The sequence below is a fragment of the Bacillus sp. RCC_6_1 genome, assembly GCF_041360755.1.
GTDB lineage: Bacteria > Bacillota > Bacilli > Bacillales > Bacillaceae_G > Bacillus_A > Bacillus_A cereus.
Window position 1 is genome coordinate 175,309 of the sequence record NZ_JBFUPV010000002.1, and the last position, 115,343, is coordinate 290,651.

The following is a 115,343-nucleotide window of genomic DNA, read 5'->3' on the forward strand; positions in this document are numbered from 1 at the left end:
AAGAAGTAGAAGTAATTGCAGAAGCGGAAGAGTCAGAAGAAGTAGAAGGAATTACAGAAACAGAAGAGTCAGAAGAAGCTGAAGTAATTGCGGAAGCAGAAGAGTCAGAAGAAGCTGAAGTAATTGCAGAAATAAACGCGCCTGTAGTAGAGACATTTGTAGCACTTGAGGAAATTCAGCAAGAAGATGAAGCAATTGAACAAAAGAGTGAATTCATATATGTTGCTGAGGCTGATGAACAAACGAAGAAAGATGTTCAAAGCTTTGCGGATGTTTTAATTGCAGAAGAACAACCAGTTGTAGAAGAAGCGCCAGTCGCAGAAGAGCAACAAGTTGTAGAAGAAGCACCGGTCGTAGAAGAGCAATCAGTTGTAGAAGAAGCGCCAGTCGTAGAAGAACAACCAGTTGCCGAGGAAACACTAGTCGCAGAAGAGCAACGAGTTGTAGAAGAGCAACAAGTTGTAGAAGAAGCACCGGTCGTAGAAGAGCAATCAGTTGTAGAAGAAGCGCCAGTCGTAGAAGAACAACCAGTTGCCGAGGAAACACCAGTCGCAGAAGAACAACCAGTTGTACAAAAAGAAGAACCAAAACGTGAGAAAAAGCGTCATGTACCATTTAATGTTGTTATGTTGAAACAAGATAGAACACGATTAATGGAAAGACATGCAGCTAGAGCAAATGCAATGCAGCCTTCTGCTAATGTACGAGTAGAGAATAAGCCAGTGCAACAAGAGGTAGCAGAACCACAAGTGGAAGAACGCCCAGTGCAGCAAGTAGTAGCAAAACCACAAGTGGAAGAGCACCCAGTGCAGCAAGTAGTAGCAAAACCACAAGTGGAAGAGCAAACAATGCAGCAAGTAGTAGCAGAGCCACAAGTGGAAGAACGCCCAGTGCAGCAAGAGGTAGCAGAACCACAAGTGGAAGAGCAACCAATGCAGCAGGTGGTAGCAGAACCACAAGTGGAAGAACGCCCAGTGCAGCAAGTAGTAGCAGAACCACAAGTGGAAGAGCACCCAGTGCAGCAAGTAGTAGCAGAGCCACAAGTGGAAGAACAACCAATACAGCAAGTAGTGGTAGAGCAAGTACAAAAGTCAATTTCAAGTACGGAAGTACAAGAGAAAGCATATGTTGTAAATCAAAGAGAGAACGATATGCGAAATGTATTGCACACACCACCGACATACACTGTTCCGCCATTAGCGCTGTTGTCGATTCCACAGCAATCAGCGTTAGATAATACAGAATGGTTAGAGGAGCAGAAAGAATTATTAGATACAACGTTTAATAATTTTCACGTTGGAGCACATGTTATTAATGTATCGCAAGGGCCAGCAGTAACTCGTTTTGAGGTGCAGCCAGACCCAGGTGTGAAAGTAAATAAAATTACAAATTTAAGTGATGATATTAAGTTAAGCTTAGCTGCGAAAGATATTCGTATTGAAGCACCGATTCCAGGGAAGAGTGCGATTGGAATTGAAGTTCCAAATAAAGAAAGTAAGCCAGTATTTCTTCGCGAAATTTTAAGAAGTCCTGTATTCACAAAGAGTGAATCACCGCTTACTGTTGCGCTTGGACTTGATATTTCAGGGGATCCAATTGTAACGGATATTCGAAAAATGCCGCACGGACTTATTGCGGGTGCAACGGGTTCAGGTAAAAGTGTGTGTATTAACGCGATTTTAACGAGTATTTTATATAAAGCGAAACCACATGAAGTGAAGTTAATGTTAATTGATCCGAAGATGGTTGAGCTTGCACCATACAATGCTGTTCCACATCTTGTAGCACCTGTTATTACGGATGTAAAAGCAGCAACAGCTGCATTAAAATGGGCAGTTGAGGAAATGGAACGTCGTTATGAATTGTTTGCGCACGCAGGTGCTCGTGATTTAACTCGTTATAATACGATTGTAAGTGAGCGAGAAATTCCGGGAGAAACATTACCTTATATCGTTATTGTCATTGACGAGTTAGCCGACTTAATGATGGTAGCACCTGGTGATGTTGAAGAAGCGATTTGTCGTATTGCGCAAAAAGCACGTGCTTGTGGTATTCATTTATTAGTAGCGACGCAGCGTCCATCTGTAGATGTTATTACAGGTTTAATTAAGTCAAACATTCCAACGCGTATTGCGTTTACTGTATCATCTCAAGTTGATTCGCGTACGATTATCGATATTGGTGGCGCGGAGAAATTACTTGGCCGTGGTGATATGTTATTCTTAGGGAACGGTACATCTAAGCCTGTTCGTGTACAAGGTGTATATGTATCAGATGATGAGATTGAAAAGACAGTTGATCATGTGAAAAAGCAAATGAAGCCGAATTACTTATTTAAGCAAGAGGATTTATTAGCGAAAACAGAACAAGCTGAGTCGGAAGACGAATTGTTCTTCGAAGCATGTCAATTTGTTGTAGAACAAGGGGGAGCGTCCACATCTTCTGTACAGCGAAAATTCCGCATCGGTTATAATCGCGCAGCACGTCTCATTGAAGAGATGCAATCGCAAGGAATTATTTCTGAAGCAAGAGGAACGAAGCCAAGAGATGTCCTTATTTCTGAGGATGAATTCGCTGCTATGCAGGAAACAAATGTATAGTAAACGGTTATGCTGTATACTAAGAGAAAATGTTGGATAGTAAAGTAGGGAGTAAAGCGACATGAAAGAAATTGAATTAAAATTAAAAGGTGAAATAAATAGACTAACAAATAAAACATTTAAATTTGACGAACGTGTTGGAGAAGGGTGGTTCTCTGCCGTTTACTTTTTAAAGACTAGAGAAATCATCGAAGAATTTCGCCCGAAAAGTGTTGTAACGATGCAATTTTTCCAAAAGGAAAATGCAGTTCTTTGCGGAACGGATGAAGTAATTGCGTTGCTACAAACATTCGCTAAAAATCCTGAGGAACTTGAGATTAACTCTTTAAAAGATGGCGATAAAATTAGTCCATTTGAAACAGTGTTAACAATTCATGGTCCTTATGAAAATTTCGGATTTTTAGAAGGTGTCATTGATGGGATTTTAGCTCGTCGTACATCGGTTGCGACAAACGTATATAACGTTGTCCAAGCTGCGCGTAGCGTAGATAAAGAAAAACCAGTTATTTTCATGGGAGATCGTGACGATCATTATACACAACAAGCTGGTGACGGTTATGCAGCATACATCGGAGGTATGAGCGCACAAGCGACGCATGCGATGAATGAATGGTGGGGCAAAAGTGGTATGGGGACGATGCCTCACGCATTAATTCAAATGTTTAATGGTGATGTTGTAGAAGCGGCAAAAGCATATCATAAGAAATTTCCAGAAGATGAATTAGTTGTATTAATTGATTACAACAATGATGTCATTACAGATGCACTTCGCGTAGCGCGTGAATTTGGATCAACATTAAAAGGTGTACGTGTAGATACGTCCCGCACGATGATTGATCAATACTTCATTCGCCACCCAGAAGTACTTGGAACATTCGATCCACGTGGTGTAAACCCATCGCTTGTATTCGCACTTCGTAAAGCACTTGATGAAGAAGGATTCCAGCATGTAGACATCGTTGTAACTGGTGGATTTGATGAGAAGCGTATTCGTGAATTTGAAGCTCAAAACGTACCTGTTGACATATACGGGGTAGGAAGTAGCTTATTAAAAATGAATATTGGCTTTACTGGTGATAATGTAGAATTAAATGGGAAACCAGAAGCAAAAGCTGGTCGTAAATATCGTCCAAACCCACGTTTAGAGCGTGTTCAATTAGAAAAAAGAGAAGAGATGTAAAAGAGAGAAAAACTGATAGGTGATTGACCCTATCAGTTTTTCTGTTATCATAGTATAGCGGCTTCTTTTTTGCTATAATGGACTTGTTATGGATATATAAAGAAGTACGTACGAGTTTATCCTGATAAGTGAAGGGAAGAATAACTTCACTACATCAAAAATGTATGATGATTACCAAAATAAGAAAAGATTCATATACTGTCTTATAGATAGGCCGTTGTATTAGTTCGAAATGTTGGAGGTTCTTTAAGATGACAGTTTACCATTTTGTAGGAATTAAAGGAACAGGAATGAGTTCATTAGCGCAAATTCTTCATGATATGAAGCATACTGTTCAAGGGTCTGATTATGAAAAGCGTTTCTTTACACAAACAGCGTTGGAAAAGCGTAGTATCTCGATCCTTCCTTTTGATAAGAATAATGTAGAAGAAGGACAAGTGATTATTGCAGGAAATGCATTTCCTGATACGCATGAAGAAATCGTAGCAGCAAAAGAATTAAACATCCCAGTCCATCGTTACCATCATTTCTTAGGTGACCTGATGAGCCAATACACAAGTGTTGCTGTAACTGGTGCACACGGAAAAACATCAACAACAGGTTTGTTAGCCCATGTAATGCAAGGTGCACACCCGACATCTTACCTTATTGGAGATGGAACAGGGCATGGGGTAGAAAATAGTAAGTATTTTGTATTTGAAGCTTGTGAGTATCGTCGTCATTTCTTGTCTTATAATCCAGACTATGCAATTATGACGAATATTGATTTTGATCATCCAGATTATTTTGCAGACATCAATGATGTATTCAGTGCATTCCAAGAGATGGCATTGCAAGTGAAAAAAGGCATTATTGCATGTGGAGATGATGAAGAACTTCAAAAAATTCAAGCGAAAGTACCTGTTATTTTCTATGGATTTGGAGAAGATAATGATTTCCAAGCACGCAACATCCAAAAGAGAACAGATGGCACGATATTCGATGTATTCGTTCGTAACACGTACTATGATACGTTCAAAATTACAGGATACGGCAATCACAGCGTATTAAATGCGTTAGCAGTAATCGCGCTTTGCCATTATGAAAATGTTGATGTAGAAGCAGTAAAACATCAATTAACAACTTTTGAAGGCGTAAAACGTCGCTTTAATGAAAAGCCGATGGGAGAGCAAGTAATCATCGATGACTACGCACACCATCCGACAGAGATTAATGCAACGATTGAAGCTGCTCGTCAAAAACATCCAGAGCGTGAAATTGTCGCTGTATTCCAGCCACACACATTCTCACGTACAGAAAAGTTCTTAGATGAGTTCGCAGAAAGCCTAAGCAAAGCTGATCAAGTATACTTATGTGATATTTTCGGATCAGCACGCGAAAACAAAGGTGAATTAACAATCGAAGATCTGCAAAAGCGTATTGACGGTGCAGAACTAATTACAGATACAACAACGGATGTATTAAAGAAACATAAAAACGGCGTTCTAATTTTCATGGGCGCAGGAGACATCCAAAAATTCGAAGCAGCTTACGTAAAAGAAGTTCAAGTTGCAGAGAAGTAATAGGAAAGACGCATAGCTTGGCTATGCGTCTTTTTTGTGTGCTATGTTGGCATATATGATTCTTGAGGTTAGTCGATAAGTCGATATATTAGCGTGTATTTCTTTAGTTATAAATGTTAGAATAATAAGAAAAATAAAAAGGGGACCAAAAAACATGTTCACACTTCGAGTAGACGATGAAATCGAATTACAGTTATTAGAGAAGCATCATAAGGAGGAACTATATCAATTAATAGATCAAAACCGTAATCATTTACGAAAATGGCTCCCTTGGGTAGATGGGACGAAATCTGCTGATGCTTATGATGAGATTTTTCCGATGTGGTTAAAGAAATTTGCAGAGGGAGATGGTTTTGAAAGTGGCATACGTTACAAAGGAAAGCTCGTTGGGATGGTAGGTATTCATCCAGTGAGCTGGGGGAAGAAAGCGACGAGTCTTGGGTATTATCTTGCAGAAGATGCTGGCGGGAAAGGTATTATGACGCGTAGTGTGAAGGCTGTACTTCACTATGCATTTGAGAATTTAAAATTAAATAAAATGGAAATTAGATGCGGTGTTGAAAATGTGAAAAGCCGCGCTATTCCAGAACGTTTAGGATTTAAGTTAGATGGCATTTTAAGAGATGATGAATGGCTATATGATCATTTTCACGATATCGCTGTATATAGTTTACTAGCTTCAGAGTGGAAGGAGATTCGATGAACGAGAAGATACGCATTATTCCGTATGAAAGTACGTTTCAAGAGGAAGTAGTAGATCTTATCGTTCATATTCAGCAAAAAGAGTATAATGTTTCAATTACGAAAGAAGAGCAACCTGATTTACTTGAAATAGAAACATTCTATCAAAAGGATTACGGAAACTTTTGGATAGCAATTTATGATGGTAAAGTAGTTGGAACAGTAGCTTTATTAGATATTGAGAATCATCAAGTAGCGTTAAGAAAAATGTTCGTGAAGAAAGAGTTTCGCGGAAAAGAATGGGGCGCATCACATATGTTGCTTCAAACAGCAATTTCATGGGCTGAGGATAAAAAATTGAAAGATATTTACTTAGGAACAACAGTAAAATTTTTAGCGGCACATCGTTTTTATGAAAAGAATGGTTTTGAAAGTGTGAGTATAGACGAGTTGCCGAAAAACTTTCCGGTGCTACAGGTAGATAAGAAATTTTATAGGTACATTTTGTAAAAGGTCATTTAGAAATGGCCTTTTTCTATGAAGCAAAATGGAAATAGTGGTATAATTTGGGTTAGGGGGTGTAGGTATGAACTTTCCAATTCAAAGAAGTAAGTCAGTAGTCATTTTCGTTTGTCTTACGTTAGCGTTTATGTTTATATATCCAATTGTCATGCTTTTCACCAATAAAGCGCATTGGATGTCAGCGTTGATTGGGATGGGTTTATGCTTCATTGTAAATGTACCACTCGTTTGGGAAGTATTTATTAAAAAACATAAAGTAGAAAATGGCGTATTAAAGTACGGTATTTTAAATGATGATATTGTATTAAAAGATGTGAGAATTATACGTCAGGTCGGAAAGTCTCTTGAAATTACGACGAATGCATATAAAGTACATATGGTTGCGATGCCGCAAAATATGGATGAATTCTTGGGGCTTATAGAGAAAGAAAATCCACATGTGAAAATAGAAATGGTAGGAAAGAAATAAAAACGCTCGGCGAAAATTCCGAGCGTTTTTATTATTATTTTAAGTTCTCTGGGTTTAAAGCTTCTAGTTCAGGTACAACGAAGCGTCCGTCTTTACGGATTAGTACGTCGTCGAAGTAAATTTCGCCGCCGCCGTATTCAGGGCGTTGGATGCATACTAAATCCCAGTGGATGTTCGAGTTGTTGCCGTTCCATGCATCGTCGTAAGCTTGTCCAGGAGTGAAGTGGAAGCTGCCATCGATTTTTTCATCGAATAGGATGTCTCCCATTGGATGTAAGATGTATGGGTTTACGCCAATTGCGAACTCACCAACGTAGCGTGCGCCTTCGTCTGTATCGAAGATTTTGTTAATGCGCTCTGTATCGTTTGCAGTTGCTTCAACGATTTGACCGTTCTCAAACTTAAGTTGTACATTTTCAAATGTATAACCGTTGTAAGGAGATGGTGTGTTGTAAGAAACTGTACCGTTAACAGAATCACGAACTGGTGCAGAGTATACTTCACCGTCTGGAATGTTTAAATGACCTGAGCATTTAATTGCTGGAATGTCTTTAATAGAGAATGTTAAGTCAGTTCCAGGACCAGTTAAACGAACTTTATCTGTTTTATTCATTAATGTAACAAGGCTATCCATTGCCTTATCCATTTTACCGTAGTCTAAGTTACATACTTCGAAGTAGAAGTCTTCGAAAGCTTCTGTACTCATTTTAGCAAGCTGTGCCATAGAAGCATTTGGGTAGCGAAGAACAACCCAGCGTGTTTTTGGAACGCGAATGTCTCTATGAACTTTTTTACCAACTGTTTGGCCATGAACTTTCATACGCTCACTTGGAACGTCAGCTTGTTCATTAATATTATCACCAGAGCGAAGGCCGATATAAGCGTCCATGTCTTTCATTACGCTTGCTTCATATGCAGCGATTTGTTCGAAATGTTCTTCAGTAGCACCCATTAATAAAGAGCGATCTACTTGATGATCTTTTAAAGAGACGAATGGGAAACCACCAGCTGCATATGCTTCTTTTACAAGTGCAGTTACAAGTTCTTTTTGTAAGCCAAAGTTTTCAATTAATACTTTTTCACCTTTTTGTAAGCGGATAGAGTAGTTAATTAAATTGTATGCTAACTTTTCAATACGTGGATCTTTCATATGTAAAGCCTCCCTACTAATTATGTATCCTCTCCTATTGTAACCTACTTAGTGGAATTTGTTGAATGATTTATGTTACAGTTAACGAATAAGTATGAAAATTCTAATGATGAGATAGGGATTAGAATGAAACGGAAAATGATTGTATAATAGGGGAAAGTATGAAAAAGATAAAGGAAGTGATGAAATGCAAGTTCTTTTATATGTAAGTGCGGCTATTATCGCGGTTGCTTTCGCAGTATTAGTAGTGTATGTATGCAGAACGTTGTTATCGGTTCAGAAGACGTTGGAAAACGTTGCAAGTACGTTAGAAGGTTTAGAAAAGCAAATGCAAGGAATTAGCGTAGAGACAGAGCAATTATTACATAAAACGAATGCGTTAGCTGATGATATTCAACAGAAGTCACAGTCATTAAATAAAGTGGTAGCGGGTGTAGATGGGATTGGAACGACAATCCAATCTTTAAATACGAAGCTTCGTAATGTATCGGACTCTGTAACGGACGAAATTGAAAATAACGCTGATAAAGTAGCGCAAGTTGTACAGTGGAGCAGTGCGGCGATTGAAGTATACAATCATTACCGTGCGTCGAGACAAGAGAAGAAGGTTGAAAAAGAAGAGCGTAAATTAGAAAGAATTGAGAAAAAAGCTGAAAAGAAAGAGAAGCGCTCTAGATTTCGTATGAGAGGTGAATCGTGATGAATATGACAAAACTTGAAACAATTGAAGAGCTTGAAGTCTTAGTAGAAAAGAACGAGCCGTATGTGCTTTTTAAACATAGTACGACATGCCCGATTAGTCACGGTGCATACACAGAATTTCAAGCGTATTGCAGCGAAGAAAGAGAAGTGCCAGCGTATTACTTATACGTACAAGATGCGAGAGATGTGTCAAATCGTGTTGCAGAACAATACAGTATTAGACATGAATCACCGCAAGTGCTATACATAAAAGATGGGATGGTAGTATGGAATACATCTCATTGGAATATTAAAAAAGATGCTTTAGAAGAGAATATAAAGTAAAAAGAAGCAAGCTAAAGGTGCTTGCTTCTTTTTTTTGTTTTTGTTGAAATATATTTAGTGGTACACTATTAATAGTTCAAACTAAATAACTAGATTGTTGAAAGTAGGTTTTAAGTAATGAAGAAAATGGCATTATCCTTCGCAGTCGTAAGTTTATTACTGGGAGCTTGTAGTAACAATAGTAATACGATTAGTAAGAAGGATGAAGTTATACAAAAAGATACAAAAGAAAAAAGTATGATTCCGAGAACTGCTGTTTCTAAAGATTATTATAGAACTGTTATTCCTTTAAAAGAACAAAAGGTTATTAATACAGCTAATATAAAAACAAATTCTAAATTAGATTTAGCAGAGTATGAAAATGGTTTAATAAATATTGCAACGCAGCAATTTGATACAGAGAGTCACGTACTGCAATTAAACCAGTATATTCCAGAGAAACTAATTGATGAACTAGTTGCGAAAGTAGAAGCGCCAGTTTTGACGAATATTATAGAACAAGACTATTTCGGAAAACAGAATTCAAATGAACTAAGTTTATCTGGTGTTATGATAGGTTTAGCTATGTCTTCAAGTGTATCGAATGAAGAAGCTACGTCTAAAGGGACTGAAGTTGCTAAACAACTTATTGAAGCTATTAACAAAAATGATAAGTATAACAAATCTCCAATTACGTTTGCTATCTTTAAGCAAGAAAGTACTAGTTCTTTAAAAAATGGTACGTATATTGCTAGTGCTACTGTTCAAAAGAATGATACGAACCTTGGAAATTGGAGTACAATTGATGAAAAGTCGTATTCATATCCTTCTGATGAATTTACACAAGCACATGGAGAAGATAATACAAAAATAAATAACTTTGCTAAGGAAATAAAAGGTTTTTCTAATGGAGATTTTATTCCAGTCAACGCTAAAGTTTCTTATAAGAAAGATCAAATGGATACATTAAATATGAATATTGTTATTAAATATAACGGTAAAACAGAATTAATGGCTCTTACCCAATTGGCTGCGCAAGGTATGTTAGACAAATTGCCTAAAGATGCGAAAGTACAATTACAGATCAAGTCCGAAAGTAAAATCGAGGCTGTGATTATAAAAGAGAAAAACAGTGATAAACCGTTTGTTTCCTTCTTGTAAAAAAGACAGTATGTAAACTGTCTTTTTTTATTTTAAATGAAAATATACAACGTTTTTTGATGGTAATTCATTGCTGTATATCGTGTGACAATCGTATATGTATCAGCTATAATAAGTTATCTTAAAAAAGTAACATATAGGAATTTGAAAGAGGTGGCTTTCTTATGGCATCACAACAATTAGGTCGTTTACGTTCTGAAATTGATCAACTTAATTTACAAATATTAGAGTTACTAAACGAAAGAGGTCGTCTCGTACAAGAAGTTGGTAATTTAAAAGAAGTACAAGGTGTGAAACGTTTTGATCCTGTACGTGAAAGAAATATGCTGGATTTAATTGCAGAGAATAATAATGGTCCATTTGAAACTTCGACTTTACAACATATTTTCAAACAAATTTTTCAAGCTGGTTTAGAATTACAAGAAGATGATCATCGTAAAGCATTACTTGTTTCTCGTAAGAAAAAAACAGAAGATACGATTGTTGAAATTAATGGTGAAAAAATTGGTGACGGAAATCAGCATTTTATTATGGGACCGTGTGCAGTGGAAAGTTATGAACAAGTACGTCAAGTTGCTGAAGCAATGAAAGAGCAAGGTCTGAAATTAATGCGTGGTGGTGCGTTCAAACCACGTACTTCACCGTATGATTTTCAAGGTCTTGGATTAGAGGGATTACAAATTTTGCGCCAGGTAGCAGATGAATATGATTTGGCTGTTATTAGTGAAATTTTAAATCCGAATGATATTGAGATGTCATTAGATTACGTTGATGTTATTCAAATTGGTGCTCGCAATATGCAAAACTTTGATTTGCTAAGGGCAGCTGGTGCTGTAAATAAACCAGTATTATTAAAACGTGGTCTATCAGCAACGATTGAAGAATTCATTAATGCGGCAGAATATATTATGGCAAAGGGAAATGGGAACATTATTTTATGTGAACGAGGTATTCGCACGTATGAAAGAGCGACGCGTAATACGCTTGATATTTCCGCTGTGCCGATTTTAAAGAAAGAAACACATTTACCTGTCGTTGTCGATGTAACGCATTCTACAGGGCGACGTGACCTTCTCTTACCAACTGCAAAAGCAGCGATGGCAATTGGTGCAGATGCAATTATGGCTGAAGTACATCCAGATCCAGCTGTAGCTTTATCAGATGCGGCGCAACAAATGAATATACCGCAGTTCAATGATTTTATGAATGAATTAAAATCATTTGGAAGTAAATTATAAAAACTTTTAATAAGCTGTTCCAAAAAGGGATTTTGGAACAGCTTTCTCTTATTGTATAGCGACTGTCATTGTCGATTTTTGTTGGTAAGTTGATATATTTAAAAAATCGCTGATATAATTAGAGTTGCGGTCGATATATTTGGAAAATTGCTGATATATTTCGAGTTACAGTCGATATATTCGAAAAATCGCCGATATAAATTTCATTTACTATCGTACTGCTTAAAATAAGATTTCTACTTAGGAAACATCTATTTTTTTACAAAAAATGCCCTTTTTTCATAAAAAATACGAAAATACGAGAAAAGAAGCGAATTTTTTCGAAACTTTTGCGGGAAAATATTGTATGAGCCTGCGTTTTTATCGTATCATTAGTAAAAGGAAGAACTCGGGACGATTGGTGGCATCTGCAAATAGAGTTGATGTCTTTTTTTCATTCAAGTAACCGATACATAAAAATAGATAACAAAAATAGAAGGAGTGTGCGATGAGATGAACGTAACAATCTATGATGTAGCGCGCGAAGCAAACGTTTCAATGGCTACCGTATCTCGTGTTGTGAACGGTAACCCAAATGTAAAGCCTACAACAAGAAAGAAAGTATTAGAAGCAATTGATCGTTTAGGATACCGCCCGAATGCGGTAGCACGTGGACTAGCAAGTAAGAAGACAACTACAGTAGGTGTTATTATTCCTGATATCTCAAATACGTTTTATGCAGAACTTGCACGTGGAATTGAAGATATCGCAACAATGTACAAATATAACATCATTTTAAGTAACTCTGATCAAAACAAAGAGAAAGAGTTCCATTTATTAAATACGATGCTTGGAAAACAAGTGGACGGAATTGTTTTCATGGGTGAAGATATTACAGACATTCACATTGAAGAATTTAAAAAATCTCCAGTACCAATTGTATTAGCAGCGTCATTTGATGAGCAAAATGAAACGCCATCAGTAAATATTGATTATACACAAGCAGCTTATGATGCAATGAAGCACTTTATCGAGCAAGGACATAAACGTATCGGTTTCGTCTCTGGTCCTTTCATTGATAAAGCGGGAAGTGCGAAGAAGTTACAAGGTTATAAAAAAGCTTTAGAAGAAGCTGGTATTTCATATGATGAAAATCTTGTAATCGATGGAGATTACACATATGACTCAGGTATCGAAGCATTCGAAAAGCTTTGGAGCAATGATGAAAAGCCAACAGCAATCTTCGTATCTTCTGATGAAATGGCACTAGGTGTAATCCATGCAGCACAAGACGCTGGATTAAACGTACCAACTGACGTAGAAGTACTTGGTTTCGATAATACACGTCTTGCATTAATGGTTCGTCCGCAGCTTTCAACAGTTGTTCAACCGATGTATGATATCGGCGCAGTAGCAATGCGTTTATTAACAAAGTATATGAACAAAGAAAAAGTGGAAGATCACACTGTTATCTTACCTCACCGTATCCAATTTAGAGATTCAACGAAGTAAGTATAAAAAAGCTCACAGCATTTGCTGTGAGCTTTTATTCGTATTCAGGATAGTATTTTTGTACGACTGCATTTACCATTTCGTCTTTCTTAACGTGTAAAAATCTTGCGTACAGTTCTTTTCCGGTTTCAAATGGTGTATCGTCTAATTCAAACACATGCAACACTTTTCGGAACTTCCACGTTATTTGCTCACCGTACATATTATCGTACGTATCTTCAGATTGTATAGCAATTTTTTTACACAGTTCGTGAGCATCTTCTAAATTGTTTGCTTTAACAAGAATAATACTTTCTTCAAAAAGTGTATCGTGATTCTCTTCATAATGCCTTCGCTATAGATGGGGCTATTCCTTGTTATATGTCACATAAGTGCAAATTTAACTATTATAGGGCAATGTCATGTATAATAGAAAGAAAAGGCTTGTGAGGGGGGAAAAGAGATGATCGTTCTTTGGATAATTACGCTTTGTATGACTGCTATTTTTGCATATATGACGTTAAAACAAAATGGTTTAAAGCGATTTGTTCCAGGAAGTATTCTTGCAGGAATTGCCCTTATCACGTATGTAATTTCTATTTTTATTGAAAGTGTATCAGTAGATATGAGCACAAGTTTAATGTTTATTGGTATTACACTATTTGCAGGTAGCATTATGGTACTTATGGTTGCTGGTATTATTTTATTTATTCATATGAATTCGGAAACGTTATAGCATATAGAAAAGGCATGTCCAGAGGGACATGCCTTTTTATCCGTTCAATTATGCTCTATCTTTAGAAGAGTTTTGCTGTTTTAGTAAGTCGCGAATTTCGCCAAGAAGAACTTCTTCTTTTGTTGGTTCTGGAATTTCTTCCTCTTTTTCTTCTTCTTCTTTTTTAGATGTTAGTTTGTTGAAAACTTTAACAAACATAAAGATAGAAGCTGCGATAATTAAGAAGTCAAAAATTGTTTGGATGAAGTTACCATACATAACAGCAGATTTACCGTATCCAAAGTGTAAATCTGTAAAGTCAACGCCACCTAATACCATACCAAGTAATGGTGTGATGATATCTTTTACTAAAGAACTAACGATTTTACCGAATGCAGCACCGATTACAACCCCGACAGCTAAATCAACGACATTCCCTTTGAAAGCGAATTTTTTAAACTCGTTCCACATGTGTTAATCCCATCCTTTCCACGATTCATTATGAAATTTATAATTCCTATCAACATATTCTATAGAAATTTACGAGAGAAATAAAGAGGGAATGGGAATGAAAGTAAATTCTGAAAAATGTATCCGTTTTAATTTTTATTTACATCATCTAGTAAAGATTGTAGCATTTGCTGCGTTTTTAATCCTTCTAATCCGTCTACAACAGGCTTTGTATCGCCTTGTACACACTCAATAAAATGATGAACAGCATCTTCAAAACCACGTTGTTTTAACGTCGTATCCCATGATGGGGAACCACTTTGTGAAACTGAGTTTTCCTGTTCAATTTCAAATGTATTCATATTTTTTACGCGAATGATTTTCCCTGGCGTTACAAGTTCAATTTGTTCTAAATTTGTACCGGCATGGCGATGCATTGCAGTAGAAAGTAATAGTCCACTTGGAGTTGTATATGTATGATGTCCGTAAAGAAGTTCATTCTTTTCATTGATTTGCATCATATTGTGAACGGCGTTAAGGTCATCATTAGCTAACCAGCGAGCGGTATCTACAATGTGTAAATAATCATCTAACATAGTGAAGTCGTACGTATATGGCCCGACTTTATTTGTACGATGCTTTTCAATTCGAATCCATGAAATATCATGAGCCTGTTCTTTGGCAGCGACATACATAGGAACGAATCTGCGATTAAATCCGACCATTAATTTTCGGTTATACTTCTCGCTCAACTCGACTAGTTGCTCAGCTTGTTCCACTGTAGCTGCTAGCGGTTTATCAACATAAACGTCGATTCCTTTTTTTAGAAGTTCAGAAACGATTTCATAATGCGATGCAGTTGAACTATGAACGAAGATTGCATCGCATTCCGAAGCTAACATTTCAATAGAATGAAAGTCTTGAATTCGGTATTGCTGGCAAACTTGTTTTCTTTTCTGTGCGTTAGGTGTAAACGCCCCTACAAAATTCCAATCAGTTTCTTTTGTAAGTGTTGGAAGATAGGCCTTTTGCGCAATACTTCCAAGTCCAATCATTCCGATTTTAGGTATATTCATTTTATCTCCGCCTTATTATTCAATATTTATATGCCGGAATAAATGTAGCATAGGATAGCTGAGAATGGCAAAAATGAAGAATCTATATTGAGAGATTCTTTATATCATAGTAAGTTCGCTGTCGCTTAATAATTTGTGTAGCATTTTTTCTTGATTTTGTTTAGCTGTTTTATTCCCTGTTTTAGCGTATAAGGAAATTAAATGGTGATACGTATTTTCTTCAAATGGATTCATAGATTGCATACGCATGCAAATATCAATTGCTTCAGTGTAACTCGCGCCTTCTATATAAAAACGAATAAGGGAAAAGGCGTGTTGAAAATATAAGTTTTGTAATCTTGTTCTTTCTCCTTCGCTCCACCAATAGTCCATATCAATAAGGTAATCTCCAGTATATAAAGAGAGGCATGCAATGTATTTATCTAATGTATCGCTACATATTTCTTTTGGAAGAGCGGCTGCTGCTTGTTCGAATAGATCAACATCAATCAAAATGTTTTGTAAATCGAGTTTATATCCGTCATTCACTCGAGTAATGTTTACATTCATTTCGTAAGCATGGATGGTTCTTCGAATTTGATATATGGCTGAATGTAGATTTACTCTTGCTTGTTCTAAATCAGTATTTGACCAGAGTAATTCAATTAAAGTATCTCTATTAATAACTTTATTTCGATTATGAACTAAAAATAAAAATAGTTCTTTCGCTTTTTTTGTGCGCCATTTTTCTAGGGGGATTTTTTTGTCTTTTTCATGATCTACATAATATAACTCACCAAGGCAATTGAGTATCGAAGTTTCTATTGTAGAGGAATTAGTTGTTTCAATCGTCATGCTTTGCATAAGACGTTGAATAGTGTTATGCAATCTTTCCCTCGTAATAGGTTTCATAATGTAATCCAATGCATAAATTTCAAATGCTTCAACCGCATAACGGTCGTGTCCTGTAATGAAAACTATTTTTATATTTTTATGTTTTGATTGTAGTTCGCGGGCTAACATAACGCCATTTTTTTCAGGTATCTCAATATCAAGAAATGCGACATCAATTGTATGATCTTTACTATAAAAACTAAGAGATTCACAATCATCAAAGCAAACGATATCTTTAAAAATTTGAAGTTCTTTTAACATCTTTTCAAGTCTTTGGAGTATTAATGGTTCATCATCAACAATAATTGCCTTCATAGTTCATTACCTCTTTCTTACAATCTTGTTTAATGATTTAACTCAAGTCATATCACCAATAAATATTTAGACAAAATAGGACATTTTTCATTCCTCCATAAATAACCATAAATATTACATGGTAATTATTTGTAAGTACTATTATAAATGATTCTTATTAATTGTTATATACGATAAATTATTTAAATATTTCTATTTTTTGATTTTTTGTTCAGTTTTTGTTCAGTGTCCCAATTTATACTTTGAGCGTAAAAGTAATTTAGCGAAAAAGGGGGAAATGAGGCGAGATAAATTTATGTTAAGTGAGAGGATGGAACGATGAAGAAGAACGTCACATTATTTATGTTGCTTCTACTCGTATTTCAAGTGATTAGCCCAGGGATAATAGCGGTTGCTGCTAATACGGTGGAAGCGGTGCAGCATAAGGTAACAACTAAATCGACAGGGAATATGTGTTTAAGGGAGCATGAAGGGGAGCTAAGTTTTAAGTGGCCAGCACCAAAACAAAAGAAAGTTGATTTTGTTATTGTGCAAGATGCAAGTGGAAGTTTCAAAGGCACAATGCCAAATGTGAAAAAAGCATTGAGCAATATCGTAGATGAACTAAATCCTGCGACGGATCGGATTATGGTAACGAGTTATCAAGATTATAAGGGATATAAAGCTAGTGACGGTCGTGTACTTGAAAGTAGAGGTAATGGGATTAAAACAACCTTGCAAGCAGGATTAACTAATAACTTTACCTCAGCAAAGAATGGCATCAATAAAATAACTCCAGATAGCGGTACACCAACTGCCAGTGGTCTTCAGTTTGCGTTAGCTGAGTATGAGAAAGCGAAGGGACAAAATGATCCAGACCGAGAAACAGTTTTTCTGCTTGTTACAGATGGTGTTGCTAACATTCGAAAGGATGGCTATATTTACAAATTAACAAATCAACTAACGGATCAGGGCACAGGTTATAGGTCGAATGAATATGGGCAAGATTATGTAGGTGCTTTGAAGGAAGTAACTACAGAGGCTCAAAATATAAAAAACGCGGGATATAAACTTGTTACAGCTTTTTGGGAAGATAAAAGTATACTAGCAGCATCTGACCAATATTATACTAAGTACGATAAAGAAGTAGGTCCATATGCAAGGCAAGAGTTAAAAAAGATGGCAACAAAACCGGAATGGTTTGTACTGGCAAATGATATTGAAGAGTTTACAAAAAATTTAATTGAAACCGTTACAAAAGTGACAAAAAAAGAAAAAGATAAGTTGATTTTAAATATTAATAATGATTTGCTCGTAACAGGTGTGCAAGGGTCTGGTCCAAATGGTGTTAATACAAAGCCTGTTATACAAGGGAAACAGATCATTTGGGATTTAGACGGACAGCCAGAAGGAACGTATAAAGTCACTTATAAGGTGAAGGAAAAAACACCGCAATCGAAAGAATTTAATGTTGCGGATGGATATTTTATGTTCTTTGATCAAAAGTTTGATATTCAAGCCGTCAAGGCACTTCCGAATGAAAATGCTACTAAGTGTAATACGGCGGTAACGAAAAAAGTTTCTGATTCAGATCAAAAACTGGTCGATGAGGCATTGTTAAATTCATTGCATGAAGAATTTGTATATGATGTCAATTACAACTTTGGATTTGATATGGAGTCAAAACAAGAAATCGTTATACAAGATGATTTGGAAGATATTTTAGAAGTTTTAGAGACGAAATTAGTAAATGAAAAAGGCGAAGTTGTAAATATAGCGCCAGTTATAGATAAAGAAAAGTCAATTGTAACGTATAAGTTGCCAAAGCAAAATGATTCGTACGCGTATTTAGCTGGTGGACAATATCGATTAACGATTAAAGCGAAGATAAAGATTGGTACAAATATCGATGTGATCAAAGGGTACCTAGATAAAGGTGGCGTTCCGAATACGGCAAAGCTCATTATAGATAACAATCCAGTTGTTTCTAATAAAGTCATTGTGAAGCCACCAATTGAAGAACCGAAATTACGCAAGACTGTATCGGATGATGATGAAAAGAACGTGGAAAAGGCTACATTATCCAATGTAAAAGAGAAGTTTGTTTGGAATGTGCAGTATGAATTTGGAAGTTCACCAAGTGGATACGATTCTATCGTATTACAAGATGATTTAGAAGATGTTTTAGACATATTAGATGTGAAGGTCATCAATAAAAAAGGTGAAGTCGTAAATATAAAACCAAAAATTGATACTGCTAAGAAACAGGTAATGATTGAAGTACCGAAGCAAGAAGGAAGTTATGTGTATTTAACAGGTGAAGTATATACGGTGCAAATTACATCTAAAATTGCTGATGGTGTAAATCAATCAGAATTAGCACGTTATATAGTAAAAGGTGGAATCCCAAATACAGCAGAGTTAGTACTAAATAATAAGTCAGTGAAATCTAACGAAGTGTATGTGGTTCCTCCGAAGGAAAAACCGAAAGTAACAAAAACCGTTTCTACTCAAAATGAGAAAGAAGTGGAAAAGGGTACATTGCAAGAGAGAAATGAAGAGCTTACTTGGAATGTAGCATATCAATTTGGTAATGATACAGCAAATTTAGAGAAGGTTACCTTACAAGATGACTTAGAGGATATTCTAGATATTTTAGATGTGAAGCTTATGAATGAAAAAGGTGAAGTTGTAAAAGTAACACCGAACATTGATAAGCAAACAAAGAAAGTGACAATTGAGTTAGAGAAGAAAGATGGTTCATATGCGTATTTAGCTGGTTTAAAGTACACGATGCATATTAAAAGCAAGATAGCAGAAGGTACACCAGTAGAGGTGTTAGCGAAATATATTGCAAATGGCGGCGTGCCAAATATAGCAGAGCTCATATTTGATAATACGCCAATTAGTTCGAATAAAGTAGTTGTTATTCCGCCATCTATAGGTAAGATCGAAATTGAAAAGGTAGATGCAGCTGATGAAAATATTAAGTTGCAACATGCGGAATTTCAAGTTTTTAACCAAGAAGGAAAAGAAGTTGGAAAGTTAATTACAGATGAAAATGGCAAGGCTAGCTTAGAGAAACTACCGTTTGGAAAATATACGATTAAAGAAGTGAAAGCGCCGAATGGATATATGTTGCTCCGTGATCCAATTGAGGTCGAGGTAACGGCAGCGACACCTACACAAACGTTAAAAGTAGAAAACAAAAAAAGCGAGTGGGAAATTCCAAACACAGGCGGTGCTGGAACAAATGTATTTTATTTAATTGGTACTTTTTTAATGATTGTAGTTGTATTTTTGTTTTTCCATAAGAGAAATAGTAATTACTAGAATATTAAATTGGTAGAAGAGGAGAACGAGAAATGAAAAAATTTTTAAGTATGTTTTTAATCTTTTTGCTAGCATTTGCTTCATTGCCAAGTATGTTAATAAAAGCGGAATCGAAAAGTGAAAAAAAAGGCACGTTAACAATCCATAAATTTGAACAAGAGCCGCTTAATAATCCAGCTTTAAAAGAAAGTAGCTCTAAAGGAATAGAAATTCCTAAAGATGCGAAGCCTTTAGCAGGAGTTGTGTATCAAATTAAACAAGTTGAATCATTTGGAACAATTTCAAACGATGGGAAAATTGTTAAAGAAGACATCAAACCAGTAAATGGAGTTCCAATTGAAGTTGAAACGAATGCGGATGGGATTGCATTTTTTGGCGATTTACCACTAGGTCGTTACGAAGTGAAAGAAATTTCTGGACCACCACATGTAAATATAGACACAAAAACATACAAAGTTGATATCCCGATGACAAGTGAAGATGGGAAAGTATTAACATATGATGTTAAAATTTATCCGAAAAATGAAACGAAACGTGGTGCAGTAGAATTAACAAAAATTGGTGTGGAAAATAAAGCGTTAAAGGGTGTTCAATTCTCTTTATATAAAGAAGATGGAACAGAGTTAGAAAAAGGTTTGGAGACAGATGGAAATGGTAAAATTCGTGTCGGTAACTTATCGTACGGGAAGTATTACTTTTTAGAAACGAAAGCGCTAGATGGTTATGTGTTGGATCCGAAAAAATATGAATTCTTCATTAAAGAATCTGGTGTAATTAATAAAGATGGTACAGTTACTTCTGGTGAAGTAGTTAAAGTTGATGTGAAAAACTATGAAGAACCAACAATTGATAAGAAGATTAATGGAGATTTAAACAATTTACCAATTAATACGAAGACGGATTATAACTATGATATTAAAACACTAATTCCAGAAGATATTAAGGATTATAAACATTATGTCGTAACAGATGTATTAGATAGTCGATTAGAAATTCAAGATCAACCAGTTGTAAAAATTGATGGTAAAGTAGTAGATGCAAGTGTTGTAGAAGTAGTTGTAGACGGTCAAAAAGTAACGGCTACTGTAAAAGATTTCTCTAAATTAGATAACAAAAAAGAGTTTCATTTGCAAATTAAAGCACAAATTAGAGATGGCGTAGAAACAGGAGTAGAGATTCCGAATACGGCAACAATTACATTTAAAAACAAAGATGATGTAACAGGTGAGAAGGCAACAAAACCAGTTATCGTTACTCCAACGACTGGTGGTATTACATTAACGAAAGTTGATGGGAAGGATGGTAAGAAATTAGAAGGTGCAGAATTTGCGCTGCAAGATACAAAAGGAAATCCAGTAGAAATCGATGGAAAGAAAGTAGTAGGTACATCTGATAAAAATGGTGTAATTACATGGAATAAGCTACCTTACGGTGAGTATCAAGTTGTGGAAACGAAAGCTCCAACTTATGAAAAAGAAGATGGTACAACAGGTAGTTATCAGCAATTAAGAGAGCCAATTCATGTAAAGATTGATGCTGATCATAAAACAGTTACACTTACTGTAGAAAATAATAAGAGTGGATGGATTTTACCTTCAACAGGTGGTATCGGTACAATCTTATTTACTGTAGTAGGTCTTGTATTAATGATAATAGCAGCATTTGTTTTCTTTAGAAAAAAAGCAACAAATAATTAATAAGCGATTTAAACGGTAATGAAAAGAGGAGAGGGAGGCCTTTCCTCTTTTTCGGCATTTTAGCCCGTTATTTGAGGGCTAACAATCAGTGGGATGAACAAAACCTACACTGATTAAAGTTTCACTTTATAGGAGGATATGATGAAACGTAACATTATATTTGGTGCTATTTTTTTATTGGGACTTTGTATTTTCTTATATCCAACAGTTAGTAATTGGTTAGCAACACGAGCTCATTATTCAGCGGTTAGTTCGTATGATAAAAAAGTAAAAGAGTTACAGCAAAAAGAAATTGAACGTAGGGAGAAAGAAGCGAATGAATATAATAAAAATGTCCAGACGACGTCACAGTCATTTTCGGATCCATTTAATGAAAAAGGGGACGACGAGAGTGGACGTTCATATGCAGATGTATTAAATGTAGGTGAGAGTATGGGGTATATTGAAATTCCTACAATTGATGTAAAGCTTCCAATTTATGCTGGCACATCTGAAAATGTTTTGAGCCGAGGAGTAGGACATATTAATGCTTCTTCTTTGCCAGTAGGGGGAGAAAGTACGCATGCTGTTTTAACGGGGCATCGTGGTTTGCCTTCTGCTTTATTATTTACGGACTTGGATAAGGTGAAGAAGGGAGATACTTTTTACATACATTCATTAAATAAAGTGCTTGCTTATAAGGTGGATCAAATAAAAGTTGTATTACCAAATGAAACGAATGATTTATTAGTTGTGAAAAATAAAGATTACGTTACGTTAGTTACATGCACACCTTATGGAGTAAATACACATAGATTGATAGTTCGAGGGGAACGGGTTCCTTTTGAAGTGAAAGAAAAGGAAGCAGTTGTGGCTCAAGTGAATCCATTTGTAGTAGAAAAGTGGATGATTGGAATAGTAATCGTTCTATTATTTTTCATTGGAATGTTTCTTTATTTTAAAGTGAAAAAACGTTAAAGTACGAGTGATGGGAATATTTTTAGAATATAGTTATTATTCACTCGATAAAGAAAGTGTGATATGTTATGGTAAAGATTTGAAAAGATTCCGTAATTTTATAAAGAGGGAATAAGTATGTCTAAAAGAAAAATATTGATAGTAGTATTCTTATTTATCCTTTGTATTGTCGGTTTTCGTTCCATTTGGTTTAAACAATCTCTTTATATAAATCAACCACATGCTGAAGAAGGGATAGTAAATTTATCAGATATAACATTTGGCGAAAAAAATTTAGTTACGTTAAATGGTGAATGGAAATTTTATCCGAATGTTTTACTTACCCCGGATCAAATGAAGGAAAATAATAAAGATTATGAATATATTAATGTTCCGGGGAACTGGAAAGAAAGAGTTGATCGTACTCATCAAAAAGAATATGGCACGTATGCGCTATCTATCAAAGTGAAGAATTCGAATGAAAATTACGGCTTAAAAATACAGCGTGTTCATAATCAGTTCGATTTGTATGTAAATGGAGAACTTGTACAGGAAAGAGGAAGTATTTTTAAACCGAATGATGTACATAAAACTTCACTTACACCAACTGTCATAAAGGTAAAAGCGAATGAACAAGGGGTAATTAATCTTCTTATTCCTGTTACGAAAACGACACAAGAATCGAAACATGGCGGGATTACAGGTGGAGTGCGTTTTGGCAGTGAAAATGCTATTGTACAGGATAGCTTTAACAATCTTATGATGCAAATTATTGCAACGACAATAGTGTTTTTACATGGTATATATGCATTTATCATTTTTGTGATGAAGCCGAAAAATGTTGAGATTCTATATTTTTCACTTGGTAGTATATTTGCAGGTATTATATTTTTAATTACGGATGAACGTTTTTTGTTCTCTTTGTATGAATTTGAATTTTCAACATATATGAAAATTATATATACATCGTTTGTAGGTTTCGCTTTATTTATTTTACTGTATATGAAAAGGTTTTTACGAGGTTATGGGGACAATAAATTTATTTTATTTACCATCGTATTATGTGGAATTTATGTTTTCGTAGTATTGTTTTCTTCACCTAGACTAGTGCAAGATTTTGGATTTATATTATTTTTTACAATTATTATTCCATTCATTTTAACAGCAATTATTGTTTTACGAGTGGTGGAAAGTGGAAAGTATGATTTAATCTTTTTACTTTTTACAGTGATTAGTGCTACTTCTGGAGTATTGTGTGCGAGTTTTAAAGAGTTTGCGTTCATGTATAGCATAGGGTTTGCGAGGATATTTGATGCGGATTTTTATCCATTTGATATTTTTTTAGCAATGGTATCATTTTCGACTTTTTGGTTTATCCGATTCTTTCGCACGAGTGATGAGAATAGTGAACTGGTTGGAAAATTAAAAGAAGAGCATCATAAGAAAGATCAATTTTTAGCAAATACAGCGCACGAACTTAGAAATCCGTTACATGGGATGATGAATATTGCACAAAGTGTAATGGATGAAGAGAAAGCGATAAATGGTGAAAGTAAACAACATCTAAAACTATTAATGACAATAGGAAGGCGTATGTCGTATTTGTTGAACGATTTAATAGATGTTACAAGAATGGAGCAGAAAGGGATACCGATTCATAAGAGACCGGTTGATTTGCAACCAATTATTACAATGGTGATTGATATGCAAAAGTTTATTGGAGAAGAAAAGAAATTACAAATTATCGCGAATATCCCTGAACGGTTTCCATTTGTATTAGCTGACCAAAATCGTCTTATTCAAATTTTATTTAACCTACTTCATAATGCAGTTAAATTTACGGATGAAGGGGCTATTACAATTGATGTTGAAAAACGAAAAAATTACGCGGCTATTCAGGTTACAGATACTGGTATTGGAATTGATAAAGAAGCGCAAAAGCGAATCTTCCTTCCATATGAACAAGGTAGTGATTCATATGGTGAAAGTGGAGGATTTGGACTTGGGCTAAGTATTTGTAAACAATTAGTGGAAATGCACGGGGGAACACTTACTGTTACATCCGTTTTACATAAAGGCTCTACTTTTACATTCACATTACCACTTGCTGAAAGAGAAGAGATGCTAATTGTGTCAAAAGAAACAATTGAAAAAGTAGTGGAATTAAAACAAGTTGAAATGAAGGATAATCGAGTCGGTAATAGAAGGAGAATTCTTGCTGTTGATGATGATCCTATAAATTTAAAAGTATTAAAGAGTATATTACCACAAGATGAATATGAACTTGAAACGGTAACAACCGGAAGAGAGGTTTTGGAGCGGTTAAATATGGAGTGGGATATGATATTAGTAGATGTGATGATGCCGAAAATGTCAGGTTATGAATTAACAAAAATGATTCGTACCCAATACTCTATTGCAGAGTTGCCTATTGTACTGTTAACCGCTAGGTCGCAGCCAGAAGATATTTATACAGGATTTCTTGCTGGGGCGAATGATTACATTGTAAAGCCTATAGATGCACTGGAATTAAAAGTGAGAATTAATGCATTAACAGAGTTAAAGCAATCAATTCATGAGCGAATAAGAATGGAAGGTGCTTGGCTTCAGGCGCAAATTCAGCCGCATTTTCTTTTTAATACACTAAATACGATTGCTGCATTAGGTGAAATTGATATTGTTAGGATGGAGAAATTAATTGTTGAGTTTGGAACGTATTTAAGAGCCAGTTTTGGTGAAGAAGTGTTAGCGGAAACCGTACCTATACAGCATGAATTAGATTTACTTCAATCATACCTTTATATTGAAAGAGAGCGATTTGGAAAGAGAATACAGAGCGTGCTGGAAGTCGAAGATGGAATAGAATGTGTAGTACCACCGTTTTCTATTCAAACATTAGTAGAGAATGCTGTGCGTCATGGTATATTAAAAAAAGCAAAGGGTGGAAGCATTCATATAAAAATAGAGAGTGTGAGTGGATTTATAAACATTTCGATTGCGGATGATGGGATAGGCATGTCAGATGAAAAAATAAAAGAAATATTAGTGAAAAAACCGAATCAAAAACAGGGAATAGGTTTATTGAATACGGATGCACGATTAAAACAGTTATACGGAACTGGATTAGAAATAAAAAGTGAACTTGGAAAAGGAACGATTGTTTCATTCCAGCTTCCTGTTGTTATGGATAAATAAGGTTGTTAAAAAATCCGAAGTGATGAGCGCTTCGGATTTTTTAGTACATTTTTTACTTATTCCCCTCTAACAAAATCTTCTCTATCTCCTCAAAGTGATGAGCGCGAGCATGCTCTAGCGGAGTAACACCATCATTGTCTGGAATATTTACATCTGCACCGTGCTCAATAAGAAGGCGAATGACTTGTTGCTGTGTTTCGTTTCCGTTACTTAGTACGATGGCTTCCATTAAAGCTGTCCATCCCAAGTTATTTACATGATTTACATCAATATTTGTTTGAGTGAGTAGTTCTTTTATAACGTCAATATAGCCATGTTCTGAGGCTGGGATAAGAGCTGTTCCGCCGTAACGATTTGTAATCGTAGGATCTGCACCAGCATCAATTGTTAGTTTTAAAATGTCTAAGTAACCTTCCGCACCGGCGTATAGAAAGGGATTATTTTTCATGTCATCTTGGATATTTACGTCAGCACCAGCTTTGATAAGTGCCTTTGCGGTTTTTACATCATTTTTGTATGTAGCAATCATAAGCGGAGTACGTCCTTGACTATCCGTCGCATTTATATTTGCGCCTTGTTTTAGTAAAGATATAACAGTATTCGTTTCATTTTTTTCAGTAGCTGCTAGTAGTGCAGTCTCCATGTTTATCATCTCCTTTTTTACTTCTTGTTCTTGCGAGCATCCTTGTAAAAAAATTACGCAACATATCATACTGAATGTTTTTTTGAACATGGAATTTCAACCTCCTAATTTCAACTGTAAAATAGGAACATTAAATTTTTATAAACTGACGCTAAAATTACTATAAAATCGCTTGAGTAATTGAACATATATTTTTATGCTTATAAATAATAAGGTTTGATAAAGTGAGGATTTAAGATATGTCTATTAAAACAAGGTTTTTATTTTCTTATATTGCTGTTATCCTCGTTTCCATTACGCTTATATTAGTCACGGGATTTTTAATCGTTTTTTCGATAACAGGTGACTTGGAAGCAGTGAAAAATTTCTATAAAAGTTCTTACATTCAAAAGCCGCTTACACCAGAAGAAGAGAATGCCTATCTTGAGTTGAAGTCAGCAGCCAAACAGCATCAATCTCAATTGTTAGATGAGTCGTTTGTCTCAGCAATAGAAAAAGAGGGTGTGAAAATAGTAGTAAGAAAAGGAGAAACACTTTCATATGCTTCAAACGTATTTGAAAGTGTATCTTTAAAAGAAGCCCTTCCGAAATTTGAATCAGCAAATATTAATAGTCGTGGTACAACGGAACTAGGCGATACATTTTATCGATATGTAAAGTTTGATTTTTATTTTCCTCAGGAAGAAGAGGGAAGTATATTTGTATTAAAAAAGCAAAGTTCATTTGTAGATCTTACACAAAAATTATTTCCAATCTTATTCGTATCGCTTTTACTACTAGCCATTTTACTCATTGGATTATTAAGTTACCTCGTTTCAAGAAGTGTAATAAAACCAATTTTTGTATTGAAAGGCGCAACGGAGAAAATTAAAGAAGGAAATTTAGATTTTCAAATACCAATTACATCCCAAGACGAAATAGGGCAATTAAATCAAGGGTTTGAGGAAATGAGGAAGAGATTAAAAGAATCGATAGAGATGCAAACACAGTATGAAGAAAATCGAAAAGAGCTTATTTCAAACATCTCTCATGACTTAAAAACACCGATTACATCAATTATAGGATATGTAGAAGGAATAAAGGACGGGGTAGCAAATACGCCAGAAAAAATGGATAAGTATTTAACAACTATCCATACGAAGGCAAAACATATGGACACACTCATTGATGAACTATTTTTATTTTCGAAGCTCGATTTGAATCGAGTTCCATTCCAGTTTGAAACAGTTGAATTAAATACGTTTATGCAAGAATTAATAGAAGAGATGCAGATGGATTTAAGTAAAGAAGGTATAGAAGTGCGCCTACAGTTACATGCATCACCACTATATGTAACGGCTGATTGCGAAAAGATCAATAGAGTTATATCAAATTTAATTCATAATAGTGTGAAATACATGGATAAAGAAGAGAAGAAAATTACTGTAACAGTATCGAGTGATAATAATAAAGTTATTGTGAAAGTGATGGACAACGGATCAGGTATAGAATCTGATACATTGCCGTATATCTTTGAACGTTTTTATCGTGCAGAGCAATCGCGGAATTCTAGCACAGGTGGAAGTGGACTTGGTTTAGCAATAGCGAAGCAAATTGTTGAAGAACATGGCGGGGAAATTTGGGCGGAAAGCGAGCTTGGTAAAGGCACAAGCATTTTCTTCTCATTGGAAAAAGTAGAGGAATGTGGTGAGTAAATTGAAAAGAATTTTATTAATAGAAGATGAAGTAAGTATTGCAGAATTACAGCGAGATTATTTAGAAATTAATGATTTCCAAGTTGATGTAGAGCATTCAGGAGAAATAGGTTTACAAACAGCTCTGCAAGAAGACTATGATTTAATTATTTTAGATATTATGCTTCCGAAAATGAACGGATTCGAAATTTGTAAACAAATACGTGCTGTAAAAGATATTCCGATTCTACTTGTTTCAGCAAAAAAAGAAGATATAGATAAAATTCGCGGACTCGGATTAGGAGCGGATGATTATATAACGAAACCGTTTAGCCCGAGTGAATTAGTCGCAAGAGTAAAAGCACATATTGCCCGTTATGAAAGATTATTAGGAAATGTAAGTAAGCAACGTGATACGTTATATATTCACGGAATTTCTATTGATCAACGAGCGAGAAAAGTTTTTATAAACAATGAAGAAGTTGCGTTTACAACGAAGGAATTTGATTTATTAACATTCTTTGTCACACATCCAAACCAAGTATTAAATAAAGAACAGTTATTTGAACGCATTTGGGGATTAGATTCCGCTGGGGATTTAGCCACTGTTGTCGTCCACATTAGAAAGCTACGTGAAAAAATTGAAAGAGATCCTGCTCACCCGCAATATATTGAAACAGTATGGGGAGCTGGTTATCGTTTTAACGTGTAATATACCTGCCGAGTAATTGGCAGGTTTTTTATGTTATTTGTCAAAAGGAAATAATAGGTAATTTGTGTTAAGATATAAAGAGAGATAAAATATAGTAGAGCATGAGAGGGTGTGCTACATTTTGGGAGATACATTACAAGATAATAAATCAAACAAGGTCTTAAGGATTGGAACTAATATTATAATTATTTTATTAATTATTGGTGCAATACAAATGTTTTATGATAAAGATTATACAAATGATCATTTCGGCTGGTTATTTTTAGTATTAGGTTGGATAGTTAGAAGCATTTTTAATATTACGATAGGTTTAAAAGAAGGAGATAAAAAGTCAGTGTTGTTTGATGTAGGTTTGGTGCTCTTTTCCTTTTATCTTTTATTTTTATATAGTACGAAATATTTCTTCTGAAAATTTAGCTCATAGTCTTATAGAGACTGTGAGCTTTCCTTAATAATAACGGTACTGGCGTAACGATTTATAAAATATTTGAGTAGTAGAAGTAAACAGGGTCGCTTCTTCTAAAAAAGGATAATGGTTGCTGTTTTCGAATGGAATGAAGATAGAATTACGTATCCCATCATGTATCTCGATAGAATATTGAACTGGACACTGCACATCATATCTTCCGCATATAATAAGTGTCTTTGTTTGGATGAAAGGTAAATACTCTCTTAAATCAAATGAAGGATATTCATTGGCGAAAGCGTTCATCCGGCTAACGGACATTGTTTTATTGATTGGTTTACAAAAATAAGAGTTGTAGTTTTCTGGTTTATACAATGATAATTTTGTTCTCTCAGTAGATAGTTCTTTTCGTTCTTCACTTGTAAGGTGAGGGCTTTTTAAGTTTTCGATGAGTTTTTGCATATAATGAAACTGTGGATGTGCTGGGTGATAAATGCAAAATGGTGTTTCGGTATAGTTACTTGCTGCAGCTCCTGCTACGACTAATGATTGTAAGGAATTTGGATATGTAATCGCATATAAAAGTCCAAGCATACCACCTGTTGAATGACCGGCGAAATGCCATGTTGGAAGTTGTAATGCTTCTCGTATTGCTTCTAAGTCGTGGATTGTTTCAATCATGCTTAATTCGTTTTCTGACTGGGCGGTTACAGAGCGACCAGTATCTCGTAAATTAATGAGAAATACACGATGCGTAGCAGTAAAAACATCCGCAAAGTAATCACCAGTTTCATTAAATTGTGAATAGTGATGTGTAATACAAAGCGATTCGCCATTTCCTTTTGTAAAGAGTTCAAATGTACCGCGTTTCGTGTTGATTATTTGTTGTGTCCACATAATATCACGACCTTTTCTCATAAAAGTTGGGCCAGACTGTTATAAAATGAAAATATATCAGCGATTATTAGAATATATCGGCGCAACTCGGAATATATCAGCGATTATCAAAATATATCGGCGTAACTCGGAATATATCAGCGATTATTAAAATATATCGACTTATCGACAGAAAACGACAATAATAGCAAGCTTTAAATAAAAGGAGGCTATTCAAAAACGAGCCTCCTTTTCGTTTAGTATAAAGATTTTGTCATATTATTCCGAATAATTTCAAGGGATTTCGCTACAGTTAATGCGTTTTTTTCTTCAATTTCTGGTTTACGGGGGATAGGTTTATACATGTTGTCTGGATCTTCCCATGTGAGGGGAAGTTCTGTTTCTGCTTGTCCTTTCCAAGCTTCAATCCATTCTGGAGGGAGATAACCTGAGATGTTTTGGATGTTGTTCATTTCGAGCCAAATGAGTGCCCAAGCTCTTGGAACGACGCGCCAGTGATCATAGCCACCGCCACCGACAGCGATCCAGCGACCTTCGCAATATTCATTAGCAATTTCACGAGCGAGCTTCGGTATTTCGCGGTAAATATTCATTGTCGCACAAAGATGTGTAAGTGGGTCATAATAATGTGCGTCAGCACCATTTTGCGTTAAAATAATATCCGGTTTAAAGTACGCTGCAACTTCTTTTACAACAGTTCGATATGATTCTAAGAATGATTCATCTTCTGTAAAAGCATCGAGTGGAACGTTAAAAGAATAACTATAACCATTACCTTGTCCACGTTCGTTTACAGCGCCAGTTCCAGGGAATAAATAGCGACCAGTTTCATGCAGTGAAATGGTGCATACGTTAGGGTCATCATAAAACGACCACTGTACGCCATCACCGTGATGAGCATCTGTATCAATATATAAGACGCGTAAACCGTATTTCTTTTGAATATATTTCATTGCTATGGAGCTATCGTTATAAATACAAAAGCCAGATGCTTTACCACGGAAGCCATGATGTAAGCCGCCTCCTAAGTTAAGCGCGTGTTTTACTTTTCCGGAAAGAACAGCATCGACAGCTGTTAACGTACCGCCAACGAGCAATGCGCTTGCTTCGTGCATATTTGGGAACATCGGTGTATCTTCTGTTCCGAGTCCATATGTCATTGCAATTGATTTTTCTAACTTTCCTTCTCCAGCACGTTTTACCGCATTTATGTACTCCTCTGTATGAACGTAGGCGATCTCTTCATCTGTAGCCATCCGTGGTGAGATGATTTGAGAGGGAGAGATGAAACCGCCCTTTTGTAATAAATCATACGTAAGTGTGACGCGCAGTTGGTTAAAAGGATGATCAGGGCTAAATGAATAGCCCCGAAAGTCATCCGAATAAATAAACGCGCTACTCATGCCTGCATCCCCATGATGTTTGGCCATAATACGCGGTAACCTTCTGCTTCAAGTGCATCAATCACTTTTAGAGGATTCATCGTTTGAATGCGGAAAACGAGTACTTTATCATTCTCGTCTTTTGCTGGGTAGACGAGAACGCTCACGATATTTATTTGTAAATCACTAAAAATAGCAACGACTTTTCCAAGAATACCAGGTTCGTTTTTTACTTGAATTTCAATTTGCGAACTTGGTTGATGTGCTCCTGTTAATTTTACTAATGTGTGCAGTACTGTAGATTCAGAAATGATTCCAACTAACTTCCCGGCCTTTGTAACAGGAAGACAGCCAATTTTATTTTCAAAAAATAAAGTAGCAATTTCCTCAACGAAATCGAGAGGATGGCAAGTCATAACAGGATGTTTCATAATAAGTTCGAGCGGTTGCTGTAGCATATCGAGTGAAACTTGTTCATCTAGAATAGACGGACTTGCATCTCTTACATCCCGATCAGAAATAATGCCTACGACGTGATTATTTTGATCGACAATTGGAATGTGCCGAATGCCTTTCGTGCGTATCGTTCGGATTGCTGTTTCGATTGTATCGTTTGGATGTAATGTAACTACATTTTGATTCATAATTTCTTCTACAATCATTCCAGTTGCCCCCTTTATTAATACATAAAACGATTGTGAAAACGTAGACGATCAAAAGCTTGAATAGAATCCGTATCAACGCGTTTACCAATGCGGACCATTAAACAGTTGGCAGGATGTGAACAAATTTCAGGGTCGTCTGTAGCCATCCATTGTAACCCGCCAGCATTCATCATCTTCTCCATTACTTTTCGGTATTCCCACACATTCAATCCTGTTTGTTTCAAATCCCAGTGCCAATAATATTCAGTCGTCAATATAATGTAATCTTCCATATAATCGTCCATCATAGAAACCTCTAGTAAGTTCTTTCCGACAGAACTCCCGCGGAAGGCTGGGACTACTTCAATTGCTCCAAGCTCAATTAAGTTTTCCATTTTTCCTTCTGACCATCGTTCAAGTGGATCAGGATACAAGTATGTAACATATCCAACAATTGTTTGGTCATGTCTAGCAATAATGAGACGAGCTTCTGGTAATTTAGAAATTTCGACAATTGCTTTATATTGTTGCTCGGCAGGACGAAACGCAATTAAGTCTGGATGAAACTCATACATTTCTAAGTTATGTGTAGAGACAGGACCTTCAATAATTAAAGTGCCTTTCGCTGTTTTTAAGTTTCTAGCATTATATATTTTTTTATGAATCAATGTATTGCTCACCACCTTGAGGGTTTGTGAATCTATTAATATCGTACTTTATAATATATGCGATGTGAATCGAAATTTGTCATTAAAAATTTGTCTAAAAATCAACAAATATACTGAAAATTTTAAATAATATCATTATAATAGATAATAGAATACATAGGAGGGGGATGTAAAGTATGAAAGTAGAAACGCTTCCTGTCATTAAAGGAGAAAATAATTTGCCGAATTATGATGAGGCATACGCGAATTTTAACTGGGAAGAGGTTAATAAAAACTTTACTTGGAATGAAACAGGCCGAGTAAATATGGCGTATGAGGCAATTGATAAGCATGCGAAATCCGATCGAAAGAATAAAGTAGCTCTTTATTATCAAGATGGATCGCGAAAAGAGAAATATACATTTAAGGAAATGAAGGATTTTTCTAATAAAGCAGGAAACGTCCTTAAGAACTATGGTGATGTAGAAAAAGGCGATCGCGTTTTTATTTTTATGCCACGTTCTCCAGAGTTATATTTCGCACTTTTAGGTGCAGTGAAATTAGGAGCAATTGTTGGACCGCTATTTGAAGCATTTATGGAAGGCGCAGTTCGCGATCGCTTAGAAGATAGCGAAGCAAAGGTGTTAATTACAACGCCTGAATTGTTAGAGCGCGTACCATTAAATGATTTACCGGCTTTAAAAACAGTTTTCCTTGTTGGAGATAATGTAGAAGAAGGCGGTAAAACGGTAGCGTTCAATCCTTTATTTGAACAAGCTTCAAAAGAATTACATATTGAATGGTTAGGCCGTGAAGACGGTTTGATTTTACATTACACGTCTGGTTCTACTGGTAAGCCAAAAGGTGTGCTTCATGCGCAAAACGCAATGGTTCAGCACTATCAAACGGCGAAGTGGGTGTTAGATTTAAAAGAAGACGATGTATATTGGTGTACTGCTGACCCGGGCTGGGTAACTGGAACAGCTTACGGTATTTTCGCACCGTGGTTAGTTGGAGCGTCAAATGTTATTTTAGGTGGACGCTTTAGTCCAGAAGCTTGGTATGAAGCGCTGCAAGATTACGGTGTAACGGTTTGGTACAGCGCACCAACAGCATTCCGTATGTTAATGGGAGCTGGACAAGACGCAATTAAAAAATATGACTTATCACAAGTGCGCCACGTATTAAGCGTTGGTGAGCCGTTAAATCCAGAAGTAATTCGCTGGGGTATGAATGCATTTGGACTTCGTATTCATGATACGTGGTGGATGACAGAAACAGGTGGACAAGTTATTTGTAACTACCCTTGTATGGAAATCCGTCCAGGCTCAATGGGTAAACCAATTCCAGGTGTGAAAGCAGCGATTGTTGATAATGAAGGAAATGAAGTGCCTCCTTACACGATGGGTAACTTAGCAATTGCGAAAGGTTGGCCATCTATGATGCGTGGGATCTGGAATAACCAGCAAAAATATGAATCTTATTTCATGCCGGGAGATTGGTACGTATCAGGTGACTCTGCCTATATGGATGAAGATGGATACTTCTGGTTCCAAGGGCGTATTGACGATGTAATTATGACGTCAGGTGAGCGCGTTGGTCCGTTTGAAGTAGAAAGTAAATTAATTGAGCACGCTGCTGTTGCAGAAGCTGGTGTAATTGGTATTCCTGATCCGGTGCGCGGCGAAATTATTAAAGCATTTATCGCACTTCGAGCAGGATATGAACCATCTGATGAATTAAAAGAAGAAATTCGTCAATTTGTAAAGAAAGGCCTAGCAGCTCATGCAGCGCCACGACAAATTGAATTTAGAGATAAATTACCGAAAACGAGAAGTGGTAAAATTATGCGCCGCGTATTAAAAGCGTGGGAGTTAAACTTACCAACAGGTGACTTATCAACGATGGAAGATTAAGAGAGAAAGGTCTGAACGAAAAATGTTCAGGCCTTTCTTTTTTATGATATCATGAACTTATATATATAAGTTAAAGGGGATAGTATGATGAAAACAGAAAAGGAAAAGATGATACTAGGAGAAATGTACATACCGGCTGATCCAGTTTTAGTACAAGAAAGAGAGCAAGCACGTATATTAACGAGAAAATTAAATGATACGCCAGAAGAGCAATTGAAAGAGCGTAGCGAAATCGTAAAAGAATTATTCGGAACGACAGGAGATAATATTCATCTTGAATCTTCTTTTAGATGTGATTACGGCTATAACATTCATGTCGGTGAAAATTTTTACGCGAACTTTGACTGTACGATTCTAGACGTATGCCCGGTAACAATCGGAGTGAACTGTATGTTAGCTCCAGGTGTTCACATTTATACAGCAACGCACCCGCTTGATCCGGTAGAGCGCATAAGCGGATCAGAATACGGAAAACCAGTTACAATTGGCGATAACGTATGGATTGGCGGAAGAGCAATTATTAATCCAGGTGTAACAATTGGAGACAATGCGGTGATCGCATCTGGTGCTGTCGTAACGAAAGATGTGCCTAATAATGTAGTAGTTGGCGGGAATCCTGCAAAGATTATAAAAAAACTAAAATAATATTTGAACGAAGTGCCTTCCTCGTCTGTATACATTTATGAAAGAATAGATGAGGGAGGCTTTTTTATGTCTAATAAATTACTTCTTACTTTTGCTGTAATTGGAATTATAGTTGTATTTTCTTGTGGTCTTTTCTTACCGATACCAATTGGATATAGAGTATCAATGCTTACAGCTGGAGTTATAATGGGTGTTATGTTTTCAATCATTATTCCATTTGATAGAAAACATATAGTACGGAAAAATGGATATAAAATTGATTTTACAAAAACAAAAGTGTATTTTCGCTGGAATGTATTTGACACTATTTCTATCTGCCTTGCGTTGTATGCATGCATATGTGTGCAAGCGTTAAATACTTTAGTTACAATGGGATTTACGATTCAAAACCCATATGTGCAATTTTTTACAAATCAATCACAATTGTGGATTTTTATTGCGATTGCATATTTAATTTCCCGTATTTCATTAACGTTAAAAGGAATAAAGGAGATCAAAAATCATGGCGCAGATTGGGATTGAGGAGGAGCTCATGCTTGCGTATCAAAGTGGAGATAAACAAGCGGGAGAAAGACTATATGTTTTAATCAAACCAGCGCTATACACATTTTTATATCGATTTAACCGAGATGAACAATTAAGTATCGATCTTGTGCAAGATACGTTTTTGACGCTAGAGCGTAAGAAACATATGTATGAACTTGAAAAAGGTAAAATAAAAACGTATTTATTTCAAATTGGTTATCGTCTTATGATTAATAAATTAAATAGGAGAAAAAAGTGGCGTACGCTTTTGCCATTTTTAGTGCCGATTCCGGAAAAAGAATTTTCTCACGAAGATCGGCTCACAGTAAGAGAAGCAATTTTGAAAGTTCCAGAAGAGCAAAGAGCGGTCCTAATCCTTTCTTATTATCATGACATGCAGCAAAAAGAAATTGCAGAGATATTAAACATTCCGATTGGAACGGTGAAATCGAGACTTCATAACGGGATAAAGAAATTGAAACAATTGCTGGAGGTGGACGAAATTGAGCGAAAATCCCTTTAAGAGTGAATATAAGTTAAAGCAACATTTAGATAGTGATCATGTAGAAATACCAGACTTTCCAAAAACGGTAAGTCGATTCGATCGATTAATCGGGTTTCTTGGTTCCCCAGCGAAAGATCCTGTGGAGGCGACCATTGGGAATGATTTATCGATTGTGTTTCATGTATCGTTATTAGTTGGGGTTCCAATTCTTTCTCTTATTACGATACTCTTTATGGTGTTGTAAAGGATTGACAAGAAGGGAAACCTGACCTCTATTTGACATGCCTATATAAATGATGGTATAAAGAAAAGTATATGAATAATTGAGCGTGGAAAGGGAGAAGTAGTGATCATTTCCCTGTTTTAGAGAGCTGATGGCCGGTGAAAATCAGCACATAGATGATCGCGAATTACGCCCCTAGAGCATCTTTTTTCGATTGAATTTTATTCAAAAGGGAAAAGACGGTGCTAAGCCGTTATGTAAATAAGGTGGTAGGCTTTTTTGCCTGCAACTAGGGTGGTAACGCGATAATCAAAATCGTCCCTTATTTGAAGGGGCGATTTTTTTATGTTTTCAACCTTCACGCCAGTAATGAACTTAAAGGAGAGTATGTAGGATATGGGTATTTTACAAGATCTTGAATTTCGCGGTCTAATTAATCAGCAAACAGATGCTGAGGGCCTTGAGCAATTATTAGAAAAAGAAAGCGTTAAATTATACTGTGGTTTCGACCCGACAGCGGATAGCTTACACATTGGTCATATGTTACCAGTATTAATGTTACGTCGTTTCCAATTAGCTGGTCACCAACCAATCGCACTTGTTGGCGGTGGTACTGGTATGATCGGTGACCCGAGTGGTAAAAAAGCAGAACGTACATTAAATACGAAAGATACAGTTGCTTACTACACAGAAAGCATTAAAAACCAACTTTCAAACTTCTTAGAGTTTGAAAACGTGGACAACCCAGCAACGATGGCTAACAACTACGACTGGCTTGGTAGCTTAGATGTAATTTCATTCTTACGCGATATCGGTAAAAACTTCGGTTTAAACTATATGTTAGCAAAAGATACAGTAGCATCTCGTTTAGAAACTGGTATTTCATTCACTGAGTTTAGTTACATGATTTTACAATCATACGACTTCTTAAACTTATATCAGCAACATAATTGCCGTCTACAAATCGGTGGTAGTGACCAATGGGGTAACATTACAGCTGGTCTTGAATTAATCCGTAAATCAGAAGAAGATGCGAAAGCATTCGGTTTAACAATTCCACTAGTTACTAAATCTGACGGTACGAAGTTTGGTAAAACCGAAGGCGGCGCAATTTGGTTAGACCCAGAGAAAACAACTCCTTACGAGTTCTACCAATTCTGGATTAACACAGATGACCGCGACGTTGTTAAATACTTAAAATACTTCACATTCTTATCTCATGAAGAAATTCTTGAGCTTGAAAAGCAAGTAGCTGAAGCGCCAGAAAAACGTGCAGCACAAAAAGCATTAGGTTCTGAAATGACAAAACTTGTTCACGGCGAAGAAGCATTAGAGCAAGCGATTAAAATTTCAGCTGCATTATTCAGCGGTTCTGTAGCAGAACTGACTGCAAGCGAAATCGAGCAAGGATTCAAAGACGTACCATCTGTAGAACGTACTGCAGAAGATACAGTATTAATCGACTTACTTGTAGAAAGCAAAATCTCTCCATCAAAACGTCAAGCACGTGAAGATGTAACGAACGGCGCAATCTACGTGAACGGTGAGCGTACACAAGCATTAGACTACGTTGTAACAGAAAACGACCGCATCGAAGGTAAATTCACAATCATTCGCCGCGGTAAGAAGAAATATTTCTTAATTCGTTACTAATAAATAAAAAGCTTTGAGGAATTTCCTCAAAGCTTTTTTGTTTTAATCTCCTTTTCGAGTTCATACGGAAATCACATGTAAGCGGTATGATAAACGTATAACAATTAGAAAGGAGTGGTAAAACGAAATGTCACTAGAAGCGTTGATTATTTTTTCTTTGCTAAACGCGGGTCAACTTGCAGAGAATTCGAAAGTTGATATACATAAAGAGCAGAAAGATGCTTATGTATATGTTCAAAAAGAGGAAAATAAATAACTTTAATATATATAAATAAAAGCTACTCGAAGTAACTGTTTTGGTGTCTTCGGTAGCTTTTTACATTATGAATAAATAGGAATCAATTCTCGCTTAAAATCTTCGTACATTTCAAAGGCAATTTTCATGATTTCTTTGAGTTCATCGTAACTGTGGAAGCATGGACGAAGTATTTTTTCTGTATCATTTGATAATATTGCTACAAACATAGCCCATGGATCTCCAGCTCTTATTGCACCATTATGTCGTGCAGACCAAATAAACTCAACAAGGCCATGTTTTAAACTAATATTAAATCTAAAAGTATAGATGTTTTTATTCTTGACCTCACCAACAATAAAAAAGTTTTCTTTTTTCATAAAACGAGCTTTATAGCCAAGAGACTCAAATACTGCAATTACTTTTTCGTTTTCATAGTTTTCAAATGTGTTTTCTCTATCTGGAAATTGTTTTGATAATGCTTTATATCTCTGAATAAAATCAATTTTTGTAAGGCTGGCTTGTATTTCAGGTTGTAATGAATACGCCAAAAATTACTCCTCCCTAATTTTTTATATTAGATCAAATAAAGCAGTATACATTTTAGATACATGAAGAAATCCGCCTTTTGTGAGTCGGATTTTTCTTAGTTTAATTCTATTAAAATATTATGATTGTTAATTGGAATGTAGTTATTTTTAGCAAGATTTTGCAGTTAGCTATTTAAAAGTGTAAGTATATCTCCTTTAAATATAGCAGCTATTTCCGCTTCCTCTAATGAATCTCCCCATCTAAAAACTATATCATCTTTTGGGCAGAGATGAATGGAAAGGTTAAAATAATCTATTTCATCTTTCCATTTGTTATATTCATTAAATGCTTTTTGAAGATTTTTCTAACATTTTCTTCCGCAATTATATCATTATTTTTACTTGCAATGATTGTAAATCTTTTAGGATTACTAGAAACTATTTCAATGGCATCTGGAAGTTTCTCAAGACAAAACTCTGCAATACTTGAGTAGAAAGTTGTTCCTCCAACTTTCATTTCAACTTCTGGCCCCTTATTAAATCCCTCAAGTTTCCATTTGGTTTGAAGAGCTTTCCATACCTTTTGGTATTTTTCAATTTTAGAGTTTTTGTCTTTGATTTCAATAGCTGCAAGCAAGTAGAATTTGTAGACATTAGTCAAATCATGTTTCATAAATACTTGCTTGATTTCAGTGCCACATACTTCTTTGAATTGTTTTTTTTCATCTGAGCTAAATAACATGGAGCCATTAACACTGAATAAACTTGAATTTGGTAAATTACCGACTCTTTTGATTGCTTCATCCTTACTAAACCATTTGTAGTATGAGAATGCATCTTCTTCTACTTCATTCCAACACTTCATTTTACCACCTCAATTTTAATAGTCATAATGATTCCCATGTACATCATTGAAATGTGATCCTCTATTTTGAGATGGATCATCTGGATAAGTATGACCGTCTGAATGCTCTCTTATAATCTTACCATCTTTGAAATGATAGTCTCTTCCAGGAATAGGGTTCCCTCTTTTATCTACAGCTGGTGTCACCTTAGTTGGCTGTTCATTAACAGGAATACCGCTTGCTCTCTTAGCTCCTTTAGGAGTAAAATTTGGCGGTCTTTGTCCTTTTTCTGTTTTTACATAGTCTTTGTAGTATCCTAGTTATAATATTTTCACCAGTAAAATCAAATATTCCTTTTCCATGGTATTTGATTCGAAACAAAGGAAAAGCTAGCGTAAACGTTAGTTTAAATATTAATCAGGTGTTCTTCTTTGTGTGATTTTTATCTCTATCGCCATGCAATCGTTGTATCTTCAATGTGGATTGCTGGAATGTCGATTCCTAAATATTTCCCTTCGTTTTCATCGAAAACGGACCAATTTTCATCATCTAGAAATTCAGGATCAATAGTTTCAAAGTCAAAAGTACTGTCTTCGTCTACCATTTCACGAAAATATTCTTGATAGGGTTTACTATTATCATTTAAATGTATTGTTCCATACATCCATGGTGTTTCTACAAAAATGTCTCTGATTTCACCTATTTCAGTATCTTTAAAGTATAATTTCATATTTGCACCTTCTTATTCATGAATTTTGAAATAGTCTTTTTGTATTTCGTCTTTTATCAAATACTCATTATCTCTTTTTGTCCACTTTAGAGCGAGTTTTTTCCAATGAGGTGTTGTGTTAGTCTATCTTGCGCAATTAAACGTTAGAAATCGAATAGAACGGTATAAATTTTAGTTAAATGAAGAAATCCGGCTCTTGTGAGTCGGATTTTCTTTTTTTATATTTAAAATAATATTGTTTTTCTTTAATATAAAATTATGAATAGATAGGAATTAATTCTTGTGGCTCCACTTTTACTATTCATGTTAAAAGTCTAAATCTTTTTCATTACCATCATAATCTACTAGTAATGATCCTTCGTCTAAGGTATCCATTAACCATTCCACCAAACCATTCCATGATCTAGAAACGCTGTGAGTCTCCCTATCCCATTGTATTACCGTTGCATCGTATCCATTGCTTGATTCTAAGTCTATACATATCGAGTCACCATGGTTTAAATCTGCGATGATTAAATACGTGTCTGGCATCTTTGTCGGTCTTCGTTCTTTTTTAAACGAATCATTTAGATAAGAGCCACCACGCTGTTTTGGGACCTGAGCAGCTGTATAAATTTCTGACAGGACTGTTCCAGGTATAAATAATTCTCCACCATTACACACTTGGAGAAAATCTTTATATATATCAGGAATTTGAATGTTAAGTTCATTTTGAAGGCTTGTTATATCTTCTAAGTTAATTCCATTGTTTAGGGTGTGAATGCCATCTACATATTTATTAACTTCCTCAAAAAATGGTTGTAAATGATTGTTTTTTGAATAATATTTTCTTAGCATAAAACCATCTCCCTTTATTCATGTTTCCAAGGCACAACATCTCAAATCTAGATACATAAAGAAATCCGGCTCTTGTGAGTCGGATTTTCTTTTTATATATATAAGATAAGATTGCCTTTCTTATATATAAAATTATGAATAGATAGGAATTAATTCTTGTTTAAAATCTTCATACATACCTAAAGCAATTTTTAAAATTTTTTCTAAGCTGTCATAATCGCTAAATAGTACGGGCTTAATTCTAGTATCTGGAGAAATTAAAAGTCTTGAATATAGACTCCATGGACTACCTAATCTTAGTTCATCATTATGATAAACTACCCAAGTAAAATCCAGAACGTTTACTTTAATACCAATATGAAAATAAAATAAATTTTCTTTTTTATCACCTAGTTCTCCAACTTTTAAAAAGTTTTCTTTTTTATCATAAACTGATTTATAACCTAGCTTTTCAAGTATTTGTTGAATTTCTTCAATATTGGGATTAGGAATGATTTCTTCGGCATCATAATTTTCTCTCGAAAAAGAAGAAAGTTCTGTGTATCTATTAACAAAGTCAATTTTTTTTAGTGCTGTTTCTATTTCAGGTTTTAATTTTAAGTTCATAATTAATTCTCCTAAAACCTTAAGTCTGTCCTTGTTTTTTAGTCATTACTTCATGTATTTTTAAGGTGAAATTATGAATAAATAGGAATTAATTCTCGCTTGAAATCTTCGTACATTTCAAAGGCAATTTTCATGATTTCTTTGAGTTCATCGTAACTGTGGAAGCATACTGCCGGCAATCTTTCAGAACCATTGGATAATACTTTTACAAACATATCCCATGAATTCCCAACTCTAACTTCACCATTATACCTTGCAGACCAAATGAACTCAACAAGCCCATATTTTAAGCTGATATTGAATCTGAAAGTATAGAAATCCTTGTTCTTTACTTCACCAACAATAAAAAAGTTTTCCTTTTTCATAAAACGAGCTTTATAACCAAGGGATTCAAATATTTCAATAGCTTTTTCGTTTTCATAGTTTTCAAACGAACTTTCACTATTTGATGAAAAATTTTCAGATAGCTCTCTATATCTCGTTAAAAAATCAATTTTCTCAAATACTTCTTGTATTTCAGGTTTCAATGCATATGCCATTTTTTATTCCTCCCTAAATCTAATATTAATGTCATATTTGTTTTTCGCCAATTTTATATATTCATCTATTTTTTTGAAATTTTTATTAGATGCTGGAATCTCTAATATTTGTTTTCCTTGTAGTTCAGTGCCGTCTATTTCGTCGTATTTATTTGAACGAATTTTAGTGCCAACTGCATACTTAGTTTTCATTTCTTTCAAATGTTTTTCAAAAGTTTTAATATCGATATCCTCTAAATCTGTTGCTTTTCTAGAAATTATTTCTCTTTCAAATGGGTCATATGAATCTAATCTTTTACTATTACTTAAATGGACCTCATTATTTGGATACCATCTATTTTTTTCTGCAGTTTTATTAAACTTATTTCCTCTTGCCATAGGTGAATCTTTTGTCCAATAATCACTCGCTTCTTTCCAGTTCAATCTATCTTTAGGTATTTTACCGTCTTTTGCTTTTCTAACGCAATATTCCGCATATTTTAATTCTAAATCAGATTCGACAAACTTACCATCTTTTAAAAGATTTTTAGAGGAACCCTCAGAAGAAGACTGGAACCTTTGCAAAGTATCGATACTATTTTGAACGGTATTATACCATACAAATGTACCATGTGTAGCAACACCTGCTCCAGCGGTTGTAAGAGCTAAATCAGCTGGGATAACAATTGGTGATGTTGCCCCGAAAGTTACTCCTTCTAACAATACGGTTCCAACATTTGATCCTGTTACAATAGCTATACCGCCCAAAATTTCAAAAATAGATCCTACCCCTGATACAAAATTACCCACAAGATTTCCGGCTTGAAAGGTTGTTTTGTTTTCTAATTCATTGCCCATTGGTAATTCAGCGCCTGTAAAATTTTCAGCGGCTGAATTACAAATTCCTTGGAAGAATTCCCAAGCGCCAATAGCTGTTTTTTCGTACCACGGTCTATTAGCTTCTTGTTCCTGCAAAGCCATTTTTTCTTCAATTTCTTTTTTTATTTCGGCTTCTTGAACTCTTTCCTCTGCAATTTTTTGAATAGAGGTTATCCATTCCATATTCAACCCTTGTGTACTAAATGTACCACTGGCGGGACTAAAACCTTTTCCGCTTTGTACTTCCGCCAAACCTGTCGCAATGCTAGCGGCTAGTTGGAGTGCAGTATCATAATTATTACTAGAAGTATAATTAAATTCATATAGATGTTCTAATTTTTCTTGCAGTTTTTGCCTCATGACAGTAAAAAGATTTACCATAGCGTCCATACCTGGGATCGACATAGTTTGGTTGAGCGCTTCTGTACTTGCTATCATTCGATCGATTTCTCGAATTTGTTCTATTATCTCCTGTTCGATAACATCTGTAGAAGCTACCTGTGATTGAAAGTCTCTTGGAAAGGCATCATTTTGAAGGATTAATTCTTCGCATAAGTAAATGATTCCTTGTGCTAACGGACGAAAGGTTTGTAAGAAATATGCTTTTGCACTGCTATATGTTTGCCCTTGTAGAACAGTATCCAATGCAAAAGCGTCAATAGAATGAATAATTTGTTCCATACCTTGAATAGTAGCGTTACATAAAGAGTTCATACTTTCTGTTTGAGCTTGTACTTCACCGAGATACATATTTAAAGACATGAACTTTCCCTCCCCTTACAAGAAAATAATACCAATTTAAGGAAGGGGTTGTAAATCGAATATTCTAATAATTTGACAGTTAAAGAGATACTTGTTCATTAAGTTTTTTTAATCTTATTCAGATGCTCGGGTGATGAAGAGGTTTTTAAGTTGAATGTGAATAGAAAAAGGGAAGGTATAGATTATGTACAAATAAATACGTTGTAAAAATAATGTTAACAAAAGGAGAGTACAGCAAAGAAAAATGAATTATGGGGTAGGTTTTTATTAATGTGGATAAAAATGGATGAAATTTTAGAGAGAGGGCTAAGTTTTATTTTGTTACATTGTTCCGTTTTTATACATATACAGGCTATATTTAATAAAAAAAGCCCAGGCCCCTTGATAAACAAGGTTCCTAAGGCTTTTAATAATACTCTTTGCAGAGTACCGAGATTAACGAGAGTAGAACTCTACGATTAATGCTTCGTTGATTTCAGCTGGTAACTCAGAACGCTCAGCGTGACGAGTGTAAGTAGCTTCTAATTTGTCAGCATCGAAAGTTAAGTATTCTGGTACGAAGTTGTTAACTTCGATCGCTTCTTTAACAACAACAAGGCTGTTAGATTTTTCGCGAACGCTGATAGTTTGACCAGGTTTTACACGGTAAGATGGGATATCTACGCGAGCGCCATCAACCATGATGTGACCGTGGTTTACTAATTGGCGAGCTGCACGACGAGTGCGAGCTAAGCCCATACGGTAAACTAAGTTGTCAAGACGAGCTTCAAGAAGGATCATGAAGTTTTCGCCGTGCTTACCAGGCATTTTACCTGCTTGGTCAAATGTGCGACGGAATTGACGCTCAGTCATGCCGTACATGTGACGAAGTTTTTGTTTCTCTTGTAATTGTAAACCGTATTCTGAAAGTTTCTTACGTTGGTTAGGACCGTGAGGACCTGGTGCGTAAGGGCGTTTTTCTAATTCTTTTCCTGTGCCGCTTAGAGAGATTCCAAGACGACGAGACAGTTTCCAAGCTGGACCTGTATAACGAGCCATAGTTGACTCCTCCTTTAAAAATGTTTTTATTTACGTAAAATAAAAACAGACGTAATCGATATTTACGGGCATTTTGTTTTCATGTACCTTCGCTCCAGCAGCAGGGAGTTACGAGATACACCTCCGTAGAGGAACAAAATACAAACGATAAACTCACATTACAAGGCTGCCTTTTTATTTTACACAAACGCTATTATATCTTTTACCCAGAGTTTCGTCAAGCGAGTACGTTTTTGTTTTATGCATATAAATTTTGGAAATTAATATAAGAAGGAATTTAAAACAATATAGAAGAAGAGATAGAAACACAAATAAAACGTTTACATAAAATGAAGGAAAACGTTCATCAAATTTTTATGGATGAATATGCGGCAATAAAAACATAAGGGGGATGTTTTTATGAAAAAGAAGCATATGGAGACAGCGTTAATTCATCACGGTTATACACCTGAGGAACATAAAGGAAGTTTAACACCACCTTTATTTCAAACTTCTACATTTACATTTGAGACTGCGCAGCAAGGAGAGGCGAGTTTTGCGGGAGTGGATCCATCTTATATTTACTCACGGCTTGGAAATCCAACTGTGAAATTATTTGAAGAACGTATGGCGGTGTTAGAAGGAGGAGAAGAGGCACTTGCCTTCGGATCTGGTATGGCAGCTATTTCAGCGACTTTAATCGGTTTTTTAAAGGCTGGAGATCATATTATTTGTTCAAATGGATTATACGGATGCACGTACGGTTTTTTAGAAGTGTTAGAAGAAAAATTTATGATTACGCATTCGTTTTGTGATATGGAGACAGAGGTTGATATTGAAAATAAAATTCGCCCAAATACAAAGCTTATTTTCGTTGAAACACCAATTAATCCGACAATGAAATTAATTGATTTAAAACAAGTGATTCGGGTTGCGAAGCGAAAAGGCTTACTTGTTATTGTTGATAATACGTTTTGTTCACCCTATTTACAAAGACCGCTTGAGCTTGGCTGTGACGCTGTTGTGCATAGTGCGACAAAATATATTGGTGGTCACGGTGACGTTGTAGCAGGTGTAACAATTTGTAAAACGAAAGCATTAGCTGAAAAGATTCGCCCGATGCGAAAGGATATCGGCGGTATTATGGCGCCGTTTGATGCGTGGTTATTATTACGTGGGTTAAAGACGTTAGCAGTAAGAATGGATCGTCATTGTGATAATGCAGAAAAAATTGTATCGTTCTTAAGAAAACATGATGCGGTAGAAGGTGTTTGGTATCCAGAAGGGGAGTTAGCATCTCGTCAAATGAAACGCGGGGGCGGTGTTATTTCTTTTTCAGTAAAAGGCGGAAAAGAAGAGACGCAAGCGTTTATTAATGATCTTCACTTTATTACAATTGCGGTGAGTTTAGGAGATACAGAAACGTTAATTCAGCATCCAGCAACGATGACGCACGCTGCGATTCCAGCGGAACTAAGAAAAGAAATGGGCATTTTCGATAATTTAATACGCTTATCGGTCGGTTTAGAATCGTGGGAGGATATCGTTTCTGATTTAGAGCAGGCATTAAAGAAAATATCTACTGTTAATCAATGAAAAAAGAGTGAGCTATCGGTTTTGTACAGGACGTACTAAATCGATAACTCGCTCTTTTCTTTTTACATATGTTTTAGGAGTGTTTCCACAAACTTTTCTAAATAGCGCTGATCTAATTCATCAAAACGATTTTTTTCAGGACTATCAATGTCAAGTACACCAATGACAGCTCCTTCTTTCACAATCGGTACAACGATTTCCGAATTAGAAGCACTATCGCAAGCGATGTGACCTGGGAATTGGTGAACGTCTGCTACAAGCTGCGTTGTTTTCGTTTCAGCTGCAACGCCGCAAACGCCTCGTCCAAATGGAATGCGTACGCAAGCAGGCATTCCTTGGAACGGTCCAAGAACAAGCTGAGTTCCTTCTGTTACGTAAAAGCCAACCCAATTAACGCGATCTAAAAATTGGTTTAATAATGCGGACGCATTTGATAAGTTTGCGACTACGTTTGATTCGCCAGTTAATAACGCATCCAGTTGTTTAATTACTGTCTCATATTGCTGCACGCGAGATCCTGCATAACTTTCTTTAGTAAACATGGAAACAGCTCCTTTTTTATCGAGATGTGTAAAATATTAGCAAAATACGATGTATTTCACATGACTTTGTCGATAGAAAATTAAAGGAATTTGTCTTAAAAGTCAAGAAATTTAAACTATAGCTGTTCATTGAAGGGAAGTGAGCGCATGAAGCAGACGAAACAAAAAGTAATTGATGCGGCAATATCGTTGTTTAATACGAAAGGTTATGATGGAACGTCGGTGCGAGACATTGCAAAGCGAGCGGATGTGAATGTAGCGAATATTTCATATTATTTTGCTGGGAAGCAAGGTTTATTAGAACAGCTTATTACTGATTTTTTAGAAGGATATATTCATGTGATTGAAATGTCGTTTGAACAGAGAGAGTATTTGTCGGCTAAAGATGTGATGGTGCAAATGGTGCGAGGGATTTTACGATATCAATTTGAAAATAGAGAACTAACACGTTTCTTCTACCGAGAGCTTTCGCTTGATACGACATTAATTCGTGAAGTGATGACCGTTTATTTTTCTAAAGAAAGATATTATATAGAACAAATGATTAGACAAGGACAAATGAAACAAGAATTTCAGAAAGTATCATTTACAATGTTTATGACGCAATTAAAAGGTATGATAAATATGCCGTTTTTATATCCACAATATATATCAGAAGTACTGCATTCTTTCCCGTCTGAGACATTTTTTATAGAGATGTACACGAAAGAGATTGAGCAATGGATGGAACAAGCATTATGTAAAGCGAATATGTACCATGAATGGCCAAGAGCTGTTCATATGTGAAGAATCCCCACCTAACGAACTGAGGTGGGGATTTTTATGTTTACTTTTCTTTGCCATAAATTGTTACATAATAGCGCGATAATTGTTAATGCAGCTCCAGCGATTTCAATTTTATCGACTGTATAACCTCGAAAGATAGAACCAATCAGTGCAAGGATAGGAACTAAATTCATAAATAATATGCCGTTAATAGATGAAATATAGCGATTTCCCATATTCCAGCAAAATACAGCGATAACGCCTGCGATAATCGACATATAAAAGAGTTCAAAACGAACGCTCACAACTGTACGCAGTGACGGCATAGTAACTATATTTGTGTACGTTAAGAAAGTAACAATAACGATGAGTGAAATGGAGCCAAATAAACAAGTTAATGTCGTGTACCTAAGTGGTGACCAAGATTGAAAACGAGCACCCCCGTTTGTATAAATGACCCAGCAAGTAACGCCGCATAGCATCAATATATTTGTTGATAAGTGGCTTGCAGCTCCAAATAGTAATTCAATATTTCCTTTTGAAATGACAAGCATAACACCAAGTAATGCAACGAACATACAAAGGAATGTATAGTTTTGTGGGCGGCGATTTTTCGTTATCCATTGCAGTGATAAGGCAATCAGTGGCATAAGGGATTGAATCATAGCTGCATGGATTGCTCCGGAAGGTCCGGCAAGTTGTTGTCCGTAGAAAACGAGAAAACCATACCCCGCGAAACCGACTGTCCCGTAAAAGAATAGAGAAAGTGTTCTTTTTTCTAAGCGGAGTGAAGTCTTTCCTTCAGTAATTAATAGCAAAATAAGAAAAATAATAGCTGCTGATCCATAGCGAATCGTTGTGAAGAAGAATGGATCGATAAATTGCAGAGCATTTGCCATTACAGGAAACATAAATCCCCAGGCAGTGACGGCGAGTAAGCATAGAAAGGATCCGAGTAGCATTTGTTTTTTGTTCAAGAGTATCTTTCCCCTTTACATTTCGTTATAGTAAGTTGATGAAATAAGTATAAAGAGTAATTGTTTATAGGAGGAAATATCGATTTCTTATAACGGTTATAACTTTTTGTTAGAGGTGTGTACGATGGATTTGGAGGCAGTACGATCGTTTATTGAAGTGAAGCATACGCGAAGTTTATCAAAGGCAAGTAAGATTTTACATATATCGCAACCAGCGCTTAGTAAACAAATTCAAAAGTTAGAAGCGGATTTAGAGGTTACTTTACTTAAACGTTCTGCGCAAGGAGTAGAGTTAACGGAGGCAGGAGAGTTATTTATAAAAAGAATGTTACCAATTTTGGAGCAAATAAATGAAGTGAAAACAGAAATGAGGGGGTATCAAGAGAACCGGAAGTTTTCAATTGGTATACTACCGAGTTTAGCGGAGCATTACATATCAGAATGTAAAGATATATTAGGTGATGAGTTCGAAGTGGAATGGCAAATCGGACATACGGAAGTATTAAGAGAGTTATTTAAAGCGCGGGAGATTGACGCGATGTTCATCGATTCAGTAGTAGAAGGTGCTACGTATATAAAAGAAGTGCAACAAGAGAAAATTGTTTGTGCTGTTTCAAATAATCATCCGTACAAAGAGAAGATAGTCATTCAAATAGAAGAGCTGCACAATGAAAAATTAATTGTATATCCAGAAATATGTGATGTAAGGAAAATGATTATGAACATGTTTCATGAAATAGGTGTAAAACCAACTATAGCTGTGGAAACATCTTACGCAGAACCGATGCTTGCAATGGTAAAAGCTGGCCTTGGTATCACGTTACTTCCAGAAAGGGCAGTAGAGCAGTCTGTAAGGCAAGGAAATGTACATGTAATTTCTGTTGAACCACCACTCATGCGGAAAATTTATTTCGTATCCCATACGAAAGATTGTTTGTTATTACAATCATTTGAGGATAGGTAGTGAGGTAGGCGGAATATTGAGAAAGATTACAATCACATTGAAAGGAACATGAAATTTTTAAAAAAACTAGGTCAAAAACAAACCATTACATGGTATGATTAGTACATTGTTAGTTGTTAAATATAGGGGAATTCCCTTTTTATACATAATGCCTTCCATTTCATAAACGGAACGGACAAAAAAAGAGATATAACTAGGAGGCTTTTTTGCATGGATTCTATCCTGACGATCGTTATCATTGTAGTAAGCTCTATTCTAGTGCTGCTCATGATAGAGCTTGTGATAAGAAATCGTTCATATAAAGATATTGAAGCACTGGAGCAGTGGAAACAAGAGATAAAAGATAAACCTGTGGCAGATGAATTAAAACGGGTAAAAGATTTAAACATGACGGGTCAAACAGAAGAACTGTTTAGTAAATGGCGTGAAGAATGGGATGAAATTGTATCAACAACCCTTCCGAAAGCTGACAAAGATTTAGCGCAAGCGCGAAAATTCGCCTCGCAATTCTCCTTCCGAAAAGCAAAGCATGCGATGAACGAATCCATAAGTGGTTTAGATGACGCTGATAATCGTATTACGGACATTTTAAATGAATTACAGCAATTGTTAGAAAGCCATGAGAAAAATAGCTCGGAAATTGAAGGGTTACGTGATACATATCGTAGTATGAAAAAGAGTGTTCTTGCTCATAGACATATGTATGGAGCAGCAGAGCAGAAAATCGAAGAGATGCTAGACGCTGAATCTGAGAAATTTAAAACCTTTGAAGAAGCAACAAACAATGGCGACTATTTAAAAGCGAGAGAAATTGTTATTAGTTTGGAAGAAGGTTTAGCAGATTTAGAAATCATTATTCACCAAATTCCAGATTTATTGGTAGAGTGCCAAGCGACGTTACCAGTTCAGCTGGAAGATTTATTACACGGACATAATGATATGGTAAGACAAGGTTATGTATTAGATTATTTGGAAGTCCCTAAAGAAGTTCGCGATATGACGAAACAACTACAAACATGTTTAATGGATATACAGGAGCTTCATATAACAGAAGCGGCTGAAAAAGTAGAAAACTTAAAAACACGTTTAGATGGCTTCTACGATCAATTGGAACAAGAAGTACATGCGAGACATTATGTGGAGCAAAAAACACTTTCTGTTTACGATGACTTAGAAGAAATGCGTATCGAAACGATTGAAACGAAAACAGAAACACAACTTGTGAAACAAAGCTATCAGTTACAAGATAAAGACATTGAGTCTCAAAAAGTAATTGAAAAGCAAATGCACATTTTAACGAAACGTTTTGAAATGCTGCAATTACGCGTTGCAGAACAAGATATTGCCTTCTCTATTATTCGTGAGGAACTAGAAGAGGTTTATGAGCAATGTGAAACGTTAAAAGTACTTCATGCAGAATATAAAGAAATGCTGCAAGCGATGCGCAAAGAAGAATTTGAAGCACGTGAGAAGTTACAAGAAATGCGAAATATTATTTTCGAAACGAAACGCTTTATGCAAAAGTCGAATTTGCCAGGTCTTCCAGAGAGTATTATGGAAGATTTAAAAAGAGGGCAAATGGCAATGCAAGCTGTATATGAACAATTAGAAGTGAAGCCGTTAAATATGAACGCTGTAAATAGCAGTTTAGAAGAAGCATACACAACTGTGAACGGTGTAGCTGAAATGACAGAAGAGTTAATTGGACAAGCATATTTAGTGGAAAAATTAATTCAGTACGGTAACCGTTACCGTAGTCATGATGAAAACCTAGCAGAAAGTTTAAATTATGCTGAGAAATTATTCCGTGAATACCAATACGATGCAGCTTTAGAACAAGCGGCTTCAGTATTAGAGCAACTTGAACCTGGCGTTGTTCAAAAAATAGCTGAATATGTAGACAATGAACAAACCCTTTCATAAAAGGGTTTGTTTTTTTATGTAATTTTGCAGGCGATGTTGCTATAATGAATAGCGGAATACAGCAAGGTTATTCGTTTCAAAATAAAGTGAAACTGTAATAGGAGGGCATCCTCGCCAATTATTAGCCTCACCAATCGAGATAAAACGGAACCTTTGCGTAGTCTTAGCGTAATGACACGTATTTATGATATGATTATACGATGTGATAGCGCTGAAAGGGGAAGAACGATGATCTATTTTGATAATAGTGCGACGACTAAGCCATATCCAGAAGCTCTTCAATCGTACGTGACGGTTGCTGGGAAATATTTTGGTAATCCTTCTTCTATTCATTCGCTTGGAGGAGAGGCAGAGCGTCTATTAACACAATCAAGAACGATTGCAGCGCAGCTTCTTCGTGTTAAACCTTCTGAAATTATTTTTACATCAGGTGGAACGGAAGGAAATAACCTTGCGATTAAAGGGATAGCGATAAGGAATCGTTCGCGTGGCAAACATATCATTACAACAAATATTGAACACGCGTCTGTGTTTGAAGCATATAAGCAATTAGAAGAACTCGGGTTTGATGTAACATATTTACCGGTTAACGAGCATGGTGTTGTATCGGTAGAAGATGTGAAACGAGCGCTTCGTGAAGATACGATTCTTGTGTCAATTATTCATGTGAACAACGAAACTGGAGCAATTCAGCCTGTTGCTGAAATTGGAACGTTATTATCGAATCATCCGAAAATAAGATTCCATGTAGATCATGTACAAGGGATAGGAAAAGTACCGCTTGATTTATATGCTTCTCATATTGATCTTTGCTCAATATCTGGACATAAATTCCACAGTGTAAAAGGAACAGGTCTTCTTTATGTACGCGATGGCGTAAGATTAGATCCGATTTTATCAGGTGGTCAACAAGAGCTTAAGTATCGCTCTGGTACAGAGAATTTACCTGGCATTGTAGCGATGGTGAAAGCACTTCGCATGACAATGGAACAAGTGAAAGAAAAGGTAGCTCATTTGCAAAGTTTACAAGCAGAGCTTGTTCGTTTCTTTAAAGAGATGGAAGATGTAACGATTAACACGTCGCTTGCATATGCAGCACCGCACATTTTAAATGTATCATTTGTTGGTTTAAAACCAGAAGTAGTCGTTCATGCTTTAGAAGAACACGGTGTATATGTGTCAACGAAATCTGCTTGTTCTTCAAAAGCAAATGAAGTGAGCAGAGTGTTAGTGTCAATGGGAGTGCCGCATGCAGCAGCTGCAAGCGCTATTCGTATTAGTTTGGCACCAGAAAACACAATGGAAGAAGTAAAACAATTTGAAGGTATTGTAAAAGAGACGCTGCCAAAATTATATGAAGTGATGAGGTAAAGAAATTATGTTGAAATATGAATATATTTTAGTGCGTTATGGAGAAATGACGACAAAAGGTAAGAACCGTTCTAAATTTGTAAGCACATTAAAAGATAACGTGAAGTTCAAACTGAAAAAATTCCCAAATATTAAAATCGATGCAACACATGACCGTATGTACATCCAATTAAATGGCGAAGATCATGAAGCGGTATCTGAAAGATTGAAAGATGTATTTGGTATTCATAAGTTTAACTTAGCGATGAAAGTACCATCAGAATTAGAAGACATTAAAAAAGGTGCATTAGCAGCTTTCTTACAAGTAAAAGGCGATGTGAAAACATTTAAAATTACTGTACACCGTTCTTATAAGCATTTCCCAATGAGAACGATGGAATTATTACCTGAGATTGGTGGACACATTCTAGAAAATACAGAAGATATTACTGTAGATGTTCATAATCCAGATGTAAATGTACGTGTAGAAATTCGCAGTGGTTATAGCTACATTATGTGTGATGAGCGTATGGGAGCTGGCGGTTTACCAGTTGGCGTTGGCGGAAAAGTAATGGTACTTCTTTCTGGTGGTATTGATAGCCCAGTAGCAGCGTACTTAACGATGAAACGCGGCGTATCTGTGGAAGCAGTTCACTTCCATAGTCCACCTTTCACAAGTGAGCGTGCAAAACAAAAAGTAATCGATTTAGCGCAAGAGTTAACGAAGTATTGTAAACGAGTAACGCTTCACCTTGTTCCGTTTACAGAAGTGCAAAAAACGATTAATAAAGAAATCCCATCTAGCTATTCAATGACGGTTATGCGCCGTATGATGATGCGTATTACAGAACGTATTGCTGAGGAGCGTAACGCACTTGCAATTACGACTGGTGAAAGTCTTGGGCAAGTAGCAAGCCAAACGTTAGATAGTATGCATACGATTAACGAAGTAACAAACTACCCAGTTATTCGTCCGCTTATTACGATGGATAAATTAGAGATTATTAAAATCGCTGAAGAAATCGGCACGTATGATATTTCAATTCGTCCATATGAAGATTGCTGTACTGTATTTACACCAGCAAGCCCAGCGACGAAGCCGAAACGTGAAAAAGCAAATCGTTTTGAAGCGAAATACGATTTCACACCATTAATCGATGAAGCTGTAGCGAACAAAGAAACAATGGTATTACAAACGATAGAAGTAGTGGCGGAAGAAGAAAAATTTGAAGAACTTTTCTAAACCATAAATTACCATATCTAAAACGTGTATGAAGTCATGTTATTTATCACACTCTATACTCACAAGGAGGTGATATAACATGTCACGTAGCACAAATAAATTAGCGGTTCCTGGTGCTGAATCAGCATTAGACCAAATGAAATACGAAATCGCTCAAGAGTTTGGTGTTCAACTTGGAGCTGATGCAACAGCTCGCGCTAACGGTTCTGTTGGTGGTGAAATCACTAAACGTCTAGTTTCACTAGCTGAGCAACAATTAGGCGGTTACCAAAAATAATCCCATATGATGGCTTAGAAAGAGCGGGTTCTCCCGCTCTTTCTTTTTTGTGTTGCCATTTGTCGGTAAGTTGATGTAATTTCATTTAGTAATTCGACAGAACTGAAAAATTTGTCAAAAGAAGAGGGTTCAAAATTAACAGAAAATTCTTTATTATATAAAGGAGGCATAAAGAAAAGGGAGGATATTTTATGAAGCGAGAAGAATTGTTGGCGCCACCGTCTTATAATTTAGTTTCTGAAATAGAGAAATATACGGGTGATAAAGGGAAATTAGCTTTAATTTGGCAAGATGATAAAGGGAATCGAAGGGAAGTTACATACGCTGAATTAATGCAAGGTGCGAATAAAATTGGAAACGCTTTTATAAAAAGTGGTTTGCAAAAAGGGGACAAGCTTCTCATTATGATGCCGCGTTTAATTGAAGCGTACATGACGTATATTGCTGCTATTAAAGCAGGATTTGTCGTAATTCCAAGCTCGGAAATGTTACGTAAAAAAGATATAGAATATCGAATTGGACATGGAGAAGTAAAAGCGATAGTAAGCTATGAGCCGTATATTAGGCAGTTTGATGATATAGAAGCGATGGAATCTCTTCGAAAATTTGTCCTGAGCGAGCAGTCAGTAGATGGATGGATTAATTTAAAAACAGCGTTAGAAACAGAGAGTGACATGTTAGAAATGGCGAAGACAGATAAAGAAGATATGGTCTTTTTATCTTACACGTCAGGAACGACAGGAAATCCAAAAGGTGTTGTTCATACACATGCGTGGGCATACGCTCATTTACGTACGAGCGCTCCAAATTGGCTCGGAATTGAAGAGAATGATATTGTATGGGCAACAGCTAGTCCAGGCTGGCAAAAGTGGATTTGGAGCCCGTTTTTAGCAACGCTAGGATCAGGGGCAACAGGGTTTGTATATCACGGTAAGTTTGAACCGAAAACGTACCTGAACTTATTAGACGATAATAAGGTGAATGTACTTTGTTGTACACCGACTGAGTATAGATTAATGGCAAAGGTAGAAGATTTAAGTCAGTACAATTTAGAGGCATTACATAGCGCTGTATCAGCAGGTGAGCCGTTAAATAGAGAAGTCATTGGAACGTTCCAAAAGCACTTTCATATTACAGTGAGAGACGGCTATGGGCAAACGGAAAATACATTACTTGTTGGTGTAATGAAAGGGATGGATATTAGACCAGGTTCAATGGGGAAACCAACGCCAGGTAACCACGTCGATATCGTAAATGAGGAAGGTACTCCAGTTAAAGTAGGGGAAGTTGGTGATATTGCAGTTCACATTGAAACGCCGGCCCTCTTTAAACAATATTACAAAGACGATGAACGTACAGCGATGCAATTCCGCGGTGATTATTATATTACAGGTGATAAAGCGAAGAAAGATGAAGACGGCTACTTCTGGTTTGAAGGGCGCGGTGATGATATCATTATTAGCTCTGGTTATACAATCGGGCCGTTTGAAGTAGAGGATGCACTTGTAAAACATCCTTATGTAAGAGAATGTGCAGTTGTCGCAAGTCCTGATGAAATTCGTGGAAGTGTCGTGAAGGCATTTATCGTATTAAGAGAGAATATAGAAAAGAACGAAGAAACATTAATTCCAACACTCCAACAACACGTCAAAGAACTCACTGCACCATATAAATACCCTCGCAAAATTGAATTTGTAGATGAACTACCAAAAACGATTTCTGGAAAAATTCGCCGTATTGAACTTAGAAAACAAGAGATGGAGATTCCGTCAAAATAATTTTGAAAACAGTGAAGTAAATAGTTGAATGAAATGCAAAACAATGATAATATAAAAACGAACACAAGTTCGATTTTATAAACTTAAAAAAGAGGTGTCCGTATGATTTTAGGGATTAATCCGTACTTAGTTTTAGATGGTAGTGGGCAAGAAGCTGTACAGTTTTATAAAGAGGCTTTAGATGCAAAAGTAGAAGTCATGCAAACTTTTGGTGACATGCCTGAAAATCCAGAATACCCGATTCCAGCTGAAGCGAAAGAGCGTGTTTTACACGCTACTTTAAAAGTTGGTAATACGGATCTTATGATTTCTGATACATTCCCAGGTCAAGGACATGCAATCGGATCTCAAGTAACAATCGCAATTCAAATTAGTAATGCAGAAAAAGCAAAAGAAGTATTCGATAAGTTACAAGAAGGTGGAGAAGTTATCATGCCACTTCAAGAAACATTCTGGAGCCCAGCATACGGACAAGTAAAAGATAAATTTAATATTGAATGGCAAGTTACAACGTCTACTACTGAACAAAAGTAATTTTTAGAAAAGCACCATGTTTTGAAATGGTGCTTTTTTTTATACAATAAAAAATAAAGGAGATGGGATATATGGGAGAAATTTGGTATGGCGGCACCATTTACACAATGAGAGAAGAAAATGAAAAAGTGGACGCTGTTTACGTTGAAAACGGCATAATTGTTGATGCTGGTAATAAGGGAGAATTAGAAAGCAGATATTCAAACGTAAAGTTACATGACCTAAAAGGAAAAACAATGATCCCAGGTCTCGTTGATAGCCATATGCATCTTATTGGGCATGGAGAGAGATTACTCCGTCTAGATTTATCAAATTGTACATCTTATAGCGAAGTACTGGCTCTCGTTCAGAAGCAAGTGGAAGAAGCTCCAAAGGGCTCTTGGATTATTGGAGAAGGATGGAATGAAAATAACTTTACAGATACGAAAGATGTTCACGCGCGTGATTTAGATGAAATTTCGAAAGACCATCCTATTTTATTAAAGAGAGTTTGTCGTCACGTTACATGGGTGAATTCATACATACTGCAAGAAGCGAATATAACAGAAGCGACAGAAGATCCAAAAGGCGGGAAAATTGGCAGAGATTCATCAAATAAGTTAACAGGACTTTTATATGAACAAGGGCAAGAATTAATTAAACATGTTCAGCCAGAAATTGATGAAGCTTATTTACAAAGAGCTCTGCAAACAGCGATTAAAGATTGTTGGAAATACGGACTTGTTGGCGGGCATACGGAAGATTTAAATTATTATGGTGGTTTTAGAAAAACGCATAATGCGTTTTCTCATGTGATAAAAGAAATGCCATTTAAAGCCCATTTGCTCGTTCACCATGAAGTAGCACATGAACGAAAAGAATATGAAAATGAACATTATATTGAATTTGGGGCAATGAAAATTTTTTCTGACGGTTCTTTTGGCGGAAGAACAGCATTATTAAGTGAACCGTATGAAGATGCGAAGGAAACGAATGGGGTTGCGATTTTCTCATGTGAAGAACTTGCAGAATTAGTGAAGAAAGCACGAGATTTACATATGCCAGTTGCGATTCATACTATCGGTGATTTATCGCTTGAATATGTCATTGATGCACTCGAATTATATCCACCAGCAAAAGGGTTACGTGACCGCATTATTCATTGTCAGCTTGCTCGTGAGGAGTTAATTGAAAGAATGAAAAACTTGCAAGTCATTATAGATATACAGCCAGTCTTTCTTTCATCAGATTTTCCGTCAGTCATTGAAAAACTAGGAGAGCGCCGTCTTCGTTATGCGTATGCTTGGAAGACATTACTGGAAGCAGGGCTACATTGTAATGGTGGCTCAGATGCCCCCATTGAACAAGTAAATCCGTTTCTAGGTATATATAGCGCTGTTACACGTAGAAGTTTTATTGACGGTGTATGCTATATGCCTGAGGAAAGATTAACGGTATATGAGGCTGTTTCTTTATTTACAACAGGAAGTGCCTATGCAATTGGAAAAGAAGCGAAGCGAGGGCAAATTACAAAAGGATATGAAGCAGACTTTACAATATTAGACCGCAATATGTTTGAAATTGAGGCAGAAGAAATAAAAGAAGTAGAAGCAGAAATGACCGTAATAGATGGCCAAGTTGTCTATAGAAAAGATGCGTAAAAATATATGAGCGATTTTCGGAATATATCGACTGTAACTCGAAATATATAAGCGATTATTGAAATATATCTATCGTAACTCGAAATATATGAGCGATTATTAAAATATATCGACTTACCGACAAAAACTGACAAGAATAACGGGTGGATAGTAAGAGAGTATTGTCCGCGCCAATCGGGGTAAATAAATAACCGCAGAATTATGGAATTCCATAATTCTGCGGTTATTTTAATCCTATAAAAACGTTCTCTGTACTTTTTCCCAGAAAGAATTGTTTTTTAATTTAACTGTTTTAATTTGTTTATCGCTTAAGCGTACAACAGCTTTTTCCACTTGTTTAATGCTAAGCGCTTCGTTATCCATGCCGATAACAGGATAATCGTTACCGTCTGGTCTTAGTTTTAAAGTTAATGTACGTTCGTGATTTAAAATGAAAGGTGAACCGAGCGTACGGTAAGTGTTGTTGTTTAAAGATGCTAGTTCGCTTACTTGGAAACATGGAATAAGTGGGTCAACAACTGCGCCATGCAATGATTTATTGTAAGCAGTACTTCCTGTTGGGGTAGAAACTACTAAACCGTCACCTCTAAATGTTTCGAAATATAAATCATCAACGTGAACATCTACAACGAATGTTTTTATAATACTAGAACGTAATGAGAACTCATTTAAACAATGGAAAGATGTACTGTGATCTACATCTACCTGAATTGTTGGATATTTACGCACTTCAATTTCATTTTTTGTAATTTCTTGAAGGGCTGTATCAACGTGATCAATATGGAAATCGCAGTAGAACGAAGTTTCATCTTTCGTAGAAATCCCTGCGTATAAGCAATCTTCCCTAAAACCAGTTTTACGAACGGCTTGTAAGAAGGTTGCATCATCTCCAACACTGACGATAGCGTTTGCATTTTTTGGATGATCTAATATGGTAAATCCATTCTCTTCTAAAATACGATAGATTGGTTTCATTTTTTCAACGAGCGTTGCTTTGTCATCACCATAAAAGAAAAATAAATTGCGACGATCTGCCATTATGTATCCCTCCACTGCAGTTAAATTTTCTGTTTTTCGTGCTACATATCATTAGAGTCCGTTCCCTGATGATATGTTCAAATAATATATTTCGATATAAATTGTCAAAATACCTTTTTGTTTTTAGAAAAATTTTTATATTCAATCTTATAGAACTCTGTTTAATGATGAATAAAGTTGTCGATAATGGGTACGGAGTGAAAGGATGATACGTATGAAGTGGCTCGTAATTGGAATAATAATTCTTCTTCTTTTTATTTTGTTTATACTATTGTCGAAAATAAAGCTTAAGGTGACATTTTTATATTCAGAAATGGAAAAGCAATGTTTGCTTCAAGTGAAAATATGGATGATTCGATATACATTTGATGTGTTGGAAAGAATTGAAAAACAGCAGAAAAAGACAGGACAGAAAATCGAAAAAGCTGAAGAGGACGGCGGACTCGATAATAAAATTATGGCGCAACTTGACAGCATTGGTGAACTGATAAAAAAGCTGCAAGAAGTTCATACTATTGTTAAAGATTTTCTCAAACGAGTGAAAATCAATGGTTGGAAATGGCATACACAAATTGGAGCAGGCGACGCAGCTAGTACTGGAATTGTCACTGGATATGCATGGGGGACAAAAGGTATGGCTGCTGGAGTTGTCGGACAATATATGCATATTGTCGATGTACCAGAATTTGAAATTACTCCTGTTTTTCAAGGGAAAGGATTTGCGTCAAGATGTGAGTTAACAGCATCTTTTCGGATATTCCGCACTATAAAAACAGCGGTGAAATTGCTCATATTTATGAGGAAGCAAAGATCTGGTATGACAGAAAAATCTGTTCAAGCATAGGGGGGATATAGAATGGACCATCCAATTCAAGGTTTAATGACAACAGCAATGCAGCATTTAAAACAAATGACTGATGTAAATACAATTGTTGGTGACCCAATTAAAGCGGCAGATGGAAGTGTAATTCTTACTGTTTCGAAAGTAAGTTTCGGATTTGCTGCTGGTGGAAGTGAATTTGGTAAAGTAGAACATTCAGGCCGCCATCCATTTGGCGGGGGAAGTGGTGGAGGAGTTTCTATTAATCCTGTTGCTTTTCTTGTTATAAATGGAGATGGTGTGAAAGTATTGCACTTAGATAAACAAACACATGTCATCGATAAAATAATTGAATTAGCGCCACAAGCTGTTGATAAAGTGAAAGAAATGATGGATAAACGAAAAGAAGATGATCCTGAATTTCAAATTTAACGAATAAAGAAGCTAATCAATAGGTTAGCTTCTTTAATTTTTTTGTAAATAAAGCGATTTTATTTGCATTATCGATAGGGACAAACTATCATTTACATTGTACATATTTTGTTTAAATAAGGGAGGATTTTCAAGTGGCAAACGTAACTTTTAAAGGTAATCCAATGACTTTAGTTGGAACAGAAGTTAAAGTTGGCGATCAAGCGCCAAACTTCCAAGTATTAGCAAACGACTTATCTCCAGTAAGTTTAGAAACATACAAAGGCGAAGTGAAATTAATTAGTGTTGTACCTTCAATCGACACAGGTGTGTGTGATGCACAAACACGTCGTTTTAACCAAGATGCAGCAGGTATTGAAAACGCGAAAGTATTAACAATTAGCGCTGATTTACCATTCGCTCAAAAACGCTGGTGTGCAGCAAACGGTTTAGAAAATGTTGTAACACTTTCTGACCACCGCGACCTTTCATTCGGTGAAGCTTACGGCTTAGTAATGAAAGAACTTCGTTTACTTGCTCGTGCAGTATTCGTAGTAGATAGCAATGACAAAGTAGTTTACGTAGAATACGTAAGCGAAGGTACAAGCCATCCAAACTATGAAGCAGCATTAGAAGCAGCTAAATCTGCGAAGTAATGTGAAGAAAATGACCTCTTATAAAGAGGTCATTTTTTCTCATATATTGCTCTGTAACGGCATCGATATATGAGAAAAAACGTTATATCATATATAACTAAAGGGGAGCTCTTTACAGGAGGTCGCTTTTTCTTTTTGGAAAAAATCACTTTGTGGTATGATATAAGTTATGTGTAAAAGAGAGAAGGAGGAATGTACGTGAGTCAGACAGTAGAAACATTATTTTCTATTTTTGATTCTTCTGCGGTAGTTTTACGTAAAGAATTAGATGTAACATATTTAGAGGCGCTTGTAGAAACAGGTGATAACTTGTTTGAGGGAGCGATTTTACAAGAGGAATTATCCGAATCAGCAATTGAAAGGCTGAATCGTGAATATAGTACGTTTAATGAAGAAACATATAAAGGTGAAGAAATTCGTAAAGCATTTCAGTTAGCCATCTTAAAAGGAATGAAAGAAGGCGTACAAGCGAATCACGAAATGACACCTGATGCAGTTGGGATGTTCATGAGTTACTTATTCCATAAATTTATGCAAGGTCAAAATGAAATTACAGTTTTAGATCCTGCAATTGGAACAGGTAACTTAATGACTACAGTGTTTAATAGCGCTAAAGAAGGACTAACAATGAGTGGATTTGGTGTAGAAGTGGATGAAGTGCTAATTAAACTTGCTTTAGTAAATGCAAATTTACAAAAGCATGCAATCGAATTCTTCCATCAAGATGGACTAGCACCACTTTATATCGATCCAGTTGATGCAGTCGTTTCAGACTTACCGGTTGGTTATTATCCAAACGAAATCGGTGCAAGTGAATATAAATTAAAAGCAGATGAAGGAATGTCGTATGCCCATCACTTATTTATTGAACAAAGTGTGAAACATACGAAAGAGGGCGGTTACTTATTCTTCTTAGTACCAAACTTCATTTTTGAAAGTGACCAAGCACCGAAATTACATGCATTTATTAAAGAAACATGCTTTATTCAAGGGTTATTACAGCTTCCTGTTTCCATGTTTAAAAACGAGAAAAATGCAAAAAGTATATTTGTTCTCCAAAAGAAAGGCGCTAATGTAACAATGCCAAAACAGGCGTTATTAGTGGAGTTGCCTAAATTCTCTAACATGAAGGCGATGGAAGACATTATGGATCAATTAAATACTTGGTTTGCAACACATAAATAAAGCTAGGTATATGTAACAGCATTAGTGATTTATGTAGTACAGTTTTATATAATATGTCATATTTTTAAATATATACAAGATTTAACTGAATTTTTTTGAAATCTGTAATATATATTTTTTCTTGGTGTTACAATTTTTTCACTTGAAATATATGTCGGACGATGTTTAAATTAAAATCGTGAGTATAAAATTTGCTAATGATGAAACGTTTTCATATTTAGTGAATTTGATCAGATAAAATCGAGCGGTTTGTGGAAACATCCACACAACTACCAAGAGAAAAAGGGGCGAAAGACTAGATGTCAAAAATCATCGCGATTAACGCAGGAAGCTCTTCCTTAAAATTCCAATTATTTGAAATGCCAAGTGAAACAGTATTAACAAAAGGTTTAGTAGAACGTATCGGTTTAGAAGATAGTATCTTCACTATTACTGTAGATGGCGAAAAACAAAAAGAAATTACAAACATTCCAGATCACGCAGTAGCAGTTAATATGCTTCTTAAAAAGTTAACTGAAAACGGAATCGTTAAATCTCTAGATGAGATTGGCGGTATCGGTCACCGTGTTGTTCACGGCGGCGAAAAATTTGCTGACTCTGTTTTAATTACTGATGAAGTATTAGCTGATATCGAAGAATTAAGCGATTTAGCACCACTTCATAACCCAGCAAACGTTGTTGGTATTAAAGCATTCCAAGAAGTATTACCAAACGTACCAGCAGTAGCAGTATTCGATACAGCATTCCACCAAACAATGCCGGAATCTGCATTCCTATACAGCTTACCATATGAGTACTATGAAAAATTCGGCATCCGTAAATACGGTTTCCACGGAACTTCTCATAAATATGTAACTGAGCGTGCGGCTGAATTATTAGGTCGTCCAATTGAAAGCTTAAGCTTACTTTCTTGTCACTTAGGTAACGGTGCAAGTATCGCAGCAGTAGAAGGCGGTAAATCTATTGATACTTCTATGGGCTTCACTCCACTTGCTGGTGTAACAATGGGTACACGTTCTGGTAACCTTGACCCTGCGTTAATTCCATACATCATGGAAAAAACAGGCCAAACAGTAGAAGAAGTAGTTAACGTATTAAACAAGAAGAGTGGTATGTTAGGTCTTACTGGTTACTCTAGTGACCTACGTGACATCATTGCGAAAGAAGAAGAAGGCGACCACCGTGCGAAAGTAGCACTTGATGTATTCGTAAGCCGTATCCACAAATACATCGGTTCTTACACTGCTCGTATGAAAGGTGTAGACGCAATCATCTTCACAGCTGGTGTAGGTGAAAACAGTGCGATTATTCGTGAGCGCGTATTAGAAGGCCTTGAGTACATGGGCGTATACTTCGATGCAAAACGTAATAACGTATTCGGTGAAGAAGCATTCATCAGCTTCCCACACTCTCCAGTAAAAATTATCGTAATTCCAACTGACGAAGAAGTTATGATTGCTCGTGACGTACTACGTCTTGGAGATATTGGTTAATATATGAAAAAAAGACGAGATCCTATAGGATTTCGTCTTTTTTCTTTTGGATGTATTTTAAAACTCCATCCGGATATAATGTTTTTTCTTTCTGAATGAATGCCGTAATAGGAATCCATTTCGCATATGCTACTGTTTCCTCATCTTGTATATTTAATATTTTCATTTCATATAGTGACGTGTCTAATAAACGCAAAGAATATAGTTGAATAATTTCATGACCAATGTCTCCATCTAGATGAAAGACATTTTCTAAACACCCTAAATAATTGGTGATTTCCACTTCTGTATGAAGCTCTTCCCTAAATTCACGAATAACGGTATGTGCTGATTGTTCACCAAGTTCAATTGAACCACCAAGAGGTCGGTAAAATGTTTCATCGGCTGAATGATATTCTTGTACGAGAAGACGCCCGTGATGTATAGCAATGCCAAAAGCCTTTGCACGTGGATACATATACAATCACTCCTTATTTTTTTGTATAAGGAAGATTATAATATGTTTTGTAGTAAAGGTGTCATGTATTTAAGAATGTGGTCTAATCGTAATTCCATCAAATAAGTCTTTCCAAAATGCTTCATTGTATTGGTATACATCCATAATAGGACATTTCATAACGCAAACACGTTGTAATCCCCAATCTTCTTGGGTGATAGTTGGTATATCGGCAGGAATTAGTAACAGGACAGAGAATGTATGTGTAACGATTTGAGATAAAATTTTTTCTAGGGAACATGCTTCTTCATATGTTCCTCCAGTTCGAATAAATAATATGGATTCTGCCGTTTCAATTGTAGCTAGAAAACGATTAATACGATGTTCATAATTTAACTTAATTTCTGTATAAGAAGGCCAAGAAGTTGGTGTGTTTACATCTGTTTTAAAGTCATGACAGGAGTCAATTTCATAAAGGTTGTCCCTTAATCTTAATTTTGCATCATCATCCCAAAATGAGATGAAGGATAAATTTTCGAAATTTAAAAAGCGGTCAAATCGATTTTGTAATAATACATTCACTTTTTCTAATGAGGGGCTTAGCATAAAATCAATAACGCCAAAAAATGGTGATAATTCTAATTGATATAATGCCCAAGCAGGCCAGCAGTTTTGTCCTAAGCTGAATACCGCATTATATTCTTTTTTTATATCGGATAGATTCATGTGATTTATCTCATCCTTTTTGTTAATATTTTATGCCATTCAAAAATGGTATGTGAATAAAGATAGACAAGCATATTTGCAAAGAATAAGCAGAAATATGTTACAATAGAAAAAAATCGAACGAGGTGGTTGTTACGATGCGATCGAAGCGAGAACAAGCCATTTTAGACAATATAAAAGAATGGGAAGCGCAATTAGTTGAGCAAGAAGCGACCGATTTTCAAAAAGTGTTTGATAAATGGTTACATACTACAGTTGCGAAATTACCTGAGAAAAAGCGAAAAGAATTCTTCACGAAAGCAGATGGATGGCTCTTTCATTTGCATGCATTTATTCAAAGTTCACAAGCACAGTTAGATGCACGTAATCGGATTTTAGGAACATCAAGATTATTTGATGAATCGATTGAACAGCTTGAAGATTTGAAAGCATTATCTATTGATCAATTAACATACATAGCAGAGCAGCAAACAGCACGTCATCGTCTATATTCATTTGTACAAGGCGGGGCAACAGGAGCTGGAGGTTTATTATTATTAACGGCGGATTTTCCGGTTATGATCGCATTAAATGTGAAGGCAGTCCAACTTATTGCAACATCATTTGGACATGATGTGAACAAGCCGTATGAAATGATGCTTGCGTTAAAGGTGTTTCATGCGTCATTACTACCAGGAAGACTTCAGCAATACGCATGGTACAATTTATTGCAAGAGCTGGAGCAAGAAGATTCGTTCTTCTACGAAGGAGACGAAGCAGTGCTACAAACAGCTTCTACTGAGGTTGTGTTAAAACAAATTTTGAAGACATTTTCGATTTATGCTCTTCGTCGTAAATTATTCCAAGGTATACCGGTAATTGGAATGGCAATTGGATCTACAGTGAATTACCGTTTAACAAGAAACGTTACTGAATTTGCAAATAGATTTTATCAAGTGCGCCATATAGTCGAGAAAGAAAAAAGAGCATAAAAAAAGCGAGAGGCCGAAGCCTTTCGCTTTTTTAATTTGTTGCATGTTTTTTGGACATTGGAACAGATACTGGCTGCTTTTCTGCTGTTTTTTCTGTTTTTGGATAATAAATTAAATCCAATGTTTTTGCCTGTACGGCAATCGAAAGAATAGTAAAAGCAATTTCTGTCCAATTTAAATAATATAATGAAAGCGCAAGAACAATCGCGTCAAAGACGAAGAAAATTTGCCCAATTGTAAAACGAGTTCGTTTACTTAATACAATTGTTAAAATATCGTCTCCACCGGTTGCACCGCCAAATCGCAATATAAAACCGAGTCCAATACCAGCTAACGCACCGCCAACTACTGCAGCTATAAATAAGTTATTTGATAAATCTACCGTAAATGGAGAATAATTTTCCATAAAGGAATAAAATACTCCGAATGAAATTGAACCTAGGAATGAATAGCCAACCATTTTTCTACCTAAAAATGAAGCACACAGTAAAATAATTGGGATATCCATTAATACAGTTGAAATAGATGGTGAAATATCATAAAAGTTTTGAATGAATAGTGCAATTCCTACAAAGCCACCTTCTGTTAAGTGGTTTTGGAAGTGAATGTGATATAGCGCTGCTGCTAAAATAAATGAACCGATTAAAACCATAAAAATTTCTTTAATAATTTGCCGACTTTGGATGTTCCTCATCGTTATTCCTTCTTTCCGTAGTTAGTAGTCCTTTTTGTGTTGTAAACTAACTACGAGCTCACATGTAGCTTTCAGTTAGTTTACGAAAAAACTAACTACGCTATATGTCGCTGAAGAAATAACGAATAATCCTCTCGTCCATCAATTCTCCCTACCTTCGTTTTAGTTTAAGTCTTAAAACGACTAAACAAAACGTGGAGTAGGATTCTTCATTTAGCAATCCTGCTCTTCTTTGTTTTGTTTAGTTAGTAACAATTAAGTCCTAAACAAAACGCTATGTGTAAGAAGAGTCTTTTTTTTGCCAAATTATCCTTCGGGCAATCATAATTTCCCCACTCTCGTATTTTTTTCGCTAGACTAAAGTATCTGAGCTGAAAAATACGCTACGTGTATGATTCGTCAATACGATGCCACATGCTCCTTCGAGCGATCATGATATCAAAATCCCTTCCTTCAAGATTTATACTATTATATCATACTTTTAAAAAATGTATGCGGATGGAAACCGACAATAAACGGAGGGAATCTACAAAAAATGTTATGTTTAAATATTTTTGTAGAAAAGCCTAAGTTATTTCGGAGGATTGGACAGTTTGTAACGGTTTGTCCAATAAGTAAGAAAAAAAGGTTTTATTCCGTTGTATTCTTTTCATCACTTTTATCTTTGAAAAACGCATCCCAACTAATCACACTTAAAAAAGTTAAAGCGATAATAACGAAAGCACGCATAAGCTGTAGACCTCCTTTTGTACATAGTATATGAATCATTCGATTCGGAATGTGTCATTTTTTTACAAGTCTTAACTATTATGAGAGTATATTAATATAGATAGATGAAGGGGAGAGTGAAGGTATGCTAAAAGAAATGTTCAAAAGAAAAGAATTAATATGTATTTCATGTCAGAAAAAAATTCAATATGAAGAAGAGCTTGTTGCTTTTGTAAAGTTGCCGAAAGAAAGAAGTATATTAGTTGGCCCTTTTGATGTGTGTTTGGCAAAAACAGCACAAGAGATATATTGTAAATCATATTACGACAAAAAAAGCATGACCCAAAGTAATTGAGGGGCATGCTTTTTTCATTGGTGTGCTTTCCCCTCAGATACATTTTGAGTGAGTCGATACCAAAGCCAAAGGTCATTAATGATGGAAGCAAGATCGGCAATTTCTGAATTTAGTTTACAAGAAACTTCGAAGTCTTCTTCGTTATTTAAATAATGTTGTTTTTTATTAATATAGTGCTCAAGTTCTTTTATACGATCAGGAATTTTCCCGCGAACTTGTTCCCATTTTAGTAAAATAGCATGTTGCATTTTTTCAGGGATTTCTTCCCAGTCTTCTTGTAAATGTGGAATTTCAATTCCTAGATGTTCATCGTATAAGAAATACTTTTCCATAAGTTCACCCCCGTTTTCCTGCTTATATTGTACAGAAAAACAGAAAGAAGTTCGACGAAATTGTTTGAAAAAATTTGAAAATGACTCTTGATACATTTTGTGAAAGGTGTTAAAGTTTGAATTATTATAAAAGAAAATGAATATTTATTCTTTAGGGGGATGCAAAATGGAGAAGAAAAAAGTTGTATTAGCATATTCCGGAGGTCTTGATACTTCCGTTGCAATTAAATGGTTACAAGAGAAGAATTATGATATTATCGCGCTTTGTTTAGACTTAGGGGAAGGTAAAGACTTAGCATTTGTAAAGGAAAAGGCACTTTCAGTAGGTGCAATTAAATCATATATGATTGACGTTCAAGAAGAATTTGCAAACGAATATGCATTGATGGCGATGCAAGCACACACATTATACGAAGGAAAATACCCTCTTGTCTCTGCATTATCTCGTCCGCTTATTGCGAAGAAATTAGTAGAAATCGCAGAACAAGAAGGCGCAACTGCAGTTGCACACGGATGTACAGGAAAAGGAAATGACCAAGTTCGTTTTGAAGTTTCTATCCAAGCATTAAATCCTTACTTAGAAGTGATTGCGCCTGTACGTGAATGGAAATGGTCACGTGAAGAAGAAATTGCATATGCAAAAGAAAACGATGTACCAATTCCGATTAATTTAGATAGCCCGTTTTCAATCGATCAAAACTTATGGGGACGCAGCAACGAATGTGGAATTTTAGAAGATCCATGGGCAGCGCCGCCAGAAGATGCATATGAGATGACATTAGCGTTAGAAGATACACCGAATAAACCAGAGTTTGTAGAAATCGGATTTGAAGCGGGCATACCGACTACTTTAAATGGCACTGCATATTCACTTGCAGAATTAATTAAAACGTTAAATGCGCTTGCTGGAAAACACGGCGTTGGACGTATTGATCACGTAGAAAATCGTCTTGTCGGTATTAAATCTCGTGAAGTATACGAATGCCCAGCAGCAATGACGTTAATCACTGCGCATAAAGAGTTGGAAGATTTAACACACGTAAAAGAAGTAGCGCATTTTAAACCAGTGATTGAACAGAAAATAACAGAACTTATTTATAACGGTTTATGGTTCTCACCTTTAAAACAAGCGCTTCATGCATTTTTACAAGAAACGCAAAAGAATGTAACAGGTACAGTGCGTGTGAAATTATTTAAAGGTCATGCGATTGTAGAAGGACGTAAATCTGAATACTCTTTATACGATGAAAAATTAGCAACATATACTGCCCAGGACGAATTTAATCATGATGCAGCAGTTGGATTCATTTCATTATTTGGTTTACCGACGAAAGTATACAGCCAAGTGAATCAAAAGAAGGTGGAAGCGTGAGCAAACTTTGGGGCGGACGTTTTACTGAAGAAGCGGAAGCGTGGGTTGAAGAGTTTGGAGCATCCATCTCTTTCGATCAACAATTAGTAAATCAAGATATAAACGGGAGTATTGCACACGTAACGATGCTAGCAAAGCAAGGCATCGTTACGAAAGAAGAAGCAGAGAAAATAAAGATAGGTCTTCAATATTTATTGAAAGAAGCAAAAGAGAATAAGCTACAATTTTTAGTAGAAGCAGAGGATATTCATTTAAACATCGAAAAAATGTTAATTGAACAAATTGGCGAAGTAGGAGGAAAACTTCACACTGGCCGAAGTCGTAATGATCAAGTAGCGACAGATATGCATTTGTATTTAAAAGAAAAGGTAGAACATATTATAAAAGCTACAAAACAATTGCAAACTGTTCTTGTTCATCAAGCAGAAAATAATATTGAAACGATTATGCCTGGCTATACGCATTTGCAACGTGCTCAGCCGATTTCATTTGCTCATCATATTCTCGCTTACTTTTGGATGTTAGAGCGTGATGTAAATCGTTATGAAGATTCGTTAAAGCGTATTAATATCTCCCCATTAGGAGCAGGAGCGCTAGCTGGGACGACATTCCCGATTGACCGAGAATATAGTGCGGAGCTTCTTGGATTTAATGGAATATATGAAAATAGTTTAGATGCAGTAAGCGATCGTGATTTCATCTTGGAGTTTTTAAGTAACTCATCTCTGCTTATGATGCACTTATCGCGCTTTTGTGAAGAACTTATTTTATGGAGTAGCCAAGAGTTTCAATTTATTGAAATGAGCGATCAATACGCAACTGGAAGCAGCATTATGCCGCAAAAGAAAAATCCGGATATGGCGGAACTAATCCGTGGTAAAACAGGCAGAGTATACGGTAATTTATTCAGTTTACTTACAGTAATGAAAGGATTACCGCTCGCTTACAATAAAGACTTGCAAGAAGATAAAGAAGGAATGTTTGATACAGTAAAAACAGTAGAAGGATGCCTTCATATTATGGCAGGCATGCTTGAAACGATGACTGTAAACAAAGAAAAAATGGGGCAAGCTGTGACGCAAGATTTCTCCAATGCAACAGAAATTGCCGACTATTTAGCAAACAAAGGACTACCATTCCGTCAAGCTCATGAAATTGTTGGGAAGTTAGTGCTATATTGCACACAAAAAGGAATTTATTTATTAGATGTCTCGCTTGAAACATATAAAGAAATGAGCTCTTTATTTGAAGAGGATTTGTATGAAGTTCTTTCACCATATGCGGCTGTAAAGCGTCGTAATAGTTCGGGTGGAACAGGATTTGAACAAATCAAAAACGCTTTGGAGAAGGCGAAGGGGTTAACGAAAGAATTTATTAAGAATTGAGTTGGGAAGTACGCCAGTCTAGTAAAGTCTGGCGTACTTTGTTTTTTAATAATATTTAAGTTACAATATAGTAAAAAATAACAATTTAGGGGAAGTCTATGAAAAAAATAGTGTTTATCATTGTACTGGTAATTAGTTTAATTGCAAATGCTAAAGTGTTTCTTTTGGACAAATATATGTATGTTGGTGAAAAAGAAAAGCGAGAAGAAGCGATTATCGCAACGATGTGGCATTTGCAAGATAAAGGATATAAAGAAAGTGATATTTTATATATAAAACCGGCCTTTTATAGCAAAATGGATTCGTATGGAATGAATGTGCAGTTTAAAGATGAACCAAATGAATCATATACATATAGAGTTTTAAAAGATACGAAAACAAATAAACTAACTGTACACCAAAATAGCAATGAGCAAGGTGGTATGGGCGGGAAGCATCAAGAGCTTAAATAAAGAAAGAAAACGACTGATGGCATTCGCCTGCAGTCGTTTTTCTTTTAATCATACTTATGTCGATCTTCCGTAATTCGAATATACTCAATATCCATCAAATCTCTAAGTAATGCACCGTTACTTAGTTCAACGCCATGTTTCTCTTTAAAATGAGTACGAATCGTATCTAGCATTTCGAGTTCTTTCCCATTCACATCTAAAATAATACGTTCAGAATCATCCATGTTGCATCCTCCTTTTTTACACATATATATTTTGTCCGTCTATTTCTAAAAAATGTATGTTAACGTAATGTTAGGAAATAAGAAAGGGATGAAAAATGAGACGTATTTATTTTATAGGGTTAATTTTGTACACGCTAATTGTATTACACGTTGCATTCCCAAATATCTTTTCATTTGAGGATTTAGAAACAGTACACGTTGCGATATTTATTTTTGCTCTATTTGTAGTAGATTGCTTTATTTCTATATGGATTTCGAAAAGAAAAGATATACAAGGTGAAAAAGAAATGGAACGGAAAAAGAGAAAACATTCATTTTGGATGATGACATACTGTTTGTCTTTAGTGCTTACTGCTGCTTTTTTTAGTGAACATATTCTATTAGAAAGATTAAATATTGGATTTGGAGCGTTCGTATTTGCATACTATTTTTTTATGCACTTTCTTCCTTATATGAAAGAAAAGCGAAGAGAAGAGGAAAATCCGCTTGTAGAAGAAGCGAGAGAGCAAGAGCATAAGAGAATAGAAGAAGATATAAAGAAACTCGGAGAACAAAAGTGGTATTTAAAATCAAAAATCATATATGTTCTTTGCTTTATTACGCCGCCAATTGGCTATTTGTACGTCTTCTTACTTCGTAAAAAAATGACAGCAGATGCAAGGCAAACGTACTTAACGATCGCGACAATCATGATGGCGTTATGGTCTTTGAAGTTTCTTCCGCCTTATGTGTTGGCAATTACCGTTGTTGTCGTAGCATGTCTTGTGTTTATAGTGAAGTTTATAAAATGAAAAACACCAAGCCTATGTGGACTTGGTGTTTTATCTATAAATTAAAGCTCACCTTGCTCTTCATCACCACGAACAACAAGGACATCGCATTTCGCATAGCGAATAATATGTTCAGAGACGCTACCAATTAGGAAACGCTCAACAGCATTTAAACCAGTCGCACCACACATAATTAAATCTACTTTATGGTTTGGAGCGATTTCTTTTGAAATTTTTGATTTAGGATTACCGAATTCTAATACAGTTTCAATTTTTTCAAGACCAGCTTCAAGCGCAGTTTTTTTGTAGTCTTCTAATAAGTCTTCTGCAAATAGATTTGCACGTTCAGCAATTGCACGGCTATAAGCTTCTACTGCTGAGTATGCTTTTACATCAACGATATGAGCAATTGTTAATGTTGCATTGTTGCGCTTTGCGACTTGAATTGCTTTTTTAAAGGCTTTTTCTGCTTCTTTAGAACCATCCACCGCGATTAAAATATTTGTATATGTATTATTCATAGTAAATTCCTCCCAATCTGTTTTATAACTGTTTACAACTTAATTATAAAACAAATTTTGGTAACGTGCTTGCCAGAAACGTTACAGAATTTTGAAAACTCTGTTTCAATTCATTTTAGTTGTAATTGGAGCGAGAACTTGTTACATATGAAGTATAGCAATTTAAAAGGGGGCAGTTTTGTGAGACATGCGCTCATTACAGCCGGTACGAAAGGTTTAGGAAAGCAAGTAACAGAAAAGTTATTGGCTAAAGGCTATTCAGTAACAGTAACGTACCATAGCGATACCACGGCTATGGAAACGATGAAAGAAACATATAAAGATGTGGAAGAGCGTCTACAATTCGTGCAAGCGGATGTCACGAAAAAGGAAGATTTACATAAAATAGTAGAAGAAGCGATGAGCCGTTTTGGCAAAATTGACTTTTTAATTAATAATGCTGGTCCATATGTATTTGAACGAAAAAAGTTAGTTGATTATGAAGAAGATGAATGGAATGAAATGATTCAGGGGAATTTAACAGCGGTATTTCATTTATTAAAACTTGTCGTTCCGGTCATGAGAAAACAGAACTTTGGCCGTATTATTAATTACGGATTTCAAGGGGCGGATAGTGCACCGGGATGGATTTATCGTTCAGCTTTTTCCGCAGCGAAAGTAGGACTTGTTTCATTAACGAAAACAGTTGCTTATGAAGAAGCGGAGTATGGTATTACTGCGAACATGGTATGTCCTGGTGATATTATAGGCGAGATGAAAGAGGCAACTATTCAAGAAGCACGTCAGCTGAAAGAGCATAACACACCGATTGGTAGATCTGGAACAGGTGAAGATATTGCAAGAACCATTTCGTTTTTATGTGAGGACGATTCCGATATGATTACCGGTACAATTATTGAAGTTACTGGTGCAGTGGATGTTATTCATAGACATCGATAGAATAAAATAAGATGAAGTTTCGAATAATTGGACAGTTTATCCATTGTGCTGAGAGGTGCGGATAATACTGTCCTTTAATATAAAATTAAATCTATCGGAAAACTCGTGTTATTTTTTTGTCAAATATTGAGATATTATGTTAAAATATAAGAGCGTAGAAAGCGCTTTAAAAAAATGATTCAGGGGTCATTTCATAACTCAAGGGGGAACTAATCATGCGTATCGGTATTCCAACAGAAATTAAAAACAATGAAAACCGTGTGGCAATGACGCCAGCGGGAGCAGTACATTTAGTACAAAATGGTCATGAAGTTTTTGTTCAAAAAGGAGCAGGTTTAGGATCTGGCTTTACGGATGAAGAATACGTACAAGCTGGTGCGAAACTTGTAGAAACTGCTGAAGAAGCATGGAATCAAGATATGGTTATGAAGGTAAAAGAGCCAGTAGCAAGTGAATACGGCTATTTCCGTGAAGGTTTAATTTTATTCACATACTTACACTTAGCTCCAGAACCAGAATTAACGAAAGCATTAATCGATAACAAAGTTGCATCAATCGCATACGAAACAGTACAATTAGACAATCGTTCTTTACCATTACTTGCACCTATGAGTGAAGTAGCTGGTCGTATGTCTGCACAAATCGGTGCACAATTCCTTGAGAAAAACAAAGGTGGTAAAGGTATTTTACTTGCAGGCGTTCCAGGGGTAAAACGCGGCAAAGTAACAATCATCGGCGGTGGTCAAGCTGGTACAAACGCAGCTAAGATTGCAGTAGGTTTAGGTGCAGATGTAACAATCATTGACTTAAGTGCAGAACGTCTTCGTCAATTAGATGATATTTTCGGTAACCAAGTAAAAACATTAATGTCTAATCCATACAACATTGCAGAAGCTGTTAAAGAATCTGACCTTGTTATTGGTGCAGTATTAATTCCAGGTGCAAAAGCGCCAAAACTTGTAACTGAAGAAATGATTCAATCAATGGAACCAGGTTCTGTCGTTGTAGATATCGCGATTGACCAAGGTGGTATTTTCGAAACAACTGATCGTATTACAACTCATGACAACCCAACTTACGAAAAACACGGCGTTGTTCATTATGCAGTTGCTAATATGCCAGGTGCAGTTCCACGTACGTCAACTCTTGCATTAACAAACGTAACAGTACCATATGCAGTACAAATTGCGAACAAAGGTTACAAAGATGCTTGCTTAGGCAACACTGCATTACTAAAAGGTATTAACACATTAGATGGCTATGTAACATTCGAAGCAGTTGCAGAAGCGCACGGCTTACAATACGCTGATGCGAAAGAGCTTCTTGAAAAAGCTCCTGCTTTATCATAATAGAAATACATTTGAGACCTTCCTTTATGAGGAGGGTCTTTTTTTATGGAGAAATAACATGTGAATAATTGTTATTTATTGGTGTAAATCATTTTTTATTATGATAATTTAGAATTATATAATAAAAAGAGGGGATTCAATGGGGAGTAAAAAGAGGAAGAAAAAGCAAGCAAAGAGACAAAAGTACATAAAGAAAAAACAGGAGCAGAACATACCTTTTTCACAAAAAGTAGTCATTACGATAGAGAAAACATTTCGGTATATTTGTATGTTCTTGTATGTGATTTTTTGTGTGTTTTTATGTGGGATGGTTAAATGTTTGGGGATAACCCCTAATGTTATTGAAGGTATTTTTGGCGTTATGCTTGTTATGGTAGAAGGAATCTTATTCTTTATATTATTTGATAAGGTTTGGCCTAGTCATGAAAGTAAAAAAGATAGAAAAAGAAGCAAAAAATCTTCATCCAATTCAAGCTCATCAAGTGGATTCGGTGACTACAGTAGCAACGATTGTAGCAGCTCAAGTGATGGCGGAGGAGATTGCGGAGGTGGTGGAGACTAAGTTGGTTTTTCAGAAGAACGACTAATGGAAGGATGGGATGAAATATGGAAACTGTGAACTTAATAGAATTAACAAAAGACATTCAAGATCAACATAAAAACTTCGTCGTTTCAAACATAAACAGTCATTGCTTACGCATCGCTGTATTTACTGGTGAATATGATTGGCACTATCATTCTAATTCGGATGAATTATTTATTGTGCTAGAGGGAGAGTTACTTATTGATTTTGAAGATGGAGAAACGGCGGTTTTAAAGCCAAATGATTCTATTTTAATTCCAGCATGTACGATTCATAGAACGAGAGCATTAAAGAGGACGGTAAATCTTTGTTTTGAACATATAGAGGCTGATACGATTATAGTGGAGCGATTATGAAAAAATTATCTGTAGCCGAGTATAGAAAAATCATTCCGATTTTGGAAAGTAATACAAGAACGATGACATTTGCTTATGCGGTATGTGATCAAATGGTAGATGGTGAGGTTTTTGTAAACGGGCAATTAACAGCAGGGTTAATTATTACAGCTAACGGTATTTATTATTTATTTGGTGATACTGATGATCAAAATTATAACGAAGAGTTATTTTCATATTTAAAAACAGCTATTGAGAAAACAGAGAAGAGATTTACACTCTTTACTTCAAGTGAAGAGTGGGAAATGATGTTAGAAGAGCGTTTTAGTAATACACTTCGGAACATCCCGCGAATGAAATTTCAAAGAGTAACCTTTGAGGAGAGAAAACGAGATTGTAACAAAAATACATATGAAGTGAAGCGTATTGATAGAAGAGATATAGAGCGAAGCAGTGAATTTAAAGAGAAGTACTACAAAGAATATTGGGGATCAAAAGAAACGTTTTTGAATAGTGGTTTTGGATTTTGTATAGAACAAGATGGGATAATTGTAGCTGAATGCGTCTCAATATTTAGCGGGAATGGTTATGCTGAAATAGATATCGCAACACATGAAGCGCATCAAGGGAAAGGATTAGCTCAAGCTGTTGCAACACGGTTCATTGAACATTGCATGCAAAATGATATTATACCGAGCTGGGATTGTTATGTAGACAATATTCCTTCGCGAAAATTAGCTAGTAAATTAAGTTTTTATCATCCAATAGAATATAGTTTGTTTGTACGTAAGAAAACGGGGGAATAAAAATGAATGTAGAATTAACGAGATTTAAAGTTAAGCCTGGTAAGAGTCATCGAGTAGATGAATGGATGCAGCTTCTTAATGACAATATGAAAGAAGTCCTTTTGACATTAAACGACGAAAAGATGTACGTTGAGACAATTTTCCGGGAAATAAGAGATGGAGAAGAGTACTTATATTGGTATTCTGTGCAAGGAGAAGGCGGGGCTCTTGTCGAAAATTCTCATTATGAAATCGATAAAAAGCACTTAGCGTTTTGGTATGAATGTATTGATGAAGAAGCAATGTCTATTGATATGAAAACAGAAGTTGTTATGATTCAAGATGTTGTGAGGGAAGCGATGGAATAATAGAGTAATATTTTGTGAACAAAAAACAGTCTTATTTTTTTGCTGAAATATATATTATTGGAGATGCTATAGGATGAGAATTAGTAATAAATATATCACTCTCGATGAAATAGAGATAATAAGAGAATCCTTAAATAAATTGCATGAACATCATAATAATAAATCAAAATATTTTTCTGGCGATTACCCAAGAATGACATTTGAGGAACGTATTGAAAATTATAAAAAGAACTCAAAGTACGGAGAATATAGAATTGAATTATTGATTGAGTCAGAAACAGATAATATATTAGGATTTTGTATAGCGTATAGTAAAAGCGTAAGCGGAAAGATTGAAGTTTTATTTGTTGATGAAAAATACCGAAGAAACGGATTCGGTTTGAAATTAATGAATAGTGCAGTGGAATGGTTTAAAGTGAAAAAGATAGATGAAATTGAATTAACAGTAGTGTATGGAAATGAAGCTGTATCATTTTATGAAAAGCTGGGATTTTATCCTCGTTCAATTATTATGGCAACTAAGTCATAACGATAGTATGGGGAGAGATGAGTGGGAGTTTTTGTTTCAAAAAAATGGTTCATATTTTACTAAATTATATGTGAAGAGCACATCAAAATAAATGTGCTTTTTATTATGGAAAAATTTATAAAAGCTGTATTTGGATATCTTTAAGTGAAAATAAAGAGGGATATCGAGAATATTTTAGGATAAACTATAAAGTGAAACTTTAATCAGTGGGGGGGGCATCCCCTACTGATTATCAGCCCTCACCAATCGGGCTTTTACGAGCAGTCCGCCCCCCCTAACTTCTTTGCTTCCGCTGAATTTTGATGTGGGGTCTTACTGCCTGTTAATGCGGGATAAAGAAATAAAAAACACCAAAACAAAAGACTTACCAATATACGGTGTAGTCGTAACAGGAAAACAGAGGATTTACAAAGTTTACAAGGGTCACCGTATATTAAGGCTGCTGTAAGAGGTGTAACAGTTGAGAAATATTGATTACGAGTAATTAATGTGAATAATCAGAAAATTTATGTTATAATATGGGAAAAGGAGGTTTATATGAGGCAAATACATGGAGCAATTTATATTTACATAACAATGTTTTTCGTGGCGATATCCTATGGATTGGGGCACGTGTATTCGCATCCTATACTAACTTTTTTAAGCGGAGCATGTATGGCGTTTGCGCTTCTTGTCCACCTTTTCTCAGTTTGGATCGTGAAATTTCAATTAAATATTAGTGAAATAGAAGAAGGCACTTTCTAAGTGGCCTTCTTTTTTTAATAATATTTTGGAAGGTCTTGCAGCAATTTTTCAATTTTGCATTCGGTTTCTTCACATATAGACAGTGTGCGTAGTCGGAAAAACAAACTACGTAAGAAAGATTTTATATTTCCGTATAGGTACTCGTACGATTCAGTATGTAATGTCTGTTTTTTGACGGGTAATTGAGCTACTAATTCATGAAGGGCTAATAGGAGTACCTCTTCCTTTAGACCATTTTGTAGCATTGCGACAATCGGATAAACGAGACGTTCGTCTTCTTCATATTTGTAGTAAATAGAATGGACACAAACTTTGTTTAATAAAGTTTGTAATATTTCTTCGTAATATAAAGTTTCCAGTTTAGGACTACGAACAAGCGCCTCAAATGTATCAGAAGCGTGAGCGATACTATGTGCCCAGCCGTGGTCTTGCACATATCCGCGGAAATCATGCTCGTTGTTCATATATAACACTAATCGATCTTTTACATGTAAAAGATCAGCCTGTGATAAGAAATTATGATTTGTATCGGCATCAATAATGAGTGCAATTAATAATGTTGTAAATGCACGGGTAAATACCGCATCTTCGTCATCCGAATGAATCTTATACAATAAATATTTGTCACTGATGCTTTCTAATAATAGTTTCTGTAATTGTGTGTGTGAAAGGTAGTCCTTTTTGATGAGATGGTAAAAAGTAGAGCAAATAAGTTTGTCCCTTAAATAGCTATCGGTAACACCGATATGTTTAAGCATATTGGAAATTAAAGAATCCATGTTAATTGTATCCATTACGTAATGATTATTACGAATTTCTTCTAACTGTTGTTGTAACATATAAACCACCTATTTTAGAAAATTCTGTATTTTAATAGTATAATAAGAGGAAGAAATAGACAATAAATAAATGCTTTTGAATGGAGGGGGGCATTATGAAGAGAGCATTATTCTTTTTCATTAGTATTTTCTTTTTAGGAAGCTGTTCCATTTCGTATGTTACTTTTTCTAGCGAGAGCAAAAGTTGGACTGGACAATATAAAGGGCATATTAAGGATGACAGTGAAGATGGGATGTTTACGTTTCAATATAAGGGCGGGGATGGAAAGACAGAATTTAAAAACTTAGAGATTGCTATTAATGGAGCCTTTAGTACAATGACACAAACGTCAGAAGTTCATAGAGGAGCAAAGATTGAAATGAAGTCTTCTTGTGTAAGTTGCGCGCCTATCTCTAAAGATGAACCTATAGAAGTTGTGATTAAATGGGATGATAAGTATGAGGAGAAGATGGTGCTAAATTTGAAATAGTAGAGAAATAGAAAAAGGCAGCAATCCCGCTGCCTTTTTTATTATTTTACAAATTGTAATTCTTTCGGGAATTTCGTTAAAATTTCTGATCCGTCTTTTGTGATGTAAATATCATCTTCAATACGAACGCCACCTACGTTTGGTACGTAAATACCTGGCTCGATTGTGAAGACCATACCTTCTTTTAATGGAGACTCGTTGCCAGCTTTTACATCTGGATATTCGTGTACGCTAATTCCAAGTCCGTGACCCAGGCGGTGTGGGAAGAAGTCACCGTAACCTGCATCTGCGATAACAGAACGAGCAGCGTTGTCGATTGCGCCAAGTGTAACACCTGGTTTACATGCTTCAACTGCTTGTAGTTGTCCAGCAAGTACAGTGTTGTAAATGCGAGTTTGCTCTTCAGAAATTTCACCGAATGCTACTGTACGTGTAATATCAGAGCAATAACCATCAATGATTACGCCTAAATCAAATAGTACGAAATCGCCGCGTTTCATTTTGTTTGCGCCAGGAATACCGTGTGGAAGAGCAGAGTTCGCACCTGCTAATACCATCGTATCAAATGACATTTTATGTATGCCTTTTGTTTTTAATTCGTGTTCAATAATTGCTAATACTTCTAGCTCGCTGCGGTTTTCTTTAATTGCATTTACACCAACTTCAACAGCATAGTCCGCCATTTTAGCTGCTTCGCGTAAAATAGAAAGTTCTTTTTCATCTTTAATTAAACGAAGTTCGCGAACTTTCTCCTCAGCTGATTTGAAAGCTGCATTTGGGAATAATTTCGTTAATTCTTCGTAGCGCTCTACGTTTAAATGTTCTTTTTCAATTGCAACTGCATTTGCATTGATGCCGCGGTCTTTAATTGCTTTTGCAATCATATCCCATGGTCTGTCAGTATCAGTAAATCCGATAATTTCATGTGCCCAGCCAGCGTTACGCGCTTGACCTTCTTCCATTTTAGGGCAAATTAAAATAGGTTCTTTTTCTTGGAATACAAACATACCAAGTAATCTTTCGTGTGGTTCACAGTGGAAGTTTGTCATGTAGAAGACGTTCGGTGTAGAAGTTAAGAACGCAGCTTCTACGTTTTTTTCTTTTAGCCATTGCATTAAATTTTCTAATCTAGCATTCATCGATTGGCACCCCCGAGATATTTAATTACAAATATAACTTTAACTCGGAAGAAAGCGTTATGACAAGTAAATAGATGTTAGAAAAGACAGGGGATTGAAAAATCATGTAGAATAAAAAGTGAGAATGTGAATAGGGGAGGAATGTAATAATGAAAGTATCTTATCATGGACATTCAGTTGTGAAAATTGAGGCGAATGGAAAAGTTATTTTAATTGACCCGTTTTTAACAGGTAATCCGAGAACAGATTTAAAAGCTGAAGATGTAAAAGTGGATGCAATCCTTTTATCGCATGGACACGGTGATCATGTTGGAGATACAGTAGAACTTGCGAAGAAAAATAATGCAGTTGTTGTAGCGCCATTTGAACTAGCAACATTTTTAAGTTGGCAAGGTGTAAATACACACCCGATGCATATTGGTGGTTCACATGAATTTGACTTCGGAAAAGTGAAGTTTACACAAGCATTCCACGGCTCTAGTTATATTGATGAAGAAAATAAGACGATTACATATACAGGTATGCCAGCAGGTATTTTATTTACAGCAGAAGAGAGAACTGTATACCACGCAGGAGATACTGCACTATTCTCTGATATGAAGTTAATTGGGGAATTAAATAAAGTTGATCTAGCATTTTTACCAATTGGTGATAATTTCACAATGGGACCAGAAGATGCTGTACTAGCGGCAAAATGGATTAATGCGAAAACTGTTGTACCGATGCATTACAATACGTTCCCAGTTATTGAACAAGATCCATATCAATTTGTAGAAAAGCTACAAAATTGTACAGGGAAAGTATTAGAAGCTGGAGAAAGTATTACACTATAGAAAAGAAACCCTTCATTTGAAAAGAAAAGTGAAGGGTTTTTACGTGTGTAGGACAGCTTTTAATACTTGTATTTGTTTTGGTGATTCTTTTCTTTTGGTACGTGGCTGTTCAGGTGTTTCATTCAATTCCATTGTAACTTTTTTACCATCTACGAAAGCTAAAAATACAGCACCTACAACCTCTAAAAGTTTTTTCATCATGTGTTCGCTCCTTTGATTTATTTCTTGTTTTAATTGTATAGGTAATCAAGTGTGCGAACTATCGAATGAGATGACAATAGCATTACATTGTTGTAATAGAATGACTGGTGGAATGTAAGAGTCATTTTGTTATAAAAAAAATAGTACAGGTATGCAAAGAGAGAGTGTAACAGTTTTGAAAATATAGTATACTGAAAGTACAACACATGAAGAATTTAGGGAAAAGAAAGTATGGTGAAACCATTTGGCTACCAAGCATAACCAAATTTTAGAACATATTAATAGCCTGCCAGTAGGCCATAAAATTTCTGTAAGACAAATTGCGAAAGATTTGAGTGTAAGTGAAGGGACCGCTTACCGTGCAATTAAAGATGCAGAAAATAAAGGGTATGTTAGTACAATTGAACGTGTCGGAACAATTCGAATTGAACAAAAGAAGAAAGAGAATATCGAAAAACTGACATATGCAGAAGTCGTTAACATTGTCGACGGTCAAGTACTTGGAGGCAGAGAAGGACTACATAAAACGTTAAATAAATTCGTAATCGGGGCAATGAAATTAGAAGCGATGATGCGCTATACAGAAGCTGGGAACTTACTTATTGTCGGTAACCGTACGAACGCACATCAATTAGCGTTAGAAACTGGAGCCGCTGTATTAATTACGGGCGGATTTGATACGGAAGATCATGTGAAGAAATTAGCAGATGAATTAAAACTGCCGATTATTTCAAGTAGTTACGATACCTTTACAGTTGCAACGTTAATTAACCGTGCGATTTACGATCAGCTTATTAAGAAAGAAATTGTACTCGTTGAAGATATTTTAACGCCAATTGAAGAAACATTATATTTAAAGCCAAATGATACAGTGCAGCAATGGCATGCCTATAATGAAGAGACGATGCACGGAAGGTATCCGATTGTTGATGAAAGTAACAAAGTGCTAGGAATCGTGACTTCAAAAGATATGATCGGTGTAGCGAAAGAAACACCAATTGATAAAGTAATGACAAAACACCCAATTACAGTGAACGGTAAAATGTCTGTCGCAGCTGCGGCACGTATGATGGTGTGGGAAGGTATTGAGTTACTTCCTGTTGTTGATGAAGGAAATAAACTACAAGGTATTATTAGCCGTCAAGATGTACTTCAGGCACTGCAAATGATTCAACGTCAGCCACAAGTTGGAGAAACCATTGATGATATTGTAACGAATCAATTTATGACGCCGAAAGAAGCGAAGAATGAGCATCTATATCAATTTTCGGTGACGCCGCAAATGACGAACTCAATCGGAACGTTATCGTACGGTGTATTTGCAACAATTGTGACAGAAGCGACAAATCGCGTCATTCGTGCGCAAAAGAAAAGCGATTTAATTGTTGAAAACTTAACGATTTATTTCGTAAAGCCGGTTCAAATTGATAATGTTGTATCTGTTCATCCGAAAGTATTAGAAATTGGGCGTAAATTTGGTAAGGTCGATGTAGAGGTGCATCATGAAGGTAATGTTGTTGGAAAGGCATTACTTATGGTGCAGTTAATCGATAAATAAAAAGATGGAACAAATCGTTTTGATTTGTTCCATCTTTTTTTGTTGTTTTAAATTTGAAAGGCATGATTTTAGATGGGAGTTTTAGTGAAATATGTATGGAGTGGAAAAGTAACGTAAGAAAAGACAGAATAGTAATTCGATTTGGCTGTATATTGTGTTATGATTATATTGTAAGAAAATGGAATTCTGAAAGGTGGTATGCATTATGTCGTCAGCCGTACTCTTTTTTGGTAGTATCGCACTATTTTACTTTCTTGTAATGATACCGATCCAATATTTATATTTACAAGGTTTACATGAAAAAAAGGAAAAGACAGGATTATCTCAGCGAGAGCTATATGAAAAAATGTCTTTTGGAGAAGAACAACTACATTTTCATGTACAAGGTAACCCATTTAATATACCATCTGCGTTTGTTGCATATATGATTTTGAAAGTTAAGGGACGTAAAAAAGCATCACAATATTGATGCTTTTTTATGTTGCTTCATAGACTTCGGCTTCTTTAACTGCTAATGGCAAGAAATGTTTGTATTGGCGAAACCCGTTAAATACACTTGCACTACCAAATAGAACGAATAAAACACCAACGATAATACGAGCGGTTGAAAGTTCTAAAAAGAATTGGTTTATCCCGAAAAATAAAACGAATGAACCGAGTGCCATTGCGGATTTTCCTGAGAGCCAACCTTTCTCCATTGGGCGGTTTGTACGAAAGTATTTTGTTTTGTAAAAGAGGTACAACATAAATGAGACGATAATACAGAAGACTAATACTGGCATAATGAACACTCCCATCGCTTTGTGAAAAATAATAGAAAAGAAAAAGAAATATCTAAACTTTCTAACTTTTATTATAAAGCAATTGTTCGCATGTATGAAATACTTTCCGTTATAATGGAGGATAAAGTGAAGAAGTTGATTAAAAAGGAGATTATACATATGCATGAGCAAATTTTAGGAGCAATTAAAGAGTTTGATACAATTATTATTCATCGCCACGTGCGTCCGGACCCAGATGCGTTAGGTTCACAGGGTGGTCTTGGTACAATTCTACAAGAATCGTTTCCAGAGAAAAATATTTATACGGTTGGGTACAATGAACCGTCACTAGCATACTTACGAGTAATGGATGATATTAAAGATAGTGTATACGAAAATGCGCTTGTTATTGTTTGTGATACTGCGAATCAAGAACGGGTTGACGATCAACGCTATACAAAAGGGAAGATGTTAATTAAAATTGATCATCATCCAAATGAAGATCCATATGGAGATATTACGTGGGTAGACACGACAGCGAGTTCTACAAGTGAAATGATTTATGAGTTTTATAACTATGGAAAAGATAAAGGATTAAAAATAACAAAAGAAGCAGCTCGCCTTATTTTAGCAGGAATTGTTGGAGATACAGGTCGTTTCTTATTCCCAAATACGACAGCAAAAACACTTCGTTACGTAAGTGAGCTTGTTGATATGGGTGTGAAATTCACAGATTTATACAATGAAATGTATAAGACAAAAGAAAAAATTGCTCGTTTAAACGGTTATATTTTACAAAACTTTACGATGGTAGAAGAAGGAGCAGCTTACATTAAATTAACGAAAGAAGTATTAGAAGAGTTTGATGTACTTCCTTCTGAAGCATCTGGTGTTGTTGGAGCGCTTGGCAATATTGATGGATTAAAGGCGTGGGTTCTATTTTTAGAGGAAGATGACGTAATTCGTGTTCGTCTTCGTTCAAAAGGGCCAGTTATAAACAAATTGGCAATGCAATATAACGGCGGAGGGCATCCGATGGCTTCTGGTGCCAAGGCATCTTCTTGGCAAGAAGCGGATCGTCTTTTTGCTGATTTACGTGAGATTTGTAAATAAAAGACTATATGTTAGAACGAAAAGAAGGAGCGGCGCTAAAGCCCTCCTTCTTTATTTTTCTTTCTCTATAGTAATGCTAATTTCAAGCACTGTATCAAAAGATATTGTATCGACTTTAAAACGGTATAGGCGATCGTAATGTTTGTATGTTTTATTTTCGATTACCTTTTTTAGTAGGTCTTTATTTTTTGCGATACTTTGAATGTTTTTCGTTAAAAGATGCTGGAGATCATTATGAATAGATGTAGTCATATTTTCGAGTGTAAGATTGTCTAAATCGTATTTTTCTCGATTGATAAGTTTTATTTTAATCTCTTGAATGGTTAAGAGCCGTTTATTTTCAGTGTTCAATTTTTCTTGATCTTCGAGAAGGACGTGGAGCTTTGCTTCTTGTTTTTCTATAATTTCTCTTTGTTCTGCTATTTTACTAGCTTGTTCTTGTTGAAAAACACCGTATATGTACAAAAAAATAAACCAGCTCAACACGCCTCCAACAGCAGCACCAGCTAATACTAAGTACCATCTTTTTGCTGTATTGGCACTTGGTACTCTCATACATGTTCCTGCGTTAGCCATTTAATAATAATGAGACCTGTTTGCATACCACCAGTTGCGAAAAAAATAAGGAGAATTTGTTTTACGATATCTTTCATATCTCCGCCAAAGAAACTTCTTTCAAAGCTATAAAAGGTATCGAATGTTCCGCCGATTGCTGCAACGAGTGCCCAAATTCTTAAATTTTGGGCGAATTGATTAATGTAAGTTAGAGCTGGTTTTCCGATAAGAAACGCACCAAATCCACCAATTAATGAACCGCCAAGTATAACCCCAAAGGCAATAAAATAACTAATAATAAGCAGAGAGAAAAAAGTATGTTCTCTTACATCCATCGTCATTCCCCTTTCTTCTTCATATATATGGACAAAGTATAAGAAGTATGTTTTGATTTCCGCTTTCCTCATCACCTATAATAAAAGTAGTCAAATAGGTAAAGAGAGGGTACAACAGTGAAGTTTGTGCATTTACAATGTCAAACCGTTTTTAGTTTATTAAAAAGTGCTTGTAAAATTGATGAGCTTGTAGTCAGGGCGAAAGAACTTGGTTTTTCATCGCTAGCTATTACGGATGAAAATGTTATGTATGGTGTTATTCCGTTTTATAAAGCATGTAAGAAACATGGTATACAGCCTGTTATTGGATTAACCGCTTCTATTTTTAGTGAAGAAGAAGAAAGGTCTTATCCGCTTGTATTACTTGCTGAGAATGAAATAGGCTACCAAAATTTATTAAAGATTTCTAGCAGTATTATGACAAAGTCCAAAGAAGGTATTCCTAAGAAGTGGCTTGCGCATTATGCGAAAGGATTAATTGCTATTTCGCCAGGTAAAGATGGCGAAATTGAGCAATTATTACTAGAAGACAATGAGAGTCAGGCTGAAGAAGTAGCTCGCACGTATCAAAATATGTTCGGCCATTTTTATATGAGTTTGCAGCATCATGCAATTCAAGATGAGTTGCTTTTACAAGAGAAACTACCTGAATTTATTAGTAGGGTTAATATTCCAGTCGTTGCAACAAATGATGTGCGCTATATCAATCAAAGTGACGCGCTTGTTCACGAATGTTTACTATCTGTTGAAAGTGGAACGAAAATGACTGATCCAGATAGGCCGAGGCTGAAAACAGATCAGTATTATTTAAAGTCATCGGATGAAATGGAAGCACTATTTTCCCATGCGCCGGAAGCAATCCAAAATACAATAAAAATTGCAGAGCGTTGCCAAGTAGAAATACCGTTCCATGTAAATCAACTTCCGAAGTTTCCTGTTCCGTCTAATGAAACGAGTGATATATACTTGCGTCGTGTTTGTGAAGAAGGTTTGCGGAAACGATATGGTGAACCGAAAGAAGTGCATATAAAGCGTTTGGATCATGAATTAAATGTTATTTCTCGTATGGGATTTAGTGATTATTTCCTCATCGTATGGGATTTTATGAAGTATGCACATGAAAATCATATTCTAACAGGACCAGGTCGTGGATCGGCAGCTGGTTCACTCGTTTCATACGTATTAGAAATTACAGATATTGATCCAATTGAATACGATCTATTATTTGAAAGGTTTTTAAATCCTGAACGTGTGACGCTTCCTGATATTGATATTGATTTTCCAGACGTAAGACGTGATGAGATGATTCGCTATGTGAAAGATAAATACGGTCAGCTCCGTGTTGCGCAAATTGTAACGTTTGGTACGCTTGCAGCAAAAGCGGCAATTAGAGACATTGCCCGCGTAATGGGGCTTCCGCCGCGAGATATTGATATATTTTCAAAACTTATCCCATCAAAGCTTGGTATAACGTTAAAAGATGCATATGAAGAATCACAATCACTTCGTGAGTTTATACAAGGGAATCTTTTGCATGAGCGTGTGTTTGAAATCGCAAAACGTGTAGAAGGTTTACCACGTCATACGTCTATTCATGCGGCTGGTGTTATTATGAGTCAAGAACCGCTAACAGGCAGTGTAGCAATTCAAGAAGGACATAACGATGTTTATGTTACGCAATATCCAGCCGATGCGCTAGAAGAACTTGGGTTGCTTAAGATGGACTTTTTAGGATTACGTAATTTAACGTTACTTGAAAATATTATAAAATTTATCGCCAACAAAACTGGGAAAGAAATCGATATAAGAAACTTACCTCTTCAAGATGAAAAGACATTCCAATTATTAGGGAGAGGAGATACAACAGGTGTATTCCAGCTTGAGTCAGGCGGTATGCGAAATGTACTTCGCGGGTTAAAACCGAATGAGTTTGAAGATATCGTAGCTGTTAACTCGTTATACAGACCAGGACCGATGGAACAGATACCGACTTTTATTGAATCGAAACATGGAAAAAGAAAAATCGAATATTTACATCCGGATTTAAAGCCAATTTTAGAAAGAACATACGGCGTCATTGTATACCAAGAACAAATTATGCAAATTGCATCGAAGTTAGCAGGGTTTTCGCTTGGAGAAGCAGATTTACTGCGCCGTGCAGTGAGTAAAAAAAATCGTGATATTTTAGATCAGGAACGTAAGCATTTCGTCCAGGGATGTTTGCGAAATGGATATGATGAGACGTCTGCTGAAAAAATTTATGATTTAATTGTAAGATTTGCGAATTACGGTTTTAACCGAAGTCACGCTGTAGCTTACAGTATGATCGGATATCAGCTTGCCTATTTGAAAGCGAACTATACGCTGGAATTTATGACGGCATTATTATCAAGCGCAATTGGAAATGAAGATAAAATTGTACAGTATATACGAGAAACGAAGCGGAAAGGTTTTCACGTTTTGCCGCCGTCTCTTCAGAGAAGTGGTTATAACTTCCAAATAGAAGGGAATGCGATACGTTACAGTTTACTTTCGATCCGAAATATTGGAATGGCTACAGTGACGGCATTATTAGAAGAACGAGAGAAAAAAATGTTCGAAGATTTATTTGAATTTTGTCTCCGTATGCCGTCAAAGTTCGTAACGGAGCGTAATTTAGAAGCTTTCGTCTGGTCGGGATGTTTTGATGATTTTGGTGTTTCGAGAACGAATTTATGGAAAAGTATTAAAGGGGCGTTAGAGTACGCGAATCTCGCACGTGATTTAGGAGATGCTGTTCCAAAATCAAAATATGTACAAGGAGAAGAGCTATCTTTTATTGAACAACTAAATAAAGAGAAAGAAGTACTTGGCTTTTATTTATCAAGTTATCCGACAGCGCAATATGTGAAGTTAGCAAAAGAATTAGAAATTCCATCTCTCGCTCAGGCGATGCGACACAAGAAAAAAGTACAAAGAGCTATTGTGTATATAACAAGTGTTAGAGTGATTCGTACGAAAAAGTTTCAAAAGATGGCATTTATTACATTCTGTGATCAAAATGATGAAATGGAAGCGGTCCTCTTCCCGGAAACGTATATACATTTCTCGGATAAGTTGCAAGAAGGAGCAATTGTTTTAGTTGACGGTACGATTGAGCTAAGAAATCATAAGCTGCAATGGATTGTAAATGGACTATATCTGCTAGAGGAAATGGATGTTTATGAAGAAAAGAAAGACGCATCTGTTTACGTGAAATTGCCATCTCAGTATGAGAAAAAGCTTTTAAATCGGGTTACGAAAATATTGTTCGACTATTCAGGTTTTGCGAAAGTACTAATTTATTATGAAAAGGAACATAAAATGGTACAATTATCTCGGAGTTTATCGATTCATCCAAGTGAAGAATGTTTAGGAGCACTTCGTGAAATTGTCGGGGAAGAAAATGTAGTTGTGAAAATATAATGGACAATTTCCCTACACTTCGATTATTATAGTAGTAGTGTTCGTGGTCAGACCACTTGGAGAAATTGATATCAGCAAGAATAATTTGAGGAGAGTGGATAGTTTGTCAACACTTCGTGAAGAAGCACTTCACATGCATAAAGTGCATCAAGGAAAATTAGAAACTGTATCAAAAGTAAAAGTAGAAAATGCAAAAGATTTAAGTCTTGCATATTCTCCAGGGGTTGCAGAACCTTGTAAAGAAATTTATGACGATAAAAGTAAGGTATATGAATATACGATGAAGGGAAATATGGTAGCAGTTGTGACAGATGGAACAGCTGTACTTGGTCTTGGTAACATTGGACCTGAAGCATCTCTTCCAGTAATGGAAGGTAAAGCTGTATTATTCAAGAGCTTTGCTGGTGTAGATGCATTCCCAATTGCCTTAAATACAAACGATGTAGATAAAATTGTTGAAACTGTAAAATTAATGGAGCCAACTTTTGGCGGCGTTAACTTAGAAGATATCGCAGCACCAAACTGCTTCATTATTGAAGAGCGTTTGAAAAAAGAAACAAATATTCCTATCTTCCATGATGATCAACACGGAACAGCTATTGTAACAGTAGCAGGTCTTGTAAATGCACTGAAATTAGTTGGAAAGAAAATGTCTGACATTAAAGTTGTCGCAAATGGCGCAGGTGCAGCAGGTATTGCAATTATTAAACTTTTATATCGCTATGGTGTACGCGACATTATTATGTGTGACCGTAAAGGGGCAATCTATGATGGTCGTCCTACAGGTATGAATCCGGTGAAGGATGAAGTTGCAAAATATACAAATAAGAATCGTATAGAAGGTTCTTTAGCTGATGTTGTACAAGGTGCAGACGTATTCATTGGTGTATCTGCAGAAGGTGCATTAACAGAAGCGATGGTTCGTACAATGAATGACGATGCGATTATTTTTGCAATGGCGAATCCAGTTCCAGAAATTATGCCAGAATTGGCAAAAGCAGCGGGCGCAGCTGTTGTTGGAACAGGTCGTTCTGACTTCCCGAACCAAGTAAATAATGTACTGGCGTTCCCTGGTATTTTCCGCGGTGCACTTGACGTACATGCGACACAAATTAACGAAGAAATGAAGATGGCAGCTGTACAGGCTATTGCTGAGCTTGTAGCAGAAGATGAGTTAAATGCAGACTATATCATTCCGGCACCATTTGACGCGCGTGTAGCGCCTCAAGTAGCGGCTTACGTTGCAAAAGCAGCAATGGAGACAGGAGTAGCTCGCCGTCAAGTAGATCCAAATGAGATCGCTGAAAAAACAAAACAATTAGCGCTGATTGGTAAAGAATAAGCGAGGAAATTCCATTGACATCATCAAATACAAAAGTATATCTCGAAATTGTAAAAAAAATCCGTTCCATTATGGAAGAGGATGGATTGGTGGCGGGGGATCGTTTGCCGTCTGAGCGTGAGTTAAGTTCACGCTTAAACGTAGGACGTTCCTCTGTAAGAGAAGCATTGCGTGCTTTAGAACTGGTAGGATTGATTGAAACGAGACGTGGTGAAGGGACGTTTATTCGAAACTTTTATGATAACGGTCTTGTACAATTAATTGCTCCGTTCTTATTGCAAGATGAGAAAACAATTCGTGATTTATTACAAACGAAACGATTACTCGAGAAAGATATGATTCGAATTGTATGTAATTTACCGAAAGAAACGTTTTCTAAAGTGCTAAGTAAATTACACCAAGTACTTGAAGGAAATGAAAACTCAATCCCAACGCTTCATCAAACGTTCTTTAAAACACTTATTGAACAAGTCGATAATTATTTACTATATCGCATTTGGATGATCGTAAATGATTACGTATCAACGCTTTCTTGTAAAGTTTCAAGAGATTCTATCGATATGTATAGAAAGCTTTACGCTACTTTGGAAGAAAAACAAGAAAATGATGCACTAAAAATTTACGATGAATTAGTAGAGAATATACAGTTTCACTCGTAATGTATAAAATTTGTCGAAATGACCATGACACGTTATGACAAACATTCTACCGCGTAGCGGTTAAAGTTAAACGTAAAGAGTGAGGTTATTAGACAGATTGAGAAGATAAGGCTAACATCAAACTTTGGTGTTAGCCCCATTTTCTTCTTACGCTAACCTTAGCTCTCAACGAAGGGGGTCAAATTGTGCTAAGAGATTTATTCGTGAAAAAGAAAAAGTACGCTGCAATACCTTCAGAACAAGTACGAAAAGATGTGCCAGATGGCGTTATGACAAAATGTCCGGAATGTAAAAAAATCATGTATACGAAAGAACTTCTAAAAAATTTAAAAGTATGTGTGAATTGTGGATATCATCATCCTATGAATGCATGGGAACGTCTTGATAGTATATTGGACGAAGGGTCATTCCGTGAGTATGACAAAGAAATGGTTTCATTAAATCCACTCGAGTTTCCAGGTTATGAAGAGAAACTAGAGAGCGATCGTAAGAAGACTGAATTGAACGAAGCGGTTGTAACTGGTGAAGGAACAATTGATGACATGCTTGTTGTTGTTGCAGTAATGGATTCTCGTTTTCGAATGGGGAGCATGGGCTCTGTAGTAGGAGAAAAAATCGCCCGTGCGGTTGAAAAGGCGTACGACTTACAAGTTCCATTTATTATCTTTACTGCTTCGGGTGGTGCCCGTATGCAAGAAGGTATATTAAGTTTAATGCAAATGGCAAAAACAAGCGTAGCTTTGAAAAAGCATAGTAATGCAGGAGGATTATTTATTTCTGTTATGACTCACCCAACGACGGGCGGGGTTTCAGCGAGTTTCGCTTCACTTGGTGATTATAATCTTGCAGAACCAGGTGCACTTATCGGATTTGCTGGTAGACGTGTAATTGAACAAACGGTGCGTGAGAAACTACCGGAAGATTTCCAAACGGCAGAATTCTTACTAGATCATGGTCAATTAGATGCGGTGGTGCATCGTGATGATATGAGAGAATCGCTTCGTAAGATTTTAGAAGTTCATCAAGGAGGGGAAGTGGCTGTATGGCAGAGCTAGAATTTGAAAAACCAGTTGTTGAGCTAAGAAATAAGATTCGTGAACTGAAAGACTATACGAAAAACAGCCAGATGGACTTCAGTGAGGAGATTCGTATTTTGGAAGAAAAGCTAGAAAATTTAGAGGAAGATATATACGGCAATCTAAAAGTATGGGACCGTGTTCAAATTGCTCGTCATGCAGAACGACCGACAACGCTCGATTATATTGAGCACTTATTTACTGATTTTTTCGAATGTCATGGAGATCGTCTATTTGGCGATGATGCAGCGATTGTCGGCGGCATTGCGAAATATAAAGGGATGCCTGTAACTGTAATTGGGCATCAGCGCGGAAAAGATACGAAAGAAAATATTCGCCGTAACTTTGGAATGCCTCATCCAGAAGGATATCGAAAAGCACTGCGTCTCATGAAACAAGCGGAAAAGTTTAATCGTCCTATTATTTGTTTCATCGATACGAAGGGAGCTTATCCTGGTAAAGCAGCTGAAGAACGTGGACAAAGTGAAGCTATTGCCCGCAACCTATTTGAGATGGCAGGTTTAACGGTACCAGTTATTTGTATCGTTATCGGTGAAGGTGGTAGTGGTGGTGCGCTAGGCCTTGGAGTAGGAGATTACATTCATATGCTAGAAAATTCCACTTATTCTGTTATTACACCAGAGGGTGCGGCGGCAATTCTTTGGAAAGATGCAGGAAAAGCAAAGGAAGCTGCAGAGGCAATGAAAATTACAGCAGCAGATTTGAAAGAATTAGGTGTAATTGATGAAATTATTCCAGAGACAAAAGGTGGAGCTCACCGTAATATTTTGAAACAGTCAGAAAATATAGACTTAATAATTAGAAAAACTTTTGAACAATTAAACGGAATTTCGAAAGATGAATTAATCGAAAAACGTTATGAAAAATATATGAAAATTGGGCAAGTTTCGTTTTCAAACGCTTCCATTGGGATAAAATAAGAAAAGCGTGCGTTCCTCTTCGCGAATGCACGTTTTTATTATGAAAAGACACATCTTCTCCATTGTGTTTTTATATTTTTTCGTGTTATTTTATTATAAGGCAAATAATCTTTATGAGGTGAGTACAAATGAAACGTATTGGTGTATTAACAAGTGGTGGAGATTCACCTGGTATGAATGCTGCCATTCGTGCAGTTGTTCGTAAAGCGATTTTCCATGATATTGAAGTATATGGTATTTACCATGGATACGCTGGATTAATTTCTGGTCACATTGAAAAATTAGAACTTGGTTCTGTTGGCGATATTATCCACCGCGGTGGTACGAAATTATATACAGCAAGATGTCCTGAGTTTAAAGACCCAGAAGTACGACTAAAAGGTATCGAGCAATTAAAGAAACATGGTATCGAAGGACTTGTTGTTATTGGTGGAGATGGTTCTTACCAAGGCGCTAAAAAATTAACTGAACAAGGATTCCCATGTGTTGGTGTACCAGGTACAATCGACAATGATATCCCTGGAACAGACTTCACAATTGGTTTCGATACAGCTTTAAACACTGTTATTGATGCAATTGATAAAATCCGTGATACAGCTACATCTCATGAACGTACATATGTTATCGAAGTAATGGGACGTCATGCTGGAGATATCGCATTATGGGCTGGTTTAGCTGATGGTGCAGAAACAATCTTAATTCCAGAAGAAGAGTATGACATGGATGATGTAATCGCTCGTCTAAAACGTGGTAGCGAACGTGGTAAAAAACACAGTATTATCATTGTAGCTGAAGGTGTTGGAAGTGCAATTGACATCGGTAAGCACATTGAAGAAGCAACAAACTTTGATACTCGTGTAACTGTATTAGGTCACGTACAACGTGGTGGATCACCAAGTGCACAAGACCGTGTATTAGCAAGTCGTCTTGGTGCAAGAGCAGTTGAGTTGTTAATTGCTGGTAAAGGTGGACGTTGTGTAGGTATTCAAGATAATAAACTTGTTGATCATGACATTATCGAAGCGTTAGCTCAAAAGCATACAATCGATAAAGATATGTATCAATTATCTAAAGAATTATCCATCTAATCGGCGTAATGTCAGATATTTGGGAACGGTTTCATATTTTTCGGAGGTGCAATATGCGTAAAACTAAAATTGTATGTACTATAGGTCCTGCTAGTGAAAGTATTGAAAAATTAGAGCAATTAATCGAAGCAGGTATGAACGTTGCTCGTTTAAACTTCTCTCATGGTAGCCATGAAGAGCACGGAGCTCGTATTAAAAACATTCGTGAAGCTTCAAAGAAAACTGGTAAAACAGTTGGTATCTTACTTGATACAAAAGGTCCAGAAATCCGTACTCACGACTTCGTAGACGGACAAGCTGAGCTTGTAACAGGTGCAGAGGTAGTTCTTTCTACTGAGCAAGTATTAGGTACTGCAGAGAAGTTCTCTGTATCTTATGCTGGTCTTTATGACGATGTAGACCCAGGTTCTCGTATTCTAATCGATGACGGTCTTATCGAACTAGAAGTAATCGAAAAAGCTGATGGAAACATCCGTACAAAAGTTCTTAACAGCGGAACTGTAAAAAATAAAAAAGGTGTTAACGTACCAAACGTAAGCATTAAGCTTCCTGGTATCACTGAAAAAGACGTAAAAGATATCATCTTCGGTATCGAGCAAAAAGTTGATTTCATTGCAGCTTCATTCGTACGTAAAGCGTCTGACGTATTAGAAATCCGTGAATTATTAGAAGAGCATAACGCTCAATACATCCAAATCGTACCAAAAATCGAAAACCAAGAAGGTATCGACAACATCGATTCAATCTTAGAAGTTTCTGACGGTTTAATGGTAGCTCGTGGTGATATGGGTGTAGAAATTCCACCAGAAGAAGTACCGTTAGTACAAAAACGTCTAATTAAAAAATGTAACGTGTTAGGTAAACCGGTTATTACTGCAACACAAATGTTAGATTCTATGCAACGTAACCCACGTCCAACTCGTGCGGAAGCAAGTGACGTAGCTAACGCAATCTTCGATGGTACAGATGCAATCATGCTTTCAGGTGAAACAGCTGCTGGACAATACCCAGTAGAAGCGGTAACAATGATGGCTAACATTGCGGTACGTGTTGAAAAATCATTACAATATGAAGATATGTTCAAAAAACGTATTAAAGAGTTCACTCCAACAATTACAGATGCAATTAGCCAATCTGTTGCGCATACAGCACTTGCTCTTGATGTAGCTGCAATCGTAGCTCCAACAGAAAGTGGATATACTGCGAAAATGATCTCTAAATACCGTCCAAAATCTCCAATCGTAGCTGTAACATCTGACGAGCAAGTAGGACGTCGTCTTGCACTTGTTTGGGGTGTACAAGCATTTATGGCTGAGAAGCGCGCAGCTTCAACTGACGAAATGTTAGATACAGCAATTCAAACAGGTATGGATGCGGGTCTAATCGGACTTGGAGATACTGTAGTGATTACTGCGGGTGTTCCAGTTGCTGAAACTGGTACAACAAACTTAATGAAAATCCACGTTGTTGGTGAAGAAATTGCTAAAGGACAAGGAATTGGTCGTAAAGCTGCAAAAGGTAAAGTAGTTGTAGTAAAAACAGCTGCTGAAGCTGTAGCGAACGTAAACGAAGGTGATATCCTTGTTACAACAAGCACTGATAAAGATATGATTCCTGCAATCGAAAAAGCTGCGGCTTTAGTTGTAGAAGAAGGTGGCTTAACAAGCCATGCAGCTGTTGTAGGCGTATCAATCGGTATTCCTGTTATCGTTGGTGTAAACGGCGTAACAGCAACTTTAAAAAATGGCCAAGAAGTAACAGTTGATGCAGCACGCGGAATTGTTTATAATGGACATGCGGAAGTGCTATAAGTAATACGGAGAGAAGGATCGGAGTCCTTCTCTTTTTTTTACACAAAAACGAGATAGAATTAGCTTAAAGCGCCTAGAATTGCTTTTAAAAGCTGTTTGTTATGTGTTTTAATATGAAAGAGTATCTATATTTCATATGATGTATATAGGCGTTGTGAGGACGTTAAAAGTGAGTTGTGAGAGAGGTGTAGAACTATGAAGTGGTTACTATTCTTGTTTATTTTAATACCGGCGATTGAGATTACGGTCTTAATTGGATCAAGTCATGTAATAGGTTTATGGTCTACGTTCGCTATGATTGTATTTACAGGTGTTGTAGGTGTGTATTTGGCGAAAAGACAAGGGTTTAAAGTGCTTGGAGAGATTCAATCTAAGTTGAATAGAGGGGAAATGCCAGGTGAGGCGGTACTAGATGGTATTTTTGTATTTGTAGGAGGTATTCTCTTAGTGCTTCCTGGGTATGTGACCGATGTGCTAGGGTTTATCTGCGTGATCCCTATTACGAGAGCTTTATTGAAGCCGCTTGTTATGAAGTGGATGGAATGGAAATTTAGAAAGAACTCTACTATTATTATTCAGAAATAGCACTTAGATTGTAGAAATCTAAGTGCTATTTTTTTGTATTGTAAGAGGAGAGGAACTTTCTGATTGAAGCTTTGCTTTACCTCGCTATTTGTGGGGTGAAATTTCTATCTCAAAGCTGGGCTGCTCGTAAGCGTCTGATGTGGGGCGAATGATGAGTGGGGATGAACAAAACGTTCGCTTATTATATGTGCTATATAATTTTCGTTTGAACTCTTGTGTGTACTTCGATTAAACTTGTGATTTTTTAGTGCTATTAATTTAGATGAATAAGATGGAGGGAAACGCTGCTGAATTAAAGTTTTGCTTTCTTATATAAAGGAACGATTGGTGTAAAAAATTCATATAAAAAGGCGGAGATTGTTAGTTGAAGTCTTGTTTTATGCTATTTTGTATATTTATTCATTTACATAAAAAGTAATAAATGTAAATGATAATTATAAAATAAATAGAATAAATATGTAAAAACACCACGAAATATGCGTTTTTCATGCAAAAAAACAAGAGAATTATCTTTTCTGAGTGCAATTCTCTTGTTTTATGTAATGAGTATGAAAAATAAGTACAAGGAATAATCAGTGGGAAATTCCCACTGATTACATGTAAGTTTTTTGTTGTGTATGAATTAGAAACTATTATTTTGAAGGTGAACCTTTAATATATTTCCACAAGTCATGGAAGACATTAGCTTTGTGTAATGTATTAAGTAGTACTAAGGTGACTGGGCCGATGATTAATCCTAAAAAGCCAAAAAGTTTAAAGCCGACAAATAGAGCGACGAGTGTTGCTAATGGATCGAGACCGATGTTAGATGAAAGTACTTTCGGCTCCATAATTTGTCTTTGGACAATCACGACGATGTATAAAATGAGAAGACCAATGGCGAATGCGGTATCGCCAGTGAAAAATACGTATATAACCCATGGAACGAAGACTGCGCCTGTTCCTAAGTATGGTAGTAAATCTACAACTCCTGTAATAATCGCAATAGTAATGGCGTATGGTACGCGTAATATTAAAAGTCCGATTAGTACAATGACGGTTGTCATAGATACGAGTGTAAGTTGTGCTTTCACAAAACCAAACAAAGCTTTTCTTAAGTCGACAAAAATAGTTTTTCCATAGCCATGTACACGATTCGGTAGCAATTTTCTTGCTTTCTGAGCAAGACGGTGCCAATCGTAACTAATGAAGAAAGTGGCTAATAAAATGAATACAAGAACAGTTAAAGTTGTTGGCAGTGCACTAATGAAATTCGTTAACCCGCTTATAATGGCGGTTAAAAGTTCTTTCATTTGTGTTGTTGCTTCTGTTCCTAAGTTTTGAATGTTTTGTGTAATTGTATAGCGCTGTGGTTCTCCAAGATGATTAAATTTAGAGATTAAATCATCGTAGAGAGGCATAATATGATTAAGTGCAAATTGCTGAGCGAATGTAACGATATCTGGAAACTTTACTGTAACAAGTTGTAGTAAGTATGTTGTGGCAGATATTGCTTCAGTCACAAGATATGTAACAAGTCCAACGATAGCTCCAAATACGAGAATTAAGCTAACGAGTACTGCTAGTGCGCGAGGAAATTGTAGTTTTTGATTAAGGAAATTGACGACAGGATTAATCAAATAAGCAAATGCAAAAGCGATAATAAAAGGATAGATAAGCCCTGACATGTATAGTAATACATAGAACCCAGCTACCGTTGCTACAATGACAAATATGAGTCGCAATATCATATATAGTAAGTTTCGGTTCAAAGATGTATACCTCCCATTCCAATTTGGATTATCCTAATTCGTTCAACTTATAACGAGTGTGCTCCACTGATTAAAGTTTCACTTTACCCCGCATTAACGGGCAGTAAATCTCCTACCCGAAGTGCGGCTGGATCAAAGGAGTTAGCTGGAGATAAACTGCCCGTAAAAGCCCGATTGGTGAAGGCTAATAATCAGTGGAAAATGCCCCACTGATTAAAGTTTCACTTTATGTTATAGTGGAATGATGGATTTTTCCTGCTTTTTCAGTATATGAGTGACTGTGAAAGCTTGGTGTTGATGCTTCTACTATATGGTAAAAACTTCATTTTCTCTTCTTTTTATTTTACCTGTTTCTAATTAGAAAAGAAAGAAGAGACGCCCGTTTTTTAAAATGTATACATGCTTAAATTTTGATGGTGAAAGTCTCAGTTTGTCATTTTAAAATACATAAAAAATGAAGTGATTCATGTTGAATAGGCATCGATATAGCATGTATAACGATAGGTTTAAAGGTATTTTTGTTTGGAAATGAGTTCATTATTTTCAGAAAGGAAGTGCAAACATGATTAGTCAGTCAACGTTATTTTTATTCATACTACTTATTATAGGACTTATTGCTAAAAACCAATCGCTTACTGTAGCTATTGGCGTGTTATTTTTATTGAAGTTTACGTTTTTAGGAGATAAGGTCTTTCCTTATTTACAAACGAAAGGAATTAACCTAGGTGTAACGGTCATTACAATAGCGGTGCTCGTACCGATTGCGACAGGGGAAATAGGTTTTAAACAACTTGGAGAAGCGGCGAAATCTTATTATGCGTGGATTGCTTTAGCTTCAGGTGTAGCGGTCGCTTTGTTAGCGAAAGGCGGCGTACAATTGTTGACGACGGATCCTCACATTACAACTGCGCTTGTTTTTGGGACAATTATAGCGGTTGCGCTATTTAATGGGGTTGCTGTTGGTCCGTTAATTGGGGCTGGAATTGCCTATGCGGTTATGAGTATTATACAGATGTTTAAATAAGGAATTTTATAGTAATATAAAATTTTTGAATTCTTTCTGTTCACAAAAGTCAGATAATTGTTTATAATAGGATTAGAAACTTTGAAAAGTTACATAACAGCAGAGACTTTACACCAGATAAAATAAAAACAACATAAAACAATTTTATAATGATATTGTTTTATGTTGTTTTTATCATAAAACTCTTCGGAATGTATTTTCCTCACTAACTTGTTGTTTTGAGCGTGAGGATTCGGGGAGACATTCACGCTCATGCTTTCCATGTAAACAATGGACAATAAGAGGGGAACATCGCAACAAATTTGCATGATCGTGCATTTTGCTTGCCTAAAGAGTGAACGGGCGTTCATAATTCATAAGGGGAGCAAATAGATATAAGGAGCAAGGTTGGGAGAATTTTCAGGAAAAGGAGAGAATGTCATGACTGTTATTCGAGGTTTAGAAGGGGTAGTAGCAACAACATCATCTGTGAGCTCTATTATTGATGATACATTAACTTATGTTGGGTATAATATTGATGATTTAGCTGAGAATGCTACGTTTGAAGAAGTAGTGTACTTATTATGGCACCGCAAGCTTCCTAATGAAAAAGAACTAGCGGAATTTAATGAAATTGTATCTGAATACTATAAAGTTCCAGGTGAGATTTTAACATATTTGAAACAAGTAGATTTAAAAATTGCACATCCGATGTCTGTTTTACGAACTGCAATTTCCATGCTATCATTATACGATGAGAGCGCTGAAATTATGGATGAAAAGTCCAATTATTTGAAAGCGGTTAAATTACAGGCGCAAGTCGGAACTTTAGTTGCTGCTTACGCGAGAATCCGTAAAGGTTTAGATATTGTTGAGCCAAGAAAGGATTTATCATTAGCTGCAAACTTCTTGTACATGTTAAATGATCGCGAGCCAAATGAAGTTGAAATTGAAGCTTTTGATAAGGCGCTTGTACTTCATGCAGATCATGAGTTAAACGCTTCTACATTTACTGCACGTGTTTGCGTAGCTACACTTTCAGATGTATATTCTGGTATTACAGCAGCAATCGGTGCATTAAAAGGTCCTCTTCACGGTGGGGCAAATGAAAATGTAATGAAGATGTTAACTGAGATTGGTGAAGAAGAAAATGTAGAGTCATATATTCATAATGCTCTTCAAAATAAAGTGAAAATCATGGGCTTTGGCCACCGTGTGTATGAGCAGGGTGATCCACGTGCAAAACACTTACGTGAAATGTCTAAGAGATTATGCGTGCTTTTAGGAGAAGAGAAATGGTATAATATGTCTATCAAAATTGAAGACATTGTAACAAAAGAAAAAGGTCTTCCACCAAATGTTGATTTCTATTCAGCTTCTGTATACCATTGTTTAGGAATTGACCATGACTTATTTACACCTATTTTTGCAATTAGCCGTATGTCAGGCTGGTTAGCTCATATTCTAGAACAATATGAAAACAACCGTTTAATTCGTCCGCGTGCTGATTATAATGGACCAACGCATCAAGTGTATGTTCCAATTGCACAACGATAAGCGAATAACACTATTTTGATAGTGAAAATACGCTTTCAAAAGTCTGATTTTTTCGGAAAGATGTAATGATTAGAATATTTTAATTTGACTAACGGTTTGAACTGAGGGGTTATTCCCTCAGTTTCATACATATGAAATTTCAAACATGGGGGTTATCACATTGACGACAGGTGAAAAAATTACTGTAACTAATGGTGTTATGAATGTACCAAACAATCCGATTATTCCATTTATCGAGGGAGATGGAATTGGTCCTGATATTTGGGCGGCTGCATCTCGCGTACTAGAAGCAGCAGTTGAAAAAGCTTATGATGGTGAGAAGAAAATCGTTTGGAAAGAAGTGCTTGCAGGGGAAAAAGCATTCAACCAAACAGGCGAGTGGTTACCAGAAGAAACTTTAAACTTAATTCGTGAATATTTAATCGCGATTAAAGGTCCACTTACAACTCCAGTTGGCGGTGGTATTCGTTCTCTAAACGTAGCACTTCGTCAAGAATTAGATTTATATGTATGTCTACGTCCAGTTCGTTATTTTGAAGGTGTTCCTTCACCTGTAAAACGTCCGGAAGATACTGATATGGTTATTTTCCGTGAAAATACAGAAGACATTTATGCTGGAATTGAATATGCACAAGGATCTCCAGAAGCAGAAAAAGTTCTTGCTTTCTTAAAAGAAGCAATGGGTGTTAATAAAATCCGCTTCCCAGAAACATCTGGTATTGGTATTAAGCCGATTTCAGAAGAAGGGACAAAGCGTCTTGTTCGTGCTGCAATTCAATATGCAATTAACGAAAAACGCTCTTCTGTTACATTAGTTCATAAAGGAAACATTATGAAATTTACAGAAGGTGCTTTCAAAAACTGGGGTTACGAAGTAGCGGAACAAGAATTCGGCGACAAAGTATTTACTTGGGCTGAATACGATCGTATCGTTGAAAAAGATGGTAAAGATGCAGCGAATAAAGCGATGGCAGACGCTGAAGTGGCTGGAAAAATCATCGTAAAAGATTCTATTGCAGACATCTTCTTACAACAAATTTTAACTCGTCCACGTGAGTTCGATGTTGTTGCAACAATGAACTTAAATGGTGACTATATCTCTGATGCACTTGCTGCACAAGTAGGTGGAATTGGTATTGCACCTGGTGCAAACATTAACTATGTGACTGGACATGCTATCTTTGAAGCTACACACGGTACAGCTCCAAAATATGCAGGTTTAGATAAAGTAAACCCATCTTCTGTTCTTCTTTCAGGTGTATTATTATTAGAACACTTAGGATGGAACGAAGCTGCGAAATTAGTAACTGCTTCTGTTGAGAAAACAATTGCTTCAAAAGTAGTAACTTATGATTTCGCACGCTTAATGGAAGGTGCAACAGAAGTGAAATGTTCTGAGTTCGCTAATGAACTTATTAAAAACATGGATGTAGCGATAATCAAAAACGCATAATTAAAGCGGGGGGGTAAATTATGACAATCAAACGCAAGAAGGTTTCAGTCATCGGTGCAGGATTTACAGGAGCAACAACGGCATTCTTATTAGCACAAAAAGAACTGGCAGATGTTGTATTAGTGGACATTCCACAACTGGAAAATCCAACAAAAGGGAAAGCGTTAGATATGTTAGAAGCGAGCCCAGTACAAGGTTTTGATGCTAACATTATTGGAACATCTGATTACGCAGATACTGCTGATTCTGACGTTGTCGTTATTACAGCAGGTATTGCACGTAAGCCTGGTATGAGCCGTGATGACTTAGTAGCAACAAACTCTAAAATTATGAAAAGTATTACGCGCGACATTGCAAAACATTCACCAAATGCAATTATTGTTGTGTTAACAAATCCAGTTGATGCAATGACATATTCTGTATTTAAAGAAGCAGGATTCCCGAAAGAGCGTGTTATCGGTCAATCGGGTGTATTAGATACAGCTCGTTTCCGTACATTCATCGCACAAGAATTAAATCTTTCTGTAAAAGATATTACAGGATTTGTTCTTGGTGGACACGGTGACGACATGGTACCTCTTGTGCGTTATTCATATGCAGGCGGTATTCCGTTAGAAACGTTAATTCCGAAAGAGCGTTTAGAAGCAATCGTAGAACGTACACGTAAAGGTGGCGGTGAGATTGTAGGCTTATTAGGAAACGGTAGTGCATATTACGCACCAGCAGCTTCTTTAGTTGAAATGACAGAAGCAATCTTAAAAGATCAACGCCGTGTATTACCGGCTATTGCGTACCTTGAAGGTGAGTATGGTTATAGTGACCTTTACTTAGGGGTACCAGTAATTCTAGGTGGTAACGGAATTGAAAAAATTATTGAATTAGAACTTCTTGCAGATGAAAAAGAAGCGTTAGATCGCTCTGTAGAATCTGTACGTAACGTAATGAAAGTTCTTGTTTAATAATTGAATAGTAGTGAAAAAGATTCGGGATTCCGAATCTTTTTCTACTATTTACCGAATTGTTTTTTTGAAATAATATGAAAACGCTATCATTTGTAATATCCTATAATGAAACTGTAGATTTATACTATACATTGCCCTCATCATAGTAAATTTCGGATAAGGTATCGCTTTTAGTAGGATAATAAGGTGAAAAAATCGGAGGGGGTTGTAACATGTTAAAGAAAAAAGTTCAAATTGGTCGTAAAATGGATGAAATTACAGTAGGAGAGAAATTATCTATCACTGAAAAAATTGAGGATAAAGATTTGTTATTGTACTTAGGGTTAACGAATGATGCCAATCCATTATATATTCAGCATGATTACGCATCCCAAACTCCGTATGAAAAGCCGATTGTACCAAGCATTATGCTAACGGGAATGATTACAACGGCGGTTACGAAATATTTACCGGGTCCAGGAAGTCATATTGCGAGAAAGGACCTTACATTCGTGAAACATGTTCACCATTATGAAACGTTACAAATCCACTTTGAAGTTGTGGCTGTTTCTGAGGAGGAACATACAATTGATATGCTTGTATCTGCTCATGATGAAAAAGGAGAAACTGTTGTGAAAGGTTCATTAACAGTAACGCCACCTTTTAAATCTGTTTCCATTATGGAAAAAGCATTAGATAATTTTTAAAAGATGAAAATATGAATAGCGCTAGCATACCTTTAATAAGGATGCTAGCGCTATTTTTAGTTGAAGAACCCTTCTTTGAACCCTTCAGCAAATTCTGAGCACCCCGTTTTAATCGTATCCCAGCTCGGAGCGTTAAAAGCAAGGATACATGTGACTGCTAAAGATAGAATGGATAGTATTAGTCGCATAATAGACCTCCGTATATTATTAATTTATATATTAAGATTAATAATATAATTATCGGTAATTGAAGTCAATTAAAGGAGTGGTTTTTTAGGTGAGGTGGAAAAGAGAAGAGTGATCTTTGAAACGGTAAGAGAAGCTGAAGTGTGGGCAGACGGGTTTGTGAATGAAATGTACGGGAGAGTATTTGATGGATATGAAACACCAGATTATAAAATAGCGTATGCTTTATCTTTTCTCTTAGCGCAAAATCGAGAACTCAATATTCATACGGAAGTAGAATTTAATAACGATATGGAAGTATATAAAGTATGGATAACAAAACATAATTGAGGCGAACGTAATTGTTTTTAGGAATAACAATAGCACAATCCGAATCCATGAATAGACAATTATATTGAGAGGGACCTTGTTTTCTAGTATGATGAGAATAACGGGGAAAATACTAGGATGAAGAAGGTTTCAAGTCTATAACTTGGAGGAAAAGAATGAACAATCGTATTTTAGTAGTTGATGATGAGGAATTTATCTTAACTTTAATCGAATTTAATTTACAACAAGCTGGGTTTGAAGTTATAACAGCGATGGATGGAGAAATGGCGCTTCAAAAAGCGACAACAGAACGCCCAGATTTAATTATATTAGATTTAATGCTTCCGAAAATGGATGGTATGGAAGTGTGTAAAGAATTACGATTGCAGCGCGTTATGACGCCGATTTTAATGTTAACGGCAAAAGATGATGAGTTTGATAAGGTGCTAGGCCTTGAACTTGGGGCAGATGATTATATGACAAAGCCATTTAGTCCAAGAGAAGTAGTTGCTCGTGTGAAGGCGATTTTGCGCCGTACGAAATTACAACAAGAAGAACAAGTTGCAGAAGCGCCAGATGAAGATAGCATCACAATTGCAGAACTTAAAATTTTACCGGAGTTTTATGAGGCTTATTTCCAAGGAAGAAAGCTTGAATTAACACCAAAAGAATTTGAACTACTTGTGTATCTTGCGAAAAATAAAAGTCGCGTGTTGACACGTGATCAATTATTAAGTGCTGTATGGAATTATGATTTTGCTGGTGATACACGAATTGTTGATGTTCATATTAGCCATTTGCGCGATAAAATTGAACAAAATACGAAAAAACCGACGTACATTAAAACGATACGTGGTTTAGGATATAAATTAGAGGAGCCAAAAGGGAATGAATAAATTTCGTTCCAGGCTTCTTTTTACATTTGTTTCTCTTATTGTATTTATTTTAGTTGGACTAGGTTTATTACTAGAAACTGTGTTTGAAAACTACTATATAGATCATGCTAAAGAGAGAATGGTAAAAGAGACGGAGTATGTTGCGACGTTAGCAGAAGAGCAAGGTTTTGATAATGTCTTAAAAAATCCATACGTATTTGAAAAGTTAGAAGAAAAAATACCAGCTTCTATCGTATTTTTGGATGAAAAAAAGAAAGTTCAATATAGAAAAGGACAAGAATTGGCATTTAGTCCAGAGACGATTAAAGAACTTTCTTCGGAAGTGGCAAAACAACGAAGTAAAGTAATTACGAAAGAAACGGATCGAAAGAATGAATTTTATCATGCGGTGTTCGTTCAAGATGTAGAAGGAAAACAAGGATACATTTTGGTGAAAAGTATAATTGATCCTTTAAGAGACGTACATCAAAAAACGTGGGGATTATTAATTATCGGATTTGTCATTGCTTGTCTCGTAGTTGTATTTTTAGGTATGAAAATTACAGGGCAATATATTAGGCCGATTGAATCGGTTACGAAAGTTGCAATTGAATTGGCAAAGGGTAATTATAAAGCACGTGCATACGAAAGTCATTCGGATGAAACAGGAATGCTGAGTAAAGCGATTAATATTTTAGCTCGAAATTTACAAGAGATGACACTTGAACAAGAAATGCAGCAAGATCGTCTGCATACGTTAATTGAAAATATGGGAAGCGGAATGATTTTAATTGATAGCCGAGGATATATAAACCTTGTAAACCGCTCTTATAAGGAAACTTTCCACGTAACAGATGAAGAATATTTAGATCGCTTATATTATGAATCGTTTCATCATACAGAAATTATTGAGCTTGTAGAAGAAATCTTTATGACAGAAGTGAAAGTGCGTAAACAAATGTTATTGCCACTTGGAATTGAACGGAAGCATTTCGAAGTATATGGAGCGCCGATTATCGGGACAAACCATGAATGGAAAGGGATTGTTCTCGTATTCCATGACATAACAGAGTTAAAGAAATTAGAACAAATGAGAAAAGACTTTTTAGCGAATGTTTCTCATGAATTAAAGACACCGATTACTTCTATTAAAGGTTTTTCAGAAACACTCTTAGACGGAGCGATGGATAATAAAAAATTCTGCGAACATTTCTTGCACATTATTTTAAAAGAAAGTGAGCGCATGCAAGGATTAATTGAAGATTTATTAGATTTGTCGAAGATCGAACAACAAGGATTTAAATTAAATATGGGAACCGTTGACATGAAGGGGCTGCTTGAAGATATTCATATGGTGCTTGATAATAAAGCAGGAGAAAAAGAAATCTCTTTACAAGTGAATGTATTAAAACGTGCCTCTGTTATTGGAGATCCAAGTCGTTTGAAACAAATCTTTATTAATTTAATTAATAACGCAATCGTATATACACCGGCTGGAGGCGTTGTTTCAGTAGAGTTAGCGGAAGATAAATATAATGCTTATATAAAAGTATCGGATACTGGAATTGGTATTAGTAAAGAGGAAATTCCGCGTATTTTTGAACGTTTCTACCGGGTGGATAAAGCAAGAAGTAGAAATACTGGTGGTACCGGCCTTGGATTGTCGATCGTAAAGCATTTAGTTGAGGCGCATCAAGGTACGATTACAGTAGATAGTGAAGTTGGAGAAGGGACAACGTTTACAGTTGTTTTACCGAAATCAGCAACTGAAAAATAGGATGAAGGATGTTTACAATATATTAACAATGGCTTAATTAAATATTAATAAAGCTCTGTTAATATAATACATGAAAACCCCTTCATCCAAGGAGTAATTTTGGACGAGAATAGTTAAGCTGTTCTCGTCACTTCCCTTTATGCCAATATAAGTCTGTTTTATATATGAAAGAAAATAGCCGTTATTTTTCTTCTCTCTATTAGTCATGTTAATATAGAGAGAGGAAAGGAACGGTTTTTTTCTGTGAAAAAAATCATTTCAAATTTGTATGGGGAGGTTTCAATTTTGGAAAAAAAGGTCGTATTAGTAGATGGTAATAATATCGCGTATCGTGCTTTCTTTGCACTACCGCTTTTAAATAACGACAAAGGTATACATACGAACGCAATTTACGGTTTTACAATGATGTTAATGAGAATATTAGAGGAAGAAAAGCCAACTCATATGTTAGTGGCGTTTGATGCAGGCAAAACAACGTTCCGTCATAAAACGTATAGTGAGTATAAAGGAGGGCGTCAAAAGACTCCACCTGAATTATCAGAGCAATTCCCATTTATTCGTGAGATGCTGGATGCGTTCAATGTACCGCGTTATGAATTAGAAAATTATGAAGCGGACGACATCATGGGAACGTTAGCGAAAGAAGCGAGTGAGCAAGGGGCAAGTGTAAAAGTTATTTCAGGAGATAAAGATTTACTTCAACTTGTTTCTGATAACACGCTTGTATGTATTCCGCGAAAAGGGATTACAGAAGTGGATGAATATACGAAAGAAGCTTTATTTGAAAAATACAGCTTATCACCAAAGCAAATTATCGATATGAAAGGTTTAATGGGAGACCAGTCAGATAATATACCAGGTGTACCAGGAGTTGGTGAAAAAACGGCAATTAAATTGTTAACACAGTTTGGAACGGTTGAAGCGGTGTATGAAAATATAGATCAAGTAAGTGGGAAGAAATTAAAAGAAAAACTGGAAGAAAATAAAGAACAAGCTCTTATGAGTAAGGATCTTGCAACTATTATTACAGATGCGCCGATTACAGTTCATGTGGATGATATGGCGTATAAAGGATATGAAGCAAGTGATGTCATTCCAATGTTCGAGAGTTTAGGATTTACATCTCTTTTAAATAAATTAGGCGTTACGCCAGAAGAAACTGCTCCAGCTGAATTAGATGATATTACATTTGATATTGTGGAAGAAGTTACAGAAGAAATGCTTCAGCAAGATAGTGCGCTTATCGTTGAAGTACAAGAAGATAACTATCATAAAGCAGACATTCAAGGTTTCGGTATTCAAAATGAAAATGGATGTTACTTTATTCAGACAGACATTGCTCTTAAGTCAGATGCTTTTAAAGAGTGGCTTGCAGATGGAGAAATGAGAAAGCATACATTTGATGCGAAGCGTGCAATCGTTGCACTGAAATGGAATGGGATAGATATGCAAGGGATTGACTTTGATCTATTAATCGCTGCTTATTTACTTGATCCAGCTGATACGGATAAAGACTTCCGTACTGTAGCGAAAATGAAAGAAACGCATGCTGTGAAATCTGATGAAGAAGTTTACGGAAAAGGTGCGAAGCGTGCTGTTCCAAAGTTAGAGGTAGTAGCGGAGCATGTGGCTCGTAAAGTGCATGTATTATATGATGTAAAGCAAACATTCGTTGAAGAGTTAAAGAAGAATGAGCAATATGAACTGTTTACAGAGTTAGAATTGCCGCTTGCACGTGTATTAGCTGATATGGAAGTAAAGGGTGTAAAAGTTGATACAGAGCGTCTTCGTAATATGGGAGAAGAACTTGCGGGTAGATTAAAGGAAATGGAACAGGAAATTTATAAGCTTGCGGGAACAGAATTTAATATTAATTCACCGAAGCAGCTTGGTGTTATTCTGTTTGAGAACTTAAACTTGCCGGTTATTAAAAAGACGAAAACAGGTTATTCTACGTCAGCTGATGTACTAGATAAGCTTATGAATCACCATGAAATTATTCCAAATATTTTACATTATCGTCAATTAGGGAAACTAAATTCAACTTACATTGAAGGTTTATTGAAAGTTGTACATGAAGATTCATCTAAAATTCATACTCGCTTTAATCAAGTGTTAACGCAAACAGGTCGATTAAGTTCAACGGATCCGAACTTGCAAAATATCCCGATTCGATTAGAAGAAGGAAGAAAGATTCGTCAGGCATTTGTTCCGTCAGAAGAAGGATGGATTATGTATGCGGCTGATTACTCACAAATCGAACTGCGTGTATTAGCTCATATTGCAAATGATAAAGGGCTAGTTGAAGCATTCCAACATGATATGGATATTCATACGAAAACAGCTATGGATGTATTTGGCGTTAAAAAAGATGAAGTAACTTCAAATATGAGACGACAAGCGAAAGCTGTTAACTTCGGAATTGTATATGGTATTAGTGATTATGGTCTTTCCCAAAACTTAGGAATTACAAGAAAAGCAGCAGCGGAATTTATTGAAAAGTATTTAGAAAGTTTCCCTGGTGTACAAGAATACATGGAGGACATCGTAAAAGATGCGAAACAAAAAGGATATGTGGCTACATTATTAAATCGTCGCCGTTATATTCCAGAAATTACGAGTCGTAATTTCAATTTACGTAGCTTCGCTGAGCGTACAGCGATGAATACACCAATTCAAGGTACTGCCGCAGATATTATTAAAAAAGCGATGATTATTATGGCGGATCGTTTAGAAGAAGAAGGATTACAAGCACGTCTTCTTCTGCAAGTACACGATGAATTGATATTTGAAGCGCCAAAAGAAGAAATTGAAAAATTAGAGAAGCTTGTACCTGAAGTAATGGAGCATGCAATTGAACTTGCAGTTCCGCTGAAAGTTGATTATTCTTACGGTCCAACTTGGTACGACGCAAAATAAGGAAGTGATGAAATGCCTGAATTACCAGAGGTTGAAAACGTCAGACGGACACTTGAAAATCTTGTAACAGGAAAAACGATTGAAGATGTTATTGTTACTTATCCAAAAATAGTGAAACGACCGGATGATGCAGAAATCTTTAAAGAAATGCTAAAAGGCGAGAAGATTGAAAATATAAAGCGAAGAGGAAAGTTTTTGCTTTTATATGTAACGAATTATGTTATTGTTTCACATTTGCGTATGGAAGGTAAGTTTTTACTACATCAAGAGGATGAGCCGATTGATAAACATACGCACGTCCGTTTCTTATTTACAGATGGGACGGAATTACATTATAAAGATGTGAGAAAGTTTGGTACGATGCATCTCTTTAAGAAAGGTGAAGAAATGAACCAAATGCCTCTTGCGGACTTAGGTCCGGAGCCATTTGATGCTGAAATGACACCGCAGTATTTACAAGAAAGATTACAAAAGACAAATCGTAAAATAAAAGTTGTGCTACTGGATCAGCGTCTTTTAGTAGGGCTTGGAAATATATATGTAGATGAAGTTTTATTCCGTTCTCAAATTCATCCGGAACGAGAAGCTTCGTCTTTAACAGTAGAAGAAATTGAGCGAATTTATGAGGCTACCGTTACAACGCTAGGCGAAGCAGTAAAGCGTGGCGGAAGTACAATTCGGACGTATATCAACTCACAAGGGCAAATTGGTTCTTTCCAAGAACTCCTAAATGTATATGGGAAAAAAGGAGAGCCGTGCGTAACTTGTGGCACGATATTAGAAAAAACAGTTGTTGGCGGGCGAGGAACGCATTACTGCCCAATTTGTCAGCCTAGAATATAGAAAAGAGATAACATCGGATAGGCATTTGTCATATACATACAGCAGAGCTATGTATAAGGGAGGAGCTTACCGATGTACCTTTATTTATCTCTTATTTTATTAGCTTTTACATTAAGCTTGGATAGCTGTAGTGTAGGGCTAACATATGGTTTAAGAAGCGTAAGAATTCCACTAAGATCAATTATAATTATCGGAATGTGTTCAGCGGCTGTTATGCTTGTTTCAATGGGAATTGGACATATGATCGCGAAAGTATTTTCACCTGTTATCGCAACGCGTATCGGTGGGCTTGTTCTTATTGGAATAGGGATTTGGGTATTATATCAATTTTTTCGAAGTGAGAAAAAAGAAGAACCGAAGCAAGAGGAGAAGGTCTGGAAATTAGAGATTGCCTCACTAGGGCTAGTGATTCAAATTTTACGGAAACCGACTGTAGCAGATTTTGATAAATCAGGCACCATTTCTGCAGGAGAAGCATTGCTTCTTGGTATCGCTCTTTCTGTAGACTCATTTGGTGCCGGAATTGGTGCATCTTTATTAGGGTATGCACCCGCTATGATGGCGATATTAGTTGCAATTATGAGTTCTTTGTTTTTATTTATTGGAATGAAACTTGGAACGGTTTTATCGAATATGAAGTGGTTACAAAAATTTACATTCCTGCCTGGAGTATTACTCATTATTATTGGAATTTGGAAAATGTAAGTATGGGCGTGGAACATTAGTTTCGCGCCTTTTATTATGAGGAGGATTATGATGACAGTAGTAATTGGATTAACAGGAGGCATTGCAAGTGGAAAAAGTACAGTGTCTCAAATGTTTCGTGAACTGAGCATACCAGTTATTGATGCAGATATTATTGCACGAGAAGTTGTAGAGCGAGGAAAACCAGCATATAACAAAATAGTAGAAGTATTTGGAACGGAAGTGTTACAAGAAGATGGAGAACTAGATCGTCCAAAACTAGGAAGTGTCGTTTTCTATAATGAAGAAAAACGATTGCAGTTAAATAAAATTGTTCATCCTGCAGTGCGTGAGGAAATGAATAGGCAAAAGGAAATGTACATAAAAGAAGGTATGCAAGCGGTTGTGTTAGATATTCCTCTCTTATTTGAAAGCAAATTAACAAGTCTCGTTGACCGCATTTTAGTTGTAGCGGTTAAGCCGCATACGCAATTAGAACGTTTAATGAAACGAAATAACTTTTCAGAAGAAGAAGCAACAGCTCGTATTCAATCTCAAATGCCGTTAGAAGAAAAAGTGAAAAATGCAGATGAAGTGATAAATAATGATGGCACAATTATGGGAACGAAAACACAATTGCAGGTAATTTTAAAGAAGTGGAACATTATTGACTAAAAAATTGTGAAATTAATGAAAATGCTTAGTGACATATCCCCTTTTTGTGTTATACTATTATTGGGATTGGAGATAAATAGTATAACGCATTCAAGGGGGATAACATATTATGACTCGTGTGGCAATTAATGGATTTGGACGTATTGGGAGAATGGTATTTCGTCAAGCAATAAAAGAAAGCGCATTCGAAATTGTAGCAATCAATGCAAGCTATCCATCTGAAACGTTAGCACACTTAATTAAATATGATACAGTTCATGGCAAGTTTGACGGAACAGTAGAAGCATTTGAAGATCACTTATTAGTTGATGGAAAAATGATTCGCCTTTTAAACAACCGCGATCCAAAGGAATTGCCTTGGACAGATTTAGGTGTTGAAGTTGTAATTGAAGCAACTGGTAAATTTAATTCAAAAGAAAAAGCAATTCTTCACGTTGAAGCTGGAGCGAAAAAAGTAATTTTAACAGCGCCTGGTAAAAATGAAGATGTAACAATTGTAGTTGGTGTGAACGAAGACCAATTAGATATTACAAAACATACTGTTATTTCAAATGCATCTTGTACAACAAACTGTTTAGCGCCTGTTGTGAAGGTGTTAGATGAGCAGTTTGGAATTGAAAACGGTTTAATGACGACAGTTCACGCTTATACAAATGACCAAAAAAATATTGATAACCCACATAAAGATTTAAGAAGAGCACGTGCTTGCGGACAATCAATCATTCCGACAACGACAGGTGCTGCGAAAGCGCTAGCAAAAGTTCTTCCACATTTAAACGGAAAACTTCATGGTATGGCACTTCGTGTACCAACACCAAACGTGTCTCTTGTTGATTTAGTAGTAGATGTAAAACGCGATGTGACAGTTGAAGCCATTAACGATGCATTCAAAACTGTTGCAAACGGTGCGTTAAAAGGTATTGTAGAATTCAGCGAAGAGCCTTTAGTATCTATCGACTTTAATACAAATACACACTCAGCTATTATTGATGGTTTATCTACAATGGTAATGGGTGATCGTAAAGTGAAAGTACTTGCTTGGTATGATAACGAGTGGGGCTACTCTCGTCGTGTTGTAGATCTTGTAACGTTAGTTGTTGAAGAGTTAGCGAAACAAGAAAATGTGCAACACATTTAAGTGAATAAGGGAGGAGAGGGCAAGGCAACATTTGCCCTCTTTTTTTAATTTTTTCTGAAAAGGAAAAAAATTATATAAGTATATTTAAAAAAGTGGACATACCACGAAGCGTTGTGATTACTGCATTTGTGAATCGTTTATTTTTTTTAGGGAAAAGTAAAGAGGAAAATATGACAGAAAATCGAAAAAACTGTTGTTGCAAAATGAAAATAAACAAAGTATACTAACACTCGTAAACTTAAGAGCTGAGGTACGTAGTCACTACTTAAAGGGTTAGGACCTCTCTGGACTAACTTTCCCCCGTGGTAGTGGAGCAAGCCAAATTGCAAATTAGTTTTCAATTCGAACAGTTAGAATAAATTTACAAGGGGGAACTGTAGAATGGATACTATGGATACGATGGGTCGTCACGTGATTGCTGAACTTTGGGATTGCGATTTCGACAAACTGAATGACATGCCGTATATTGAACAATTATTTGTGGATGCAGCACTAAAAGCTGGTGCTGAAGTGCGTGAGGTTGCTTTCCATAAATTTGCACCACAAGGTGTAAGTGGAGTAGTAATTATCTCGGAATCACATTTAACAATTCATAGCTTTCCGGAGCACGGTTACGCAAGTATTGATGTTTATACTTGTGGGGATCGTATTGATCCAAATGTTGCTGCAGAATATATTGCAGAAGGTTTAAACGCGAAAACGCGTGAGAGCATCGAGCTTCCTCGAGGAACTGGTAGCTTCGAAATTAAGCAGAGAGAAACAAAAGCTCTTTAAAAAAGAACATAATTGATTTAAAATGTAAAGAGGTGTATAATGCACCTCTTTTTTAGTTTATAAAAAAGGAAAAATATAACGTACTCGTTAGTTGAATAAATTGGATTCTTGCAAATGAGGTAGTGCTCTATATACCATCTTATTTTTAAGGATGAGATGATAAAGTGATGCGCTGAAACTTAAAGTGGTAAGAG

At 36.1% G+C, this 115,343-nt stretch carries 116 protein-coding genes, 3 pseudogenes and 1 other annotated feature; of the genes and pseudogenes, 83 read left to right on the top strand and 36 right to left on the bottom strand.

Features of this window, described 5'->3' with window-relative positions; translation table 11 throughout:
- The 6 genes from AB6801_RS06985 to AB6801_RS07010 form a co-directional block, all read left to right on the top strand.
- Positions 1-2,600, top strand: a 2,600-nt coding sequence (locus AB6801_RS06985) for a DNA translocase FtsK (protein ID WP_370941045.1), incomplete at its 5' end; no start/stop codon positions are given.
- A gap of 61 nt (positions 2,601-2,661) precedes the next feature.
- Positions 2,662-3,780: a nicotinate phosphoribosyltransferase gene (locus AB6801_RS06990; protein WP_000658370.1), complete on the top strand. Its 1,119-nt coding sequence runs from the start codon at positions 2,662-2,664 to the stop codon at positions 3,778-3,780.
- A 251-nt stretch (positions 3,781-4,031) separates the two neighbouring features.
- The gene (gene murC / locus AB6801_RS06995) at positions 4,032-5,342 is read left to right on the top strand and encodes a UDP-N-acetylmuramate--L-alanine ligase (RefSeq protein WP_000219468.1); all 1,311 of its coding nucleotides are present in this window, start codon (positions 4,032-4,034) and stop codon (positions 5,340-5,342) included.
- A gap of 154 nt (positions 5,343-5,496) precedes the next feature.
- The gene (locus AB6801_RS07000; protein ID WP_087967221.1) at positions 5,497-6,045 is read left to right on the top strand and encodes a GNAT family N-acetyltransferase; all 549 of its coding nucleotides are present in this window, start codon (positions 5,497-5,499) and stop codon (positions 6,043-6,045) included.
- On the top strand, positions 6,042-6,533 hold the full coding sequence (locus AB6801_RS07005) for a GNAT family N-acetyltransferase (protein WP_087967223.1): 492 nt from the start codon (positions 6,042-6,044) through the stop codon (positions 6,531-6,533). Before AB6801_RS07000 ends, AB6801_RS07005 begins: the two co-directional genes overlap by 4 nt.
- A 76-nt stretch (positions 6,534-6,609) precedes the next feature.
- Positions 6,610-7,014 carry a PH domain-containing protein gene (locus AB6801_RS07010; RefSeq protein ID WP_001010629.1) on the top strand — a complete coding sequence of 135 codons (405 nt, stop codon included), beginning with the start codon at positions 6,610-6,612 and terminating at the stop codon, positions 7,012-7,014.
- A 34-nt stretch (positions 7,015-7,048) separates the two neighbouring features.
- Here AB6801_RS07010 and AB6801_RS07015 read toward each other — a convergent pair whose 3' ends face one another.
- Positions 7,049-8,164, bottom strand: a complete 1,116-nt coding sequence (locus tag AB6801_RS07015) for an aminopeptidase (protein WP_000654731.1) — start codon at positions 8,162-8,164, stop codon at positions 7,049-7,051.
- A gap of 187 nt (positions 8,165-8,351) precedes the next feature.
- Here AB6801_RS07015 and AB6801_RS07020 point away from each other — a divergent pair, with 187 nt between their 5' ends.
- The 5 genes from AB6801_RS07020 (at position 8,352) to ccpA (ending at position 13,059) form a co-directional block, all read left to right on the top strand.
- The gene (locus tag AB6801_RS07020) at positions 8,352-8,864 is read left to right on the top strand and encodes a DUF948 domain-containing protein (RefSeq protein ID WP_001197720.1); all 513 of its coding nucleotides are present in this window, start codon (positions 8,352-8,354) and stop codon (positions 8,862-8,864) included.
- Positions 8,864-9,190 carry a bacillithiol system redox-active protein YtxJ gene (gene ytxJ, locus AB6801_RS07025; RefSeq protein ID WP_001057469.1) on the top strand — a complete coding sequence of 109 codons (327 nt, stop codon included), beginning with the start codon at positions 8,864-8,866 and terminating at the stop codon, positions 9,188-9,190. The genes AB6801_RS07020 and ytxJ overlap by 1 nt, the downstream gene beginning before the upstream one ends.
- Before the next feature lie 117 nt (positions 9,191-9,307).
- Positions 9,308-10,330, top strand: a complete 1,023-nt coding sequence (locus tag AB6801_RS07030; protein WP_097999536.1) for a CamS family sex pheromone protein — start codon at positions 9,308-9,310, stop codon at positions 10,328-10,330.
- A gap of 164 nt (positions 10,331-10,494) precedes the next feature.
- Positions 10,495-11,568, top strand: coding sequence for a bifunctional 3-deoxy-7-phosphoheptulonate synthase/chorismate mutase (locus AB6801_RS07035; protein WP_000168204.1), 1,074 nt, complete (start codon positions 10,495-10,497; stop codon positions 11,566-11,568).
- 492 nt (positions 11,569-12,060) lie between these two features.
- Positions 12,061-13,059, top strand: coding sequence for a catabolite control protein A (ccpA, locus tag AB6801_RS07040; protein WP_001103297.1), 999 nt, complete (start codon positions 12,061-12,063; stop codon positions 13,057-13,059).
- 34 nt (positions 13,060-13,093) lie between these two features.
- Here ccpA and AB6801_RS07045 read toward each other — a convergent pair.
- Positions 13,094-13,387 (bottom strand): annotated as a pseudogene (locus AB6801_RS07045) (DUF4288 domain-containing protein); the annotation flags it as partial.
- 114 nt (positions 13,388-13,501) lie between these two features.
- Between AB6801_RS07045 and AB6801_RS07050 the strand changes: the two are divergent.
- The gene (locus AB6801_RS07050; RefSeq protein ID WP_000636589.1) at positions 13,502-13,774 is read left to right on the top strand and encodes a DUF3917 domain-containing protein; all 273 of its coding nucleotides are present in this window, start codon (positions 13,502-13,504) and stop codon (positions 13,772-13,774) included.
- A gap of 48 nt (positions 13,775-13,822) precedes the next feature.
- On the opposite strand, the gene mscL is transcribed toward AB6801_RS07050, so the two are convergent.
- The 3 genes from mscL to AB6801_RS07065 form a co-directional block, all read right to left on the bottom strand.
- Positions 13,823-14,224: a large conductance mechanosensitive channel protein MscL gene (gene mscL / locus AB6801_RS07055; RefSeq protein ID WP_000267010.1), complete on the bottom strand. Its 402-nt coding sequence runs from the start codon at positions 14,222-14,224 to the stop codon at positions 13,823-13,825.
- A gap of 128 nt (positions 14,225-14,352) precedes the next feature.
- Positions 14,353-15,279, bottom strand: coding sequence for a Gfo/Idh/MocA family protein (locus AB6801_RS07060; protein ID WP_098340780.1), 927 nt, complete (start codon positions 15,277-15,279; stop codon positions 14,353-14,355).
- Between the two features lie 99 nt (positions 15,280-15,378).
- Positions 15,379-16,467, bottom strand: a complete 1,089-nt coding sequence (locus AB6801_RS07065; RefSeq protein WP_370941046.1) for a response regulator — start codon at positions 16,465-16,467, stop codon at positions 15,379-15,381.
- Positions 16,468-16,785: 318 nt separating this feature from the next.
- On the opposite strand from AB6801_RS07065, the gene AB6801_RS07070 reads away from it, so the two are divergent.
- The 4 genes from AB6801_RS07070 (at position 16,786) to AB6801_RS07085 (ending at position 25,607) form a co-directional block, all read left to right on the top strand.
- Complete coding sequence (locus AB6801_RS07070) at positions 16,786-19,779, top strand: isopeptide-forming domain-containing fimbrial protein (protein ID WP_098340782.1); 2,994 nt, start codon at positions 16,786-16,788, stop codon at positions 19,777-19,779.
- Between the two features lie 32 nt (positions 19,780-19,811).
- Positions 19,812-21,476, top strand: a complete 1,665-nt coding sequence (locus AB6801_RS07075; protein ID WP_098340783.1) for a SpaH/EbpB family LPXTG-anchored major pilin — start codon at positions 19,812-19,814, stop codon at positions 21,474-21,476.
- Positions 21,477-21,617: 141 nt separating this feature from the next.
- Positions 21,618-22,433 carry a class C sortase gene (locus AB6801_RS07080; protein ID WP_370941047.1) on the top strand — a complete coding sequence of 272 codons (816 nt, stop codon included), beginning with the start codon at positions 21,618-21,620 and terminating at the stop codon, positions 22,431-22,433.
- Positions 22,434-22,550: 117 nt separating this feature from the next.
- Positions 22,551-25,607, top strand: coding sequence for a hybrid sensor histidine kinase/response regulator (locus tag AB6801_RS07085; protein WP_000044276.1), 3,057 nt, complete (start codon positions 22,551-22,553; stop codon positions 25,605-25,607).
- 52 nt (positions 25,608-25,659) lie between these two features.
- On the opposite strand, the gene AB6801_RS07090 is transcribed toward AB6801_RS07085, so the two are convergent.
- On the bottom strand, positions 25,660-26,340 hold the full coding sequence (locus AB6801_RS07090) for an ankyrin repeat domain-containing protein (RefSeq protein WP_098203078.1): 681 nt from the start codon (positions 26,338-26,340) through the stop codon (positions 25,660-25,662).
- 149 nt (positions 26,341-26,489) lie between these two features.
- Here AB6801_RS07090 and AB6801_RS07095 point away from each other — a divergent pair, with 149 nt between their 5' ends.
- The 3 genes from AB6801_RS07095 to AB6801_RS07105 all read left to right on the top strand — a co-directional run bounded on the left by AB6801_RS07095 (position 26,490) and on the right by AB6801_RS07105 (position 29,044).
- Positions 26,490-27,944 (top strand): sensor histidine kinase, encoded by a 1,455-nt coding sequence (locus AB6801_RS07095; RefSeq protein ID WP_000023890.1) that lies wholly within the window; start codon positions 26,490-26,492, stop codon positions 27,942-27,944.
- 1 nt (position 27,945) lies between these two features.
- A complete protein-coding gene (locus tag AB6801_RS07100; RefSeq protein WP_001986686.1) occupies positions 27,946-28,635 on the top strand; it encodes a response regulator transcription factor in 690 nt (229 codons plus the stop codon).
- 121 nt (positions 28,636-28,756) lie between these two features.
- Positions 28,757-29,044 (top strand): hypothetical protein, encoded by a 288-nt coding sequence (locus AB6801_RS07105; protein ID WP_000502934.1) that lies wholly within the window; start codon positions 28,757-28,759, stop codon positions 29,042-29,044.
- A 39-nt stretch (positions 29,045-29,083) separates the two neighbouring features.
- Here the strand turns inward: AB6801_RS07105 and AB6801_RS07110 are convergent, their stop codons facing one another.
- The 4 genes from AB6801_RS07110 to acuA all read right to left on the bottom strand — a co-directional run bounded on the left by AB6801_RS07110 (position 29,084) and on the right by acuA (position 32,632).
- Positions 29,084-29,959, bottom strand: coding sequence for an alpha/beta fold hydrolase (locus AB6801_RS07110; protein WP_135238130.1), 876 nt, complete (start codon positions 29,957-29,959; stop codon positions 29,084-29,086).
- A gap of 215 nt (positions 29,960-30,174) precedes the next feature.
- Positions 30,175-31,341 carry an acetoin utilization protein AcuC gene (gene acuC, locus AB6801_RS07115; protein WP_000092824.1) on the bottom strand — a complete coding sequence of 389 codons (1,167 nt, stop codon included), beginning with the start codon at positions 31,339-31,341 and terminating at the stop codon, positions 30,175-30,177.
- Entirely contained in the window at positions 31,338-31,982 is a 645-nt protein-coding gene (locus AB6801_RS07120) for an acetoin utilization AcuB family protein (protein ID WP_000634583.1), read from the bottom strand. The genes acuC and AB6801_RS07120 overlap by 4 nt, the downstream gene beginning before the upstream one ends.
- 17 nt (positions 31,983-31,999) lie before the next feature.
- A complete protein-coding gene (acuA, locus tag AB6801_RS07125) occupies positions 32,000-32,632 on the bottom strand; it encodes an acetoin utilization protein acetyltransferase AcuA (RefSeq protein WP_000581388.1) in 633 nt (210 codons plus the stop codon).
- Between the two features lie 176 nt (positions 32,633-32,808).
- On the opposite strand from acuA, the gene acsA reads away from it, so the two are divergent.
- From acsA to AB6801_RS07160, 7 genes are all read left to right on the top strand, one after another.
- Positions 32,809-34,527: an acetate--CoA ligase gene (gene acsA / locus AB6801_RS07130; RefSeq protein WP_000862049.1), complete on the top strand. Its 1,719-nt coding sequence runs from the start codon at positions 32,809-32,811 to the stop codon at positions 34,525-34,527.
- 84 nt (positions 34,528-34,611) lie between these two features.
- The gene (locus AB6801_RS07135) at positions 34,612-35,172 is read left to right on the top strand and encodes a maltose acetyltransferase domain-containing protein (RefSeq protein ID WP_002026426.1); all 561 of its coding nucleotides are present in this window, start codon (positions 34,612-34,614) and stop codon (positions 35,170-35,172) included.
- 66 nt (positions 35,173-35,238) lie between these two features.
- A complete protein-coding gene (locus AB6801_RS07140) occupies positions 35,239-35,694 on the top strand; it encodes a hypothetical protein (RefSeq protein ID WP_000066457.1) in 456 nt (151 codons plus the stop codon).
- Positions 35,675-36,220, top strand: a complete 546-nt coding sequence (locus tag AB6801_RS07145) for an RNA polymerase sigma factor (protein WP_000057201.1) — start codon at positions 35,675-35,677, stop codon at positions 36,218-36,220. Before AB6801_RS07140 ends, AB6801_RS07145 begins: the two co-directional genes overlap by 20 nt.
- Positions 36,201-36,446 carry a hypothetical protein gene (locus AB6801_RS07150; protein ID WP_001293778.1) on the top strand — a complete coding sequence of 82 codons (246 nt, stop codon included), beginning with the start codon at positions 36,201-36,203 and terminating at the stop codon, positions 36,444-36,446. Before AB6801_RS07145 ends, AB6801_RS07150 begins: the two co-directional genes overlap by 20 nt.
- A gap of 77 nt (positions 36,447-36,523) precedes the next feature.
- Positions 36,524-36,751: a binding site (T-box leader), on the top strand.
- 70 nt (positions 36,752-36,821) lie between these two features.
- A complete protein-coding gene (gene tyrS, locus AB6801_RS07155) occupies positions 36,822-38,078 on the top strand; it encodes a tyrosine--tRNA ligase (protein WP_000512092.1) in 1,257 nt (418 codons plus the stop codon).
- A gap of 127 nt (positions 38,079-38,205) precedes the next feature.
- The gene (locus AB6801_RS07160; RefSeq protein WP_000050940.1) at positions 38,206-38,334 is read left to right on the top strand and encodes a hypothetical protein; all 129 of its coding nucleotides are present in this window, start codon (positions 38,206-38,208) and stop codon (positions 38,332-38,334) included.
- 65 nt (positions 38,335-38,399) lie between these two features.
- Here AB6801_RS07160 and AB6801_RS07165 read toward each other — a convergent pair whose 3' ends face one another.
- From AB6801_RS07165 to rpsD, 9 genes are all read right to left on the bottom strand, one after another.
- Positions 38,400-38,864 (bottom strand): hypothetical protein, encoded by a 465-nt coding sequence (locus tag AB6801_RS07165; RefSeq protein WP_097999535.1) that lies wholly within the window; start codon positions 38,862-38,864, stop codon positions 38,400-38,402.
- Positions 38,865-39,156: 292 nt separating this feature from the next.
- The gene (locus AB6801_RS07170) at positions 39,157-39,708 is read right to left on the bottom strand and encodes a hypothetical protein (RefSeq protein ID WP_240520949.1); all 552 of its coding nucleotides are present in this window, start codon (positions 39,706-39,708) and stop codon (positions 39,157-39,159) included.
- 15 nt (positions 39,709-39,723) lie between these two features.
- On the bottom strand, positions 39,724-39,894 hold the full coding sequence (locus AB6801_RS07175; RefSeq protein WP_227593279.1) for an HNH/endonuclease VII fold putative polymorphic toxin: 171 nt from the start codon (positions 39,892-39,894) through the stop codon (positions 39,724-39,726).
- A 242-nt stretch (positions 39,895-40,136) separates the two neighbouring features.
- Entirely contained in the window at positions 40,137-40,418 is a 282-nt protein-coding gene (locus AB6801_RS07180; RefSeq protein ID WP_097999534.1) for a hypothetical protein, read from the bottom strand.
- Positions 40,419-40,724: 306 nt separating this feature from the next.
- A complete protein-coding gene (locus AB6801_RS07185) occupies positions 40,725-41,255 on the bottom strand; it encodes an SMI1/KNR4 family protein (protein ID WP_097999533.1) in 531 nt (176 codons plus the stop codon).
- A gap of 132 nt (positions 41,256-41,387) precedes the next feature.
- The gene (locus AB6801_RS07190; protein WP_069605070.1) at positions 41,388-41,861 is read right to left on the bottom strand and encodes a hypothetical protein; all 474 of its coding nucleotides are present in this window, start codon (positions 41,859-41,861) and stop codon (positions 41,388-41,390) included.
- 71 nt (positions 41,862-41,932) lie between these two features.
- Complete coding sequence (locus AB6801_RS07195; RefSeq protein ID WP_000312675.1) at positions 41,933-42,400, bottom strand: hypothetical protein; 468 nt, start codon at positions 42,398-42,400, stop codon at positions 41,933-41,935.
- A 3-nt stretch (positions 42,401-42,403) separates the two neighbouring features.
- Positions 42,404-44,020 carry a T7SS effector LXG polymorphic toxin gene (locus AB6801_RS07200; RefSeq protein WP_097999532.1) on the bottom strand — a complete coding sequence of 539 codons (1,617 nt, stop codon included), beginning with the start codon at positions 44,018-44,020 and terminating at the stop codon, positions 42,404-42,406.
- Between the two features lie 435 nt (positions 44,021-44,455).
- On the bottom strand, positions 44,456-45,058 hold the full coding sequence (gene rpsD / locus AB6801_RS07205; RefSeq protein ID WP_000135317.1) for a 30S ribosomal protein S4: 603 nt from the start codon (positions 45,056-45,058) through the stop codon (positions 44,456-44,458).
- A gap of 399 nt (positions 45,059-45,457) precedes the next feature.
- On the opposite strand from rpsD, the gene megL reads away from it, so the two are divergent.
- Positions 45,458-46,633 carry a methionine gamma-lyase gene (gene megL, locus AB6801_RS07210; RefSeq protein ID WP_000726572.1) on the top strand — a complete coding sequence of 392 codons (1,176 nt, stop codon included), beginning with the start codon at positions 45,458-45,460 and terminating at the stop codon, positions 46,631-46,633.
- A 62-nt stretch (positions 46,634-46,695) separates the two neighbouring features.
- Here megL and AB6801_RS07215 read toward each other — a convergent pair whose 3' ends face one another.
- Positions 46,696-47,175: a GAF domain-containing protein gene (locus AB6801_RS07215; RefSeq protein WP_000494341.1), complete on the bottom strand. Its 480-nt coding sequence runs from the start codon at positions 47,173-47,175 to the stop codon at positions 46,696-46,698.
- 147 nt (positions 47,176-47,322) lie between these two features.
- Here AB6801_RS07215 and refZ point away from each other — a divergent pair, with 147 nt between their 5' ends.
- Positions 47,323-47,961 carry a forespore capture DNA-binding protein RefZ gene (gene refZ, locus AB6801_RS07220; RefSeq protein WP_000814921.1) on the top strand — a complete coding sequence of 213 codons (639 nt, stop codon included), beginning with the start codon at positions 47,323-47,325 and terminating at the stop codon, positions 47,959-47,961.
- 11 nt (positions 47,962-47,972) lie between these two features.
- Here refZ and AB6801_RS07225 read toward each other — a convergent pair whose 3' ends face one another.
- On the bottom strand, positions 47,973-48,917 hold the full coding sequence (locus AB6801_RS07225; RefSeq protein WP_061138918.1) for a DMT family transporter: 945 nt from the start codon (positions 48,915-48,917) through the stop codon (positions 47,973-47,975).
- 124 nt (positions 48,918-49,041) lie between these two features.
- Between AB6801_RS07225 and AB6801_RS07230 the strand changes: the two genes are divergently transcribed.
- From AB6801_RS07230 to AB6801_RS07265, 8 genes are all read left to right on the top strand, one after another.
- Positions 49,042-49,881 (top strand): LysR family transcriptional regulator, encoded by an 840-nt coding sequence (locus tag AB6801_RS07230; RefSeq protein WP_000362532.1) that lies wholly within the window; start codon positions 49,042-49,044, stop codon positions 49,879-49,881.
- A gap of 210 nt (positions 49,882-50,091) precedes the next feature.
- Positions 50,092-51,804: a septation ring formation regulator EzrA gene (gene ezrA / locus AB6801_RS07235; protein ID WP_097999531.1), complete on the top strand. Its 1,713-nt coding sequence runs from the start codon at positions 50,092-50,094 to the stop codon at positions 51,802-51,804.
- Positions 51,805-52,032: 228 nt separating this feature from the next.
- On the top strand, positions 52,033-53,175 hold the full coding sequence (locus AB6801_RS07240) for a cysteine desulfurase family protein (protein WP_000638987.1): 1,143 nt from the start codon (positions 52,033-52,035) through the stop codon (positions 53,173-53,175).
- 7 nt (positions 53,176-53,182) lie between these two features.
- Positions 53,183-54,397, top strand: a complete 1,215-nt coding sequence (gene thiI / locus AB6801_RS07245; protein WP_000922340.1) for a tRNA uracil 4-sulfurtransferase ThiI — start codon at positions 53,183-53,185, stop codon at positions 54,395-54,397.
- Between the two features lie 79 nt (positions 54,398-54,476).
- Positions 54,477-54,674, top strand: coding sequence for an alpha/beta-type small acid-soluble spore protein (locus AB6801_RS07250; RefSeq protein ID WP_000091640.1), 198 nt, complete (start codon positions 54,477-54,479; stop codon positions 54,672-54,674).
- A 191-nt stretch (positions 54,675-54,865) separates the two neighbouring features.
- On the top strand, positions 54,866-56,452 hold the full coding sequence (gene mbcS / locus AB6801_RS07255; protein ID WP_086408637.1) for an acyl-CoA synthetase MbcS: 1,587 nt from the start codon (positions 54,866-54,868) through the stop codon (positions 56,450-56,452).
- A gap of 102 nt (positions 56,453-56,554) precedes the next feature.
- Complete coding sequence (locus AB6801_RS07260; RefSeq protein WP_000600350.1) at positions 56,555-56,986, top strand: VOC family protein; 432 nt, start codon at positions 56,555-56,557, stop codon at positions 56,984-56,986.
- A gap of 71 nt (positions 56,987-57,057) precedes the next feature.
- Complete coding sequence (locus AB6801_RS07265; protein WP_061654597.1) at positions 57,058-58,626, top strand: amidohydrolase; 1,569 nt, start codon at positions 57,058-57,060, stop codon at positions 58,624-58,626.
- A 234-nt stretch (positions 58,627-58,860) separates the two neighbouring features.
- Here AB6801_RS07265 and AB6801_RS07270 read toward each other — a convergent pair whose 3' ends face one another.
- The gene (locus AB6801_RS07270; protein ID WP_000785186.1) at positions 58,861-59,664 is read right to left on the bottom strand and encodes an NAD kinase; all 804 of its coding nucleotides are present in this window, start codon (positions 59,662-59,664) and stop codon (positions 58,861-58,863) included.
- A 205-nt stretch (positions 59,665-59,869) separates the two neighbouring features.
- Here AB6801_RS07270 and AB6801_RS07275 point away from each other — a divergent pair, with 205 nt between their 5' ends.
- The 5 genes from AB6801_RS07275 to ackA all read left to right on the top strand — a co-directional run bounded on the left by AB6801_RS07275 (position 59,870) and on the right by ackA (position 64,229).
- Positions 59,870-60,508, top strand: a complete 639-nt coding sequence (locus tag AB6801_RS07275) for a DUF2953 domain-containing protein (RefSeq protein ID WP_097999530.1) — start codon at positions 59,870-59,872, stop codon at positions 60,506-60,508.
- A 12-nt stretch (positions 60,509-60,520) separates the two neighbouring features.
- Positions 60,521-60,916, top strand: coding sequence for a GerW family sporulation protein (gene ytfJ / locus AB6801_RS07280; protein WP_000350003.1), 396 nt, complete (start codon positions 60,521-60,523; stop codon positions 60,914-60,916).
- A gap of 134 nt (positions 60,917-61,050) precedes the next feature.
- On the top strand, positions 61,051-61,551 hold the full coding sequence (tpx, locus tag AB6801_RS07285; RefSeq protein WP_000024529.1) for a thiol peroxidase: 501 nt from the start codon (positions 61,051-61,053) through the stop codon (positions 61,549-61,551).
- Positions 61,552-61,749: 198 nt separating this feature from the next.
- Positions 61,750-62,736, top strand: coding sequence for a class I SAM-dependent methyltransferase (locus AB6801_RS07290; protein ID WP_000084367.1), 987 nt, complete (start codon positions 61,750-61,752; stop codon positions 62,734-62,736).
- A gap of 299 nt (positions 62,737-63,035) precedes the next feature.
- Complete coding sequence (ackA, locus tag AB6801_RS07295; protein ID WP_000034575.1) at positions 63,036-64,229, top strand: acetate kinase; 1,194 nt, start codon at positions 63,036-63,038, stop codon at positions 64,227-64,229.
- Positions 64,230-64,251: 22 nt separating this feature from the next.
- On the opposite strand, the gene AB6801_RS07300 is transcribed toward ackA, so the two are convergent.
- Complete coding sequence (locus AB6801_RS07300; RefSeq protein ID WP_000283469.1) at positions 64,252-64,686, bottom strand: NUDIX hydrolase; 435 nt, start codon at positions 64,684-64,686, stop codon at positions 64,252-64,254.
- Positions 64,687-64,755: 69 nt separating this feature from the next.
- Entirely contained in the window at positions 64,756-65,391 is a 636-nt protein-coding gene (locus AB6801_RS07305) for a DUF1796 family putative cysteine peptidase (protein WP_016110791.1), read from the bottom strand.
- Between the two features lie 137 nt (positions 65,392-65,528).
- Between AB6801_RS07305 and AB6801_RS07310 the strand changes: the two genes are divergently transcribed.
- Positions 65,529-66,362: an EcsC family protein gene (locus tag AB6801_RS07310; RefSeq protein WP_001256853.1), complete on the top strand. Its 834-nt coding sequence runs from the start codon at positions 65,529-65,531 to the stop codon at positions 66,360-66,362.
- A 31-nt stretch (positions 66,363-66,393) separates the two neighbouring features.
- Here the strand turns inward: AB6801_RS07310 and AB6801_RS07315 are convergent, their stop codons facing one another.
- The gene (locus AB6801_RS07315; RefSeq protein WP_001244515.1) at positions 66,394-67,056 is read right to left on the bottom strand and encodes a YitT family protein; all 663 of its coding nucleotides are present in this window, start codon (positions 67,054-67,056) and stop codon (positions 66,394-66,396) included.
- Between the two features lie 853 nt (positions 67,057-67,909).
- Between AB6801_RS07315 and AB6801_RS07320 the strand changes: the two genes are divergently transcribed.
- Positions 67,910-68,119, top strand: coding sequence for a hypothetical protein (locus AB6801_RS07320; protein WP_000910675.1), 210 nt, complete (start codon positions 67,910-67,912; stop codon positions 68,117-68,119).
- A gap of 14 nt (positions 68,120-68,133) precedes the next feature.
- On the opposite strand, the gene AB6801_RS07325 is transcribed toward AB6801_RS07320, so the two are convergent.
- Complete coding sequence (locus tag AB6801_RS07325) at positions 68,134-68,451, bottom strand: hypothetical protein (protein WP_000417216.1); 318 nt, start codon at positions 68,449-68,451, stop codon at positions 68,134-68,136.
- A 166-nt stretch (positions 68,452-68,617) separates the two neighbouring features.
- Here AB6801_RS07325 and AB6801_RS07330 point away from each other — a divergent pair, with 166 nt between their 5' ends.
- From AB6801_RS07330 to AB6801_RS07340, 3 genes are all read left to right on the top strand, one after another.
- Entirely contained in the window at positions 68,618-69,823 is a 1,206-nt protein-coding gene (locus tag AB6801_RS07330; RefSeq protein ID WP_097999529.1) for an argininosuccinate synthase, read from the top strand.
- The gene (argH, locus tag AB6801_RS07335) at positions 69,820-71,208 is read left to right on the top strand and encodes an argininosuccinate lyase (protein WP_000041281.1); all 1,389 of its coding nucleotides are present in this window, start codon (positions 69,820-69,822) and stop codon (positions 71,206-71,208) included. Before AB6801_RS07330 ends, argH begins: the two co-directional genes overlap by 4 nt.
- Before the next feature lie 98 nt (positions 71,209-71,306).
- On the top strand, positions 71,307-71,660 hold the full coding sequence (locus AB6801_RS07340) for a DUF3139 domain-containing protein (protein WP_000724676.1): 354 nt from the start codon (positions 71,307-71,309) through the stop codon (positions 71,658-71,660).
- 44 nt (positions 71,661-71,704) lie between these two features.
- Here the strand turns inward: AB6801_RS07340 and AB6801_RS07345 are convergent, their stop codons facing one another.
- A complete protein-coding gene (locus AB6801_RS07345; protein ID WP_000342765.1) occupies positions 71,705-71,884 on the bottom strand; it encodes a hypothetical protein in 180 nt (59 codons plus the stop codon).
- Between the two features lie 95 nt (positions 71,885-71,979).
- Between AB6801_RS07345 and AB6801_RS07350 the strand changes: the two genes are divergently transcribed.
- A complete protein-coding gene (locus tag AB6801_RS07350; RefSeq protein WP_097999528.1) occupies positions 71,980-72,675 on the top strand; it encodes a hypothetical protein in 696 nt (231 codons plus the stop codon).
- Between the two features lie 41 nt (positions 72,676-72,716).
- Here the strand turns inward: AB6801_RS07350 and AB6801_RS07355 are convergent, their stop codons facing one another.
- Complete coding sequence (locus AB6801_RS07355; RefSeq protein ID WP_001066673.1) at positions 72,717-73,175, bottom strand: universal stress protein; 459 nt, start codon at positions 73,173-73,175, stop codon at positions 72,717-72,719.
- Positions 73,176-73,322: 147 nt separating this feature from the next.
- On the opposite strand from AB6801_RS07355, the gene AB6801_RS07360 reads away from it, so the two are divergent.
- The 9 genes and pseudogenes from AB6801_RS07360 to AB6801_RS07400 all read left to right on the top strand — a co-directional run bounded on the left by AB6801_RS07360 (position 73,323) and on the right by AB6801_RS07400 (position 78,807).
- A complete protein-coding gene (locus AB6801_RS07360) occupies positions 73,323-74,114 on the top strand; it encodes an SDR family oxidoreductase (RefSeq protein WP_097999537.1) in 792 nt (263 codons plus the stop codon).
- 215 nt (positions 74,115-74,329) lie between these two features.
- Positions 74,330-75,463, top strand: a complete 1,134-nt coding sequence (gene ald / locus AB6801_RS07365) for an alanine dehydrogenase (RefSeq protein WP_001219402.1) — start codon at positions 74,330-74,332, stop codon at positions 75,461-75,463.
- A 139-nt stretch (positions 75,464-75,602) separates the two neighbouring features.
- Positions 75,603-76,025: a hypothetical protein gene (locus AB6801_RS07370; RefSeq protein ID WP_000534934.1), complete on the top strand. Its 423-nt coding sequence runs from the start codon at positions 75,603-75,605 to the stop codon at positions 76,023-76,025.
- A 44-nt stretch (positions 76,026-76,069) separates the two neighbouring features.
- Positions 76,070-76,402 carry a cupin domain-containing protein gene (locus AB6801_RS07375; RefSeq protein WP_000450932.1) on the top strand — a complete coding sequence of 111 codons (333 nt, stop codon included), beginning with the start codon at positions 76,070-76,072 and terminating at the stop codon, positions 76,400-76,402.
- Positions 76,399-77,187: a GNAT family N-acetyltransferase gene (locus AB6801_RS07380; RefSeq protein ID WP_053514528.1), complete on the top strand. Its 789-nt coding sequence runs from the start codon at positions 76,399-76,401 to the stop codon at positions 77,185-77,187. Before AB6801_RS07375 ends, AB6801_RS07380 begins: the two co-directional genes overlap by 4 nt.
- A 2-nt stretch (positions 77,188-77,189) precedes the next feature.
- Positions 77,190-77,534 carry a DUF6176 family protein gene (locus AB6801_RS07385; protein ID WP_001100208.1) on the top strand — a complete coding sequence of 115 codons (345 nt, stop codon included), beginning with the start codon at positions 77,190-77,192 and terminating at the stop codon, positions 77,532-77,534.
- Between the two features lie 73 nt (positions 77,535-77,607).
- Positions 77,608-78,063 carry a GNAT family N-acetyltransferase gene (locus AB6801_RS07390; RefSeq protein ID WP_001222921.1) on the top strand — a complete coding sequence of 152 codons (456 nt, stop codon included), beginning with the start codon at positions 77,608-77,610 and terminating at the stop codon, positions 78,061-78,063.
- 334 nt (positions 78,064-78,397) lie between these two features.
- Positions 78,398-78,537: pseudogene (locus AB6801_RS07395) on the top strand (anti sigma factor C-terminal domain-containing protein); the annotation flags it as partial.
- A 63-nt stretch (positions 78,538-78,600) separates the two neighbouring features.
- Positions 78,601-78,807, top strand: a complete 207-nt coding sequence (locus AB6801_RS07400; protein WP_001248905.1) for a hypothetical protein — start codon at positions 78,601-78,603, stop codon at positions 78,805-78,807.
- A 14-nt stretch (positions 78,808-78,821) separates the two neighbouring features.
- On the opposite strand, the gene AB6801_RS07405 is transcribed toward AB6801_RS07400, so the two are convergent.
- Positions 78,822-79,646 carry a DUF2785 domain-containing protein gene (locus AB6801_RS07405; RefSeq protein ID WP_000941455.1) on the bottom strand — a complete coding sequence of 275 codons (825 nt, stop codon included), beginning with the start codon at positions 79,644-79,646 and terminating at the stop codon, positions 78,822-78,824.
- 95 nt (positions 79,647-79,741) lie between these two features.
- On the opposite strand from AB6801_RS07405, the gene AB6801_RS07410 reads away from it, so the two are divergent.
- A complete protein-coding gene (locus AB6801_RS07410) occupies positions 79,742-80,116 on the top strand; it encodes a hypothetical protein (RefSeq protein ID WP_000816708.1) in 375 nt (124 codons plus the stop codon).
- Positions 80,117-80,157: 41 nt separating this feature from the next.
- On the opposite strand, the gene pepQ is transcribed toward AB6801_RS07410, so the two are convergent.
- Complete coding sequence (gene pepQ / locus AB6801_RS07415; protein ID WP_000994032.1) at positions 80,158-81,255, bottom strand: Xaa-Pro dipeptidase; 1,098 nt, start codon at positions 81,253-81,255, stop codon at positions 80,158-80,160.
- Between the two features lie 149 nt (positions 81,256-81,404).
- On the opposite strand from pepQ, the gene AB6801_RS07420 reads away from it, so the two are divergent.
- The gene (locus AB6801_RS07420) at positions 81,405-82,088 is read left to right on the top strand and encodes a metal-dependent hydrolase (protein ID WP_000868930.1); all 684 of its coding nucleotides are present in this window, start codon (positions 81,405-81,407) and stop codon (positions 82,086-82,088) included.
- Positions 82,089-82,127: 39 nt separating this feature from the next.
- Here the strand turns inward: AB6801_RS07420 and AB6801_RS07425 are convergent, their stop codons facing one another.
- Positions 82,128-82,289, bottom strand: coding sequence for a hypothetical protein (locus tag AB6801_RS07425; RefSeq protein WP_000976306.1), 162 nt, complete (start codon positions 82,287-82,289; stop codon positions 82,128-82,130).
- A 244-nt stretch (positions 82,290-82,533) separates the two neighbouring features.
- Here AB6801_RS07425 and AB6801_RS07430 point away from each other — a divergent pair, with 244 nt between their 5' ends.
- Both AB6801_RS07430 and AB6801_RS07435 read left to right on the top strand, forming a co-directional pair.
- Entirely contained in the window at positions 82,534-83,847 is a 1,314-nt protein-coding gene (locus AB6801_RS07430) for a CBS domain-containing protein (RefSeq protein ID WP_000201590.1), read from the top strand.
- A gap of 205 nt (positions 83,848-84,052) precedes the next feature.
- The gene (locus tag AB6801_RS07435; RefSeq protein ID WP_000093045.1) at positions 84,053-84,316 is read left to right on the top strand and encodes a DUF3949 domain-containing protein; all 264 of its coding nucleotides are present in this window, start codon (positions 84,053-84,055) and stop codon (positions 84,314-84,316) included.
- 7 nt (positions 84,317-84,323) lie between these two features.
- Here the strand turns inward: AB6801_RS07435 and AB6801_RS07440 are convergent, their stop codons facing one another.
- The gene (locus AB6801_RS07440; RefSeq protein WP_001144776.1) at positions 84,324-84,629 is read right to left on the bottom strand and encodes a YtpI family protein; all 306 of its coding nucleotides are present in this window, start codon (positions 84,627-84,629) and stop codon (positions 84,324-84,326) included.
- A gap of 159 nt (positions 84,630-84,788) precedes the next feature.
- On the opposite strand from AB6801_RS07440, the gene AB6801_RS07445 reads away from it, so the two are divergent.
- Positions 84,789-85,721 carry a DHH family phosphoesterase gene (locus AB6801_RS07445; protein WP_097999527.1) on the top strand — a complete coding sequence of 311 codons (933 nt, stop codon included), beginning with the start codon at positions 84,789-84,791 and terminating at the stop codon, positions 85,719-85,721.
- 51 nt (positions 85,722-85,772) lie between these two features.
- On the opposite strand, the gene ytrI is transcribed toward AB6801_RS07445, so the two are convergent.
- Positions 85,773-86,276 carry a sporulation membrane protein YtrI gene (gene ytrI, locus AB6801_RS07450; protein WP_001265740.1) on the bottom strand — a complete coding sequence of 168 codons (504 nt, stop codon included), beginning with the start codon at positions 86,274-86,276 and terminating at the stop codon, positions 85,773-85,775.
- Entirely contained in the window at positions 86,273-86,686 is a 414-nt protein-coding gene (locus AB6801_RS07455; RefSeq protein WP_002005839.1) for a YtrH family sporulation protein, read from the bottom strand. Before AB6801_RS07455 ends, ytrI begins: the two co-directional genes overlap by 4 nt.
- 42 nt (positions 86,687-86,728) lie before the next feature.
- On the opposite strand from AB6801_RS07455, the gene dnaE reads away from it, so the two are divergent.
- From dnaE to AB6801_RS07495, 8 genes are all read left to right on the top strand, one after another.
- The gene (gene dnaE, locus AB6801_RS07460) at positions 86,729-90,055 is read left to right on the top strand and encodes a DNA polymerase III subunit alpha (protein ID WP_097999526.1); all 3,327 of its coding nucleotides are present in this window, start codon (positions 86,729-86,731) and stop codon (positions 90,053-90,055) included.
- A gap of 133 nt (positions 90,056-90,188) precedes the next feature.
- The gene (gene ystJ / locus AB6801_RS07465) at positions 90,189-91,397 is read left to right on the top strand and encodes an NADP-dependent malic enzyme (protein WP_176520666.1); all 1,209 of its coding nucleotides are present in this window, start codon (positions 90,189-90,191) and stop codon (positions 91,395-91,397) included.
- Between the two features lie 14 nt (positions 91,398-91,411).
- Positions 91,412-92,056 carry a FadR/GntR family transcriptional regulator gene (locus AB6801_RS07470; protein WP_000204440.1) on the top strand — a complete coding sequence of 215 codons (645 nt, stop codon included), beginning with the start codon at positions 91,412-91,414 and terminating at the stop codon, positions 92,054-92,056.
- Between the two features lie 185 nt (positions 92,057-92,241).
- Positions 92,242-93,111, top strand: coding sequence for an acetyl-CoA carboxylase, carboxyltransferase subunit beta (gene accD / locus AB6801_RS07475; protein ID WP_000942857.1), 870 nt, complete (start codon positions 92,242-92,244; stop codon positions 93,109-93,111).
- Positions 93,099-94,073, top strand: a complete 975-nt coding sequence (gene accA, locus AB6801_RS07480) for an acetyl-CoA carboxylase carboxyl transferase subunit alpha (RefSeq protein ID WP_000818807.1) — start codon at positions 93,099-93,101, stop codon at positions 94,071-94,073. The genes accD and accA overlap by 13 nt, the downstream gene beginning before the upstream one ends.
- A gap of 128 nt (positions 94,074-94,201) precedes the next feature.
- A complete protein-coding gene (pfkA, locus tag AB6801_RS07485) occupies positions 94,202-95,161 on the top strand; it encodes a 6-phosphofructokinase (RefSeq protein WP_000821156.1) in 960 nt (319 codons plus the stop codon).
- 53 nt (positions 95,162-95,214) lie between these two features.
- On the top strand, positions 95,215-96,972 hold the full coding sequence (gene pyk / locus AB6801_RS07490) for a pyruvate kinase (protein ID WP_016110781.1): 1,758 nt from the start codon (positions 95,215-95,217) through the stop codon (positions 96,970-96,972).
- A gap of 195 nt (positions 96,973-97,167) precedes the next feature.
- Complete coding sequence (locus tag AB6801_RS07495; protein ID WP_000871631.1) at positions 97,168-97,557, top strand: FxsA family protein; 390 nt, start codon at positions 97,168-97,170, stop codon at positions 97,555-97,557.
- A 632-nt stretch (positions 97,558-98,189) separates the two neighbouring features.
- Here AB6801_RS07495 and ytvI read toward each other — a convergent pair.
- Complete coding sequence (gene ytvI, locus AB6801_RS07500) at positions 98,190-99,308, bottom strand: sporulation integral membrane protein YtvI (protein WP_001081388.1); 1,119 nt, start codon at positions 99,306-99,308, stop codon at positions 98,190-98,192.
- Between the two features lie 562 nt (positions 99,309-99,870).
- Here ytvI and AB6801_RS07505 point away from each other — a divergent pair.
- From AB6801_RS07505 to AB6801_RS07525, 5 genes are all read left to right on the top strand, one after another.
- Positions 99,871-100,332, top strand: coding sequence for a DUF441 domain-containing protein (locus AB6801_RS07505; protein ID WP_000625507.1), 462 nt, complete (start codon positions 99,871-99,873; stop codon positions 100,330-100,332).
- A gap of 387 nt (positions 100,333-100,719) precedes the next feature.
- A complete protein-coding gene (citZ, locus tag AB6801_RS07510; protein WP_000503652.1) occupies positions 100,720-101,868 on the top strand; it encodes a citrate synthase in 1,149 nt (382 codons plus the stop codon).
- A 160-nt stretch (positions 101,869-102,028) separates the two neighbouring features.
- Positions 102,029-103,321 carry an NADP-dependent isocitrate dehydrogenase gene (gene icd, locus AB6801_RS07515; protein ID WP_000206898.1) on the top strand — a complete coding sequence of 431 codons (1,293 nt, stop codon included), beginning with the start codon at positions 102,029-102,031 and terminating at the stop codon, positions 103,319-103,321.
- Between the two features lie 20 nt (positions 103,322-103,341).
- Positions 103,342-104,280 carry a malate dehydrogenase gene (gene mdh, locus AB6801_RS07520; RefSeq protein WP_000153232.1) on the top strand — a complete coding sequence of 313 codons (939 nt, stop codon included), beginning with the start codon at positions 103,342-103,344 and terminating at the stop codon, positions 104,278-104,280.
- Between the two features lie 215 nt (positions 104,281-104,495).
- Positions 104,496-104,969: a MaoC family dehydratase gene (locus AB6801_RS07525; RefSeq protein WP_089171826.1), complete on the top strand. Its 474-nt coding sequence runs from the start codon at positions 104,496-104,498 to the stop codon at positions 104,967-104,969.
- Between the two features lie 56 nt (positions 104,970-105,025).
- Here the strand turns inward: AB6801_RS07525 and AB6801_RS07530 are convergent, their stop codons facing one another.
- Positions 105,026-105,157: a hypothetical protein gene (locus AB6801_RS07530; RefSeq protein ID WP_001237022.1), complete on the bottom strand. Its 132-nt coding sequence runs from the start codon at positions 105,155-105,157 to the stop codon at positions 105,026-105,028.
- 89 nt (positions 105,158-105,246) lie between these two features.
- Between AB6801_RS07530 and AB6801_RS07535 the strand changes: the two are divergent.
- The 9 genes and pseudogenes from AB6801_RS07535 (at position 105,247) to speD (ending at position 115,149) form a co-directional block, all read left to right on the top strand.
- Positions 105,247-105,485, top strand: a pseudogene (locus tag AB6801_RS07535) (hypothetical protein).
- Positions 105,486-105,640: 155 nt separating this feature from the next.
- A complete protein-coding gene (gene phoP, locus AB6801_RS07540) occupies positions 105,641-106,360 on the top strand; it encodes a two-component system response regulator PhoP (RefSeq protein ID WP_001065220.1) in 720 nt (239 codons plus the stop codon).
- The gene (gene phoR, locus AB6801_RS07545; protein ID WP_001032106.1) at positions 106,353-108,116 is read left to right on the top strand and encodes a sensory box histidine kinase PhoR; all 1,764 of its coding nucleotides are present in this window, start codon (positions 106,353-106,355) and stop codon (positions 108,114-108,116) included. Before phoP ends, phoR begins: the two co-directional genes overlap by 8 nt.
- A gap of 285 nt (positions 108,117-108,401) precedes the next feature.
- Entirely contained in the window at positions 108,402-111,035 is a 2,634-nt protein-coding gene (gene polA / locus AB6801_RS07550) for a DNA polymerase I (protein WP_000412804.1), read from the top strand.
- A gap of 12 nt (positions 111,036-111,047) precedes the next feature.
- Entirely contained in the window at positions 111,048-111,878 is an 831-nt protein-coding gene (mutM, locus tag AB6801_RS07555; protein WP_001114478.1) for a DNA-formamidopyrimidine glycosylase, read from the top strand.
- Between the two features lie 72 nt (positions 111,879-111,950).
- Positions 111,951-112,583, top strand: coding sequence for a sporulation membrane protein YtaF (gene ytaF / locus AB6801_RS07560; protein ID WP_000281743.1), 633 nt, complete (start codon positions 111,951-111,953; stop codon positions 112,581-112,583).
- 51 nt (positions 112,584-112,634) lie between these two features.
- Positions 112,635-113,237 carry a dephospho-CoA kinase gene (coaE, locus tag AB6801_RS07565; RefSeq protein ID WP_000219315.1) on the top strand — a complete coding sequence of 201 codons (603 nt, stop codon included), beginning with the start codon at positions 112,635-112,637 and terminating at the stop codon, positions 113,235-113,237.
- A 109-nt stretch (positions 113,238-113,346) separates the two neighbouring features.
- Positions 113,347-114,375, top strand: coding sequence for a glyceraldehyde-3-phosphate dehydrogenase (locus AB6801_RS07570; RefSeq protein ID WP_000198974.1), 1,029 nt, complete (start codon positions 113,347-113,349; stop codon positions 114,373-114,375).
- 390 nt (positions 114,376-114,765) lie between these two features.
- On the top strand, positions 114,766-115,149 hold the full coding sequence (gene speD / locus AB6801_RS07575; protein WP_098413228.1) for an adenosylmethionine decarboxylase: 384 nt from the start codon (positions 114,766-114,768) through the stop codon (positions 115,147-115,149).
- The last annotated feature ends 194 nt before the right edge of the window (positions 115,150-115,343 follow it).

Excerpts from the sequence above, each read along its gene's own strand:
- AB6801_RS06990 (WP_000658370.1), top strand. The coding sequence starts at position 2,662 with ATGAAAGAAATTGAATTAAAATTAAAAGGTGAAATAAATAGACTAACA.
- murC (WP_000219468.1), top strand. The coding sequence starts at position 4,032 with ATGACAGTTTACCATTTTGTAGGAATTAAAGGAACAGGAATGAGTTCA.
- AB6801_RS07000 (WP_087967221.1), top strand. The coding sequence starts at position 5,497 with ATGTTCACACTTCGAGTAGACGATGAAATCGAATTACAGTTATTAGAG.
- AB6801_RS07005 (WP_087967223.1), top strand. The coding sequence starts at position 6,042 with ATGAACGAGAAGATACGCATTATTCCGTATGAAAGTACGTTTCAAGAG.
- AB6801_RS07010 (WP_001010629.1), top strand. The coding sequence starts at position 6,610 with ATGAACTTTCCAATTCAAAGAAGTAAGTCAGTAGTCATTTTCGTTTGT.
- AB6801_RS07015 (WP_000654731.1), bottom strand. The coding sequence starts at position 8,164 with ATGAAAGATCCACGTATTGAAAAGTTAGCATACAATTTAATTAACTAC.
- AB6801_RS07020 (WP_001197720.1), top strand. The coding sequence starts at position 8,352 with ATGCAAGTTCTTTTATATGTAAGTGCGGCTATTATCGCGGTTGCTTTC.
- ytxJ (WP_001057469.1), top strand. The coding sequence starts at position 8,864 with ATGAATATGACAAAACTTGAAACAATTGAAGAGCTTGAAGTCTTAGTA.
- AB6801_RS07030 (WP_097999536.1), top strand. The coding sequence starts at position 9,308 with ATGAAGAAAATGGCATTATCCTTCGCAGTCGTAAGTTTATTACTGGGA.
- AB6801_RS07035 (WP_000168204.1), top strand. The coding sequence starts at position 10,495 with ATGGCATCACAACAATTAGGTCGTTTACGTTCTGAAATTGATCAACTT.
- ccpA (WP_001103297.1), top strand. The coding sequence starts at position 12,061 with ATGAACGTAACAATCTATGATGTAGCGCGCGAAGCAAACGTTTCAATG.
- AB6801_RS07050 (WP_000636589.1), top strand. The coding sequence starts at position 13,502 with ATGATCGTTCTTTGGATAATTACGCTTTGTATGACTGCTATTTTTGCA.
- mscL (WP_000267010.1), bottom strand. The coding sequence starts at position 14,224 with ATGTGGAACGAGTTTAAAAAATTCGCTTTCAAAGGGAATGTCGTTGAT.
- AB6801_RS07060 (WP_098340780.1), bottom strand. The coding sequence starts at position 15,279 with ATGAATATACCTAAAATCGGAATGATTGGACTTGGAAGTATTGCGCAA.
- AB6801_RS07065 (WP_370941046.1), bottom strand. The coding sequence starts at position 16,467 with ATGAAGGCAATTATTGTTGATGATGAACCATTAATACTCCAAAGACTT.
- AB6801_RS07070 (WP_098340782.1), top strand. The coding sequence starts at position 16,786 with ATGAAGAAGAACGTCACATTATTTATGTTGCTTCTACTCGTATTTCAA.
- AB6801_RS07075 (WP_098340783.1), top strand. The coding sequence starts at position 19,812 with ATGAAAAAATTTTTAAGTATGTTTTTAATCTTTTTGCTAGCATTTGCT.
- AB6801_RS07080 (WP_370941047.1), top strand. The coding sequence starts at position 21,618 with ATGAAACGTAACATTATATTTGGTGCTATTTTTTTATTGGGACTTTGT.
- AB6801_RS07085 (WP_000044276.1), top strand. The coding sequence starts at position 22,551 with ATGTCTAAAAGAAAAATATTGATAGTAGTATTCTTATTTATCCTTTGT.
- AB6801_RS07090 (WP_098203078.1), bottom strand. The coding sequence starts at position 26,340 with ATGTTCAAAAAAACATTCAGTATGATATGTTGCGTAATTTTTTTACAA.
- AB6801_RS07095 (WP_000023890.1), top strand. The coding sequence starts at position 26,490 with ATGTCTATTAAAACAAGGTTTTTATTTTCTTATATTGCTGTTATCCTC.
- AB6801_RS07110 (WP_135238130.1), bottom strand. The coding sequence starts at position 29,959 with ATGAGAAAAGGTCGTGATATTATGTGGACACAACAAATAATCAACACG.
- acuC (WP_000092824.1), bottom strand. The coding sequence starts at position 31,341 with ATGAGTAGCGCGTTTATTTATTCGGATGACTTTCGGGGCTATTCATTT.
- AB6801_RS07120 (WP_000634583.1), bottom strand. The coding sequence starts at position 31,982 with ATGATTGTAGAAGAAATTATGAATCAAAATGTAGTTACATTACATCCA.
- acsA (WP_000862049.1), top strand. The coding sequence starts at position 32,809 with ATGAAAGTAGAAACGCTTCCTGTCATTAAAGGAGAAAATAATTTGCCG.
- AB6801_RS07135 (WP_002026426.1), top strand. The coding sequence starts at position 34,612 with ATGATGAAAACAGAAAAGGAAAAGATGATACTAGGAGAAATGTACATA.
- AB6801_RS07140 (WP_000066457.1), top strand. The coding sequence starts at position 35,239 with ATGTCTAATAAATTACTTCTTACTTTTGCTGTAATTGGAATTATAGTT.
- AB6801_RS07145 (WP_000057201.1), top strand. The coding sequence starts at position 35,675 with ATGGCGCAGATTGGGATTGAGGAGGAGCTCATGCTTGCGTATCAAAGT.
- tyrS (WP_000512092.1), top strand. The coding sequence starts at position 36,822 with ATGGGTATTTTACAAGATCTTGAATTTCGCGGTCTAATTAATCAGCAA.
- AB6801_RS07160 (WP_000050940.1), top strand. The coding sequence starts at position 38,206 with ATGTCACTAGAAGCGTTGATTATTTTTTCTTTGCTAAACGCGGGTCAA.
- AB6801_RS07170 (WP_240520949.1), bottom strand. The coding sequence starts at position 39,708 with ATGAAGTGTTGGAATGAAGTAGAAGAAGATGCATTCTCATACTACAAA.
- AB6801_RS07180 (WP_097999534.1), bottom strand. The coding sequence starts at position 40,418 with ATGAAATTATACTTTAAAGATACTGAAATAGGTGAAATCAGAGACATT.
- AB6801_RS07185 (WP_097999533.1), bottom strand. The coding sequence starts at position 41,255 with ATGCTAAGAAAATATTATTCAAAAAACAATCATTTACAACCATTTTTT.
- AB6801_RS07190 (WP_069605070.1), bottom strand. The coding sequence starts at position 41,861 with ATGAACTTAAAATTAAAACCTGAAATAGAAACAGCACTAAAAAAAATT.
- AB6801_RS07195 (WP_000312675.1), bottom strand. The coding sequence starts at position 42,400 with ATGGCATATGCATTGAAACCTGAAATACAAGAAGTATTTGAGAAAATT.
- AB6801_RS07200 (WP_097999532.1), bottom strand. The coding sequence starts at position 44,020 with ATGTCTTTAAATATGTATCTCGGTGAAGTACAAGCTCAAACAGAAAGT.
- rpsD (WP_000135317.1), bottom strand. The coding sequence starts at position 45,058 with ATGGCTCGTTATACAGGTCCAGCTTGGAAACTGTCTCGTCGTCTTGGA.
- megL (WP_000726572.1), top strand. The coding sequence starts at position 45,458 with ATGAAAAAGAAGCATATGGAGACAGCGTTAATTCATCACGGTTATACA.
- AB6801_RS07215 (WP_000494341.1), bottom strand. The coding sequence starts at position 47,175 with ATGTTTACTAAAGAAAGTTATGCAGGATCTCGCGTGCAGCAATATGAG.
- refZ (WP_000814921.1), top strand. The coding sequence starts at position 47,323 with ATGAAGCAGACGAAACAAAAAGTAATTGATGCGGCAATATCGTTGTTT.
- AB6801_RS07230 (WP_000362532.1), top strand. The coding sequence starts at position 49,042 with ATGGATTTGGAGGCAGTACGATCGTTTATTGAAGTGAAGCATACGCGA.
- ezrA (WP_097999531.1), top strand. The coding sequence starts at position 50,092 with ATGGATTCTATCCTGACGATCGTTATCATTGTAGTAAGCTCTATTCTA.
- AB6801_RS07240 (WP_000638987.1), top strand. The coding sequence starts at position 52,033 with ATGATCTATTTTGATAATAGTGCGACGACTAAGCCATATCCAGAAGCT.
- thiI (WP_000922340.1), top strand. The coding sequence starts at position 53,183 with ATGTTGAAATATGAATATATTTTAGTGCGTTATGGAGAAATGACGACA.
- AB6801_RS07250 (WP_000091640.1), top strand. The coding sequence starts at position 54,477 with ATGTCACGTAGCACAAATAAATTAGCGGTTCCTGGTGCTGAATCAGCA.
- mbcS (WP_086408637.1), top strand. The coding sequence starts at position 54,866 with ATGAAGCGAGAAGAATTGTTGGCGCCACCGTCTTATAATTTAGTTTCT.
- AB6801_RS07260 (WP_000600350.1), top strand. The coding sequence starts at position 56,555 with ATGATTTTAGGGATTAATCCGTACTTAGTTTTAGATGGTAGTGGGCAA.
- AB6801_RS07265 (WP_061654597.1), top strand. The coding sequence starts at position 57,058 with ATGGGAGAAATTTGGTATGGCGGCACCATTTACACAATGAGAGAAGAA.
- AB6801_RS07270 (WP_000785186.1), bottom strand. The coding sequence starts at position 59,664 with ATGGCAGATCGTCGCAATTTATTTTTCTTTTATGGTGATGACAAAGCA.
- AB6801_RS07275 (WP_097999530.1), top strand. The coding sequence starts at position 59,870 with ATGATACGTATGAAGTGGCTCGTAATTGGAATAATAATTCTTCTTCTT.
- ytfJ (WP_000350003.1), top strand. The coding sequence starts at position 60,521 with ATGGACCATCCAATTCAAGGTTTAATGACAACAGCAATGCAGCATTTA.
- ackA (WP_000034575.1), top strand. The coding sequence starts at position 63,036 with ATGTCAAAAATCATCGCGATTAACGCAGGAAGCTCTTCCTTAAAATTC.
- AB6801_RS07300 (WP_000283469.1), bottom strand. The coding sequence starts at position 64,686 with ATGTATCCACGTGCAAAGGCTTTTGGCATTGCTATACATCACGGGCGT.
- AB6801_RS07305 (WP_016110791.1), bottom strand. The coding sequence starts at position 65,391 with ATGAATCTATCCGATATAAAAAAAGAATATAATGCGGTATTCAGCTTA.
- AB6801_RS07310 (WP_001256853.1), top strand. The coding sequence starts at position 65,529 with ATGCGATCGAAGCGAGAACAAGCCATTTTAGACAATATAAAAGAATGG.
- AB6801_RS07315 (WP_001244515.1), bottom strand. The coding sequence starts at position 67,056 with ATGAGGAACATCCAAAGTCGGCAAATTATTAAAGAAATTTTTATGGTT.
- AB6801_RS07320 (WP_000910675.1), top strand. The coding sequence starts at position 67,910 with ATGCTAAAAGAAATGTTCAAAAGAAAAGAATTAATATGTATTTCATGT.
- AB6801_RS07325 (WP_000417216.1), bottom strand. The coding sequence starts at position 68,451 with ATGGAAAAGTATTTCTTATACGATGAACATCTAGGAATTGAAATTCCA.
- AB6801_RS07330 (WP_097999529.1), top strand. The coding sequence starts at position 68,618 with ATGGAGAAGAAAAAAGTTGTATTAGCATATTCCGGAGGTCTTGATACT.
- AB6801_RS07340 (WP_000724676.1), top strand. The coding sequence starts at position 71,307 with ATGAAAAAAATAGTGTTTATCATTGTACTGGTAATTAGTTTAATTGCA.
- AB6801_RS07345 (WP_000342765.1), bottom strand. The coding sequence starts at position 71,884 with ATGGATGATTCTGAACGTATTATTTTAGATGTGAATGGGAAAGAACTC.
- AB6801_RS07350 (WP_097999528.1), top strand. The coding sequence starts at position 71,980 with ATGAGACGTATTTATTTTATAGGGTTAATTTTGTACACGCTAATTGTA.
- AB6801_RS07355 (WP_001066673.1), bottom strand. The coding sequence starts at position 73,175 with ATGAATAATACATATACAAATATTTTAATCGCGGTGGATGGTTCTAAA.
- AB6801_RS07360 (WP_097999537.1), top strand. The coding sequence starts at position 73,323 with ATGAAGTATAGCAATTTAAAAGGGGGCAGTTTTGTGAGACATGCGCTC.
- ald (WP_001219402.1), top strand. The coding sequence starts at position 74,330 with ATGCGTATCGGTATTCCAACAGAAATTAAAAACAATGAAAACCGTGTG.
- AB6801_RS07370 (WP_000534934.1), top strand. The coding sequence starts at position 75,603 with ATGGGGAGTAAAAAGAGGAAGAAAAAGCAAGCAAAGAGACAAAAGTAC.
- AB6801_RS07375 (WP_000450932.1), top strand. The coding sequence starts at position 76,070 with ATGGAAACTGTGAACTTAATAGAATTAACAAAAGACATTCAAGATCAA.
- AB6801_RS07380 (WP_053514528.1), top strand. The coding sequence starts at position 76,399 with ATGAAAAAATTATCTGTAGCCGAGTATAGAAAAATCATTCCGATTTTG.
- AB6801_RS07385 (WP_001100208.1), top strand. The coding sequence starts at position 77,190 with ATGAATGTAGAATTAACGAGATTTAAAGTTAAGCCTGGTAAGAGTCAT.
- AB6801_RS07390 (WP_001222921.1), top strand. The coding sequence starts at position 77,608 with ATGAGAATTAGTAATAAATATATCACTCTCGATGAAATAGAGATAATA.
- AB6801_RS07400 (WP_001248905.1), top strand. The coding sequence starts at position 78,601 with ATGAGGCAAATACATGGAGCAATTTATATTTACATAACAATGTTTTTC.
- AB6801_RS07405 (WP_000941455.1), bottom strand. The coding sequence starts at position 79,646 with ATGTTACAACAACAGTTAGAAGAAATTCGTAATAATCATTACGTAATG.
- AB6801_RS07410 (WP_000816708.1), top strand. The coding sequence starts at position 79,742 with ATGAAGAGAGCATTATTCTTTTTCATTAGTATTTTCTTTTTAGGAAGC.
- pepQ (WP_000994032.1), bottom strand. The coding sequence starts at position 81,255 with ATGAATGCTAGATTAGAAAATTTAATGCAATGGCTAAAAGAAAAAAAC.
- AB6801_RS07420 (WP_000868930.1), top strand. The coding sequence starts at position 81,405 with ATGAAAGTATCTTATCATGGACATTCAGTTGTGAAAATTGAGGCGAAT.
- AB6801_RS07425 (WP_000976306.1), bottom strand. The coding sequence starts at position 82,289 with ATGATGAAAAAACTTTTAGAGGTTGTAGGTGCTGTATTTTTAGCTTTC.
- AB6801_RS07435 (WP_000093045.1), top strand. The coding sequence starts at position 84,053 with ATGTCGTCAGCCGTACTCTTTTTTGGTAGTATCGCACTATTTTACTTT.
- AB6801_RS07440 (WP_001144776.1), bottom strand. The coding sequence starts at position 84,629 with ATGCCAGTATTAGTCTTCTGTATTATCGTCTCATTTATGTTGTACCTC.
- AB6801_RS07445 (WP_097999527.1), top strand. The coding sequence starts at position 84,789 with ATGCATGAGCAAATTTTAGGAGCAATTAAAGAGTTTGATACAATTATT.
- ytrI (WP_001265740.1), bottom strand. The coding sequence starts at position 86,276 with ATGAGAGTACCAAGTGCCAATACAGCAAAAAGATGGTACTTAGTATTA.
- ystJ (WP_176520666.1), top strand. The coding sequence starts at position 90,189 with ATGCATAAAGTGCATCAAGGAAAATTAGAAACTGTATCAAAAGTAAAA.
- accA (WP_000818807.1), top strand. The coding sequence starts at position 93,099 with ATGGCAGAGCTAGAATTTGAAAAACCAGTTGTTGAGCTAAGAAATAAG.
- pfkA (WP_000821156.1), top strand. The coding sequence starts at position 94,202 with ATGAAACGTATTGGTGTATTAACAAGTGGTGGAGATTCACCTGGTATG.
- pyk (WP_016110781.1), top strand. The coding sequence starts at position 95,215 with ATGCGTAAAACTAAAATTGTATGTACTATAGGTCCTGCTAGTGAAAGT.
- AB6801_RS07495 (WP_000871631.1), top strand. The coding sequence starts at position 97,168 with ATGAAGTGGTTACTATTCTTGTTTATTTTAATACCGGCGATTGAGATT.
- AB6801_RS07505 (WP_000625507.1), top strand. The coding sequence starts at position 99,871 with ATGATTAGTCAGTCAACGTTATTTTTATTCATACTACTTATTATAGGA.
- mdh (WP_000153232.1), top strand. The coding sequence starts at position 103,342 with ATGACAATCAAACGCAAGAAGGTTTCAGTCATCGGTGCAGGATTTACA.
- AB6801_RS07525 (WP_089171826.1), top strand. The coding sequence starts at position 104,496 with ATGTTAAAGAAAAAAGTTCAAATTGGTCGTAAAATGGATGAAATTACA.
- AB6801_RS07530 (WP_001237022.1), bottom strand. The coding sequence starts at position 105,157 with ATGCGACTAATACTATCCATTCTATCTTTAGCAGTCACATGTATCCTT.
- phoP (WP_001065220.1), top strand. The coding sequence starts at position 105,641 with ATGAACAATCGTATTTTAGTAGTTGATGATGAGGAATTTATCTTAACT.
- phoR (WP_001032106.1), top strand. The coding sequence starts at position 106,353 with ATGAATAAATTTCGTTCCAGGCTTCTTTTTACATTTGTTTCTCTTATT.
- mutM (WP_001114478.1), top strand. The coding sequence starts at position 111,048 with ATGCCTGAATTACCAGAGGTTGAAAACGTCAGACGGACACTTGAAAAT.
- ytaF (WP_000281743.1), top strand. The coding sequence starts at position 111,951 with ATGTACCTTTATTTATCTCTTATTTTATTAGCTTTTACATTAAGCTTG.
- coaE (WP_000219315.1), top strand. The coding sequence starts at position 112,635 with ATGACAGTAGTAATTGGATTAACAGGAGGCATTGCAAGTGGAAAAAGT.
- AB6801_RS07570 (WP_000198974.1), top strand. The coding sequence starts at position 113,347 with ATGACTCGTGTGGCAATTAATGGATTTGGACGTATTGGGAGAATGGTA.
- speD (WP_098413228.1), top strand. The coding sequence starts at position 114,766 with ATGGATACGATGGGTCGTCACGTGATTGCTGAACTTTGGGATTGCGAT.